Annotated in this window: 103 protein-coding genes, 2 tRNA genes and 1 other RNA gene (1 of these 106 only partly in view); 43 read left to right on the forward strand and 63 right to left on the reverse strand. The window is 65.7% G+C overall.

The annotated features are described in order from the left end of the window. Positions 1 to 149: 149 nt before the first annotated feature. On the forward strand, positions 150 to 854 hold the full coding sequence (locus jaqu_RS21080) for an ArsR/SmtB family transcription factor (protein WP_236687834.1): 705 nt from the start codon (positions 150 to 152) through the stop codon (positions 852 to 854). A gap of 102 nt (positions 855 to 956) precedes the next feature. Continuing rightward, the gene (locus jaqu_RS20650) at positions 957 to 2,096 is read left to right on the forward strand and encodes an OmpA family protein (RefSeq protein WP_052500914.1); all 1,140 of its coding nucleotides are present in this window, start codon (positions 957 to 959) and stop codon (positions 2,094 to 2,096) included. Positions 2,097 to 2,103: 7 nt separating this feature from the next. Here the strand turns inward: jaqu_RS20650 and jaqu_RS10625 are convergent, their stop codons facing one another. The 14 genes from jaqu_RS10625 to mazG all read right to left on the reverse strand — a co-directional run bounded on the left by jaqu_RS10625 (position 2,104) and on the right by mazG (position 15,529). Then, complete coding sequence (locus jaqu_RS10625) at positions 2,104 to 3,108, reverse strand: hypothetical protein (RefSeq protein ID WP_043918962.1); 1,005 nt, start codon at positions 3,106 to 3,108, stop codon at positions 2,104 to 2,106. Positions 3,109 to 3,147: 39 nt separating this feature from the next. After that, positions 3,148 to 4,179, reverse strand: coding sequence for an aldo/keto reductase (locus jaqu_RS10630; RefSeq protein WP_043919158.1), 1,032 nt, complete (start codon positions 4,177 to 4,179; stop codon positions 3,148 to 3,150). 202 nt (positions 4,180 to 4,381) lie between these two features. Continuing rightward, positions 4,382 to 5,323, reverse strand: coding sequence for a hypothetical protein (locus jaqu_RS10635; RefSeq protein ID WP_043918963.1), 942 nt, complete (start codon positions 5,321 to 5,323; stop codon positions 4,382 to 4,384). After that, entirely contained in the window at positions 5,323 to 6,579 is a 1,257-nt protein-coding gene (locus tag jaqu_RS10640) for a cation:proton antiporter (protein WP_043918964.1), read from the reverse strand. The genes jaqu_RS10635 and jaqu_RS10640 overlap by 1 nt, the downstream gene beginning before the upstream one ends. Position 6,580: 1 nt before the next feature. Next, the gene (locus jaqu_RS10645) at positions 6,581 to 7,006 is read right to left on the reverse strand and encodes a cupin domain-containing protein (RefSeq protein WP_043918965.1); all 426 of its coding nucleotides are present in this window, start codon (positions 7,004 to 7,006) and stop codon (positions 6,581 to 6,583) included. After that, positions 7,003 to 7,917, reverse strand: a complete 915-nt coding sequence (locus tag jaqu_RS10650) for a DMT family transporter (protein WP_043918966.1) — start codon at positions 7,915 to 7,917, stop codon at positions 7,003 to 7,005. Before jaqu_RS10650 ends, jaqu_RS10645 begins: the two co-directional genes overlap by 4 nt. Positions 7,918 to 7,928: 11 nt before the next feature. After that, the gene (locus jaqu_RS20655; RefSeq protein ID WP_161793860.1) at positions 7,929 to 9,218 is read right to left on the reverse strand and encodes a sensor histidine kinase; all 1,290 of its coding nucleotides are present in this window, start codon (positions 9,216 to 9,218) and stop codon (positions 7,929 to 7,931) included. A gap of 97 nt (positions 9,219 to 9,315) precedes the next feature. Next, entirely contained in the window at positions 9,316 to 10,593 is a 1,278-nt protein-coding gene (gene eno, locus jaqu_RS10660; protein ID WP_043918967.1) for a phosphopyruvate hydratase, read from the reverse strand. A gap of 54 nt (positions 10,594 to 10,647) precedes the next feature. Further along, the gene (locus jaqu_RS10665; protein WP_084629729.1) at positions 10,648 to 11,571 is read right to left on the reverse strand and encodes a DMT family transporter; all 924 of its coding nucleotides are present in this window, start codon (positions 11,569 to 11,571) and stop codon (positions 10,648 to 10,650) included. After that, positions 11,568 to 11,807 carry a cupin domain-containing protein gene (locus tag jaqu_RS20660; RefSeq protein WP_084629732.1) on the reverse strand — a complete coding sequence of 80 codons (240 nt, stop codon included), beginning with the start codon at positions 11,805 to 11,807 and terminating at the stop codon, positions 11,568 to 11,570. Before jaqu_RS20660 ends, jaqu_RS10665 begins: the two co-directional genes overlap by 4 nt. Before the next feature lie 83 nt (positions 11,808 to 11,890). Beyond that, the gene (locus jaqu_RS10675; RefSeq protein WP_043918969.1) at positions 11,891 to 12,298 is read right to left on the reverse strand and encodes a Fur family transcriptional regulator; all 408 of its coding nucleotides are present in this window, start codon (positions 12,296 to 12,298) and stop codon (positions 11,891 to 11,893) included. Between the two features lie 47 nt (positions 12,299 to 12,345). Then, entirely contained in the window at positions 12,346 to 13,728 is a 1,383-nt protein-coding gene (locus jaqu_RS10680; RefSeq protein WP_043918970.1) for a protein adenylyltransferase SelO, read from the reverse strand. Between the two features lie 56 nt (positions 13,729 to 13,784). Beyond that, on the reverse strand, positions 13,785 to 14,720 hold the full coding sequence (locus jaqu_RS10685; RefSeq protein WP_043918971.1) for a nucleoside hydrolase: 936 nt from the start codon (positions 14,718 to 14,720) through the stop codon (positions 13,785 to 13,787). 14 nt (positions 14,721 to 14,734) lie between these two features. Beyond that, positions 14,735 to 15,529 (reverse strand): nucleoside triphosphate pyrophosphohydrolase, encoded by a 795-nt coding sequence (gene mazG, locus jaqu_RS10690; RefSeq protein WP_043918972.1) that lies wholly within the window; start codon positions 15,527 to 15,529, stop codon positions 14,735 to 14,737. Positions 15,530 to 15,563: 34 nt separating this feature from the next. On the opposite strand from mazG, the gene jaqu_RS10695 reads away from it, so the two are divergent. Continuing rightward, on the forward strand, positions 15,564 to 16,727 hold the full coding sequence (locus tag jaqu_RS10695; RefSeq protein WP_043919161.1) for a M20 aminoacylase family protein: 1,164 nt from the start codon (positions 15,564 to 15,566) through the stop codon (positions 16,725 to 16,727). Positions 16,728 to 16,861: 134 nt separating this feature from the next. Next, entirely contained in the window at positions 16,862 to 17,122 is a 261-nt protein-coding gene (locus jaqu_RS10700; RefSeq protein WP_201774365.1) for an SH3 domain-containing protein, read from the forward strand. Positions 17,123 to 17,129: 7 nt separating this feature from the next. On the opposite strand, the gene gluQRS is transcribed toward jaqu_RS10700, so the two are convergent. The 5 genes from gluQRS to gyrA form a co-directional block, all read right to left on the reverse strand. Continuing rightward, positions 17,130 to 17,975, reverse strand: coding sequence for a tRNA glutamyl-Q(34) synthetase GluQRS (gene gluQRS, locus jaqu_RS10705; protein WP_043918974.1), 846 nt, complete (start codon positions 17,973 to 17,975; stop codon positions 17,130 to 17,132). Further along, the gene (locus jaqu_RS10710) at positions 17,972 to 18,589 is read right to left on the reverse strand and encodes a class I SAM-dependent DNA methyltransferase (protein WP_052500917.1); all 618 of its coding nucleotides are present in this window, start codon (positions 18,587 to 18,589) and stop codon (positions 17,972 to 17,974) included. The genes gluQRS and jaqu_RS10710 overlap by 4 nt, the downstream gene beginning before the upstream one ends. After that, the gene (gene trmFO / locus jaqu_RS10715; RefSeq protein WP_043918975.1) at positions 18,586 to 19,944 is read right to left on the reverse strand and encodes a methylenetetrahydrofolate--tRNA-(uracil(54)-C(5))-methyltransferase (FADH(2)-oxidizing) TrmFO; all 1,359 of its coding nucleotides are present in this window, start codon (positions 19,942 to 19,944) and stop codon (positions 18,586 to 18,588) included. The genes jaqu_RS10710 and trmFO overlap by 4 nt, the downstream gene beginning before the upstream one ends. Positions 19,945 to 20,186: 242 nt before the next feature. Next, a complete protein-coding gene (locus tag jaqu_RS10720; RefSeq protein WP_043918976.1) occupies positions 20,187 to 21,011 on the reverse strand; it encodes a LysR family transcriptional regulator in 825 nt (274 codons plus the stop codon). A gap of 115 nt (positions 21,012 to 21,126) precedes the next feature. Beyond that, positions 21,127 to 23,865 (reverse strand): DNA gyrase subunit A, encoded by a 2,739-nt coding sequence (gene gyrA / locus jaqu_RS10725; RefSeq protein WP_043918977.1) that lies wholly within the window; start codon positions 23,863 to 23,865, stop codon positions 21,127 to 21,129. Positions 23,866 to 24,049: 184 nt separating this feature from the next. Here gyrA and jaqu_RS10730 point away from each other — a divergent pair, with 184 nt between their 5' ends. After that, complete coding sequence (locus jaqu_RS10730; RefSeq protein WP_043918978.1) at positions 24,050 to 24,313, forward strand: usg protein; 264 nt, start codon at positions 24,050 to 24,052, stop codon at positions 24,311 to 24,313. 28 nt (positions 24,314 to 24,341) lie between these two features. Here the strand turns inward: jaqu_RS10730 and jaqu_RS10735 are convergent, their stop codons facing one another. Then, positions 24,342 to 24,797: a disulfide bond formation protein B gene (locus jaqu_RS10735; protein ID WP_236687835.1), complete on the reverse strand. Its 456-nt coding sequence runs from the start codon at positions 24,795 to 24,797 to the stop codon at positions 24,342 to 24,344. Next, the gene (locus jaqu_RS10740; protein WP_043918979.1) at positions 24,794 to 25,372 is read right to left on the reverse strand and encodes a YqaA family protein; all 579 of its coding nucleotides are present in this window, start codon (positions 25,370 to 25,372) and stop codon (positions 24,794 to 24,796) included. The genes jaqu_RS10735 and jaqu_RS10740 overlap by 4 nt, the downstream gene beginning before the upstream one ends. Positions 25,373 to 25,441: 69 nt before the next feature. Between jaqu_RS10740 and ypfJ the strand changes: the two genes are divergently transcribed. The 5 genes from ypfJ to jaqu_RS10765 all read left to right on the forward strand — a co-directional run bounded on the left by ypfJ (position 25,442) and on the right by jaqu_RS10765 (position 33,148). Continuing rightward, the gene (ypfJ, locus tag jaqu_RS10745; RefSeq protein WP_043918980.1) at positions 25,442 to 26,299 is read left to right on the forward strand and encodes a KPN_02809 family neutral zinc metallopeptidase; all 858 of its coding nucleotides are present in this window, start codon (positions 25,442 to 25,444) and stop codon (positions 26,297 to 26,299) included. A gap of 40 nt (positions 26,300 to 26,339) precedes the next feature. After that, positions 26,340 to 26,424 (forward strand) — tRNA-Leu (locus jaqu_RS10750). A 750-nt stretch (positions 26,425 to 27,174) separates the two neighbouring features. Next, positions 27,175 to 31,443 (forward strand): Hint domain-containing protein, encoded by a 4,269-nt coding sequence (locus tag jaqu_RS22080; protein ID WP_052500918.1) that lies wholly within the window; start codon positions 27,175 to 27,177, stop codon positions 31,441 to 31,443. Positions 31,444 to 31,546: 103 nt separating this feature from the next. Continuing rightward, the gene (locus tag jaqu_RS10760) at positions 31,547 to 31,981 is read left to right on the forward strand and encodes a hypothetical protein (RefSeq protein ID WP_043918981.1); all 435 of its coding nucleotides are present in this window, start codon (positions 31,547 to 31,549) and stop codon (positions 31,979 to 31,981) included. A gap of 69 nt (positions 31,982 to 32,050) precedes the next feature. Then, positions 32,051 to 33,148 (forward strand): ABC transporter ATP-binding protein, encoded by a 1,098-nt coding sequence (locus jaqu_RS10765; protein ID WP_043918982.1) that lies wholly within the window; start codon positions 32,051 to 32,053, stop codon positions 33,146 to 33,148. 273 nt (positions 33,149 to 33,421) lie between these two features. On the opposite strand, the gene jaqu_RS10770 is transcribed toward jaqu_RS10765, so the two are convergent. Then, complete coding sequence (locus jaqu_RS10770; RefSeq protein ID WP_043918983.1) at positions 33,422 to 34,003, reverse strand: YcbK family protein; 582 nt, start codon at positions 34,001 to 34,003, stop codon at positions 33,422 to 33,424. 269 nt (positions 34,004 to 34,272) lie between these two features. Between jaqu_RS10770 and jaqu_RS10775 the strand changes: the two genes are divergently transcribed. The 6 genes from jaqu_RS10775 (at position 34,273) to jaqu_RS10800 (ending at position 40,299) form a co-directional block, all read left to right on the forward strand. Continuing rightward, positions 34,273 to 35,862, forward strand: coding sequence for a L,D-transpeptidase family protein (locus jaqu_RS10775; protein ID WP_043918984.1), 1,590 nt, complete (start codon positions 34,273 to 34,275; stop codon positions 35,860 to 35,862). 33 nt (positions 35,863 to 35,895) lie between these two features. After that, on the forward strand, positions 35,896 to 36,981 hold the full coding sequence (lpxD, locus tag jaqu_RS10780) for a UDP-3-O-(3-hydroxymyristoyl)glucosamine N-acyltransferase (RefSeq protein ID WP_043918985.1): 1,086 nt from the start codon (positions 35,896 to 35,898) through the stop codon (positions 36,979 to 36,981). Beyond that, complete coding sequence (locus tag jaqu_RS10785; RefSeq protein ID WP_043918986.1) at positions 36,974 to 37,228, forward strand: acyl carrier protein; 255 nt, start codon at positions 36,974 to 36,976, stop codon at positions 37,226 to 37,228. Before lpxD ends, jaqu_RS10785 begins: the two co-directional genes overlap by 8 nt. Next, positions 37,225 to 38,433, forward strand: a complete 1,209-nt coding sequence (locus tag jaqu_RS10790; protein WP_043918987.1) for a beta-ketoacyl-[acyl-carrier-protein] synthase family protein — start codon at positions 37,225 to 37,227, stop codon at positions 38,431 to 38,433. The genes jaqu_RS10785 and jaqu_RS10790 overlap by 4 nt, the downstream gene beginning before the upstream one ends. Positions 38,434 to 38,535: 102 nt before the next feature. Then, the gene (locus jaqu_RS10795; RefSeq protein WP_043918988.1) at positions 38,536 to 39,003 is read left to right on the forward strand and encodes a GNAT family N-acetyltransferase; all 468 of its coding nucleotides are present in this window, start codon (positions 38,536 to 38,538) and stop codon (positions 39,001 to 39,003) included. 33 nt (positions 39,004 to 39,036) lie between these two features. Further along, a complete protein-coding gene (locus jaqu_RS10800) occupies positions 39,037 to 40,299 on the forward strand; it encodes an MFS transporter (protein ID WP_043918989.1) in 1,263 nt (420 codons plus the stop codon). On the opposite strand, the gene jaqu_RS10805 is transcribed toward jaqu_RS10800, so the two are convergent. After that, entirely contained in the window at positions 40,283 to 40,969 is a 687-nt protein-coding gene (locus jaqu_RS10805) for an invasion associated locus B family protein (RefSeq protein ID WP_043918990.1), read from the reverse strand. The genes jaqu_RS10800 and jaqu_RS10805 overlap by 17 nt on opposite strands. Before the next feature lie 412 nt (positions 40,970 to 41,381). On the opposite strand from jaqu_RS10805, the gene jaqu_RS10810 reads away from it, so the two are divergent. Continuing rightward, a complete protein-coding gene (locus tag jaqu_RS10810) occupies positions 41,382 to 42,926 on the forward strand; it encodes a helicase HerA-like domain-containing protein (protein WP_043918991.1) in 1,545 nt (514 codons plus the stop codon). 316 nt (positions 42,927 to 43,242) lie between these two features. On the opposite strand, the gene hemB is transcribed toward jaqu_RS10810, so the two are convergent. After that, positions 43,243 to 44,238, reverse strand: a complete 996-nt coding sequence (gene hemB, locus jaqu_RS10815; protein WP_043918992.1) for a porphobilinogen synthase — start codon at positions 44,236 to 44,238, stop codon at positions 43,243 to 43,245. A gap of 121 nt (positions 44,239 to 44,359) precedes the next feature. Here hemB and jaqu_RS10820 point away from each other — a divergent pair, with 121 nt between their 5' ends. The 3 genes from jaqu_RS10820 to jaqu_RS10830 are packed head-to-tail and all read left to right on the forward strand — an operon-like array spanning position 44,360 to position 49,750. Continuing rightward, positions 44,360 to 44,881, forward strand: coding sequence for a hypothetical protein (locus jaqu_RS10820; RefSeq protein ID WP_043918993.1), 522 nt, complete (start codon positions 44,360 to 44,362; stop codon positions 44,879 to 44,881). Between the two features lie 41 nt (positions 44,882 to 44,922). Next, positions 44,923 to 48,411: a transcription-repair coupling factor gene (gene mfd / locus jaqu_RS10825; RefSeq protein WP_043918994.1), complete on the forward strand. Its 3,489-nt coding sequence runs from the start codon at positions 44,923 to 44,925 to the stop codon at positions 48,409 to 48,411. 34 nt (positions 48,412 to 48,445) lie between these two features. Beyond that, a complete protein-coding gene (locus tag jaqu_RS10830; RefSeq protein ID WP_043919165.1) occupies positions 48,446 to 49,750 on the forward strand; it encodes a cation:proton antiporter in 1,305 nt (434 codons plus the stop codon). A gap of 8 nt (positions 49,751 to 49,758) precedes the next feature. On the opposite strand, the gene jaqu_RS10835 is transcribed toward jaqu_RS10830, so the two are convergent. Together jaqu_RS10835 and jaqu_RS10840 are read right to left on the reverse strand one after the other, a co-directional pair. Then, positions 49,759 to 50,928, reverse strand: coding sequence for an MFS transporter (locus tag jaqu_RS10835; RefSeq protein ID WP_084629777.1), 1,170 nt, complete (start codon positions 50,926 to 50,928; stop codon positions 49,759 to 49,761). 50 nt (positions 50,929 to 50,978) lie between these two features. Next, positions 50,979 to 51,632, reverse strand: a complete 654-nt coding sequence (locus tag jaqu_RS10840; protein ID WP_043918996.1) for a DsbA family oxidoreductase — start codon at positions 51,630 to 51,632, stop codon at positions 50,979 to 50,981. A 120-nt stretch (positions 51,633 to 51,752) separates the two neighbouring features. Here jaqu_RS10840 and jaqu_RS10845 point away from each other — a divergent pair, with 120 nt between their 5' ends. Next, positions 51,753 to 52,790, forward strand: coding sequence for a sensor histidine kinase (locus jaqu_RS10845; RefSeq protein WP_043918997.1), 1,038 nt, complete (start codon positions 51,753 to 51,755; stop codon positions 52,788 to 52,790). Here the strand turns inward: jaqu_RS10845 and jaqu_RS10850 are convergent. The 13 genes from jaqu_RS10850 to jaqu_RS22230 form a co-directional block, all read right to left on the reverse strand. Next, positions 52,769 to 54,208: a class I adenylate-forming enzyme family protein gene (locus jaqu_RS10850; RefSeq protein WP_043918998.1), complete on the reverse strand. Its 1,440-nt coding sequence runs from the start codon at positions 54,206 to 54,208 to the stop codon at positions 52,769 to 52,771. The two genes, jaqu_RS10845 and jaqu_RS10850, sit on opposite strands and share 22 nt — an antisense overlap. A gap of 39 nt (positions 54,209 to 54,247) precedes the next feature. Beyond that, on the reverse strand, positions 54,248 to 54,862 hold the full coding sequence (locus jaqu_RS10855; RefSeq protein WP_043919166.1) for a TetR/AcrR family transcriptional regulator: 615 nt from the start codon (positions 54,860 to 54,862) through the stop codon (positions 54,248 to 54,250). Beyond that, positions 54,855 to 55,727 carry a polyphosphate kinase 2 gene (gene ppk2 / locus jaqu_RS10860; RefSeq protein WP_043918999.1) on the reverse strand — a complete coding sequence of 291 codons (873 nt, stop codon included), beginning with the start codon at positions 55,725 to 55,727 and terminating at the stop codon, positions 54,855 to 54,857. The genes jaqu_RS10855 and ppk2 overlap by 8 nt, the downstream gene beginning before the upstream one ends. 57 nt (positions 55,728 to 55,784) lie before the next feature. Then, positions 55,785 to 56,759 carry an alpha/beta fold hydrolase gene (locus jaqu_RS10865; protein ID WP_052500920.1) on the reverse strand — a complete coding sequence of 325 codons (975 nt, stop codon included), beginning with the start codon at positions 56,757 to 56,759 and terminating at the stop codon, positions 55,785 to 55,787. An 84-nt stretch (positions 56,760 to 56,843) separates the two neighbouring features. Further along, positions 56,844 to 57,761: a homoserine O-succinyltransferase gene (locus jaqu_RS10870; protein ID WP_043919000.1), complete on the reverse strand. Its 918-nt coding sequence runs from the start codon at positions 57,759 to 57,761 to the stop codon at positions 56,844 to 56,846. A 12-nt stretch (positions 57,762 to 57,773) separates the two neighbouring features. Continuing rightward, a complete protein-coding gene (locus jaqu_RS10875; protein ID WP_043919001.1) occupies positions 57,774 to 58,637 on the reverse strand; it encodes a hypothetical protein in 864 nt (287 codons plus the stop codon). Next, a complete protein-coding gene (locus tag jaqu_RS10880) occupies positions 58,634 to 59,560 on the reverse strand; it encodes a DMT family transporter (RefSeq protein WP_043919002.1) in 927 nt (308 codons plus the stop codon). The genes jaqu_RS10875 and jaqu_RS10880 overlap by 4 nt, the downstream gene beginning before the upstream one ends. 112 nt (positions 59,561 to 59,672) lie before the next feature. Further along, on the reverse strand, positions 59,673 to 61,034 hold the full coding sequence (locus jaqu_RS20670; RefSeq protein ID WP_052500921.1) for an OmpP1/FadL family transporter: 1,362 nt from the start codon (positions 61,032 to 61,034) through the stop codon (positions 59,673 to 59,675). Positions 61,035 to 61,164: 130 nt separating this feature from the next. Further along, on the reverse strand, positions 61,165 to 62,058 hold the full coding sequence (locus tag jaqu_RS10895; RefSeq protein WP_043919003.1) for a DMT family transporter: 894 nt from the start codon (positions 62,056 to 62,058) through the stop codon (positions 61,165 to 61,167). A gap of 51 nt (positions 62,059 to 62,109) precedes the next feature. Next, positions 62,110 to 63,420, reverse strand: a complete 1,311-nt coding sequence (locus tag jaqu_RS10900; RefSeq protein WP_043919004.1) for an HlyC/CorC family transporter — start codon at positions 63,418 to 63,420, stop codon at positions 62,110 to 62,112. Between the two features lie 90 nt (positions 63,421 to 63,510). Continuing rightward, on the reverse strand, positions 63,511 to 64,413 hold the full coding sequence (locus jaqu_RS10905) for a site-specific tyrosine recombinase XerD (protein WP_043919005.1): 903 nt from the start codon (positions 64,411 to 64,413) through the stop codon (positions 63,511 to 63,513). After that, complete coding sequence (locus jaqu_RS10910; protein WP_043919006.1) at positions 64,410 to 65,906, reverse strand: hypothetical protein; 1,497 nt, start codon at positions 65,904 to 65,906, stop codon at positions 64,410 to 64,412. The genes jaqu_RS10905 and jaqu_RS10910 overlap by 4 nt, the downstream gene beginning before the upstream one ends. Continuing rightward, the gene (locus jaqu_RS22230; RefSeq protein WP_269078987.1) at positions 65,896 to 66,024 is read right to left on the reverse strand and encodes a hypothetical protein; all 129 of its coding nucleotides are present in this window, start codon (positions 66,022 to 66,024) and stop codon (positions 65,896 to 65,898) included. The genes jaqu_RS10910 and jaqu_RS22230 overlap by 11 nt, the downstream gene beginning before the upstream one ends. Before the next feature lie 98 nt (positions 66,025 to 66,122). Here jaqu_RS22230 and jaqu_RS10915 point away from each other — a divergent pair, with 98 nt between their 5' ends. Continuing rightward, the gene (locus jaqu_RS10915) at positions 66,123 to 66,674 is read left to right on the forward strand and encodes a shikimate kinase (protein ID WP_043919007.1); all 552 of its coding nucleotides are present in this window, start codon (positions 66,123 to 66,125) and stop codon (positions 66,672 to 66,674) included. Then, positions 66,671 to 67,777 carry a 3-dehydroquinate synthase gene (gene aroB / locus jaqu_RS10920; protein ID WP_043919008.1) on the forward strand — a complete coding sequence of 369 codons (1,107 nt, stop codon included), beginning with the start codon at positions 66,671 to 66,673 and terminating at the stop codon, positions 67,775 to 67,777. Before jaqu_RS10915 ends, aroB begins: the two co-directional genes overlap by 4 nt. A gap of 68 nt (positions 67,778 to 67,845) precedes the next feature. Here aroB and jaqu_RS10925 read toward each other — a convergent pair whose 3' ends face one another. From jaqu_RS10925 to jaqu_RS10980, 12 genes are all read right to left on the reverse strand, one after another. Beyond that, positions 67,846 to 68,079, reverse strand: a complete 234-nt coding sequence (locus tag jaqu_RS10925; protein WP_043919009.1) for a hypothetical protein — start codon at positions 68,077 to 68,079, stop codon at positions 67,846 to 67,848. Between the two features lie 24 nt (positions 68,080 to 68,103). Further along, on the reverse strand, positions 68,104 to 68,331 hold the full coding sequence (locus jaqu_RS10930; protein WP_043919010.1) for a ribbon-helix-helix domain-containing protein: 228 nt from the start codon (positions 68,329 to 68,331) through the stop codon (positions 68,104 to 68,106). Continuing rightward, positions 68,331 to 68,507 (reverse strand): DUF4169 family protein, encoded by a 177-nt coding sequence (locus jaqu_RS10935; protein ID WP_043919011.1) that lies wholly within the window; start codon positions 68,505 to 68,507, stop codon positions 68,331 to 68,333. Before jaqu_RS10935 ends, jaqu_RS10930 begins: the two co-directional genes overlap by 1 nt. Next, the gene (gene fumC / locus jaqu_RS10940; protein ID WP_043919012.1) at positions 68,504 to 69,895 is read right to left on the reverse strand and encodes a class II fumarate hydratase; all 1,392 of its coding nucleotides are present in this window, start codon (positions 69,893 to 69,895) and stop codon (positions 68,504 to 68,506) included. Before fumC ends, jaqu_RS10935 begins: the two co-directional genes overlap by 4 nt. A gap of 191 nt (positions 69,896 to 70,086) precedes the next feature. Next, complete coding sequence (locus jaqu_RS10945; RefSeq protein WP_052500922.1) at positions 70,087 to 70,869, reverse strand: calcium-binding protein; 783 nt, start codon at positions 70,867 to 70,869, stop codon at positions 70,087 to 70,089. A 300-nt stretch (positions 70,870 to 71,169) separates the two neighbouring features. After that, on the reverse strand, positions 71,170 to 72,468 hold the full coding sequence (locus jaqu_RS10950) for an SLC5/6 family protein (RefSeq protein ID WP_043919013.1): 1,299 nt from the start codon (positions 72,466 to 72,468) through the stop codon (positions 71,170 to 71,172). A 6-nt stretch (positions 72,469 to 72,474) separates the two neighbouring features. Further along, positions 72,475 to 74,256 (reverse strand): serine aminopeptidase domain-containing protein, encoded by a 1,782-nt coding sequence (locus jaqu_RS10955; RefSeq protein WP_236687836.1) that lies wholly within the window; start codon positions 74,254 to 74,256, stop codon positions 72,475 to 72,477. A 286-nt stretch (positions 74,257 to 74,542) separates the two neighbouring features. Further along, a complete protein-coding gene (locus jaqu_RS20675; protein ID WP_161793862.1) occupies positions 74,543 to 75,181 on the reverse strand; it encodes an SH3 domain-containing protein in 639 nt (212 codons plus the stop codon). A gap of 10 nt (positions 75,182 to 75,191) precedes the next feature. Further along, positions 75,192 to 76,964, reverse strand: a complete 1,773-nt coding sequence (locus jaqu_RS10965; RefSeq protein WP_043919015.1) for a hypothetical protein — start codon at positions 76,962 to 76,964, stop codon at positions 75,192 to 75,194. Continuing rightward, entirely contained in the window at positions 76,961 to 78,703 is a 1,743-nt protein-coding gene (locus jaqu_RS10970; protein WP_043919016.1) for a hypothetical protein, read from the reverse strand. Before jaqu_RS10970 ends, jaqu_RS10965 begins: the two co-directional genes overlap by 4 nt. Positions 78,704 to 78,762: 59 nt before the next feature. Continuing rightward, positions 78,763 to 81,156, reverse strand: a complete 2,394-nt coding sequence (locus jaqu_RS20680; protein ID WP_052500924.1) for a vWA domain-containing protein — start codon at positions 81,154 to 81,156, stop codon at positions 78,763 to 78,765. A gap of 172 nt (positions 81,157 to 81,328) precedes the next feature. Beyond that, positions 81,329 to 82,414, reverse strand: coding sequence for a hypothetical protein (locus jaqu_RS10980; RefSeq protein ID WP_043919017.1), 1,086 nt, complete (start codon positions 82,412 to 82,414; stop codon positions 81,329 to 81,331). 923 nt (positions 82,415 to 83,337) lie between these two features. Between jaqu_RS10980 and jaqu_RS10985 the strand changes: the two genes are divergently transcribed. Next, complete coding sequence (locus jaqu_RS10985; RefSeq protein ID WP_161793863.1) at positions 83,338 to 85,911, forward strand: hypothetical protein; 2,574 nt, start codon at positions 83,338 to 83,340, stop codon at positions 85,909 to 85,911. Between the two features lie 324 nt (positions 85,912 to 86,235). On the opposite strand, the gene jaqu_RS10990 is transcribed toward jaqu_RS10985, so the two are convergent. From jaqu_RS10990 to jaqu_RS11005, 5 genes are all read right to left on the reverse strand, one after another. Beyond that, positions 86,236 to 88,713, reverse strand: a complete 2,478-nt coding sequence (locus jaqu_RS10990; RefSeq protein ID WP_043919019.1) for a hypothetical protein — start codon at positions 88,711 to 88,713, stop codon at positions 86,236 to 86,238. A gap of 98 nt (positions 88,714 to 88,811) precedes the next feature. After that, positions 88,812 to 89,966, reverse strand: a complete 1,155-nt coding sequence (locus jaqu_RS10995) for a hypothetical protein (RefSeq protein ID WP_141134325.1) — start codon at positions 89,964 to 89,966, stop codon at positions 88,812 to 88,814. Between the two features lie 383 nt (positions 89,967 to 90,349). Next, complete coding sequence (locus jaqu_RS11000) at positions 90,350 to 90,844, reverse strand: SspB family protein (protein WP_043919021.1); 495 nt, start codon at positions 90,842 to 90,844, stop codon at positions 90,350 to 90,352. A 105-nt stretch (positions 90,845 to 90,949) separates the two neighbouring features. Beyond that, positions 90,950 to 91,299, reverse strand: a transfer-messenger RNA (tmRNA) gene (gene ssrA / locus jaqu_RS21090). After that, complete coding sequence (locus tag jaqu_RS11005; RefSeq protein WP_043919022.1) at positions 91,292 to 91,663, reverse strand: DUF4345 family protein; 372 nt, start codon at positions 91,661 to 91,663, stop codon at positions 91,292 to 91,294. The genes ssrA and jaqu_RS11005 overlap by 8 nt, the downstream gene beginning before the upstream one ends. A 112-nt stretch (positions 91,664 to 91,775) precedes the next feature. On the opposite strand from jaqu_RS11005, the gene jaqu_RS11010 reads away from it, so the two are divergent. From jaqu_RS11010 to jaqu_RS20685, 13 genes are all read left to right on the forward strand, one after another. Next, on the forward strand, positions 91,776 to 92,483 hold the full coding sequence (locus tag jaqu_RS11010; protein WP_236687837.1) for a DUF2182 domain-containing protein: 708 nt from the start codon (positions 91,776 to 91,778) through the stop codon (positions 92,481 to 92,483). A gap of 35 nt (positions 92,484 to 92,518) precedes the next feature. After that, on the forward strand, positions 92,519 to 93,163 hold the full coding sequence (locus tag jaqu_RS11015) for a DUF1326 domain-containing protein (RefSeq protein WP_043919173.1): 645 nt from the start codon (positions 92,519 to 92,521) through the stop codon (positions 93,161 to 93,163). Next, positions 93,160 to 93,672, forward strand: coding sequence for a DinB family protein (locus jaqu_RS11020; protein ID WP_236687838.1), 513 nt, complete (start codon positions 93,160 to 93,162; stop codon positions 93,670 to 93,672). Before jaqu_RS11015 ends, jaqu_RS11020 begins: the two co-directional genes overlap by 4 nt. Further along, a complete protein-coding gene (locus jaqu_RS11025; RefSeq protein ID WP_043919025.1) occupies positions 93,669 to 94,748 on the forward strand; it encodes a dimethylsulfoniopropionate demethylase in 1,080 nt (359 codons plus the stop codon). The genes jaqu_RS11020 and jaqu_RS11025 overlap by 4 nt, the downstream gene beginning before the upstream one ends. A gap of 127 nt (positions 94,749 to 94,875) precedes the next feature. After that, on the forward strand, positions 94,876 to 95,022 hold the full coding sequence (locus jaqu_RS21655; RefSeq protein WP_161793864.1) for a hypothetical protein: 147 nt from the start codon (positions 94,876 to 94,878) through the stop codon (positions 95,020 to 95,022). Between the two features lie 130 nt (positions 95,023 to 95,152). Beyond that, positions 95,153 to 96,133 (forward strand): MDR family oxidoreductase, encoded by a 981-nt coding sequence (locus jaqu_RS11030; protein ID WP_043919026.1) that lies wholly within the window; start codon positions 95,153 to 95,155, stop codon positions 96,131 to 96,133. Positions 96,134 to 96,308: 175 nt separating this feature from the next. Continuing rightward, on the forward strand, positions 96,309 to 96,728 hold the full coding sequence (locus jaqu_RS11035; RefSeq protein WP_043919027.1) for a universal stress protein: 420 nt from the start codon (positions 96,309 to 96,311) through the stop codon (positions 96,726 to 96,728). Positions 96,729 to 96,792: 64 nt separating this feature from the next. Next, positions 96,793 to 98,460 (forward strand): BCCT family transporter, encoded by a 1,668-nt coding sequence (locus tag jaqu_RS11040; RefSeq protein WP_043919028.1) that lies wholly within the window; start codon positions 96,793 to 96,795, stop codon positions 98,458 to 98,460. A gap of 76 nt (positions 98,461 to 98,536) precedes the next feature. Next, positions 98,537 to 99,949: a cryptochrome/photolyase family protein gene (locus tag jaqu_RS11045; RefSeq protein ID WP_043919029.1), complete on the forward strand. Its 1,413-nt coding sequence runs from the start codon at positions 98,537 to 98,539 to the stop codon at positions 99,947 to 99,949. A gap of 74 nt (positions 99,950 to 100,023) precedes the next feature. Continuing rightward, positions 100,024 to 101,238 carry an SAM-dependent methyltransferase gene (locus jaqu_RS11050; protein ID WP_043919030.1) on the forward strand — a complete coding sequence of 405 codons (1,215 nt, stop codon included), beginning with the start codon at positions 100,024 to 100,026 and terminating at the stop codon, positions 101,236 to 101,238. Positions 101,239 to 101,305: 67 nt separating this feature from the next. Continuing rightward, on the forward strand, positions 101,306 to 101,767 hold the full coding sequence (locus jaqu_RS11055) for a TrgA family protein (RefSeq protein ID WP_161793865.1): 462 nt from the start codon (positions 101,306 to 101,308) through the stop codon (positions 101,765 to 101,767). Then, on the forward strand, positions 101,764 to 102,870 hold the full coding sequence (locus tag jaqu_RS11060; protein ID WP_043919032.1) for an NUDIX domain-containing protein: 1,107 nt from the start codon (positions 101,764 to 101,766) through the stop codon (positions 102,868 to 102,870). Before jaqu_RS11055 ends, jaqu_RS11060 begins: the two co-directional genes overlap by 4 nt. 86 nt (positions 102,871 to 102,956) lie before the next feature. After that, positions 102,957 to 103,541 carry a DUF805 domain-containing protein gene (locus jaqu_RS20685; RefSeq protein WP_052500925.1) on the forward strand — a complete coding sequence of 195 codons (585 nt, stop codon included), beginning with the start codon at positions 102,957 to 102,959 and terminating at the stop codon, positions 103,539 to 103,541. A 261-nt stretch (positions 103,542 to 103,802) separates the two neighbouring features. On the opposite strand, the gene jaqu_RS11070 is transcribed toward jaqu_RS20685, so the two are convergent. Further along, positions 103,803 to 103,877, reverse strand: a tRNA-Val gene (locus jaqu_RS11070). Between the two features lie 55 nt (positions 103,878 to 103,932). Beyond that, positions 103,933 to 104,496, reverse strand: a complete 564-nt coding sequence (locus tag jaqu_RS11075; RefSeq protein WP_043919033.1) for a L,D-transpeptidase — start codon at positions 104,494 to 104,496, stop codon at positions 103,933 to 103,935. Between the two features lie 197 nt (positions 104,497 to 104,693). Between jaqu_RS11075 and jaqu_RS11080 the strand changes: the two genes are divergently transcribed. Next, complete coding sequence (locus tag jaqu_RS11080; RefSeq protein ID WP_043919034.1) at positions 104,694 to 105,350, forward strand: DUF805 domain-containing protein; 657 nt, start codon at positions 104,694 to 104,696, stop codon at positions 105,348 to 105,350. Positions 105,351 to 105,419: 69 nt separating this feature from the next. Here the strand turns inward: jaqu_RS11080 and jaqu_RS11085 are convergent, their stop codons facing one another. Beyond that, positions 105,420 to 106,919, reverse strand: a complete 1,500-nt coding sequence (locus jaqu_RS11085; RefSeq protein WP_043919035.1) for a CoA-acylating methylmalonate-semialdehyde dehydrogenase — start codon at positions 106,917 to 106,919, stop codon at positions 105,420 to 105,422. Between the two features lie 51 nt (positions 106,920 to 106,970). Further along, positions 106,971 to 108,101 carry an amidohydrolase gene (locus tag jaqu_RS11090; RefSeq protein WP_043919036.1) on the reverse strand — a complete coding sequence of 377 codons (1,131 nt, stop codon included), beginning with the start codon at positions 108,099 to 108,101 and terminating at the stop codon, positions 106,971 to 106,973. A 102-nt stretch (positions 108,102 to 108,203) separates the two neighbouring features. Between jaqu_RS11090 and jaqu_RS11095 the strand changes: the two genes are divergently transcribed. Continuing rightward, a complete protein-coding gene (locus jaqu_RS11095) occupies positions 108,204 to 108,638 on the forward strand; it encodes a CBS domain-containing protein (protein ID WP_043919037.1) in 435 nt (144 codons plus the stop codon). On the opposite strand, the gene jaqu_RS11100 is transcribed toward jaqu_RS11095, so the two are convergent. From jaqu_RS11100 to ccmI, 3 genes are read right to left on the reverse strand one after another with little or no spacing between them, the layout of a single operon-like run. After that, positions 108,632 to 108,868: a DUF1289 domain-containing protein gene (locus tag jaqu_RS11100; RefSeq protein WP_043919038.1), complete on the reverse strand. Its 237-nt coding sequence runs from the start codon at positions 108,866 to 108,868 to the stop codon at positions 108,632 to 108,634. The two genes, jaqu_RS11095 and jaqu_RS11100, sit on opposite strands and share 7 nt — an antisense overlap. After that, complete coding sequence (gene ruvX, locus jaqu_RS11105) at positions 108,865 to 109,338, reverse strand: Holliday junction resolvase RuvX (protein ID WP_043919039.1); 474 nt, start codon at positions 109,336 to 109,338, stop codon at positions 108,865 to 108,867. The genes jaqu_RS11100 and ruvX overlap by 4 nt, the downstream gene beginning before the upstream one ends. After that, positions 109,335 to 110,558, reverse strand: a complete 1,224-nt coding sequence (ccmI, locus tag jaqu_RS11110) for a c-type cytochrome biogenesis protein CcmI (protein WP_043919040.1) — start codon at positions 110,556 to 110,558, stop codon at positions 109,335 to 109,337. The genes ruvX and ccmI overlap by 4 nt, the downstream gene beginning before the upstream one ends. Before the next feature lie 150 nt (positions 110,559 to 110,708). Here ccmI and jaqu_RS11115 point away from each other — a divergent pair, with 150 nt between their 5' ends. The 4 genes from jaqu_RS11115 to jaqu_RS11125 all read left to right on the forward strand — a co-directional run. Next, positions 110,709 to 111,953 (forward strand): sarcosine oxidase subunit beta family protein, encoded by a 1,245-nt coding sequence (locus jaqu_RS11115; RefSeq protein WP_043919041.1) that lies wholly within the window; start codon positions 110,709 to 110,711, stop codon positions 111,951 to 111,953. Between the two features lie 106 nt (positions 111,954 to 112,059). Further along, positions 112,060 to 112,245 (forward strand): hypothetical protein, encoded by a 186-nt coding sequence (locus tag jaqu_RS21380; protein WP_141134326.1) that lies wholly within the window; start codon positions 112,060 to 112,062, stop codon positions 112,243 to 112,245. A gap of 33 nt (positions 112,246 to 112,278) precedes the next feature. Beyond that, on the forward strand, positions 112,279 to 112,581 hold the full coding sequence (locus jaqu_RS11120) for a sarcosine oxidase subunit delta (RefSeq protein ID WP_043919042.1): 303 nt from the start codon (positions 112,279 to 112,281) through the stop codon (positions 112,579 to 112,581). Continuing rightward, a protein-coding gene (locus jaqu_RS11125) for a sarcosine oxidase subunit alpha family protein (protein ID WP_043919043.1) crosses the window boundary here: on the forward strand, positions 112,578 to 114,762 show its 5' portion. Its footprint extends 761 nt past the window's final position; 2,185 of the gene's 2,946 nt are visible here — the first part of the coding sequence; the start codon lies at positions 112,578 to 112,580; its stop codon lies off the right edge, out of view. The genes jaqu_RS11120 and jaqu_RS11125 overlap by 4 nt, the downstream gene beginning before the upstream one ends.

The following is a 114,762-nucleotide window of genomic DNA, read 5'->3' on the forward strand; positions in this document are numbered from 1 at the left end:
CGGGGCATCGAGCCCCGTCCGGTCCGGGCCTCCGGCGGGAGTATTTGGGCCGAGAAGAAGCACCGGGATGACGAGGGCGGCGATCCGCCGGCGGCGCGGCGCGGCGGACACGCTCTGCCGCCGAGGGGGAGGGTCGTTCGGATGGGCCGTTGACGGATCGTGCCCGGCAGACGCATCCGTTTCCCATGGCTTACGATGCGATCCTGACCTGTCTTGCGGATCCGACCCGGCGGGCGATCCTAGACCGCTTGCGGGGCGGCGCGCTGCCGGTGGGCAAGATCGCCGAGGATCTTCCCGTGACGCGTCCGGCCGTGTCGCAGCATCTCAAGCGGATGAAGGATGCGGGTCTGGTCAGCGTGCGGCCGGAGGGGACGCGGAACCTCTATGCGCTGACCGATGGCGGTGCGCGGCCGCTGGTGGAGTGGCTGGGCGCGTTGCGTCCGGCACCTTCGGATGCGGGGACCAGTGTCCATGTCCGCCTGAACCCGGCGGAGGCCTGGGCGATGTTCACCGACGGGCTGGCGACCTGGTGGCCGGTCTCTCGCCTGTCGGTCTCTGCGTCGGAATCGGGCGCGCTGCCGATGGCGGTGGTCTTTGGCGACGAGGCGATCCGGGAGACGACCTTCGACGGCGCGGAACATGTCTGGGCGCGGATCGTCGAGCATGTCGCGGCCGACCGGCTGATCCTCGACTGGTGTCTGGACTATGATGGACGGACGGAGATCCGCTTTGCCGCCGAGGCGGGGGGGTGCCGCGTGTCCGTCGACGCACCCGACGAGGCGGGGTCGTTCTGGGACTTCGCGCTAATCGAACGTTTCGGCGCGGCGGCGCGGGCGAGCTTGTCCAACTTCTGACGGCGCGGGCCACGGAACGGGCACCCCTCACACAGGCGCTTTGGCGATGGCGCAAAAGCCGCTAGGCTGACCTCGAATTCGCTCGCAAGTTCGGGGGGTGCGATGTTCATGACATTTCGATCGGGGTTTGCCGTCTTCGCCGTCTGCTGGATAGTCCTGGTACAAGGAGCTGCAGAGGCCGAGGAGGCCCAGTCGAGGGTCGAGGGCACGATCGCGGACGCCCTGTCCCAGGCTTTGTCGGAATTGCCCGATCCCGTGGCCGAGGCGGCGCGGTTGCAGCGTCTCGACGCGATCTACACGGACGGGGCGGGGCGCTGGGAGATCGAGTTGCGCCACGAGGCGGAGGTCCATCGCCTGCGGATCGAGACTTCGGGAGAGATGATGCAGAGGGTTCGGACCGACCCTCGCGGCGCCGATGCCGCCTTTTGGGCGTCGCTGCCTGCCGCACGGGATGTCGCCGAGACCTACGATCTCGACGGGAAGCTGGCCGATTCCCGGGCGCGGTTAGAGGCGCTGGGGTTTACGCCGGACGGGCCCATCGTCCTTCGCTTCCGCCAGCCCGGACCGGGCCGGGCGGGGGATCCGCCAAGGCCGTATCGGATCGAGATCCTGCGCGAAATCCTCGAAGAGGACGAAGCGCGCCGGTTGCTCTACGAAGGCGGCGTCTTCGAGCGGATGACGTCCGCGCGGCAGGCTGTCGTGCGCATTCCGTCCGCCACGGCGCCCGCGCAAGTAAAACCGCCTGAGGTCACGCCGCCGACCGCGACGGCCCCGACGGTCGAGATCCCGGTGGTGGATCTGCCGGAGGCCTATCCCCCAATCGTCGATCTGCCGGACGTCTCGCTGCCAGGGACATTGCACGAGGATGAGGACATTGCGCTGATCCGGATGCCCGGCGACATCCTTTTCGCCTTCGATCGCGCAGATCTGCGTCCGGATGCCGAAGCGGCCCTTTCAACCGTGCTGGATCTGCTGGAAAGCCGGTATCCGGATGCGCCACTGACGATCCACGGGCACACCGATGCGAAGGGGTCGGACGCCTACAATCTTGCGCTGTCCGAGGCGCGCGCGGCCTCGGTACGGGAATGGCTTGACGCACGAGGCATCGCGCCCGAACGCATGTCGTCGGTCGCCCATGGGGAAGCGAGGCCGGTCGCGCCGAACACCAATGCCGACGGATCGGACAACCCGGCAGGGCGTCAGGCGAACCGACGGGTGGAGATCGCGATCAAGCGCCGGTGATCCCCGGTCAGCGGATCCAGAGGTTGCGGCGCTTGAGGCGGCGGCGGATCGCTTCCTGCTTGCGCGGCAGGGCGGCGCGATCAAAGAGAGCACGCGCCTTGTCGCCCTTCTTTTGAAAGAGGAACTGTTTGAAGGGCTCGTATCCCTTGAGGACCTTCTTCACGGCGTTCGGTGCGGTCGCAGCGCGGACCGTGTCGATCACGTGATCCGGCGCCGTCGCGAACATCAGCGGCAAGTAGCGGTAATGGTGGCTATGGGTGCCGTCGAGGGCGCCGTCCGGCAGGCCGCCTCCCGCGCCGGGGCGCCCGCCGCCCAGCCCATGGATGGCAAGTGGCAGGGCGATCTGATCGAGCCAAGGGTCGATCGTCTGGGCGGCGAGTTCCGTCAGGCCACCTTCGCCCGCCGCCCATTGCACCATCCGCGCGGCGTCCAGCCAGGCGGCGTGGAGGGCGGGGCCCGACGGGGCCGTCACCCAGCCCGCGTTGAAGTAGAGGTAGCGGCGCCAATGGTTTACGGGCCAATCCTCATCCTGGCTGGAGCTGAAATCGAGCCCGGACTGCGCGTAGAGCGCACCCCAGATGTCGTGTCGTGTCGGACCGTAGAGGGGCGGGACGGGCCATGTGTCCTCTCGCCTCATGGACGCGGCGGGCCGGCCGAAGTCGATCGCGATCTCCGACAGCTCGCCCGTGATCACCGTGTCGCTGTCAAGGACCAGGACGGGCCGGTCGGGCGGCAGGACGGCCAGCGCCTCGATCTTGTTGCCGTTGGGATAACGGGCGCCGAACTCGACATTCTCGAAGGGGATAGTGCGCGCCCCCAGATCGGTCAGCAGGGCGCGCACCTCGGGCGAGGTCATGCGCGGATCTTCCGGCCATGCGGGACCCGGCTGCGGCTCGGCCACCCAGAGCGTGCCGTCCCAGCCGGGAGAGGCGTGGCGGAGCGTGACCGCCAGCAATGCCGCCTCGTATTCCAGCCGTCCGGCCTGTCCGACGATGAGAATGTCGAAGCTCATGCGGCGGGGATGGCTGGACGGACGGGCCTTGGCAAGGCGTCAGTAGGGCATCGGATGGGCCTTGTGCACATCGTCGATGGCGGCGACCAGCTCGTCCGGCAGGGTCATGTCCTGCGCCTTCAGCCCGTGCTCGAGCTGCGCGACGGTCGTGGCACCTAGGATGGCAGAACAGTTGAAAGGCCGCGTCTGGAGCCAGGCCAGCGCCATGTGGACCGGGTCGACGCCGTGTTGGGCGGCGAGGTCGAGATAGGCGGCGACGGCAGGTTCGACGCGAGGCCCCCATCGGCCGCCGAGCTCCGGCGAGATCGACCGGCGGGAGCCGTCGGGGATTGCGCCGTCTTGGTACTTGCCGGTGATCAGGCCGGTGGCGAGCGGCGAGAAGGCCAGCATGGTGATCTGCTCGTAGGCCATAGTCTCGGCCAGGTCGGTATCGGCGATGCGGCAGAGCAGCGAGTACTCGTTCTGGATCGAGACGGGGCGGGTCGCGCCGGTTAGTACGTCGGCCAGTTCGCACCATTGCGACAGGCCCCAACTGCTTTCGTTCGATGGGCCGAAGGCGCGGATCGTGCCGCGCGCGACTTCCCGCTCCAGGGCATCGGCGCAGGCGGCCATGTCGTCGAGGATCTCGGCCCGCTCGCCCTTGGGGCGGTAGGTCCAGTACTGGCGGAACTGGAACGAGCCGCGATTGGGCCAGTGGAATTGGTAGAGGTCGATCGTTTCGACTCCCAGCCGCTTGAGCGAGCCCTCGATGACGCGCGGAATGCTCTCTGCGGTGATGGGCTCGCCGTTGCGGCAGACGGAGCCCGCGCCGGGATGCTTGGTCGCCACGCGCAGGCGGCCGGGATTGTCGCGCAGCCAGCGACCGCAGATCTCTTCGGTGAGGCCCGCCGTCTCGGTCTTCATCGGGTTGACCGGGTAGATCTCGGCGGTGTCGAGCCAAGTGACCCCGGCATCGGCGGCCATGGACATCTGGGTGCGGGCATCGGCCTCGGAGGTCTGGGTGCCGAAGGTCATGGTGCCGAGCATGATCTCGGAGATGGTGTCGGACTGGCCGAGGGGAACGGTGCGCATGAAAGCCTCTTGAAGCGGATCGGCGCGACCATGGGGTCGAAGGAAGCGGGGGTCCAGAGCGGGGCGCGCATTTCGGCGCGGGACGACGCGATCACGGGGCTTGGCGACGCAGCGGTCCCGCATCCGGCCCGGCGGAGACACGCCTTCGGGCCAGGATCAGCGCGGCTGTGCGCGTCGCCGGGCTTACCGATGCGGTCGGGGCCTAGTCCGGTGCTTCGCTCGCGGTGCGGACGGCGTCCCAGGCGCAAGCGGACAGGCGGGTGATCGGCAGCGGCTCACCGGCCGTCAGCGGTGCGAACTGGAGGAGGGCGATCGCCCGGCCCGCGTCGTCGGCAGCGCGGGCGCTCTGCCGCCACGCGGGATTGGACAGCAACCCCTCGACCGGAGAACCGGCCAGAGCGAGCGGATCGCCGGAGGCGGAGGACCACATCGCGCCGACGCAGATGTCGACCTCCTCGGCGGCGCAGCTCCGCTGACAGAGATCGCGGAAGGGCGCGACCTCCGGCGCCTCGGAAAGACGTGCGCCCTGTCGCGCCAAAGCCTCCGGATCCTCGAACGCCGTCCGCATGTCCAGGATTTGCTGACCTGCCGATCCGAGCCGGGCCGAACCGACAGCGCCCTCTGTGCCGAAGCCCGCACCACTGCGGAGCGCCGGTGCCGTCGCGGCGATCTCTGCCGGGGCTGCGGGATGCTCCGCCACGGCGAGCGCGGCGGTCCAGTCCCCGGCCGAGACGAAACCGGGCCACTGCCTGCGAACCTCGTCGACCTCTCCGAGGTCGAGAAGGGCGATCATCCCTGCGGCTTTCGTGGCCGGGCGGGACGCTTGCGCGAAGGCCGCGGCGCGGCTGTCCTGCTCTGCCGCGATGTCGGTCCAGCTCTTGCCGGACAGGCCGCCCGGCGCGCGCATCAGCGCGATCCGCTCTTTCCGTGGCAGGCTGGCGATTTCGTGCGGCCAGTATTGGGCGGCGCTGGAGATCTGACCGAGGAAAAGCTGCGCCCTCGCGTCGCCCTCTGCGGCGAGGCTGGCAAAGGCGTCGAGTGCGGGACGGTCCGCGCCGTCCAGCCAGGTCTCCATCGCGGACTCGAAATCCTGTGCGGCTGCCGGTGCGGTCAGCGTGACAACCAAAAGAAGCGCCCTGAGCATCACTTGATCTCCAGTTCCGGGGCGCCGCCCAAGCGTTTGGCCAGCGGCGCGACGGTCAATCCCTGCACGATGATCGAGAACAGGACCACCATGTAGGTCGCCGTCAGCATCAGCGGCTTCCATTCGTTGTCGGGCAGCGAAAGGACGAGTGCGACCGAGATGCCACCCTTGAGGCCGCCCCACGTCATGATGCGGGTCACGCCCTCCTCCAGATTGTCGGAGAAGGGGCGCAGCACGGCGACCGGGACGGCGACCGCCGAAAAGCGCGCCAGAAGGTGCAGACCGATCGCGGCGAGCCCTGCGACCGCGTAGCTGGCGTCGAAGGCGACGGCGAAGACCTCGATCCCGATCAGAAGGAACAGGATCGCGTTCAGGATCTCGTCGATCAGGGTCCAGAACGTGTCGACATGGGCGCGGGTCTCGTCGGACATCCCATATTTCGACCCGACATCGCCGATCAGCAGTCCGGCCACGACAGCCATGATCGGCGCCGAGACATGAAGCCAGAGCGAGAGCTGGTAGCCGCCGAAGGCCAGTGCGAGCGTGATCAGCACCTCCAGCGGCGGATCGTCGATGCGCCGCATGACGCGGAAGGCGAGAAAGCCGAGTACCGCGCCCAGGATCGCACCGCCGAACGCTTCCTGCACGAAAAGCAGCGCGGCGCCCGCAAAGCCCGCACCGTGGGCGTCGTCCGCGGGGAAGGCGAGGCCCACGAGGACGAGAAAGACCACGTAGCCCACCCCGTCGTTGAAGAGGGACTCGCCCGCGATCTTGGTTTCCAGCGATTTCGGCAGGTCGGCCGCGCGCAACACGCCCAGCACCGCCACCGGGTCCGTGGGCGAGATCAGCGCGCCGAAGACCAGAGCGATCAGCAGCGGCATCCCGGTGATCCAGCTGAAGCCCACGCCGGCGATCACGGTGGACAGGCCCACGCCGATCGTCGCCATCAGAAGCACGAGGGCCCATTCGCGCCTGAGGTCGGCCACCTTGACGTGCAGCGCGCCTGCAAAGAGCAGCAGGCCCAGCATTCCCTCCAGCAGCGCATCCGAGAACTCGATATCCAGCACGAAGGCGGTCAGCGTCTCTTCCAGCGTGAATTGCGGGAACAGCGCATCGGCGCCGATGATGGCGACGCTGGCCGCCAGCGCCACGATCAGGATGCCGATGGCGGGCGGCAGCTTGAGGAACAGGTAGTTGACCGTGCCGAAGAGCGCGGCCGCCACCAGGAGGGCCGAGCCGATGCCGAGTAGTTCCATGTCAGGTCCTTGGAATGTCGAAATCCGGGGCCGCCAGATGGAAGGCGTCGAAGGTGAAGCCGGGAGAGACGGTGCAGCCCACCAGCGTCCAGTCCCCGGTAGTGCGGGCGGCCTGCCAGTGGTTCGGCGGGACGATCACCTGCGGTGCGGCGTGGTTCAGGTCGCCGCCGAGACGGTAATCCGTGGCCGGTCCGCGCATGGTGGGCGAAAGCGACAGGACCAGATCGGCGCCCGCGTAATGGTGCCAGATCTCGGTCGCGTCGACCTTGTGCCAATGGCTGCGTTCGGCGGCCTTGAGCAGGAAGTAGATGCAAGTCCCGGCCGGCCGCTCTCCATCGGTGGCGGGGGCGGCCCAGGTCTGCCGGTACCAGCCGCCCTCGGGATGGGGTTCGAGATGCAGGCGCTCTATGATCTCGTCTGCGTTCATGGGCGTGCTTCCCGCCAGAGGATGTAGAGGCCCGTCGCGATCGTGACCGCGATCCCGGCCATGGCCAGGCCGTTGGGCCAATCCCCGAAGAGCCAAAGCCCGATCAGCGCGGCGACGGGGATTTCGAGGTACTGCATCGGCGCCAGCGTCGAGGCCGGAGCGTGGCGCAGGGACCACGTCATCATCAGATGCCCGACCGTGCCCAGCACGCCCATCGCCGCGAGAAGCGGCAGGTGGCCCGCCATGGGGGCCAGCGTCAGAGCCGGGCTGGCGGGGGCGGCCGCGTAGAAGACGCCAAGTGCCGCGACCGCGATCAGGCCGGAATTGGCCTGCATCGGCAGCGCGCCGACCTCCCGGCCCAGACGGCGGGTGACCAGCATGAAGGCCGCGAAGACGAAGGCCACGGCAAGCGGGTAGAGCACCGCCCAGCCCACCTCTTCGAAGGCGGGTTGCATGACCATGAGCGTGCCGCAAAAGCCGACCGCGCAGGCGATCAGGCGGCGGGGGCCGACCTCCTCTCCCATCAGGAGGTAGCCCATCAGCAGTAGGATGAAAGGCATCACGAAGGCGATCGCGATGGCATCGGCCAGTGGCAGGTAGGTCAGCCCCGTGACCATCAGGAAGATACCCGCGATCTGGAGCGCCGACCGGATCGCCGTCAGCAACCAGCCCGTGGGCGACATCGCGAAGCCGTCCCGCAGGATCGCGACGAGGGGCACGAGGATCGCGACCTGCACGGCGAAGCGGATCAGGACCAGTTGGAGGACGGGGAAGTCGTCGGCCGCGATCTTGGAGAGCGCGTCCGAGAGCGGTGCCGTCACGCAGAAGCCCAGCATCAGCAGGACACCCAGCGCGGGACGGTCCGCGCGGGCCGCGACCGGGGGCAGGGGGGCGATCGAGGGGGCGGTCATGGAATCCAGCCCTAGGCCGCGCGGTCCACCCCTGCAAGCGCACGGTGGGCGGGGAAGGCCATCGAGACGCGCGTCCCGGCGCCCTGCTCGCTTTCGATCCTCAGGCGGCCGCCCGCTTCGTCGACGACGGATGACACCATGGCGAGCCCCAGGCCGGTTCCCATGCCGGGAGGTTTCGTGGTCTCGTAGGCCTCGGTGGCGCGGGCCAGAACCTGTGGCGCCATTCCCGCCCCGTCATCGGAGACCGTCAATCGGACCTCCCCACCGGCGTGATCGGCCTCGATCCGGATCTCGCCGCCGTGATCCATCGCGTCGCGGGCGTTCACGACGAGGTTCAGGAGGACCATTTCGAGCTGTGCGGGCCGGGTGGCGACAGCCAGTGTCCCGTTGCAGCGCAGGTCGATCTCGAGCCGGATGTTCGAGGGAAGCACGCGGTCGGACATCTCGCGGACCTTGCGCAGGGCGGGACCGATGGCGGCGCGGGCGGTATCCCGTTCGCCATCGCGGCAGGTCTGGGACAGCGACCGCACGAGATCGGCGCCCCGTGCCGCAGCATCCTCGATCTGCCGCAGCAGGATGGGCCGCTCGGCGGGGGGAACGTGGGCCAACAGGTCCAGATTGCCCCGCATGACGGTCAGCAGGTTGTTGAAGTCATGGGCGATTCCGCTGGTGAGCTGGCCCACCACTTCGGCCCGCTCGGCGCGGGCGAGGCGTCTGGTGGTCTGGCGCATCCGGACGGAGTTTCGGTGCGCCTGCCAGAGCGCGTGTCCATAGGCGACGTTGAGCACCAGAAGGGCGATGTGCAGCACCAGCGGGGAGGTCGCCGACATGAGCCCGCTTCCCTGCATAAGGACGAGATGAGAGAAGAAGAGCGTCGTCACGAAATCGACGAGCGCCAGATCGCGGGACGGAAAGGCGATCGCGATCCCGTAGAGAGCGTGGGCCGACAGGAGCATGAGCCCCGCGAAGACCGCATCGACCGTGCCAGAGAGCGCGACGGTCAGCGCAAGAATGTCGTAGCAGAGCGCCGCGCCCGCATGGAGCGCGATCATCTGCCAGACTTGCGGGCAGCCGACCTCCTTTTCCCGAAGCGCGGTCGCGCGCCGTCGCAGGGCCAGGTCGAAAAGGATGTACCCGACGACGGGAAGGGCGACCCACGGGTTGCCCCAGAGGAGGCCGGCCATGGTGGCCGCCGTCAGAAGCAGGCCGCTGCGCGTCAGAAAGAAGGGGAGGCCCGGCTTCGCCGCGTCGAGGATCGCGGCCAAGCGGGTTTCCGGATCGATGGTTCGGCCGTCTTTCACCAAGCCTGCCCCGCCCTCTGGCGGCGGAAGATCGCCGCCAGTCAAGCCTACGGCCTGACCGGAAGACCGGGCAAGGGGGAGAAAGTCGCATGTTGCATCATGAACGCAGGATCCTGCGTCCCGCATAGCGCGCCGTCTCGCCAAGCATTTCCTCGATCCGGATCAGCTGATTGTACTTGGCCAGCCGGTCCGACCGGGCAAGGCTGCCGGTCTTGATCTGTCCGCAATTGGTGGCGACGGCGAGGTCGGCGATGGTCGCGTCCTCTGTCTCGCCCGAGCGGTGGGACATGACGCAGGTCATGCGGTTGCGGTGGGCCAGCGCCACGGCTTCCAGCGTTTCGGACAGGGTGCCGATCTGATTGACCTTGACCAGCAGCGAGTTGGCAGCGCCTTTCTCTATCCCGTCGGCGAGGCGGTTCGGATTGGTGACGAAAAGGTCGTCGCCCACAAGCTGCACCTTTTCGCCCAGCGCTTCGGTCAGCGCGATCCAGCCATCCCAGTCGTCCTCGGACATGCCATCCTCGATCGAGAGGATCGGGTAGTCGCGGACGAGCGCGGCGAGGTAGTCGACATTCTCATCGGACGACAGTGTCTTTCCTTCGCCTTCAAGGCGATATGCACCGTCCTTGAAGTATTCGGTCGCGGCGCAATCGAGGGCCAGCATGATGTCGTCGCCGGGCTGGTAGCCCGCCTTCTCGACGGCCTTTAGCACGAAATCCAGCGCCTCGCGGGTCGATGGCAGGTCGGGGGCGAAGCCGCCCTCGTCACCCAGCCCGGTCGAGAGGCCGGCCGCCGAAAGCTCCCCCTTGAGGGTATGGAACACTTCGGAGCCGATCCGCACCGCGTCGGCGATGCTTTCGGCGGCAACGGGCATGATCATGAATTCCTGGATGTCGATGGGGTTGTCGGCATGTTCGCCGCCATTCACGATGTTCATCATCGGCACCGGCAGAAGGCGGGCGGAGGTGCCGCCGACATAGCGGAAGAGCGGCAGCGCCGCGGCATCCGCGGCGGCTTTGGCGCAGGCCATCGAGACGCCCAGGATCGCGTTCGCACCCAGGCGCGACTTGTTCGGCGTCCCGTCGAGTTCGATCAGCGCGGCGTCGATCTCCTCCTGCTCGGCTGCATCGGCACCCACCAAGGCGTCGGCGATCTCTCCGTTGACGGCGGCCACCGCTTCCAGCACGCCCTTGCCCTTGTAGCGCGCCTTGTCGCCGTCGCGCTTCTCGACTGCCTCGTAAGCTCCGGTCGAGGCGCCCGAGGGCACGGCCGCGCGGCCCTGCGTTCCGTCGTCCAGAGTGACGTCCACTTCGACGGTCGGGTTGCCGCGGCTGTCGAGGATCTGGCGGGCATGGATGTCGGCGATGGTGAACATGGGGCCTCCGGGCGTGTCGTTCCGGCGCCCCTGTAGCGCGCCGCCGACCCCGCGTCACCCCCGCGCCAGCCGCGCCTCGCGGATCAGGGTATAGAGGCCCGCGCCCACGATCACGGCGATCCCGACCAGCGTCCAGAGATCGGGCCGCTCTCCGAAGAAGATCGCCGCAAGGATCAGCGCGAACAGCATCCGGGAGTAGCGGAAGGACGAGATGACGGCGAGATCGCCCGCCCGCGTGGCGCCCACGATTGCCAGATAGCCGATCAGACCGAACCCCAGGCAGCCGCCCAGCTTCGCCCATTCCCCGGCATCCGGCAGGACGAACGGGACGCCGAGGGCGAGTTGGACCGCAAGGCCCGCCGGCACGATCGCGGCGAAGGCCAGCATCGACAGCAAGACGCCCGACAACTCTGCCGGCAGGCCCCGCGTTGCAAGATCGCGCGCGGCGAGCGCGACCATGCCCCCCACGGCCAGAAGGACCGCCGGATCGAAGCTGTCCGCGCCCGGCCGCAGGATCAGAAGGACGCCGCCGAATCCCACGAGGATCGCGGCCCAACGCCGCCAGCCGACCGTTGCGCCGAGGAACAGCGCCGCGCTCATCGCCACGACCAACGGTGTCGCCTGGATCACCGCAGAGGCCGTCGCCAGCGGGATCAGCACCACCGCCGGAACGAAGAGCGACGCGCCAACCGCGTCTGCGGCCGACCGCAGCACGACGCGCCGGCTGCGCAGTTCGGGGACCCAGAGTGGCTTGCCCGTCGCCTTCAGGACCAGTGCCAGGACAAGCGTGCCGCCGAGGCCCAGAAGCCAGACGATCTGAGCCGGAGGGATCGTCCCGCCCAGCGTCTTGATGAGGGCGTCCTCGACCGCGAAGCAAGCCATCGACAGGCACATGAGAGCGCAGCCGCGCAACGTCGCCCGGGTTTCACCACCGGTCTTCGGAGGAGGGACGGGGGCAGCGCCCGGCAGGGCGGTCATGGGAGGTCCCGGCGGTCGTTCAGCGTGGACGGGGCGGAGATCACCGGAGAGGCGACCGGCGAGGCGCTGTCGTTGGGCGCCTGGTGGCGGGTATGAGGCGGCACCTCGACCGACTGGCCCGGCCCGATCCCGCAATCGCCCGAGAGGGTTCGCATCGTCAGGACCCCATCCAGCACCCGGAAGACCTGCCAGGCCCGCATGTGGACGTGCGATACTCCCGCGGTGCCCGGGGGCATCCGCTCTTCGATTACCGAGAGCCGCCGACCTTCGCACCTTTCGCCCCAGACACGATGGGGGGCCCCGGCCCGCGAGAGGGGGATCACTTCCGCTTCACGCCAAAGAGTTCGAGGCGGTGACCCTTGAGGTCGTAGCCCAGCCGGTCGGCGATGCGCTCCTGCAGGGCTTCGATCTCCGGGTCGACGAACTCGATCACCTCGCCGGTCTGCATGTCGATCAAGTGGTCGTGGTGATCGCGCTCCGCATCCTCCCAGCGGGCCCGCCCATCGCCGAATTCGCGCCGTTCAAGGATGCCCGCCTCCTCGAAGAGGTTGACCGTGCGGTAGACGGTGGCGACCGAAATCGCCGGATCGTGGGCACAGGCGCGCAGATGGATGGTCTCGACATCCGGGTGGTCGTCCGAGTCCTCCAGGACCTGTGCGACGATGCGGCGCTGTCCGGTCAGGCGGAGGCCATGGGCCTCGGCGCGGGCGAGGATGGAAAGGGTCATGGGTTCCGATTAGGACGCCCGGCGCCCGGACGAAAGCCCCCGGCGCTTCAGGTTCCGCAGAACGTGCGGGTCACGGCCTGCTCGGGCGAGGCGGGCTCGCGATAGGGTGCATTGGCGTCCGTCTCCGTCCAAGGGTCGCGGAGGATTGCATGCAAGTCGTGGAACGGTTGAAAATCGCCTTCGTAGGCGGCGGCTATGGCCTCTTCGACGCGGTGATTGCGCGGGATCACTGCCGGGTTCGCGGACCGCATCGCGGCATCATCCGGCTCGCATGCCGTCCACCTGTCGAGCCAGTTGTCCATCCGGCCGCCATCGCGCAACCGGTCGGGTGTGGTGGCCAGCGCGCGGAAGGTGTTCGTGAAGTCGCGGCCCTGCTCGGCCATGATATCCAGGAGTTCGTGTCCGAGATTCATGTCGGGCACACCGATCTTGGCGCTCAGGACCTCCGTCCAGGCCGCGGCGTACAGGTCGCGGAATCCTTCCAGCACTTCGGTTGCCTCGGCCACCGCCGCCTCGCGGTCGCCCATCAGCGGCAAGAGCGCGGTCGCCAGTTGCGCGAGGTTCCAGAGCGCGACGTCCGGCTGGTTCTTCCACGCGTAGCGGCCGAACTGGTCGATGGAGCTGAAGACGGTGTCGGGATGGTACGCCTCCATGAAGGCGCAGGGGCCGTAGTCGATCGTCTCGCCCGAGATCGTCATGTTGTCGGTGTTCATCACGCCGTGAACGAAGCCCAAACCCATCCAGCGCGCGACCAGGCCGGCCTGCCGCTCCATCACGTGCCGCAGCAGGCCCATCGCGCCATCGGCGCCGGGACAGTGCCGGGCGATGGCGTGGTCCAGCAGGATCCGCAACGCCTCGGTGTCGTCGCGGCTGGCGAAAACCTGGAAGGTGCCGACGCGGATGTGGCTGGCGGCGACGCGGGTGAGGATCGCGCCGGGCAGCGGGCCCTCCTGACGGAGCACCTTCTCCCCGGTGGTCACGGCGGCCAGCGCCCGGGTGGTCGGAATGCCGAGCGCGTGCATCGCTTCGCTCACGATATATTCGCGCAGAACCGGCCCGAGTGCCGCGCGACCGTCGCCCATCCGGCTGTAGGGCGTGGGACCGGATCCCTTGAGCTGCACGTCCCACCGCCGGCCGGCCGCCACGTGCTCGCCCAGCAGGATCGCGCGGCCGTCGCCCAGCTGAGGAGACCAGCCGCCGAACTGGTGCCCGGCATAGAGCTGCGCCAGCGGCTCCGCGCCCTCGGGGATGCGGTTCCCGGCGAAGACGTCCGGCGCATCCCGCAGCGCATCGGCGTCGAGAGCCATCTCTTCGGCCAGCCCTTCGTTCAGCGCGATCCAGTCCGGCGCCGCCACGGGCGTGGGCGCCATCCTGGTATGGAACTGCTCCGGCAGGCGGGCGTAGGAATTGTCGAAGGCGAAGAGGGCCATGGTCTTCTTCTCGGCGAAAATACTCCGGGGAGCGCGAGGGGCTGGCCCCTCGCTTGCTACAATCGAGCTAGGCGATCCGTCAGCATTTGGAAGAAGCCGTCCGCATCCACCTCGCCGATGAACAGCGCGTTCGCCGCGCGATCCGTCACGCCCCACCAGTCGGCGACGGTCATGCCGCGCGTGAGGTCCGACTGCGCCTCGATCTCGACATTCACCTCGCGGCCCCGGAAGAGATCCGGCCGCAAGAGCCACGCGATCACGCAGGGATCGTGGAGCGGAGCGCCCTCGCTGCCGTATTTCTCCTTGTCGAAGCGTTCGAAGAAGCCGGTCCAGCCGGCCACGACCTCTCCGATGCGGCCCGCCGCGGCGAAGGCGGCGTTCCGGGCGCGGGTGGTCAGCGCCTTGTGGGTGCAATCCAGCGGCAGGACGGTCAACGGCACGCCCGACCGGAAGACGATCTGCGCCGCTTCAGGATCGACATAGATGTTGAACTCGGCGGCCGGGGTGATGTTGCCCACCTCGAAATAGGCGCCCCCCATCAGGACGATCCGGGCGATGCGGTCGGCAATGTCGGGGGCGCGGTCCAGCGCCGTGCCGATATTCGTCAGCGGCCCGAGCGGGCAGAGCGTCACTGTGCCCGGCGCCTCGGTTCGCAGTGTCTCGATGATCCAGTCGACCGCGTGCATGTCCTGCAGCGGCATGGAGGGCTCGGGCAGGTCGTAGCCGTCGAGGCCGGTCTTTCCGTGCACATGCTCCGCTGTGACCAGGGGGCGGGTCATGGGCGCATCGCATCCGGCGAAGACAGCGACGTCCGGTCGCCCCGCCAGCTCGCAGACCTTGCGCGCATTCACCTCGGTCATCGACAGGGGCACGTTTCCCGCGACGGCGGTGATGCCCATGACCTCGATTTCGGGCGAGGCGAGGGCCAGCAGGATCGCGACGGCGTCGTCCTGCCCCGGATCGGTGTCGATGATGATCTTCATGGGCGTCATGCGATCCTTCCCGTTCAGGATTGTCCAGCCTTCTCGGCGGCGCGCGCGGCGTTCCAGAGCGCGTCCATCTCGTCCAGGGTCGCCTCGCGTGGTCTGCGGCCAGCGGCGGCGAGCCCGTCCTCGACCGCGTCGAAGCGGCGCTGGAACTTGGCGTTGGCGGTGCGGAGGGCGGCTTCGGGATCCACCTCCAGATGGCGGGCGAGGTTGACCACCGTGAAGAGGAGGTCGCCGACCTCTTCCTGCCGCTCTTCCGGCGTGGCAGCCTGCGCGACCTCGGCCGCCTCTTCGGCGATCTTGTCGAGCACTGGCCCCGCCTCACCCCAATCGAAGCCGACGCGGGCAGCGCGTTTCTGCAACTTCTCGGCGCGCATCAGCGCCGGCAGCCCCAGGGCGACCCCGTCCAGCGTGCGGCCCCTGCGCTCCTTCGCCTTGGCGGCTTCCCAATCGGCGACCTGCTGCTGTGCGGATTTGGCGTTGCTCTCGTCGCCGAAGACGTGGGGATGGCGGTCCCACATCTTCTGCGCCACCCGCTCGGCCACGCTGTCGAAATCGAAGAGATCGGCCTCGCGGGCCATCTGGGCGTGGTAGACGACTTGCAGCAATAGGTCGCCCAACTCGCCCTCCAATTCGTCCCAGGCTTCGCGCTCGATGGCGTCGGCGACTTCGTAGGCCTCTTCGATCGTGTAGGGCGCGATGGAGGCGAAGTCCTGCTCGACATCCCAGGGGCAGCCGCGCTCGGGGTCTCGCAGGCGTTCCATGATGGCGCGCAGGCGGGGCAGGCCCTTGCCGGACCGGGCTGGATCGTCCATGCGATATCCTCCTGTAGACCCCATGGAGGACGCGATGCCCGTGATCAACTCGATCGCCGCGATGGAAGACGAGATGCGCGGGTGGCGCCACTGGCTCCATCGCAATCCCGAACTGGGCTTCGACCTGCCCAAGACCGCCGCTTTCGTGGCCGAACGCCTGCGGGAGTTCGGGGTGGACGAGCTGCATGAGGGGATCGCCCGGACAGGCATGGTCGCGATCATCGAAGGGCGGGGCGAGGGGCCGACCATCGGGCTGCGCGCCGACATGGACGCCCTGCCCATCGACGAGGCGACCGGCGCGGGCCACGCATCCGAGACGCCGGGCAAGATGCACGCCTGCGGCCATGACGGGCACATGACGATGCTGCTGGGCGCGGCAAAGTACCTGGCCGAGACGCGCAATTTCGCCGGCCGTGTCGCGCTGATCTTCCAGCCCGCCGAAGAGACGGCGGGTGGGGGTCGGGTGATGGTCGAGGAGGGGATCATGGAGCGCTTCGGCATCACCCAGGTCTTCGGCATCCACAATGCGCCGGCCTATGCGCCCGGCACGATCCATACCGGCCCCGGCCCCTTGCTGGCGGCCGTGGACGAATTCACGATCCGGGTCGAGGGAAAGGGCGGGCATGGTGCCATGCCGCACGAGACGCGTGATCCCGTCGCGGCGCTTTTGGGGATCGGTTCCGCGATCCAGACGATCGTCAGCCGCAACCACCGTGCGACCGACGACCTGATCGTGTCGATCACGCAGATCCATGCGGGCGCGGCCAATAACGTGATCCCGGCCGATGGCGTTCTGTCAGGCACGGTGCGGACCTTCGATCCGGAGGTCCGCGGCATGGTCGAGCGCCGGATGGGCGAGATCGCCGCCGGATGCGCCGCCGCCTACGGCGTCGAGGCGACGCTGCGCTACGACCGGGGCTACCCGGCGACGGTCAACGATGCCGACCGCGCCGCCTTTGCCGCCGAAGTCGCGCGTGCCGTGGCCGGGTCCGAAAATGTGGACGACGACACGCTGCGGGTGATGGGGGGTGAGGATTTCAGCTACATGCTGGAGGCCCGGCCCGGTGCCTACGTGTTCCTCGGCATCGGGGAGGCCGCGCCATTGCACCATCCGGAATACGACTTCAACGACGCGGTCGCCCCTGTGGGCGCCAGCTTCTTCGCGCGCCTGGTCGAGACGGCGCAACCGGCGACTTGACGTGTTGCCAGGCGTTCACGGACGTCGCTAAGCTACTGCCGGTGAGAGTGCTTAAGAGGTGTGTCATGCGGTTGATTTCTCTCTTCGTCGTATTCGCGGCTATTCCAACGGGATTAAGCGCGCAGTCGTTGGCAGTGCCGATCGTTCCGTACTGCGATCAGGCCACGACGGAGGCTGCGTGCACGGGGGCCGGGACAGTCATGGGGCTCGACCCCAATGGCGACGGGTTTCTGGCGGTTCGCACCGGTCCCGGCACGGACTATCCAATGATCGACCAGTTGGTGAACGGTGATCGGGTCACGATCATCAACGGACAGGACCGTTGGCTGGGCGTCGAGTACCGAGGTCGGCAGGGCTGGGTGCACGGGAACTGGGTCGGAAATCGCATCCCCTGACGTCGCCTCAGGGCACCGTCAGGCCGTCCGCCAGAATTGATCTGATCGCCTCTGGCGACCAACCTGCCTCGCGGTAGCTGGACAGCGACCGGGCGTCATCGCGTTTGGCCAGGCGCTTGCCTGCCGTATCTCGCACGAGGGCGTGATGGTGATAGGCGGGCGTCGGCAGGCCGAGCAGGTGCTGGAGCAGGACGTGGATGCGCGTCGCCTCGAAGAGGTCGGCGCCCCGGACGACATGGGTGATCCCCTGTTCCGCGTCGTCCAGCACGACCGACAGATGGTAGGAGGTTCCGAAATCGCGGCGGGCAAGGACGATGTCGCCGATCTCGGTCGCATATTGCGCGGGAGTCGTCGTGACCTCGCCTGCTCCGGTGCCGGTCTCGCGGAAGGTGAGGGGATGTCGCGCGGCCTTCGCCATGTCGAGGCGCAGATGCCGGTCGGCTGGACGGGGTCCAGTGCGGCCGGTCCCGCGGCAGGTCCCCGGATAGACCGGTCCGTCGGGCCCGAAGGTCACGTCTTCCTGAGGGGCGGCCATCGCCTCGGCGATATCGCGGCGGGTGCAGGTGCAGGGATACAGAAGGCCCCGCGCCCACAGGTTGTCCAGTGCACTTGCATACGTATGCAAACGGTCCGACTGGCGCATCGGCGGAGTGTCCCAGGTCAGCCCGAGCCATGTCAGGTCATCGAGGATTCGCGTTTCCCATTCCGGTTTGGAGCGCTGGCGGTCGATATCCTCGATCCGCAAGAGGAAGCGGCCGCCGGCGACCCGCGCCATGTCATGCGCTGTGATCGCGGAATAGGCATGGCCAAGATGCAAGGGCCCCGTCGGCGATGGCGCGAAGCGTGTGATCACAGACGACGCAGGGCGTAGATCGTGGCACCGCGGCCCAGCTTCGGAAGCTGTGGGCCGTATTCGGCGAACTCCATCCGGACCACGCCGTCGGATTGGACCCTGGCCAGCTCGTCCATGTAGTCTGGATGGCGCAGCGTATCGTCGTTGTAGCTGAGCACGAGGATGCAGCCCTCGGGCATCGCTTCGCAGACCGCGCGCAGGACGGGCGCGGGCGCCGCGCCGACGCAGATCGCGCCGGACGCCATCACGGCGCGGGTGTCGGGTGCAAAGGTTGGCGGGGTGCCGGGCTCGGCCAGGACGAGATCGGAATAGACCTCTCGCTCGCGCGCCTTGTCGAGCATCCCCGAGGACAGGTCGCTGCCGCGGAGGTTCGTGTACCCTGCCTCGGACAGTGCCACACCGGCGGCGCCGGTGCCGCATCCGAAATCGTGGATCGCCGCCGAGCGGTCGTCGACGAGTCGCTGCAACAGCGCGACGAGACGGCGGGGGCCTATGGCGCCGCTCGCCTCCATCGCTGAGTCGTACTCGTCGGCCCATTCGTCGTAGAGGCGGCGAAGGTCCGCCTCGCTGTGCGCCTTGTCCCACAGACCGTCGGGGAGGTTCGGCCCGGTCATTCCGCCGCCTCTCGCACCGTCGCGGCGCCCAGCCAGGCGGTCCAGTCGGCCTTGGCGCGGTCGGTATAGGCGAGGTAACGGGTCGCCCGGTTGCGACGGCCACCCTTTGCCTCGACGGGCGGGAAGAGGCCGAAATTGACGTTCATCGGCTGGAACGTCTTCGCGTCGGCTCCGCCGGTGATGTGGTTTACGAGCGCCCCCATCGCGGTCGTCTTCGGGAGCTCCGGCAGGGTGCGGCCCTGAAGCTCTGCCGCGGCCAAGCGGCCGGCCAGCAGGCCCATGGCCGCGGATTCCACGTATCCCTCGACGCCGGTGATCTGTCCGGCGAAGCGGATGTGGGGACGGGACCGCAGGCGCATCTGGTCGTCCAGCAGGGTGGGCGAGTTGATGAAGGTGTTGCGGTGGATCCCGCCGAGACGGGCGAAGCGCGCCTCTTCCAGTCCGGGGATCATCCGGAAAACAGAGGTTTGCGCGCCGTACTTCATCTTGGTCTGGAAGCCGACGATATTGTAAAGCGTGCCGAGCGCGTTATCGCGGCGAAGCTGAACGACGGCGTGGGCCTTGATGTCAGGCTGGTGCTGGTTGGTCAGGCCGACAGGCTTCATCGGGCCATGCCGCAGCGTTTCGCGCCCACGCTCGGCCATGACCTCTATGGGCAGGCAGCCGTCAAAATAGCCTGCCGTCTCGCCTTCCTTGAACTCGGTCTTTTCGGCGGCCAACAGGGCGTCGATGAAGGCTTCGTAACGGTCCCGATCCATCGGGCAATTGATGTAGGCCGTTCGCTCCTCTTCGGTCTCACCCTTGTCATAGCGGGACTGGCGCCAGGCAACCGACATGTCGATGCTGTCGGCGTGGACGATCGGCGCGATGGCGTCGAAGAAGGCAAGTGCATCCTGTCCTGCCTCGGCGGCGATGGCCTCGGCGAGCCTGGAGCCGGTCAGGGGGCCGGTCGCGACAATCCAGGTGCCGTCGTCGGGCAGGGCGGTCACCTCGCCCTCGACGATCTCGATCAGGGGGTGGGCCCTGAGACGTTCGGTGACGGCAGCCGAAAAGGCGTCCCGATCGACGGCCAACGCCCCGCCAGCGGGGAGGCGGTGCCGGTCGGCCATCTCCATGATGAGGCCGTCCGCTGCGCGCATTTCCCAGTGCAGCAGGCCCACGGCGTTCGACGTATCGTCATCCGACCGAAAGGAATTCGAGCAGACCATCTCGGCCAGGTCGCCCGTGCGGTGGGCGAAGGTGCCGACCTTCGGTCGCATTTCGTGGAGCCGCACGGCGATGCCGGCCTGGGCGGCCTGCCAAGCGGCCTCTGATCCGGCCATGCCGCCGCCGATGATGTCGAGGGTCTGGGTCATGGCCACGAGATAGCGTCGGACACGCCCGCGTGAAAGGCCGATGCAAAAAAGCCGCCCTGGTGGGGCGGCTGGACCGGCGGATGGCGGCGTGATCTCTCGCGATGGCCCATATGGGGCAAACAGGCTGACAGTAATTCTGTCGGCGCTCAATGACGCCGCGCCCGTGGAAAGAAAGGGATAGATCTGTGCAAGGTCCCGAAGCTAGGGGGAAAAACCTGCGCACGGTCCTCCGTTACCAAGGGTCAATGGGAGAGCTTGCAGATCCAATCTACTGCGGCACGCAGCGTCGAGTCGCCGTGCCGCGTCTCGTGATAGGCGATCCAGAGCTCGTCCGAGAGAGCATTGTCCCGAAGGTCGGCTCGCACGATCCCATCCTCCCGTTCGTCGACCATGAAGTCGGGCAGGAGCGCGGGCAATCCCGTCATCCGAACCAGTTGGTGGGCGAAGGGCATCTCTTCGACCCGGTAGCGCGGCTGGGGGTCGGCGTCGGGATAGATGCGCCTGAGGAAATCCGCATCGGGATAACGGTGCGAGAGCCCGATCCATTGCCCGTCGAGCGTATGGTCCTTGCCGTGGAATACGGCGAGCGCATAGTCCCGGAACTTGCGGGCGATGAGCCGCCCCCCCTCTGGCCGGCCGATCCGGATCTGGATGTCCGCCTCTCCGAGCCCCTGAGCGAAGACCTTGTCCACCAGGCTGAACTGAACCTGGGGCAGGTGGTCCGTCAGAACGGTCATCCTAGGGAGCAGGTAATGCTGATGGACCGCGGGCGGCGCCGCGATTTCGAGGCGGACGGGAACGTTCTCGTCGGCCTCGTGCATCGCGGCCAGTTCGCCGCGCAAGCGCTGATCCATCTCGTCGGCAAGCGTGGCCAGACGCTCTGCCGCTTGGGTGGCCACGAAATGCTGACCCTTCTTCTCGAAGAGCGGGGTTTCGAGCGACTGGCTGAGCCGTTCGAGGCGGCGCGACACGGTCGCGACATTGGTATCGAGGTAGCGGGCCGCTGATGACATCGTGCCATGGCGCATCATCGCCAGCACGAATTTCAGGTCATCCCAGTTTTCCATCGCCTCGCCCCCTTGCGAGGCCGAAGCGCCGCTGTCTCTGCAGGAACTAAAAGACGCTTTTGCATCTGTCAGAAATGACTACTTCCCGAGAGAGCCACTTGGCAAGGCCGAAGGATCAGTCTTCCCCTTCGGTCACCTCGTCGTCCTGGCTGTCCGCGATGCGTGCGACCGACACGACTCGTTCGCCATTCCGGGTCTGGAACACACGAACGCCCCCCGCCCCGCGAGAGCGGAAGCTGATATTGTCCACCGGCGTGCGGATGGATTGCCCGGTGGACGTGGCCAGCATGATCTGGTCGTCGAGTTCGACCGGGAACGAGGCGACGATGGGTCCGCCGCGGGCCGCCTTGTCCTGCGCGCCCACACCCATACCGCCGCGTCCGCGAACCGGGTAATCGTGCGACGACGACAACTTGCCCGCGCCACCCTCTGTGATAGTCACGATCAGGTCCTCGGCCGCCGACATCTCGGCGTAGCGCTCGGGGCTGATGGTGGCGTTGGCGTCCGCCTCTTCCTCGGCATCGACCTCGGCATCGTCGGCCAGACCGGCCATGGCGCGACGCATCTTGAGATAGGCGGCCCGCTCGTCCGGGCTGGCCTCGAAGTGGCGGATGATCGCCATGGACACGACGGCGTCGTCATCCCCGAGTTTCACGCCGCGAACGCCGACCGAGGCGCGCGAGTTGAACACCCGCACATCCGTCGAGCGGAACCGGATCGCGCGGCCCTGCCGCGTGACGAGCATCACATCGTCGTCGTTCGACGCGATGCGCGCGTTGATCAGGCGCCACCCTTCGGTCTCGCCCTCGAACTTCATGGCGATTTTGCCGTTGCGCATGACATTGGCGAAATCAGACAGCGCGTTCCGGCGGACGGTGCCCCGGTCGGTCGCGAACACGACCTGCAACTCGTCCCAGTGATCCTCGTCCCGGTCGACGGGCATGATCGCCGCGATGCCCGTCCCCATTTCGATCGGGAGAAGCTGAACCAGTGGCTTGCCCTTGGCCGTGCGGCCACCCTGAGGCAGGCGCCAGGTCTTGAGCTTGTAGACCATGCCGTCGGTCGTGAAGAATAGGAGCGGCGTGTGCGTGTTGGCCACGAAGAGCGTGGTGACGACATCGTCTTCCTTGGTCGCCATGCCGCCCAGACCCTTGCCGCCCCGGCGCTGGGCGCGGAACTCGGTCAGGGGCGTGCGCTTGGCGTAGCCGGACGCGGTGATCGTGACGACCATGTCCTCGCGCTCGATGAGGTCCTCGTCCTCCATGTCGCCGGACCATTCGGTGATCTCGGTCCGGCGGGGGACGGCGAATTGCTGGCGCACCTCGCGCAACTCGGCGGAGATGATCGACAGGACGCGGGCGCGGGACGACAGGATGTCGAGGAAATCCTTGATCTTGCTCGCCAGCTCTTCCAGCTCGTCGGTCACTTCCTTTACGCCCAGTTGTGTCAGGCGCTGGAGGCGCAGTTCGAGGATCGCGCGAACCTGGCGCTCCGACAGGTTGTAAGTCCCGTCCTCGTTCATCTTGTGGCTGGGGTCGTCGATCAACTCGATGTAGGGCGCGATATCATGCGCGGGCCAGCGCCGCTCCATCAGCTTGGCGCGTGCGTCGGCGGCATCGGCCGAGGCACGGATCGTGGCGACGACCTCGTCGACGTTCGAAACGGCAACCGCGAGGCCACACAGGACATGCGACCGGTCACGGGCCTCGTTCAGCAGATAGGCCGTGCGCCGGGCCACAACCTCTTCACGGAAGTCGAGGAACGCCGTCAGGAAGCGGCGCAGCGTCAGCTGTTCGGGCCGGCCACCGTTCAGAGCCAGCATGTTGCACGGGAAGGACGATTGCATCGGCGTGAAGCGGAAGAGCTGGTTCAGCACGACCTCGGCCGTGGCATCGCGCTTGAGGTCGATGACGACGCGCACGCCGACACGGTCGCTTTCGTCCTGGACGCCCGCAATGCCCTCGATCTTCTTCTCCTTGGCGGCATCGGCGATGCGCTGCACCATGACCGACTTGTTCACCTGATACGGGATCTCGTCCACGATGATGGAAGCACGGCCCCCCGCCTCTTCGACGCGGGTCTTGGCGCGGACGATCACGCTGCCGCGGCCTTCGAGATAGGCCTTGCGGATCCCGGAGCGTCCGAGGATCAGGCCGCCCGTCGGGAAATCGGGTCCATGCACGATTTCCATGATCGCTTCGTCCGAGGCATCGGGCTCTTCGATCAGATGAAGGCAGGCGTCGATCACCTCGCCCAGATTGTGCGGGGGTATGTTGGTCGCCATACCGACGGCGATGCCGCCTGCGCCATTGACCAGCATGTTCGGGAAGCGCGCCGGCAGGACCGAAGGCTCGGTATCCTTGCCATCGTAGTTCGGGACGAAGTCGACCGTATCCTTGTCGATATCCGCCAGCAGCGAGGCGGCCGGCTTGTCCATCCGGACTTCGGTGTAGCGCATGGCGGCCGGATTGTCCCCGTCCATCGATCCGAAGTTCCCCTGACCGTCGAGCAGGGGCAGGGACATCGAGAAATCCTGCGCCATCCGCACGAGTGCCTCGTAGATCGCCGAGTCGCCGTGGGGGTGGTACTTGCCCATCACGTCGCCGACCGGGCGCGCGGATTTGCGATAGGCCTTGTCATGCGAGTTGCCGGTCTCGTGCATCGCGTAGAGGATGCGGCGGTGCACCGGCTTCAGCCCGTCGCGCAGGTCGGGAATCGCCCGGCTGACGATGACGGACATGGCATAATCCAGGAACGACGTTTCCATTTCGTCCACGATGGAAACCTGCGGGCCGTCGTGCCGCATCGGCGTGCGGGGCTCGTCACCTTCGGGAAGATCGGTCTCGTCGCTCATGAAGCCTGCCTGTGCGCTATATCTGGTTGGGGCGCGCTGCCCGTCCCACCGGATATAGGCGGTCGAGCGCCGATTCACAACCTGTTCGCAGCCACCGAGGGGTGCTGCTAACAAATTGTTTTCATTGACGATTAACGTCCGTTTGGCAGGCTGGTCTCATAGAATCGAGCAAGAGGCAACGGCAATGACCGAAACCGAAATGATGTTGAAGGGATATGGGCTGACCACGGCAGAGATGTTCTATCGCATGCCGGACCACCCCCACGTGCTGAACACCTTCATCTGGCAGGACTACGACCAGGCCCCTGATCATGAGCGGCTGCTGAAGTTCATCGACTTCTGGCGCGCGGAGATCGAGGGGCCGCTGCATTCTGTCCGCTTCGTGCATCGCAAGATGATCTCACCCGGCGAATGGCGCCATGTGACCGGAGAGTTCACGCTGCACTAGAGATGGGCGGGCACTGTCACGCCCGCGATCAAGCCCGCCGCGTCGCGGCCACGATCCAGATGACCGCCAGACCGGCCGAGAGGACGAAATTCCAACCGGCCATGGTCAGGCCCAGTTGCCAGACGATCTCGTCGCACAGGACGAGGTCGGACGGGGCTTCCGTGCTCAGAAGGTCGCCGGCCGACAGTCCCGCGAGGCTGCCGCCGGAGCCACAGGCGGCGGGCCCTTCCCACCAGCCTTGCTCCACGCCTGCATGATAGGCGCCGAACCCGGATGTGGTTGCCGCCGCCACGGCGCCGCCGGCCGCCATCAGCCGCGGCGCCAGCCCCGCCAATCCCAACGTACCCAGCAGGATGGCCGCGGCATGGGGCCAGCGTTGCCAGATGCACATCGCGCAGGGGGCGAAGCCGAAGGCCTCGAAGACGAAGGCGCCGCCCAGAAGGCCGACATGGCCGAGGAGGGCAAGGGCGATCAGGCGTCTCACAGATACCTCAGGAGCACGAAGCCTCCGATGAGGCAGACCATGAAGACCGTGAAGACGAGGCCGAGGCGTCGTTCGATGAAGTCCCGGATGGGCGCCCCGAACGCCCGCAACAGACCGGCCACCAGGAAGAACCGAAGCCCGCGCGCAACGATGGACGAGAGTATGAAGACCGGTAGAGACAGGCTGGCCGCGCCCGACAGGATCGTCATCGCCTTGTAGGGGAACGGCGTCACGCCGGCGACCAACACCGCCCACGGTCCCCATTCCGCAAAATAGGCCTGGAAGGCAGGGATGCGGTCCGCCTTGCCCAAAAGCTCCAGCACCGGATGGCCGATCGTCGCGAAGGCAAAGGCGCCGATTGCATAGCCCAGCAGGGCACCCAGCACGCTCGCTATCGTGCAGACCGCTGCGATCAACCACGCCCGACGGGGGGTCGCGATGATCATCGGGATCATCAGGACATCCGGTGGTATGGGAAATACCGAGGATTCGGCGAAGGACACGATTGCAAGGACCCAGAGCGCGCGCGGATGCGCGGCCGAGGCCATCGTCCAATCGTAGAGCGCTCGGATCATGCGGCGGCGGTCCCATGGAACCCGGGCAGGGTCAAGAGCGCTGGGGCCGAAGGCAAGGGAGGATGGCCGATGCGCTGGAAGGGACGACGCGGAAGCACGAACATCGTGGATCGTCGCGGCCGTGGGAGCGTGACCCGGGGTGCCGGGGGGCTGGGCTTCGGGGGTTTGCTGCTGGTCCTCGCGATCGGCTGGTTCTTCGGCATCGACGTCACCCCCTTGTTGCAAGGTGGGGGCGGCGCCTCCGTCCAGACCGAGCAGCGCCGCGAGTTGACGCAGGCCGAGATCGAGCAGGGCCAGTTCGTCTCTGTCGTGCTTGCCGATACGGAAGAGATCTGGGCCGAGATCTTCGCCCGGCAGGTGGATGGTCCCTACGACCCGGCGGAGCTGGTGCTCTATTCCGGAGTAACCGCATCGCCCTGCGGCAACGCCTCGGGCGCCACCGGGCCGTTCTACTGCCCCGCCGACGAACGCGTCTATCTGGACACGGAATTCTTCACGACGCTCGAACAGCAGATGGGGGCCGGGGGCGACTTCGCGGCGGCCTACGTCGTTGCCCATGAGGTCGCGCACCACGTTCAGAACGAGTTGGGGATCCTGGGCGAGGCCAACCGCATCAGGCGGCAGGTCAGCCAGGAGGAGTCGAATGCGATTTCTGTCCGGATCGAGCTTCAGGCCGATTGCTATTCCGGCATGTGGGCGCGCCGAGCGCAGGAGCGGTTCGGGACATTGGAGCGAGGCGACCTCGAAGAGGCGATCAACGCCGCAAAACAGATCGGTGACGACTATCTGCAGCGTCGCGCCGGGCGGGTACCCGCCCCGCACACCTTCACCCACGGCACTTCCGAGCAGAGGGCACGCTGGTTCGCGCGCGGATACGAGCAGGGTGACATCCGGGCCTGCGACACGTTCGGGGCCGAACGGCTCTGATTGACGGCGCTGGCCGGACGGCGTAGCCCCTGCGGCGTGGGCCCGTGTGGCGGAATTGGTAGACGCAGCGGATTCAAAATCCGCCGCCGCAAGGCTTGCCGGTTCGAGTCCGGCCACGGGTACCACCCCCTCGATTCGCTGCCTGTCCCGGCCTGCCGAACGTTTCGGCGGCGCGTGTCTGCGATGCAGGGGGCTGGGAATTGCCGATGGCCTGGAAACAGAGCATTTTTGCAACATCCAGAAATCGCCACATTTCGCACTGCGTTCCGGAAACGATGAGAGCTGTCGCATCCGTCGGATCTGGTGACAAATGAACCTAGTCCGGCAGGTTGCACAGCGTTGTTGAGACGACCACCCAAGGGACTGTTTCCGCTGCAGCGACAAACAGAAGGCGGCGCCGGTGATCTCATGGCCGAAATGCGGCGCCGGTGCCTGATCCGTTAACCGGTCGCATCTTATTTTCGCCTTCTTCTCTTCACCGAACCCCTCAAATCAAATATCAATTTATGACGCTCACTGCTCGAGCGACGTCTGCTGGCCATGGGGGTGGCCGCACGGACCCGAGGCGCCCTGGCGCCGGTCGAAGCCGAACGAGAAGCGCTCCATGCAGGGGGCGCGGTGATACACCACTCGGACGGAGGGAAACCGGCACGACGGGCCCGCGGCGAATGTGTGGCCGGATTGGTCGAATGGTGTCCTCGTCCGCCGTGTGCGCGGTTGGAACGAGGAGGGCGGCCATGGTCGCGATTGTGGTGATATCCGAAAGACGGGTCCGGGACGGGCATTACGCTCCGGGTCGGTCCGCATCCATCCCCCGCCTTCACTCTGACATTGCACGCCGCACCACCGCGCGGACCGTCTAGGGGTATTTCAAAATGGCGAACCAGACGATCATCACATTCAACGACGTCTCGAATTCCGACCGCGTCGACGGGAAGTTCGACCTCGACGGGGTCACCGTATGGAATGGGGATCCGGATTGCGGGTTTCGACCGGATCCGGATCATCCTGCTACGATCTTCGACACCGCGAACCCCACCGGCGGGGATACCGACCTGGCCTTCGACGGCCGCGGCGGCGCCCTGATCGCGCAGGAAACGGTCGGGCGCGAGCCTGACGACAACGCCCACGGCGCGGATTTCGTCTTCGCGTTCGACACGCCATCGGATGTTCACAGCCTGACGTTTCTCGATATCGAGGAGGGTGCCTGCGTCCGGGTCTACGATGCGGATGGCTGTTTCGTGAAATCCGTCAACATCGCGCCGACCGCCGATAACGGCGCGCGCGACGTCGATCTGAACCTCCAGGATGTGGGCTTCCTGATCGTCAGCCTGCCGGGTTCCGGGGCGGTGGACGACGTTGTCTTCACCAAGGGCGCGCAGCCGGACGGCGTCGTGGACGGGACCGCGGCAGGCGAGCTGATCGACCTGACCTACGTGGATGCGCAGGGCGACCGGATCGATGCCAACGATGCGGTTGGCGTGGAGGGCACGACCGGAGACGAAGACCTGGTGCTGGCCGGTGGTGGTAATGACACGGTCTATGCCGGCGTCGGCGACGACATCGTACGCGGCGAGGGCGGCCATGACCGTCTGTTCGGCGAAGGCGGCGATGACGTGCTGCAAGGCGGCTCCGGGAACGACCAGCTTTCGGGCGGCGACGGAGACGACACGATCGAAGGTGGCGACGGGTGCGACACCGTCTATGGCGGCGACGGCGCCGACGTGATCGACGGCGGCGCTCATGCGGACCGGATCGAGGGGCGTGCCGGGGCCGACAGCATCGAGGGTGGCGACGGCAACGATACGATCGTCGGCTACGACGCGAAATCCATCAATTCCGGCGACGTGACTGCCGCCGAGGATGACGGATCGGACGACACGCTGTCGGGCGGCGCGGGTCATGACAAGGTCTTCGGCGGCGCGGGTGATGACCTGATCGCGGGCGGCGCGGGCGCCGATACGTTGGATGGCGGCGATGACCGTGACATCTTCATCGAGATTTCGCCCGGTGACGTCATCGACGGTGGCGAAGGCGGAGACGATTTCGACGAGCTGGATCTGACTGGGCTGGATGTCGAGGTCGAGTTCGACGAGGACAACGACGAGAACGGGACGATCTTCTTCCTCGATGAGGACGGAGAGCGGACAGGCGAGACGGCGCGCTTCATCAACATCGAGAACGTGTTCGACGATAGCGGTCCGATCGGACCGAACGCGCTCGACGGGATCGTGGATGGCACGGACGGCGCCGATCTGATCGACATCGACTACACTGGCGATCCCGAAGGCGATCGGGTGGATGCGGGCGACGCGATCCTGCCCGGGGAAGTCGGCGACGACGACATCATCCGCGCCGGGGATGGGGACGATACCGTTCTGGCGGGCGAGGGCGACGACGAGGTCGAAGCCGGCGACGGGAACGACAGCGTCGAGGGCGGCGCCGGGGATGACCTGCTTCGCGGCGGCATCGGCGACGACATCGTCAATGGCGGCGACGGCGACGATACGATCGGTGGTGGCAGTGGTCAGGACACGCTCGATGGCGGCGCCGGAAACGACAGCGTACGCGGCGGGACCCAGGACGATACCGTCTTCGGCGGTAGCGGCGACGACACCGTCACGGGCGGTGGCGGCGACGACCTCGTCCGGGGGGGCGAGGGCAACGACATCGTTCGCGGAGGCGGCGAGAACGACACCTTGTTCGGCGATGAAGGCGATGACACGCTGACCGCTGCCGGTGGCGTCAACGAGGTCTATGGCGGGGACGACCGCGATACGATCATCGGGATCACGCCCGGCTCGTCCGTCGATGGCGGCGAGGGCGGGGACGACTTCGACAGTCTCGACCTGTCCGGTCTGAACGTCGAGGTCGAGTTCGATCCCGACAACGAAGAGAACGGCACCGTCTTCTTCCTAGACGGCGATGGCAACCGCACCGGCGAGTCGGCGCAGTTCATCAATATCGAGAACCTGTTCAACGAAAGGGGACCGATCCAGCCGGACGACCTGGACGACGAACTCGACGGCCTCGTCGAGGGGACCGAGGATGCCGACCTGATCGATATCGACTATACCGGTGATCCGGAAGGCGACCGCGTCGATGCGGGGGACGCAATCCTCGACGGTGAGGTCGGCGACGACGACATCATCCTGGCCGGCGGCGGCGACGATACCGTGCTGGCCGGTGAGGGAGATGACGAAGTCGAGGCCGGCGACGGGGACGACAGCGTCGAAGGCGGCGCTGGGGACGACGAGGTGCTCGGCGGCGCGGGCGCCGACACGATCGACGGCGGCGACGGAGGCGACACCATTCTGGGCGGTGACGGCAATGACGTCATCACCAGCGGCGCGCGCGGGACGTCGGATCTTGGATATCCGGGGATCATCACGCCGGATGCGGATCCCGAAAACGACCGCGACTCCGTCGATGGCGGAGCGGGTGACGACAGCATCTTCACCGGTGACGATCGCGACACGGTGACCGGAGGAACCGGGGCCGACACGATCGACGCCGGCAAGGACGACGATCTGGTCGATGCCGGCAGCGAAGACGATCTCGTCGTCGGCGGGGAAGGCTCGGACACGATCAGCGGTGGGGATGGGGACGACACCATCTATGCCGGTCTCGATCCAAGTTTCCCGGATGCCATCAACATCCCCGATGACGAGGGCGATCTCGTCACCGACAATGGACGGGACATCGTGGATGGTGGCGGCGGCAACGACCTCATTTTCGGCCAGGATGACGACGACACCCTGTTCGGTGGTGACGGCGACGACACGCTCGACGGCGGGATCGACGATGACAGCCTGTCCGGCGGCGATGGCAACGACAGCCTGCTTGGCGGTGACGGCGACGACACGATCGACGGCGGCGAAGGGGCGGACACGATCGAGGCGGGCGCCGGAAATGACTTGGTCGATGGGGGTCGCGGCGACGACCTGATCGACGGCGGGGACGGTGACGACACGATCCGCGGCAGCTTCGGCAACGATACGGTCGACGGGGGGGCAGGCAATGACAGCGTGTCCGGCTCGAACAACGACGATCTGCTGCGTGGCGGTGACGGCGATGATACGATCTCCGGCTCGTCCGGCCGGGATACGCTGGAAGGCGGAGCCGGCAACGACAGGATGCTGGGAGGCAATCAGGCCGATACGGTTCTGGGCGGGGATGGAGACGACACGATCTCCGGTGCCGATGGCGCCGATCTGCTGGATGGCGGCGCCGGAAATGACAGCATCAGAGGCGGTGCTGACGGCGACACAATTTTCGGCGGTGACGACGATGACCGCATCGAAAGCGGTGGTGGCAACGACGTCGTCACCGGCGGCGACGGGGCCGACACGATCCAGACCGGGGACGACCGTGACCTGATCATCGGGGGCTCCGCCGGGGACAGCGTCGATGGTGGCAGCGGCGGCGAAGATCAGGACACGCTGGATCTGACGGGGTCCGACGTCGACTTCATCACCTACACGTCCGATGATCGCGAAGACGGCGTCGTCACCTTCAACGACGGCTCCACGATGGAGTTCGAGGAGATCGAGACCGTCATCCCGTGCTTCACACCCGGGACGATGATCGCGACCCCCCGCGGGGAGGTTCCCGTCGAGGACCTTAAGGTTGGCGATCGCGTCATCACGCGCGACAACGGGATCCAGGTGATCCGTTGGACGGGGCGCAAGCAGCTCCATTCCTTCGAACTCTTCTCGAAGTCGCAATTGTGCCCGGTGATGATCGCGAAGGGGGCGCTGGGGCACGGATTGCCGGAACGGGACATGGTCGTCTCCCCGCAACATCGGGTCCTTATGTCGAGCGAGGATACCGAGCTCTACTTCGAGGAGCGGGAGGTTCTGGTCGCGGCCAAGCACATGGTCGGCCGACCGGGGATCGAGCGGCTGAAGGCGCAGGATGTGACCTACATCCACATCATGTTCGACAATCACGAGGTGATCCTGTCGGACGGTGCCTGGACCGAGAGTTTCCAGCCCGGCGAATGCAGCCTCCGGGGGCTCGGCCGCGATCAGGCCGAAGAGATCTATGCGATCTTCCCCGAACTGCGGAACAATCACGGATTGGAAGTCTATCCGGCGGCCCGCCGGATGCTGAAGCGACGCGAAGCCGAAATGCTGCGCTGACCTTCTTGGGGAGGGAAGACGGGCCGCGGAATGCCGCGGCCCGTTTTCCGTTGAGCGTGGCGATCCGCGTGATAGATCGGACCGACAAGGACTGGGGGACGATATGCGGCGCTGGCACTTCTATGTTATGGGAACGATCGCGACGGTCTGGGGCGTGCTCGCGCTGGTCGAATACGTCATGGTCGCCTACGGCCTGCGCTGGGGCTGGCTCGACATGTATCCCGAGAACCAGTTGAACTGGCTGGCGTCCTTGCCCGCCTGGGTTCATGGCCTGTGGGGATTGCAGGGAGTGCTCGCCTTCGTCGGTGCGCTCTGCCTTCTCGCGCATCTTCGCGCATCCGTCTGGATGTTGGGCCTTTCGTTTCTGGCATTGCTGGTCCTTGTCGTCTGGTCGTTGTTCTTTGCGGCTCCGACACTGTTGTCGCTGGACGGCTTGGATGGTGGCACGACCTTCCTCGTCAGTTTCCTTGTCCTGCTTCTTTCCGCGATGATCTGGCTTTATGCCCGATCCGAGAAGCAGCGTGGCGAGGTGCTCTGACCGACGACTGGCATCCACCCGCCCTCCGCGCTAAGTCGATCTGACTGAAACGCTCGGGAATTGTCGCGCATGTCGGTACCGCTTCAGGTCGAGGGCCTGACCCGCATCCTGGAGGGGCGCGCCGTCGTGGACGGCGTCGACCTTGAAGTCGGGGAAGGGCGGGTGACCTGCCTGCTGGGGCCGTCCGGATGCGGGAAATCCACGACTTTGCGGATCATCGCCGGGGTCGACCGGCAGGATGCGGGGGTTGTGAGACTTGCCGGAAAAACGGTGGCCGACTCGCATGTCCACGAGCCGCCGGAGGCACGGGGCGTCGGTCTCATGTTTCAGGACTTCGCGCTGTTTCCGCATCTGACCGCCGCGCGCAACGTCGGCTTCGGCCTCCGCGGGAAGGACGACGCCCGGGTCGCGGACTTGCTGGACCGCGTCGGCCTGGCCGCGCACGCCGTCAAGTATCCTCATCAGCTCTCTGGCGGGGAGCAACAGCGCGTCGCCCTTGCCCGCGCCTTGGCGCCGAAACCTCGGGTCCTGTTGATGGACGAACCATTCTCCGGGCTCGACAACAGGCTGCGTGACGGGATCCGCGATGCAACGCTCGACGTCCTGCGCGAAGAGGGGACGGCCGTCCTTCTGGTCACGCACGAACCTGACGAGGCGATGCGAATGGGCGACGAGATCGCTTTGATGCGGGGTGGCCGGATCGTTCAGCGTGCGGCGCCCTACAATATCTACAACCAGCCCGTCGACCGGGACGCTGCCGCATTCTTCAGTGATATCAATTGCATCGAAGGCGAGGTTCACGGGGCTTTGACGCAAACCCCGTTCGGCCAATTCCTCACCCCCGGCCTGGCGGATGGGACCGCGGTCGATATCGTCTTCCGCCCGCAGCATGTGCGGCTCGACTTCGACCGCGAGGGGAGGGGGCCGGCGCCGACGCCAACAGAGGGAACGCCCGCGCGCGCGCATGTCGTGAGGGCGCGGTTCATGGGAAAGGAAAGTCTCGTCGATTTCCGGACGGAGATCGGCGACGCCCTCGTCACTGCCACGGTGCCGGCGGTGTTTCTCCCGAAGAAGGATCTCCCGATGTGGCTATCGATTCGACGGGACAGATGTTTCGTCTTTCCACGCGGCGCGTCGGCGCACGACCCTCGTATCGTCGGGGCCTAGGCAGCGGCTCCAGATTTCGACCGACCATCTAAGTCTGCAGCTTTGACGACGGGGTGTCGAAAGGCATCTGCTGAGAAAGTGGGCGAAAACTGACCGGTCTTTTCGACGGGCGGGAGAACGATAGCGAAGACGCCGAGCCATCGCATCCGACGTGGCCGCACACGAGCACGCCGACGGTGAGAGGCATCACCGTCGACAGCGCACAAGACGAAATGGCCCTGAACCCGAGTCCAAATCGGCGGTCAGGATGCAGTCAATTCAAGGAGAGACCGGTCAGCGACCCCAGGTCCGCACCGCACCGCAATCGACATGGGTGAAGTTGGAGCCAGAATACTTGCCGACGCCGCCCGCCCCGCAAGACGCAGCAGCCCGCGCGACCTGAGAGACCGAACGTCCGTTCAGCCTGAGATCCGCGGCCTGACCCTTGAGGTGGAGAGAGTTCCGAGCGACACCGCGCGATCGCGCCCGCAGGGCGGCATTCGTCGCAGGCGAGCGGTAACCCGACAACAGCATGAAAGGCTGCGACGATTCCACCAGGTTGTGGGTTGCTGCGATGATGTCGAGGGTCCGGTTATCGATCCCCTTAACTTCGTTCCGCCGCCAGTCGCGGAAGAAGAAGTTCACCTCGCGAAGTGCCTCGCGGAGATACTGGCCCTCGATCCAGTAGATCGTGTCCATGCTTTCGCCGGTGCGCGCGTTGTACATCGTCAGGCGACGGACATCGCCCGCCCCCCGAAGAAATCCAGCTGCCTTGGAGTAGGTCGGCGCTGCCGCTACTGCCGTTGCTGCGAATGCGCTGAGTAGTCCACGGCGCGTCAGACTGCTCACCGCGCCATTGTTTCCGATATCCGTCACGTCTGTCCCGTTCGACTTGGACCGTCTTCGCGGCCTCAGGTGCCTCTTCCCCAAGTGACGAGGCTGATGTGGCATATTTGAGGCGAGTTCGAAAAGAGGCATCCGTTCCCCTGTGAGATCGGCGGGATTTCGCCCACGAACCATCGTTGCGAAATCAGAAACCATCTGTGGTTTCCCGGTCCTATCGGACAATTCCTAGAAAAACATGAATGGACTCGCGGGGGGCGCTTGAGTCACCTTTCGGTTGTAGTCTGCCCGTAAGAGTACCCATGCCTTTGAACATTTTCTCCCGCCCGATTCTCGTGGCGGCGCTGATTGCGGTCACGTCGCCTGTCACCGGTGTCGCAAAACCGCTCGTCACGCCTTTGCAGCAAGCCGTCGCGGAGGCGGCCAGCGACGACGAGATCGTCGCCTCCTTCTACCGCGACCGGCATTTCGCCCCGATCTGGATGGGTGAGGGGGCCGCCACGCGCCGCGCCGCATTCCTCATGGCCCTGGAAGGGGCGCCGAATCACGGCCTGCCCGCGTCCCGCTACGATATCGAAGCCGTGCGCGCGGAATTCGCCGCTGCGACGACGGCTCAGGCGATGGGCGCGCTCGAGGTGGCGATGACCCGCCGGCTTCTGCGATATGCCCGCGATGTGAGCCAGGGCGTCCTCGACCCGAGCAAAGTCGACTCGGGCATCGTGGTCGATCTGCCGGACCGGGATTGGAGCGTCTTTCTGGATCGGGTGGCCGGCAGCGATCCCTATGCGGCACTGCAATCGGTGCTGCCGTCGACACAGATGTACACCCGGCTGCTTCGCGAAAAGCTGCGGTTGGAAGAGGCCCGGATTGCGGGCGGTTGGGGGGATGCGGTCCCCGGTCGCGGCACGATCTCCGTCGGAGACGAAGGGGAGCGGGTCGTCGCGCTCCGTGACCGGCTGATCCGAATGGGGTATCTGCGCAGGTCAGCCGTCGCGGCCTATGACGGCGCTCTGGAGGCGGCGGTGCGGGCCTTCCAGGTCGATCACGGTCTGACCCCGGATGGAGAGGCAGGCGAAGCCACCCTCGCCGCGATCAATACATCCCTTGAGGACCGTTTGGGTCAGGTGGTCGTCAATCTCGAACGCCAGCGGTGGATGAACAAGGAACTGGAGCCGCGGCACATCCTCGTGAACCTGGCGGAGCAGCATGCCTATGTCGTGGACGACGGGAAGGTGACCTTCGATTCCGTCGTCGTCATCGGCAAGGAGACCCCCGACCGGCGCACCCCGGAATTCAGCCATACGATGACGCATATGGTCATCAATCCTTCGTGGTATGTGCCTCGTTCGATTGCCACGAAAGAATACCTGCCCGCGCTTCGCCGCGGTGGGGCGCGCCACCTTCAGGTCTTCTCGAGCCGGGGGCGGGTCAACCCGAACGCCATCGACTTCAGCCGCTACACGGCGCGCACCTTCCCCTACAGCCTGCGTCAGCCGCCGGGGCCCAAGAACGCGCTCGGGAAGGTGAAGTTTATGTTTCCGAATAAGTACAACATCTATCTCCATGACACGCCGGCGAAGTCGCTTTTCGGACGTGACGTCCGGACGTTCAGCCACGGCTGCGTCCGGGTCGGCCGGCCGCTGGAACTGGCCTACCATCTGCTTGCGGCCCAGGAGGCCGATGCCGAGGGCTATTTCAAGTCCATCCTGCGGACCGGATCCGAACGTCGGGTCGACCTCGAACAGCCCATCGGCGTGCATATCGTCTATTGGTCGGCCTGGGTGACGCCGACTGGGCGGGCCAATTATCGGGGCGATCCCTATGGCCGGGATCGTGCCGTGCTGAACGCCCTTCGCGATGCCGGGGTGGAAGTGGGGCGCGGCCGCAGTTAAGTCCGGCGGCGAGCGAAGCCGCCGGAGGGCCCTATGCCCACATTGGAGGAGATCGCCGGGGCGCTGGGGCGCCCCGTGCTGGGCGACGGAACGATTACGTTCCGCCGTGCGGCAGAGCCGTCGGTCGCGGGCCCCGACGATCTCGCTCTTGCGATGTCAGAGGCTTACGCGGATGCGCTCCGGTCGAGCCAGGCGCGGATTGCGATCCTGTGGGATGGGGCCGACCCCACCGAATTCGGACTCGACGGGGCGATCACCGTCACCCGAGCACGGCTGGCGATGGCGCGGCTGACAGGTGCGCTCGACCGGTGGCCCGAATGGGGCGCCGGCATCCACCCCACGGCCGTCGTGGCAGAGGACGCGCGGTTGGGGCCGGGCACTGTGGTTGGGGCTCATGCGGTGATCGGCCCGCGCGTCAGCATCGGCGCGAAGGCGGCCATTGGCCCTCAGGTCTGTATCGAAGCCGATGCCAGGATCGGAGACGATGCCTTGATCCACGCGCGTGTCACAATCGGTGCTCGCGTCACCATCGGCGACCGCTTCATCTGTCAACCGGGTGCCGTGATCGGCGGGGACGGGTTTAGCTTCGTGACGCCCGAGGAAAGCCGGGTCGAGCAGGCGCGGGCCTCCCTGGGCTCGGAGGTCGGAGCCGGCGCGCAGAGCTGGACCCGGATCCATTCGCTGGGCGCCGTCGCCATCGGTGATGACGTTGAAGTCGGCGCGAATGCCACGATCGACCGGGGCACGGTCGAGGACACGCGGATCGGGCGCGGCACGAAGATCGATAACCTCGTCCATATCGGGCACAACCTGAAGATCGGAGAGGATTGCCTGATCTGCGGTCAGGTGGGATTCGCCGGATCCACCGTGGTCGGCGACCGCGTGGTCCTCGCCGGGCAGGTCGGCGTCAGCGACAATATCGAGATCGGGGATGACGTCGTCGCGGGCGGTGCGAGCAAGATCTTCCGTCGTGTTCGGTCCGGAGAAGTCTTGTGGGGCAACCCGGCCCAGAAAATGGAGACCGAAGTGGGGCTGCAAAAGGCGCTCCGCCGGTTGCCTCGGTGGGGTCAGCAACTGGCCGAACTGCGCGCGGCGCGCAAGGAGACGGGCGATGGATGACACTCGCACCCGTGTCCATGCCATTCTTGCGGAACAGGCGATGATCCCGGTCGAGGAGGTCAGCGACGACCAATCGTTGCAGGATCTCGGCATCGACTCGATGGGGGTCGTCGAGGTCATCTTCGCCATCGAGGAGGCATTCGACATTCAGGTCCCGTTCAACGCCAACCAGCCGGACCGATCGGATTTCGACATCTCGACCGTCGGCACGGTCGTGGAGGCGGTCGACAGGCTTCGGGCGGGGTGAAGCGCGTCGTCATCACCGGGGCGGGGACGGTCAATGCCCTCGGCATGGATGTGCCCACCACGCAGGAGGCGATGCGCGCGGGACGATGCGCCATCGGCGAGCTAGATATTCGCGACGCCGACCGGCTTGCGATTCGGATCGGGGCGCAAGTCCGCGGCTACGACGAGGCGGCACATTTCAATCGGCAGCAGATCGTCCTGTTCGACCGGTACACACAGTTTGCGCTGCTTGCCGCGGCAGAGGCGGTCGCGCAGTCCGGCCTGACCTTCGGAGACGATCTGGCCGCGCGGTCGGGCGTCGTTCTGGGAACCTCGGGCGGCGGCCTCAACACCCAGGACGAGAATTACCGCGCGGTCTACCAGGAGGGGAAGAACCGCGTTCATCCCTTCGTCGTCCCGAGGCTGATGAACAACGCCGCCGCGGCCCACCTGTCGATGGAGTGGAACCTGCGTGGCCCCTCCTTCACCGTGGCCACCGCCTGCGCGTCGTCCAACCATGCGATCGGGCAGGCCATGGCACTGATCCGGGCGGGGCAGGCGGACGTCATGCTGACGGGCGGGTCCGAGGCCATGCTGTGCTTCGGCGGGGTCAAGGCGTGGGAGGGGCTGCGCGTCATGTCGCGCGACACCTGCCGCCCCTTCTGCGCCACCCGATCGGGAATGGTGCAGGGCGAAGGCGCCGGGATCTTCGTTCTCGAGGAGTATGACCACGCGCGCAAGCGGGGCGCGGACATGCTGGCGGAGGTGGCGGGCTGTGCCATGACGTCGGATGCTTCGGACATCGTCATGCCATCGCGCCAAGGCGCCGAGCGCGCGATGGAGGGCGCGCTACGCGACGCCGGGATGGCACGGGACGAGGTCGCCTACATCAACGCCCACGGGACCGGGACCGCGGCCAACGACAAGACCGAATGCGCGGCCGTGGCCCACGTCTTCGGGCCGCAGGCGGACCGGCTGATGATCTCGTCGACCAAGTCGATGCACGGGCATTGCATCGGCGGCACGGGCGCAATCGAATTGCTTGCCTGTCTTATGGCGCTGCGCGAGGGCGTGGTGGCGCCGACCGTCAATTGGCAAGAGCGGGATCCGGACTGCGCGCTCGACATTGTGCCGAACGAGGCCCGCAGGGCGCGTATCTCGGCCTGCCTGTCGAATGCCTTCGCCTTCGGTGGCATGAACGCGGTACTGGCCCTGCGCGCGGTTTGACGCCGCCTTTTCCTGCTGCCATCAAGCGCGCAGGTTTTGGTCCGTGGACGCCACGGTGACCGCCTTCGGGCGGACAAGTTTCATTCGACCGAAAGCCAATCCATGACAACGATACGACCGGCCCGCGCGGCCGATGCCGGCCACATCCGCATCATCGCGGAAACCTGCGGCCTCTTCGCACCCGAAGAGGTGCCGCTTCTCCTCGAGACTTTCGCCCCGGAAGCGACCGGATCCGGCACCGCCTGGTTCCTCTCGCCTCACGGGGCGGCCATGGTCGAGCCGGAGCCGTTCTCTGCCGGCCTGTGGAACCTGCGGTTCATTGCCGTGCGTCCGGAAGCGAGACGCGGCGGCGAGGGCAGGGCGCTGGTGGCAACAGCAGAGGCGCACGCTGGCTCTGCCGGGGGGCGTCTCCTCCTTGTGGACACGCAGGGTGACGAGACGACCATGACGGCGCGCTCGTTCTACGCGGCTCTGGACTACGAGAGGGAAGCCGTGATCCGAGACTATTTCGGCGACGGCATCGACAAGGTCACCTTTTGTCGCCGGCTGTCGCTACACCACGAGGCTTGACCTCGACTACGGTCGAGGTCGGACAAGTCGTGAATGACTGACACCCGGCTTCGCCCCTTCATCGCCGCATCCGGCTTGTCCAACCTCGCCGATGGCGTCGCGATCGTGGCCTGGGCATGGCTTGCCTCGCTGCTGACACGGGATCCGCTGCTGACCGCGACGATGCCGGTCGCGCTGCGTCTGCCATGGGTCCTGTTCGCGATCCCGGCGGGCTTGGTCACGGATCGCGCCGATCGTCGGCATCTGATCCTGTGCGTCGATTGCGTGCGTATGGCCGATTTCGCGGTGGCTGCCGTCTTTCTCTGGCTGGCGCTCCTGCTCCGCCCTGCGCCGGACGAGGGACTGAGTTCGCCGGTGCTCTTTGCGGGGCTGATGTGCGCCGCCTTGTCTGTGGCTATCGCGGAGGTGTTTCGCGACAATGCCGCACAGACGATGCTGCCGGCGATTGTGCCGCCGGAGAAGCTGGAGCGGGCGAATGGCCGGCTCTGGAGCGTGGAACTGGTGGGCAGCGCGTTGATCGGCCCCGCGCTTGGCGCGTGGCTTGTCGCGGCGTTTCTGCCCGGACCGTTCCTGCTCAACGCGGTTTGCTTCGCGCTGTCGGTGCTGCTGATGCTGCGCCCGACGGGCGGGTTTCGGCCCGATCCCCGTCCCCGGAACTGGCGCGCGGAACTCCTCGAGGGCTGGGCCTTCCTGTGTGCCGCGCCGACGCTCCGCCTGCTGGCGGTGGTGACCGGGATCTGGAATCTGCTGCACCAGATGGTCGTCATCGCGCTGATCCTGCATGTGCAGGAAAACCTGGGATTGGGCGCGCGCGCCTACGGACTGTTCCTTGCGGCGGGGGCTGTTGGCGGGATCGTCGGGGGCCTCTTGGCCGAGTGGGTGATTGCCGCGATCGGACCGGGGCGGGCGGCGCAATGGATGACGGCGGCATCGGGGGTTGCCTTCGCGGCGATACCGCTTGCCCCTGATGGCTGGACCCTCGCCTTGGTCTTTGCCGGGTTCGAGTTGACCGGCCTGATCTGGAACACGGTCTCGGTCAGCTATCGACAGCGCGCGATCCCCGACGCGTTGCTCGGCCGGGTCAACAGCCTCTACCGCCTGCTTGCTTGGGGGATGATGCCGGTGGGCCTCGTCCTGTCGGGGGTCGCCGTCCGCGTGGCGGACGGTCCCGTTTCGCGTGAGGCCGCGCTTGTGACGCCGTTCTGGATTGCCGCTGCCGGAGCGCTCTTGCTCACGGCAGCGGCTTGGCGCGGGTTGGGCCGCGGGTTCGGCGTCGCCGTCACTCGTCGACGGTGACGGCTTCCATCCCGGCGGTGAAGCCGCGCAGCGAGAGATCGAGTTCCGCAGGCTGATCGGGGGCCAAGGCGGGAACGACCACGATGCGGGCCATGGCGCCCCGGCGGAAGCGGTTCATGTCTTCTTGCGAAAAGCCGAGCCGCGCATAGCATCCGCCCTGATCGCAGAAGGCGAACGGGTAGCGGCGGGCCTGCCCGCCATCGATCGACATCGTCACCTGGGCGGTCAGCAGGGTGCGCAGGGGCGTCAGGATGGTGGCGCCGCCGGCAAGCTCCCCCCCGTCCGGCAGGTCGAAGAAGTTGACATCCGCGGTCGGGTTGCCGCTCTGATCGCTAAGCCGCTGGAAGAGCTGGCAGGGATCTTCCTGTCCCTCGGGTGCGCGCAGGCAGCGCACCTCGAAGTCGCCCTGTTCCTCGCGCACGTAGATCTGTCCGTCTTCCGGGACCGCACCGGCGGGAAGCTCGCCCGTGGCCAGATCTCCGCCCGGGGCCGTGGCAGGCGTCTCTTCGGCCGGGGCGGCATCTTCGGCAGGGGCGGTTTCGGCGGTCGGTTCCCCGGCCGGTTCGGCCGCGGGCGCCTCCTCGGTCTCGGTCGTGTCCTGAGCGGTCGCGGCGATCGGCGTCAGCGCCAGCATGGCGGCCAGCAGGGCCGAACGGGTGGCGAATGGCATTGAGGTCCTCCGTCGTCTCCTAAGGGTCTTGCCCGAGCGCCTAACACGGTCCGGAGGGGGATGGCAGTGGCGAAAGACCGGGCGCGCGACCGGTCGCCACCGCACGGAACAGAAATGCGGAAAAGGGCCCGTGAGCAGGCCCTTTTCCGTGTCTTTTTCAGACTCTCCCTGTCGGACTGGCCGACTTATGGGCAGGACCATACTCAACCCCGGGTGGGCGTCAACGTGGTTTTTTCGGTAGGGCGCATACGATCGCGATCATTCGCATCGGATACGAAAAAGACCGCACGGGACAAGGCCCGCGCGGCCAGTCGACAGGGAGGATAGGCCGCCTACGGCAAGGTTTTGCGTCGCGGCCTGTCAGCGGTTATGGCACCGAAGGGTTAACATTTCCCCAACGGGAGGGGCGGCGATGGGTGACGGCACGATTTTCGTGGGCGGAGGGGGCGAGGGTTATGGCGTGCCGCAGACGCTACGGCTGGATTACGCCAATCGCCACGGTCTGATCGCAGGGGCGACCGGCACCGGGAAAACCGTGACGTTGCAGATCCTTGCCCAGGCCTTCTCGGAGGCGGGCGTGCCGGTCTTCCTGTCGGACGTGAAGGGTGACCTGTCGGGTCTCGCCAAGACGGGCAGCGCCGATCACAAGCTGCACGGGCCGTTCACCGAGCGGGCCGCGAAGATCGGACTCGACCTGACCTACGCCGCCGCGCCGGTCACCTTCTGGGACCTCTGGGGCGAGCAGGGGCATCCGGTGCGGACGACGGTCAGCGAGATGGGGCCGCTGCTTCTGGCTCGCCTGATGGAACTGACCGAGGCGCAGGAAGGCGTGCTCAACATCGCCTTCCGCGTGGCGGATGAGGAAGGTCTGGCCCTTTTGGATCTCAAGGACTTGCAGGCCATTCTTGTCGCAGTGGATGAACGTCGCAAGGAATTGTCGGCGCGCTACGGCAACGTCTCCACATCCAGTGTCGGGGCGATCCAACGGGCGCTTCTCGTGCTCGAAGGGCAGGGGGGCGCGGCGCTCTTCGGGGAACCGGCGCTGGAGCTTGCGGACCTCATGCGAACGGAGACGGACGGGCGGGGCCGGGTCAACGTGCTTGCGGCGGACAAGCTGATGGGGGCGCCGCGTCTCTATGCGACGTTCCTTCTGTGGCTGCTCTCGGAACTCTTCGAAGAGTTGCCCGAAGTCGGCGATCCCGACAAGCCGAAGCTGGTCTTCTTCTTCGATGAGGCGCATCTGCTGTTCGACGATGCGCCCAAGGCCTTGATCGACAAGGTGGAACAGGTTGCGCGGCTGATCCGCTCGAAAGGGGTCGGCGTGTATTTCGTGACCCAGAATCCCGACGATATCCCCGAGGATATTCTGGGTCAGTTGGGCAATCGGGTGCAGCACGCCTTGCGGGCCTTCACAGCGAAGGATCGCCGGGCACTGCGGCAAGCGGCGGAGAATTACCGCGAGAATCCGCGCTTCGAGGTGGAGGATGCGATCCGCGACGTGGGTGTCGGCGAAGCCGTCACGTCGCTGCTGGAGCGCAAGGGGATCCCGGGCATCGCGGAGCGGACCTTGATCCGGCCACCCGCCTCGCAGCTTGGTCCGATAAGTGCGGCAGAGCGGGCAGAGATCGTGCAAAGCTCTCCGATCGCTGGGAAATACGAGGCCGAGGTGGACCGGGAGAGCGCGTTCGAGGTGCTCGCCAAACGGGCCGAGGCAGCCGCCGAAGAGGCGGCGCGGGCCGAGGAAGAGGAGGAGGAAGCAGCCGCAGCGGAGCGGGAATACAAGGCCGGACGGCGCTATTCCGGGGGGCGTGTGGGACGCTCCAGCTCTCGCAAGAGGAGCCGCCGGAGCGACAGTGTGGGCGAGGCCTTCGCCAAGTCATTGGCCCGTTCACTGGGATCGCGGGCCGGACGCTCCATCGTGCGAGGCGTGCTCGGCGGGCTGTTCCGGGGGCGTTAACGAAGGGCCGAAATGGCCGTTAATCCGTGTGCACCCCCTGTGCTCCCCCCCTGTGCACCCCCCGTGCAGACACGGGACATACGGCACCGCGTTAACCAATGCGGATCCGGCCGACTTGCGGTTCGTCCGACTCGCCGTAAAGGCGAGCTCCCGGGACGCCGCGCGGATGTCGACCGGGCCTCTTCATCCAGTCCTGCCCTCGTCGTCCCCATCTACGGGTGGACGGCGCTGCGGGATGCCGGGCCAGATGTGATCGGCTCCGGGCCCCGTTTGGCCTGCATGAAGTGTGCCGGATGTCGGAGTACGGCGCCTGCCTCTATTCCCAGCCGCGCGCGATCAGGCCGGCGGCCTCGGGCGCGAAATAGGTCAGGACCCCGTCGCAGCCGGCGCGCCGGAACGCCATCAGGCTTTCCATCATCGCTTTCTCGCCGTCGATCCAGCCATTCGCCGCCGCCGCCCGGATCATCGCGTATTCGCCCGAGACCTGATAGGCGAAGGTCGGGACACGGAAGCGCGCCTTCACCCGGCGGACGATGTCGAGATAGGGCATCCCCGGCTTGACCATGACCATGTCGGCGCCCTCGGCGAGGTCGCGGGCGATCATGCGCTCTGCCTCTTCCGCGTTGAGCGGGTCGAGCTGATAGGTCTTCTTGTCGCCCTTCAAAGCTCCGGAGGCCCCGACCGCGTCGCGGAACGGCCCGTAGAAGGCCGAGGCATATTTGGCCGAGTAGGACATGATGCAGGTGTCCGAATGGCCCGCCGCTTCGAGCGCATCGCGCATGGCGCCGATCCGGTTGTCCATCATGTCCGACGGCCCGAGGATGTCGGCCCCGGCATCCGCCTGCGCCACTGCCATCCGGACGAGTGCCTCGACGGATTCGTCGTTGAGGATGATCCCGTCCCGCACGATGCCGTCATGGCCCTGAGCATTGTAGGGATCGAGCGCGATGTCGGTCATCACCAGCAGATCCGGCACCGCCGCCCTGATCGCGCGGGTGGCCCGGTTCGAGAGATTTTCGGGGTTCCATGCCTCTTCGCAGGCATCCGTCTTGAGCGCGTTGTCCGTGTAGGGGAAAATGCAGATGCAGCGGATCCCAAGCTCGGCCGCCTGTTCGGCCGCCTCGACGATGCGGTCGACCGAGCGGCGGACGACACCGGGCATGGACGGGACCTCTTCGAGCACGTTCTCGCCGTCGCGCACGAAGACCGGCCATATCAGATCGTCGACCGACAGCCGATCTTCGCGCACGAGCGCGCGCAGGGCCGCGTTGCGCCGCAGGCGCCGTGGCCGTGTGCCCGGAAACTCCCTCATGATGCACCCTCGCTACACGTTCCGCCCGACGTGACACGGACCTCGACGTCAATCAAGCGCGCGGCCTTGCCCCGCCCCGGCGCGCAGGTCACAACCGCCGGGCCGAGGAGGGACGTGGCCGTTGGATTTTGTTCAGATCGCCTTTGAAGTGATCGACCTGCGGTCGTTCTCTAACCTGTGGTTCTGGATCGCGCTGGCGGTGCTTTGGTCGACGGCCTCCTACTGGGTCGTCGGCGTGCCGTTCGATATGGTGCGGCGGGCGTCTCGGGGCGACGAGGTGGCGTCGCGGGATGCGCATGCGCTGGGCACGATTCACGCAAGGCGCCTGACGCATATCGCCGATGTCTCGGGGACCTGGGCGACGGCGTTCACCTGGTTCGCAGTTACGGCGCTGGGCCTGATCGGGTTCGTCTACGGGCTTGAATTCGCGCAGGCGATCTTTCTGCTGTTCGCTCCGATGTCGCTGGTCGGGTGGCTGAACCTGCGGACGGCGCGCAAGCTGCTTTCCACGGACCCGGACGGGCTGCCACCGCTTCTGTTCCGCCATCGGCGGGTCGTGCAGGGCATCGGCATGGTCTCGATCTTCGTGACGTCCATGTGGGGCATGTGGATGAACCTCAACGTCAGCGTGCTTGGCGGCTGAGCACGCGTTGACAAGAGGGGCGGACCCGTTACGTGCCCCCCATGCCGGATGATGCCAGCGATCTGACCACGACGCCCCTGCCTCCGGGCCATCTGCGCGCGGGCGGCGCGCCGCACGGCTTCGACGCGACGGTGCTGCTGCGCGAACTGGATCGCGGCAAGCCGGTCGTCCATGTCGCGCGCGACGACAAGCGGCTGGAGGCGATGGCCGCCGCCTTGCGCGTCTTTGCGCCCGGAACCACGATGCTGCGCCTGCCGGCCTGGGATTGCCTGCCCTACGACCGTGTCAGCCCGGCCGCCGAGATCAGCGCCGAGCGGATGGCCACCCTGACCGCGCTGGCCCACGGGCTGTCTGGGAAGATGATCCTGCTGACCACGCTGAACGCGGTGACGCAGCGGATGCCGGCGCGCGCGACGCTGAAAGGCGCGGGCTTCGCCGCCCGCGTGGACCAGCGCATCGACGAGGGGGCGCTGCGCGAGTTCCTCGTTCGGATGGGGTTCACCCAGTCGCCCACCGTGACCGAGCCGGGGGACTGGTCGCCGCGCGGGGGGATCATCGACATCTGGCCGCCGGGTCAGCCCGCGCCGGTACGGCTGGACCTTTTCGGCGACGTGTTGGACGGGCTGCGGCGTTTCGATCCGACGACGCAGCGGACGACCGAGCAGTTGGACGGGATCGAGCTTGCCCCGGTCTCGGAGGTCATCCTCGACGGTCCGGCCATCACCCGCTTTCGTCAGACTTACCGGGTGGAGTTCGGGGCCGCCGGGACGGACGACCCGCTCTACGAGGCGGTCAGCGCGGGGCGCAAGGCGGCGGGCGCCGAGCATTGGCTGTCGTTCTTCCACGAAGAGTTGGAGACGCTGGCGGATTTCCTGCCCGACGCCGCTTTCGTCATGGATGACGGCACCGTCCCCGCCCATGCCGAGCGGTGGGGTCAGATCAGGGACATGTACGACAACCGGCGCGAGGCGATGCGCGCGCGCGACCGGCTGGACGCCGTCTACAAGCCCGCGCCGCCCGAGGGGCTGTACCTGTCGCCCGACGCGCTGGAGGCGGCGCTGACGGGCAGGCGGGTGCTGCACCTGTCCGCCTTCGCCGCCCCGCCCGGGCCCGGCATCCTGGATTTCGGCGGCCGGATCGGACGTAGCTTCGCGCCGGAGCGTCAGCAGGAGGGGGTCAACGTCTTCGAGGCGCTGGCGCGTCACGTGGCCGACAGGCGCGAAGACGGCGGGGTCATGATCGCGAGCTATTCCGGCGGGGCGCGGGAACGGCTCGAAGGGCTGCTGGCCGATCAGGACGTCACCGGCATCAAGCTGGTCCGCCGCGCCGAGGAAGTCGGGCGAGGTGACGTGGGCCTTGCCGTCTGGCCGCTGGAGCGGGGCTTCGAGGGGCCGGTCGGCAAGGGCCGCCTGACCGTCATCTCGGAGCAGGACGTTCTGGGCGAACGGCTGATCCGGGGTCGCAAGAAGAAGCGCAAGGCCGAGAACTTCCTGACCGAGGCCCAGTCGCTTTCGGTCGGCGATCTGGTCGTCCACGTGGATCACGGCGTGGGGCGTTATCTGGGCCTGGAGACCGTGACGGCCGCGGGCGCGCCGCACGAATGCATCGCGCTCGAATATGCGGGCGGCGACCGGCTGTTCCTGCCTGTCGAAAACATCGAACTGCTCAGCCGCTACGGCGCCGAGGAAGGGCTGCTGGACAAGCTGGGCGGCGGCGCGTGGCAGGCCCGCAAGGCCAAGCTCAAGGAGCGGATCCGTCAGATCGCCGAGCGGCTGATGCGGATCGCGGCGGAACGGGCCTTGCGCAAGGCGCCGATGCTGGAGCCGCCGGGCGACATGTGGGCCGCCTTCGAGGCGCGGTTCCCCTACGAAGAGACGGACGACCAGCTTCAGGCGATCGAGGACGTGCGCACCGATCTGGCCAGCGGTCAGCCGATGGATCGGCTGGTGGTGGGCGATGTGGGCTTCGGCAAGACCGAGGTGGCGATGCGCGCGGCCTTCATCGCGGCGACCTCCGGCAAGCAGGTCGCGATGATCGCGCCGACGACCCTGCTGGCGCGGCAGCATGCCAAGTCCTTTGCCGACCGGTTCCGGGGATTTCCGCTGACCGTCCGGCAGCTTTCGCGCTTCGTCAGCGCGGGGCAGGCCGCCGAGACCCGCGCGGGCCTGGCCGAAGGGTCCGTCGATATCGTGATCGGCACCCATGCGGTCCTGGCCAAACAGGTGAAGTTCCGGAATCTCGGCCTGCTCATCATCGACGAGGAACAGCGGTTCGGCGTCACCCACAAGGAACGCCTCAAGGAGATGCGCTCGGACGTGCACGTGCTGACGCTCTCGGCCACGCCGATCCCGCGGACCCTGCAGATGAGCCTGACGGGCGTGCGCGACCTGTCTGTCATCGGCACGCCGCCCATCGACCGTCTGGCGATCCGGACCTACGTGTCCGAATTCGACACGGTCACGATCCGGGAGGCGCTGCTGCGAGAGCATTTCCGCGGCGGTCAATCCTTCGTGGTGGTGCCGAAAATAAGCGATATCAGCGAGATGCAGGCCTTTCTTGAGGCGCAGGTGCCCGAGGTCAGCTTCGTGATCGCCCATGGCCAGCTTGCCGCGGGCGAATTGGACGAGCGGATGAACGCCTTCTACGACGGCAAGTACGATGTCCTGCTGTCGACCACGATCATCGAGAGCGGGATCGACATACCGACCGCCAACACGATGGTGATCTGGCGGGCGGACATGTTCGGGCTGGCGCAACTCTACCAGATCAGGGGACGTGTCGGCCGATCCAAGACCCGCGCCTATGCCTATCTGACGACCAAGCCGCGCGCCAAGCTGACGCCTGCGGCCGGAAAGCGCCTGCGCGCGCTGGGCTCGATCGACGCGCTGGGGGCGGGGTTCAACATCGCCAGCCAGGATCTCGATATCCGGGGTGGCGGCAACATCGTCGGCGAAGAGCAATCAGGCCACGTGAAGGAAGTCGGCTTCGAGTTGTACAACTCGATGCTGGAGGAGACGATCGCCAAGCTGAAGGCCGGCGATGCAGGTCTGGCCGACGCGCTTTCCGACGATTGGTCGCCGCAGATCGCGCTGGGCGTGCCGGTCCTGATCCCCGAGGATTACGTCCCCGATCTCGACGTGCGGCTGGGCCTCTACCGGCGGCTGTCCGGGCTTGAGAAGAAGGTCGAGCTGGAGGGGTTCGCGGCCGAGCTGATCGACCGCTTCGGCCCTCTGCCGTCGGAAGTGAACGTCCTGCTGCGCGTCGTCCGCATCAAGGCGTTGTGCAAGGTCGCGGGCATCGAGAAGCTGAATGTCGGCGAGAAGGGCGCAACGATCGAGTTCCACAACAATAAGTTCGCGGATCCCGGCGCGCTGGTCGATTTCATCAAGTCCTGGAAGGGTGCGGCCCAGATCAAGGGCGACCGCCTGGTCATCCGCGCCGAGGCGAAATCGGGTGCCGACCGCATCAAGGGCGCCAACCGCATCGCGCGCGAGTTGGCCAAGGCCGCGCTCTCGGGGGGAACCGGCTGAAAACGGTCCGCGTTCGGCTGCAATGGAGGGCGGGATGTTCGACACGATAGACGGGCGGGACGTGGTCTATACCGTGGTCGGGCTGGCGCTCTTCGGGCTGACGCTGCAACCGGCCCTTGCGCGCTACAAGCTGTTCAACCTGCCGCTTTTCTACGCGCTATTCGGGGCGGCCGCCGGGATGGCGGGGTACGGGATGATCGACCCGCTGGCCAGCACGCTGCACGCGAAGGTGGTGGAGCATGCGTCGGAGTTGATCGTCATCATCAGCCTCGCCGGGGCGGGACTGGCCATCGACACGGTCGGAAGCTGGCGGAACTGGAACCCCACATGGCGGCTGCTGCTGGTGACGATGCCGATCACGGTCGTGGGCGTGGCGGCTTTGGGCCATGGCTGGCTGGGCCTGACGATCCCGGGCGCCCTTTTGCTGGCGGCCGCATTGGCGCCGACGGATCCGGTACTGGCCCGGTCGGTCCAGGTCTCGCCCCCCGGGCAGGACGAGCAGCCGATGGAGGTCGCGCTGACGGCCGAGGCCGGGATGAACGACGGGCTGGCCTTTCCCTTCGTCTATCTCGCCATCCACGCCGCGGCGCTGGGCGTGGGCCAGATGTTTCAGGGAGAGGCCTGGTTCTGGTCCTGGCTCAGCTTCGATTTCGCCTATCGCGTGATCGTGGGGATCGTGATCGGCTACGGGGTCGGGCTGGTCATCAGCCGGATCATCTTCTCGCCGGTGGGCGACGGATCGCAGGGGGCCTGGAATGCGGTCGTCGTGGTGCTTGCCTCGACATTGCTTGCCTACGGCATCACCGAGGGGGTGGACGGCTACGGGTTTCTGGCTGTGTTCTTCGCCACGCGGGCGGGCCGGTCGAACACGCGCGGCACGTCTAACGAGGGGTACGAGAAGTTCGTCCATCACGGCGCCGAACAGCTCGAGGCGATCCTGCTCGCCGTGCTGCTCCTGTGGCTGGGCACGTTCATCGGGTCGGGCGCGCTGTCCGGCCTGCGGTGGCAGGAGGTGGCGTTCGCGCTGGCGCTGGTCCTGGTCCTTCGCCCCGCGGCCGGGCTGCTGGCGCTGGTGGGGCACGATTGCACCGATATCAGCCGCCGCAAGGTCGCGTTCTTCGGGATCCGGGGAATGGGGTCGGTCTTCTACATCGCCTATGCGCAGAACCACGCGCAGTTCGGGGATATCGACGCGGTCTGGCGGATCGCGGCAGTCACGATCCTCGTCTCGATCCTGATCCACGGATATGCCGCGAATTACTGGCTGGAGGGGGACGAGCAATTGGGCGAGGTGCATCCGCATCACGAGGACGGCGAGGGCGACCGCGAGGCCGCCTGAGGCCGGTCTCACACGTCCGTCGCGCGCGGTGCCTCCTCGGCCTCGGTCAGGCGCGCGATGAGCAGGCTGGCAAGCGCGGCGAACAGGGCGGAGGCCAGGGCGAGCGGAAGCGGCGTGCCGTCAAAGAGAAGACCGACCGGGGCCGCCAGCGCCGCCGCACCTACCGTCGCCGCCGACGAGACGATCGAGGACGCCATCCCGGCGACGTGCCCCAGCGGGACGAGCGCAAGCGCATTCAGGTTGCCGACCGCGAAGCCGACCATGGCGAACGTGCCGAACTGCCAGGCGACGAAGGCCTCGAAGCCCAGCAGGTCCGGGAAAGCCAGCCAGAACACGACGAGGACGAGCGACAGGCCCAGATGCGCCGCAATGGCGCGCCGGATCAGCCAGACCATTCCCAGCCGACCGACGAGCCGCGCGTTCAGCAGGTTGGCCAGGCCGGACAGGAGCGCGATGCCGCCGAACCAGAGCGGGAAACTGGCGGCACGGTCAAAGGTCTGGTCGTAGATCTGCTGGATCGAGATGATCGTCGCGAAGAGGATCGCGAAGACGAGGGTCTGCGCCATCAGCGCGCGCCGCGTGTCGGGCGCGGACACGACCTCTCGTGCCGCCTGCCAGAGCGGCCGGACGCGGAGCGGTCGGCGGGACCGGGTCGGAAGCGTCTCCGGTTGCCGCAGGGCGAGCCACAGGCTGGAAATCAGCGAGAAGGCGACGAAGGACCAGAAGACGCCGCGCCATCCGAAGCTGGCCGAGATGCCCGCCCCGATCAGCGGCGCGATCCCCGGCACGAGTGTGAAGACCATCATCGAGTAGCTGATGATCCGCGCCATGCCGCGGCCTTGGTACAGGTCTCGCACCATGGCGATGGCCACGACCCGCGGCCCCGCCGCGCCGAGACCCTGGAGCAGCCGGGCGAGGATGATCCCGTCGAGATCGGCCATGACCGTCGCCGCGGCGGCCGACAGACTGTAAAGCGCCGCACCGCCCAGCATCACGCGCTTGCGCCCGAACGCATCCGAGAGCGGCCCGGCGATGACGGTCCCCACCCCCATCCCGACGAGGAAGCTGACGATGACGAGCGGCAGGCGCGCCGACTCTGCGGGGGCGAGTTCGGCGCCGATATCGGGCAGCGCGGGCAGGATCGCATCAATCGAGAAGGCGATCGTCGCCGCCAGCATGGCGACGAGAGCGACGAACTCGGCCGTCGGCAGACGTGACGGGGCGGGGTTCACCCGCCGGCCGCCTGACTGGCGATCTGCCGTTGGAGGTCGTCAATGATCTGTTGCCACGTCTCGGCGGGTTGGGCGCCGGCGACGACCGCCTGGTTGGCGATGACGAAGGTGGGCACGCCGGTCACGCCGCGTTCGCGGGCGTGGGCGTCGCGAGTTCGGATCTCCTCCCGGTCTGCATCCGTCGCGAGCAGCCGTTCGGTCATCGCCCGGTCCATCCCGCATCCCTCGGCGATGTCCGCCAGAACCTGCGGGTCGCCGATATCCCGGCCCGCCTCGAAATAGGCGGCGAACAGGCCGTGGACGACTGCCGTCTGCCTGCCTTCGAGACCCGCCCAATGGATGAGCCTATGGGCGTCCAGCGTGTTCGGCGTGCGTGCGATCCCTTCGAGATCCAGCGTCAGGCCGCTGTCTTCCGCTGCCTCGACCACCGGGAGATAGGCGCGGACGGCGCCTTCCTTGCCGCCGAACTTGCGTTCCAGATAGGTAGCGCGATCCATTCCGCCCTCAGGCATGTCGGGATTGAGCTGAAATGGGTGCCACTCGATCGTGAACGGATGGTCGGGGCGCGCCTCTAGGGCCCGGAACAGGCGGGTCTTGCCGATATAGCACCAGGGGCAGATCGGATCGGAAATGATGTCGAGCTTGAGCATGGGTCCCCCCAACACGCGCGCTCGTCTTAGGCCCCAGCCGCCGGGAGGGGAAGGGGCGCTTGCGCCGGGGCCATGCGGCATGGCAAGGGAGCGGGGCTAAAAGCCTGACGAGTATCGAAAATGAGAGATCAGACTGGGACAAGCGGCCGCGCCTCGGCACTGGCTGCGCTTGTCGACGAGACGGACTGGCAGGATATCGCCGCCGGGTTTGGCGGTATCGGCCGCTTCGTGCTCGATCTCGAAAGCTCGGACTGCGAAATCGACGAGACCTTGCGGCGCCTCACCGGCCTCGAGGAACTCGTCGGTCGTGTGCCGGCGGATCGGTTCATCGAGCGGATCCATCCGGACGACCGTGCGAACGTCGTCGCGGAGATCAGAAGAGCGGGTGAGGAAAACGGCGCGTACGACGTCGATTTCCGCTTCGAGCGGCCTGACGGGCGCATGATCTGGCTGACCGGTCAGGGCCGCGTTCGCAGCCATTCGGATGGCAGCAGGCTTTTGATCGGCGTGAACTACGACATCACCGACCTGCGGCAGGCGCAGGAGCGTTCGGACCTGCTTGCCCGTGAGATGGCGCACAGGATGAAGAACGTCTTCGCGCTGGTGCAGGGCATGTTCAACATGGCGGCGCGCAGTGCGCAGACCCGCGAAGCCTTGGCGGAGGGGTTTTCAGGGCGGCTGCAGGCGCTGGCGGCGGTGAACTCGCTGACCTTCACGGGCGAGGACCGCGCCGTAGCCGCCGATGCGCTGGTCGATGCCATCCTCGGTCCGTTGATCGCGGGCGGGCGGATCACCGCGAAGCTGGACCCCTTCGCGTTCAACGGAACGTCGGCACAGACCATGGTCCTTGCGCTGAACGAATTGATGACGAACGCGGTGAAGTACGGGGCCCTGGCCAATGATGACGGGCATGTCGATCTGTCGATCGAGGTGGAGGGCGACGAGTTCCGCTTTGGCTGGTCGGAGCGTGGGGTGGCCGAGCCCGTGGTCGAGCCCGAGGGAAAGGGTGGCTTCGGGATGCAGGTCCTCAAGACGATGACCCGCGCGACCTATTCCGGCTCTCCGGTGCTGGATTGGCGGCCCGAGGGCTTGGCCTTTTCATGCACCTGGCCCGCCGGGCAGTTCGGCTCCGGAAATCAGGAGGCGTCGGGCGGCTGACCGGCCTCTGCCGTCTCGGCCAGCTTGCTTCGGATGAGCTTGCCGTTCGCGTTTCGTGGCAGGCGGTCCCGTCGGAGCCAGAGGCGCGGCTGCTTGTAGCGGGCAAGGCGGGTCGCCAGATGGGCTGTTGCAGCCGCCTCATCGAGCGGCGCGCCAACGTAGTAGGCTGCAAGAACGGTTGCGCCCGACGGCAGCGTGACCTGACCGACGGCTATATCCTCGACCGGCAGGCCCTGGCACGCCGCTTCGATCTCCAGCGGAGAGACGCGATAGCCGCCCGGGTTCAGGATATCGTCGCGTCGGCCGAGATACCGGATCGCGCCATCGGCTGCCTGTTCGACGCTGTCGCCGGTATCGAACCAGTCGCCCGCCACAGGGCTGGGCCCGTCCCCCTCCCAATAGCCGAGCATCAGGCCGGGATCCGAGGTGGAGATCTGAAGCGCGCCGTCCAAGACGCGGATGCGCCGCCCCGTCTGGGGATATCCTGCGAAGCCGTCCGGTGCCGGCCGGTCCGGGGATCCCGAAATGAAGGTGGAGCATTCCGACATGCCGAGCGCTTCGTGCAGGTCCGTCCCGGTCTTCGCACGCCAGTCGTTTCGGATCGCGGTCGGCAGGCTCTCGCCCGCGCTGAGGCCGTGGCGGAGCGCCGGCATCGCAGGCATGGGCGCGCGCAGGATGCGGCGGTAGACGCCCGGCGCCGCAGCGAAGATCGTCGCATGCGCCCCGGCGATCAGTGCGGGCAGGGCGGCGGCATCGGTGCCGTGGGGCGGGATCAGGGCGGTGGCGCCCCGGCTCCACGGATCGAGCAGACCTGTCCCAAGCGTATACGTCCAGTTGAAGGCACCGGCATGCATCACGCGGTCGTCGGTGCGCAGGTCGTACCAGTCCTTCCACATCATCTGGCGTGCGCGTACGGCCCTGTGGGCGTGGGCGACGGCGCGGGGCCGCCCGCCGGACCCGGAGGTGAAGACGATGTAGCCGAGCCGCTCCGCATCGCCGAGCATCCAGTCGTCGTAGGCAAGCGGCTCCCCGTTGAGGTCGCCCGGCTCGACCTGCCTGACGCCGTCCGGGGGCGCGACGGACGGGTCGACCACCGCCAGGGCAGGATCGAGTTGCGCCACCATGGGCGTGATCTCTGCCCGGGTCAGCTGTGCCGATGTGGCGACGGGCACGAGGCCGGCCGCGGCACAGGCGAGGTAGGTGATGGGAAAGTCGGGCGTATCCGCCAACCGCAGGATGACGCGCGCGCCCGCCGGGAGGTCGAGGCGTCGGAGCGCACCTGCGCGCCGCTCGACCCGCGCAAGCAGGTCGCCGTGGGACCAGCAGACATCGCCGCCCGGGACGATCAGCGCGGGGTGATCCGGGCGGTCGCGTCCGGCAGCCAGGACGTAGGATGCGAAGTTGAAACCTTTGCTCATGGGGCGTGCGCGCCGTGTGGTGGGGTCGTCGGTGGCGCGTCAGCCATCGGCTTCCAGCAGGCCGAGGCCGCGCAAATAGATCCCGATCCCCGCCTCGAGCAGATCTTCGGGCGGGAAGGGAGCGTTCGCGCCGGGATCGCCACGAGAGAAGAGTTCGACGACGCCGTGGCTCATCGCCCAGATATGGGCCGAGAACATCGCCGGTGGTGGCCGCCTGTCGGCCGGCAGGCGTTCCGACAGGGCCGCGGCCGCCTTTTCCAGCACCGCGTGGGACCGGGCCGCGGCGCGCGCGAGGTCAGGCGTCTCGTTCCGGCTGAGCCCGCTTTCGAACATCGCCATGTAATGGCCCGGATAGCGCCGGGCGAAGGCGAGATAGGCCCGCCCCGTCGCCTCGAAGGCGGCGAGGGACGAGGGCTGCGAGGCGAAGGCATGCTCCATCAGGTCGGCGAAGATCGCGTGACCCTGCAATGCACACTCGATGATGAGGTCCTCGCGCCCTTCGAAATGGCGGTAGACGGCGGCGGGCGTGACGCCGGCCTCGCGCGCGGCTTCGGACAGGGTAAAGCCTGTGGGGCCCTTCGCCTCGATCAGTCCGAGCGCGGCATCGACCAGCGCCTGGCGCAGGTTGCCGTGATGATAGCCGCGCTTAGGCACCGTCAAGCCAGAGCTCCGGTCCACCGGCGACCTTGGGGTCGATCTCCAACAGGTCGTCGCGCCGCCCGTCATAGGGCAGGGCGTTCAGGATCACGCGGATCGCGTTGAGGCGCGCGCGCCGCTTGTCGTCCGACCGTACCACCGTCCACGGGGCGAAGTCGAAATGCGCGCGGTCCAGCGTCTCGTCGATGGCCCGGGTGTAGTCGTCCCAGCGCGACAGTCCCTTGACGTCGATCGAGGACAGTTTCCATTGCTTCAGCGGGTCGCGTTCGCGCGACAGGAAGCGGCGCAATTGCTCGGCCTGTCCCACCGTCAGCCAGAACTTCAGCAGGATGATCCCGTCCTTCACCAGCATCCGCTCGAAATCGGGCAATTGCTCGAAGAAGGTCGCCCGTTCCTCGTCGGTGCAGAAGCCAAACACCTTTTCGACGACCGCGCGGTTATACCAGGAGCGGTCGAAGATCACCATTTCGCCTGTCGTGGGCAGTCGGCGGATATAGCGTTGGAAGTACCATTCGCCCGCCTCGGTCTCGGTCGGCTTGGAGAGGGCGACGACCCGCGCGGCGCGGGGACTGAGATGCTGGGTGACCCGTCGGATCGTCCCGCCCTTGCCGGCGGCATCGCGGCCCTCGAAGACGGCGACCAGACGATGACCGGTCTCGCGCATCCAGGCCTGGCATTTCACCAATTCTATCTGGAGCGCGTCCAATTGCTCTTCGTAGGCCTTCTTTCCCATCCAGCGGTCGTAGGGGTAATCCGGCGTCACGATGTCCTTCTTACGCGCCTCGCTCAATGCGGAGCGGACGTCCGCCGGGGCGTCCGTCTCGGCGAATGCGCTGATCGCTCCGTCGAAAGGTAGGGACATTGGCTGGCTCCGGCAGTGATCGCGTCCGTGGGTCTTACGCGAAGCCGTCGCGCGCGCCTAGGCCATGTAGGCCCTCAGGATCGCGGCTTCCACCTCGTCGGGAGCCACGTGGTGGGGCATGTGGCCAACGCCGTCGAGCCGGGTGAGATTGGCGTGGGGCACCATCTCGGCGAAGGGCAGAGCGTGGATGTGGTCGGGCACGATCGTGTCGCGGGTGCCGTGAACCACCTCGATCGGCAGGTCGAGCGCGGGATAGTGAGGCTCCATCTCGACGATATGCGGCTTGAGGCCGTTCACCTGCCGCGCATTCGCCCGCAGGGAGCGTCGCCGCAAGGTCAGAGGCGCGCCGACATGATCGAAGTAGCCTTGCGGGACCGGGTCGGGGGCGAAGATCGCCTCGGTCACGCGGCGCAGGTAATCCTGTCCGACGAAGGCGGTCAGGAAAGGGATGACCGTGGCCCCGCCGGGGGCGGAGGCGTTCACGGCATAGAGCGGCCCGAGACCCCCTTCCCACCGGTTGGAGGCGGCCGCGACGAGCGTGAGCGCGCGGAGCGTGCCCGGCCGGTGGACGGCCCAGGCCAGCGCGATGGCGCCGCCGAAGCTGTGACCGATCACGACGGGGTCATGGGCGCCCAATTGGGCGGCTGCGGCCTGTAGCAGGATTGCCTGTTCGCGCGGAGATTCGGCGGCGGTCGAGAACGGCGCGTCGTAATCCGGATCCGTGCGGCCGGTATAGCCCAGTCCGGGTCGGTCGAAGGCGATCACGCGGAAGCGGTCGGCGAGCCTGTCCATGAACGAGAACGACCAGTCGCGGGCATTGCCGCTGGCGCCGTGGAGGAAGACGAGATCCGGCCCTTCGCCCCGCACGACGGCATGGACGGGAACGTCGTCCACATCGAGAAACAGGCCCTGCGGCGGGAAGGCGGCTTCGAAGGAGGCTTCGCGGATCGCGGCGCGTCTGTCGACCCAAGTGCCGCCGCCCATCGCGAAGGTCGCGGCAAGTGCGGTGGGGGTGACGATGGATGACAACATGGTGAGTCTTCGGGTAGCGCATATCGAAGATAGGCGCGGTAGCGCGCTCGGCAAATACCCTTCGAGGTCAACAGATTGTGTCGGTCACCCTTTGCCGATCCGCGTGAGGTCGAACGGCGTCGTCTGGTAGATCTGGTTGATCCAGTTGCCGTAGAGCAGGTGCGCATGGCTCCGCCAGCGATTGAGCGGCAGGCGCGCGGGATCGTTCTGCGGGTAGTAGTTGCCGGGCACGTTGATGGGCCGGCCCTCGGACACGTCGCGGTCGTATTCCCGCTTGAGCGTGTCGCTGTCGTATTCGAAATGGTTGAAGATATAGAGCGCGCGGCGGGCGCGGTCCTCGACCAGACAGGGCCCGGTCTCCTCGGAGCCGAGCAGGACGTCGATGCCGGCCGCCTCCAGTTCATTGCGGCGCATCTCCGTCCAGCGCGAGATCGGAATGACGCATTCGTCCGAGAAGCCCCGAAGATAGGGAGAGGCCGGCGCCTCGTTCTGGACGGGGAAACAGCCGAACGCCTTGTGGTCCAGCATGTGCTTGGGGACGCCGTGGAAGTGCCAGGCCATCGCCATCCCGCCCCAGCAGACGCCGAAGGTGTGATGCACGTTGGTCTGTGTCCAATCCATGACTTCGGTCAGTTCGTCCCAATAGGTGACCTGATCGAAGGGCAGATGCTCGATCGGGGCGCCGGTGATGATGAGGCCGTCGAAGCGCTGGTCCTTCACCTCCTGGAAGGGGTGGTAGAAGGTCTCCATGTGTTCGGGCGCGGTGTGCCTGGACTGGTGTTCGGACATGCGGACGAGCGTGAACTCGATCTGCAGGGGCGTCGCGCCGATCAGGCGGGCGAACTGCGTCTCGGTCGCGATCTTCATCGGCATCAGGTTCAGCAGGGCGATCCGCAGGGGGCGGATATCCTGACGCGTCGCGTCGTCGTCGGACATGACCATGACACCCTCGTCTCCGAGGATGCGATAGGCGGGAAGGTCCTGGGGAAGGGTGATCGGCATAAGACGCCCGATCTAGGCGGCGATGCGAGCGGCGCCAAGGGCGTCGGCGACCAGCTCGATCACGTCGCCGGCATCGCGGGCCTCGCCGACACGGTGGGCCGGCAGGGTGACGCCCCAATTGCGTGCCATCGCGCCATAGACCGGCTCGCGCCTGCGCATGGCGCGGGCATAGGCGAAGGTCGCGAAAGCGTCCGGGTCGCACTCGGTGCCGTGCTCGGCCGAGAATTCGGCCCAGAGCGCCTCGTTCACGGCGCGGGGGTAACACATCGGCTTGGGATCGGCGGCGAAGCGCTCGACCAGACGTTCCACATGGTCCTCGCCGCCCTGAAGCCAGACCATCAGCGTCGCCGCCGACAGGCAGCGCAAGACGGGGTCGGACGGATCCTCCGGGTCGACGACTTCGCAGATGGAGCCGCCGGTGTCGCAGACGAAGTGGTCGTAGCCGTAGACGTCGCCCGCGCGGGCGATGAAATGCGGCGTGTCCAGAAGGGCACGGCGCTCCGCGCCTTCGTGCAGTTCTTGACGACGCAAGTACTCGTTGAAATCGAGGCCGCCCCTGTCGGGATCGCCGGGCTTGCCGAGAAAGGTCGAGAGCGGCGCGAGGTTCGCGAACGCGATGTTGCTTTCGATGTAAATCGAATCCGAGCGCAGAAGCGGCTTGAGGAACGGGACCTTCATCGCCTCGCGGGTCAGATTGTCCTTGATGGCCTCGCCCATATAGGCGGTCCCGATGCGGTAATCGATCGAGTAGTGAAACCACTCCCCGGATGCGCGCAGGATCTGGGCGAGATGGGTCTTGCCCAATCCCGACATTCCGAAGAACGCGACGCGCTTGTTGGGCGCCTTGCGCCAGTCTTCCGGGGTCTCGTAGATCATCCGCGCGGGGTAGCGGCGGTGCGTCCCGCGGTCAATCTGCGCCAGAGCCGCCCGTCGAGGATCACGAGCCCAAGCGCCAGCAGCGCGAAGCCTGCATAGGTCGTCGGTGCGAGGGTCTCGTCCCGAACGACGGCGCCCAGGAGGATGGCGACAGGGGCGATGAGAAGCGTCGTGAGAAGCAGGTTCCCGGAGCCCGCCATCGCGAGGACGCGGAAGTAGAGCAGATAGGCCAGCGCCGTGGAGACGAGCGCGTAATATCCAACAGCCAAGACGGTTTCAGACTGCGACGGCCAGACCGGCCCGTCGATCCAAAGGGCTGCCGGGATCATCACGAGCGACGATCCGGTCAGCATTCCAGCCGCTGAGACCTGCGGCGGCAGGTGCCCGAGCCTGAGCCGTGCCCACACGCCGGCCATCGCATAGCTGACCGTGCCCGCGACGACGGCGAGCTGGGCGAGGCTGCGAATGTCGAAATCCAGCAACGCGGCCGGGCCGATGGCGGTCGCCACCCCCGCGAAGCCCAGCGCGACCCCCAGCGACCGGCGGCGCGTCAGCCGCTCATCGGCAAGGAAGAGCGCGGCCGCGAGAACGCCGAAGACCGCCGTTCCGGCGTTCAGGATCGAGGTGAGGCCCGTCTCGATGGTCAACTGACCCCACGCCATCAGCGAGAACGGGATCACATTGTTGAGCAGACCCATGACCAGCAGCGCGGTCCAGCTTCGCGCGTCGCGCGGGACGGGCAGGCGCAGGATCAGCACCCAGAGCCAAAGGGCGATCGCTGCTGGGGCGACACGCCAGGCGACGGAGGTCACGAAAGGCAGCTCGTCCAACGCGATCCGGATGGCCAGGAAGCTGCCGCCCCAGATCAGCGACAGGAGGCCCAGTTCGGCCCAGGCTCGGGCGGACATGTCTCTGCTCGTCATGATGCCGCGCTAGCAGGGCCGTACCGGGCGGGCGACCCGAATGATGCGGAAGGGCATGAACGCGAAACGCCCCGCCATGGGGCGGGGCGTTCGCTTCGATCGCGGCTTGCGATCAGAACTTGTAGGCGACCCGGAGGCCCACGCCGACGGCGCTGTTGTCCTCGAACGATGCGACGGGGTTGCCCGCCACGCCCGGATTGGCATCGCCGATCTTGGTGTAGTTGATGCCGCCCGAGACATTCAGGTTGTCCGCGGTGTACCGGACGCCGAGCGAGAGACCGATCAGGCCGTCGGTCGGGCCGAGGGGCGAAACCGTTTCGTTGTCGTTGGCTTTTTCGTACCGGATCGACGCCAGTCCGACGAGGTTGTCGGTGAAACGCCGCGCAACGCCCAGGTTCCAGGTATAGCTGTCCTCGATATCGGCGAGGTCGGTGCCCAGAAGCTCTGGGACAACGTCGAAATCGTCCCAGTCCGTCCAGCGCATGGAGGCGAGCAGGAGGGTCTTCTGGTTCAGGCCGGTCTGGAATTCGAGGTTCACGGATTGCGGCGTGGCGAAGTCGATGTCGCCGTCGATCTCTCCGGGGCCGAACAGGATCGACTGCTCGACGCCGGTGGTGTTGTGCGAGACCTCGGAATGGTAGGTCGCGGCGAAACGCAGGGCGATCTCGGGGATCTCGTAGGCGACCCCGAACGTGTAGCCGAGGCCCCAATCATCCTCGATCTCGACCTCGTAGCCGCCCGACGGCCCGAAATTGGTCGAGACCGCGCCAAAGGTTCCCTGTGCCGTTGCGACGGCCGTACCGAAGCCGGCGGCGTTCAACTGCGCTTCGAGGGCTGCGGTCGCATCATTGCCGCTGGCGACGCCGGCGAAGGCGGTTCCGGCCTCGTCGCCGAGGGCAGCAAGGATCGCCTGGGCCGCAGCCTGATTCGCGGCGCCGGGCGTCTGTGCCGCCGTCGCGACGGCCTCGCCCAGACCGACGGCCCCTGCGCGGGCGCCGAGGGCATTGGCGTAGGCGATCCCGTTCAGGACCACGCGGCCGCCGGCATTCTGGGCGCGGAGGCCGCCGAACACGCTGAACCGCTCGTTGATCTTGTAGCGGCCGACGAAGCTGATCGCGTCGGCACCCAGATCCGCGGTCGTCCCGCCCAGGGCCGAGGTCGTCGGATCGTCGTTGTAGAAGATGTCCGCGCCGAACGGCTGGTCGGCGATCACGGCATAGGAGAACTTGTCGTTCACCGTATTCGCATAGGAAAGCGTCGTGTTCGTATAGCTTTCGCCGGCATCGTAGCTGCCTTGCGTTGCGATCGAGTCGTCGCCGGTGAGATTCGGGTTCACGTAGCTGAAGCTCAGCGACGTGGTGCCCGCTTCATCGAAAAGCGGCGAGATGCTCTGCCCCGACCGGTCGAGCCCGCCCGCCTGGGCGATCGAAGTCGTGGCCAGCAAAGCCGCCGTAGCGATGGTGATGCGCGTCATGTCCTGTCGTCCTTCCCTCGGATCGGGGTCGCGTGCCCCGTACGCCTCCTCCCGGCGCGGTCGTGACGAACCGTGGTGGACGAAGGGCTTGCGCGTCAAATCCTACGCCACGTCATGACGCAAATGCGCCTCATTCCCCATGGGGCCGGTGGCTTTCGGGCAACAAGGGACGCGCCGCGACCCGGAGGTTGGCATAGGCCGCCCCGGCAATGATTGTGCCGCCCAAGAGGACCATCGGATCCAGCGGCTCGGCGTAGAAGGCCGCGCCGATCAGGGCGATGATCGGGAGGCGCGCGAAATCCACCGGCATGACGGTCGAGGCGGGCGCCTGAGACAGCGCCTTCGTCAGGCAGAAATGCGCGGTCAGGCCCGCCAGCCCGATCAGGGCCAGCCAGGGTGCAGTCGCCGCATCGGGAAGGGCGATGTCCCCATCCCACCCCGCGCAGACCAGCCCGAAGAGCAGTTGCAGCGCCGTCAGCCAGAACAGGATCGTCACGATGCCGTCATGGCGGGTCAGGCGCCGTGTCAGCAGGTTCGTCAGAGCGAAGAAGAGAGCCGCCATTCCCGCCCAGAGCAGGCCCACGGAGAGCTCTCCGGAAAAGGGCCGGGCGACGATCAGAACGCCTGCGAAGCCGAGCGCGGCGATCACGTACTGCACCGGCCGGACACGTTCGCCGACGATCAGGGGGGCGAGGACCAGAACCCAGAGCGGCGACGTGAATTCAAGGGCGAAGACCTGCGCCAGCGGGATCAGCGTCAGGGCATAGAACCACAGGTTCTGACCCGCGAAATGGGCGATGTTCCGGGTGACGTGCAGCGGCAGGCGCGCCGCCGAAACCTCTCGCAGCCTGCCGGTCAGACCGGCAACGGACAGGACGATGCCGAGCCCGATCACCGAACGGAACAGCATGATCTCGAACGTGTCGTGCGTGTCGGACACCGCCCGGCCCGCAACGGCCATCGACGTGAAGGACACGATCGAGCCCAGCATCCAGGTCGCCGCGACGAGCGTCGTCCGATCCATCAGCGGCGGGGTCCCGTGGTATCCGCGATCCGCAGGCGAAAGGGCGAGCGATCAGGCAAGCGGGCGGATGCGGAGGAGCGTGATCCGGTTGGCCTCGCGCCCGCCGACCTCGAACCGGAAGTTGTGGAAGCTGAAGACCTGGCCGACCGTGGGAATCGTCTGGGCCTCATGGATGACCAGTCCGGCCACCGTATTCGCCTCGTCGTCCGGAAGGTTCCAGTCCGTCGCGCGGTTCAGGTCGCGGATCGTCATCGCGCCGTCGATCGTGAAGGTCCCGCTTTCGTCAGGCTCCAGCATCGGAACGTCCGGCTCGTCGAACTCGTCCGTGATCTCGCCCACGATCTCTTCGAGAATGTCCTCGAGGGTTATCAGGCCCTGCAGGGCGCCGTATTCATCCACCACCAGCGCAAAGTGCGTGTGCTGCCTGAGGAACTGGCGAAGCTGGTCGTCGAGCGTCGTCGTCTCGGGGATGAAGTAGGGGTCCTTCATCACCGCGCCGATCTCAAGCTCGGCAAGACGGGTCAGGTCGCCGTCGGCGCCCCGGATCAACTCATCGATGCGGCGCAGCAGGTCCTTGGCGTGGACCACGCCGATAATGTTCTCCGGCTCGCCACGGAAGACGGGGAGGCGCGTGTACCGGCTGGCGAGGCACTGGTCGAGGATGGCCTCCGGGGAGGCTTCGGCGTCCAGCATCTCGATGCCGGAGCGGTGGAGCATGATCTCTTCCACCGTCCGTTCGCCGAGGTCGAGCGCGCCGAGCAGGCGGTCACGGTCCTCTTTCTGAACGCCGCCTTCGGTGTGGCCCTGTTTGATGGCGCCGAGGATTTCCTCGTGAGCGGACATGATCCGGCTGTCCGGGTCGATATCGACGCCGAACGCCTTGAGGATCAGGCGCACGAAGGCACGGACCACGTCGACGACGGGCGCGAACAGTTTTACGACGATCGCAATCGCCGGAGCCACGCGGGACGCCGCGGATTCCGGGTTCGAGATGGCATAGGTCTTCGGAAGAACCTCCGCGAAGACGAGCACGAGGGCCGTCATCACCAGCGTGGCGACTGCCACGCCGCTTTCGCCCAGCACGGCAGTGAAGAGGGCCGTGGCGAGCGAGGCCGACAGGATGTTGACGATGTTGTTGCCCAGAAGGACGGCGCCGATCAGGCGCTCGCTATCCTCGGTCACGGCGAGCGCGCGCTCGGCCCCCTTGGCGCCCTTGTCGGCCTGACTGCGCAGCTTCGCGCGGCTGGCCGCCGTCAACGCCGTCTCGGAGCCCGAGAAGAACCCGGACATCATGAGAAGGAAGAGAATCGCGCCGGCGATGCCCCAGGCGGCGCCCCATCCGATTGTCGCTGCGGTTTCCATCCTGCGCCATTAAGCGCGCGTTCGCCCACCATCAAGATGGCCGCCATCGGCGACGGCGGATTTCGTCGGTTCGGGCGGGACGCCCGAAGCTCAATCCGTAAGCGGATGTTGGGTCAGGACCAGATCGCGCAGGCGGCTTTCCAGCACGTGGGTGTAGATCTCGGTCGTGGAGATGTCGGAATGGCCCAGAAGAACCTGGATCGCCCGCAGATCTGCGCCGCCGGACAGCAGATGCGTGGCGAAGGCATGCCGCAGGACGTGCGGGCTGACCTTGCCGGGGTCGAGACCGGCTGCGGCCGCAAGCGTCTTGATGCGGGAATGGAACCAGACACGCGTCAGGTGCCCCGACTTGCCGCGCGACGGAAAGAGGTGGCGCGACGGCGCCTTCGGGTCCTCCTGCGCGTCGCGGAGGTCGAGCCATGCGGCGAGTGCCGCGCGCGCCGGTCCGGACAGCGGAACCATTCGTTCCTTACCGCCCTTGCCACGGACCAGCAGCATGCGCGGATCACCCCGGCTGGCGGCGACGGGCAGGGACACCAGCTCGGTGACGCGCATTCCCGTCGCATAGAGAAGCTGCATCATGCAGGTGTCGCGCACCCGGTCCGTCTCGGTCTGCGCAAAGGTCCGCGCCGCTTGCAGGATCGCGTCGACCTCGGCTTCGCTCAGCGTCTTGGGAAGCGCCTTGCGCCGCCCGGGACCCGAGATCCGGATGGCCGGATCGTCTTGCCGCAGGCCCTCGTCATAGGCGAACCGATAGAGCCCGCGGATCGCCGAGAGGCGGCGGGCGCGGGTCGAGGCCGCGAGGCCCTCTGCGTCGCAGGCGATCAGGAACCGCTCGATATCGCCCCGTCGCGCGGTTTCGACGCTCTCGCCTCGGGCCTCCAGATGGGCGGCGAAGGCGTGCAGATCGTTCCGATAGGCCATCAACGAATTGGTGGCGGCCCCCCGTTCGGCAGCCTGCGCCTCGAGAAAAAGGTCGATCCAGTCGCTCATCCGGCGAGGAGCAGGTGGAGGGCCGTGCGTTTCGCGCGATCCTCCATGCCGACCGAGCGGAGAAAGGCAAGTGCGCGTGTCACGTCGCGCGGAGGGGTATCGGACCCGGCCGAAAGGCTTGTCGCGACCTCGAGCATCGCCTCGCCGATCCGGTCCGACTGCGCCATGCGGGCCAATTCGTCGTCCGTCACGGCCTGCGGGGCGAAAGCCGATGCGATCGCCGCCGGGAGATCTCCTGCGAGCGGCGGAAGAGCCTCGCCGCGGGCGAGTGCCGCGGCGAAGGCGAGACGCGGGTCCGACGTCCGGGCATTCGCCGCTGCCGTCTCATAGGCTGGCGAAAGGAGACCCAGACGCAGGGCCGTATCTCCGCTGACTCCTGACGCGACGACCCGTTCGCCGATCATGGCCGCCAGAGCGTCCAGCAAGTCGGCCTCCTCCATGAGCGCGACGGCATCGCGCAGCTCGCCCGCCGGATCGGCCCCGCTGGCCAGAGCTCGTTCGAGCCGAGCCACCGCGGAGGCCCGTTCCCACACGCCGCCGGAGGCCGAGGGACGCCGTTCCGTATAGAGTGCAAAGAGAGAATCCGCGCTGATCGCCCCGGCGCGCGCGAGACGTTCGGCAGCCTCGATCTGGGCCTTCCACCCGCTTGTCGGACTGAGGTCCGCGCCCGCGAAGCGAAGCGGCAGATCACGGGTCGCGGGCCGCTCTCCCATGCCTTCGAGCAGGCGGAAGGCGAGCGGCGTCATCGGGCGCGGCGGGATCGGTGGCGGCTCACCCTCGAATAGCTCGGGATCGAGAAAGCGGGCGAGGAGCAGATCTTCTTCCGGACTGGTCACCTGAAGGGCCCGGCCCGTTTCCAGCGCCAGCGCGGCGGCCTGCCAGTCCCCCGACCGCGAGAGGCAGTAGATCCGAGCGGGCAGTCCGGGTGCGAGGTCCGGCCTGTCCAGCATGGTCGCGCAGGCTTCCTCGTCGTAGCCGGTCATCAGCGCGACGTCGAAGAGGCGCGCGAATGTCTCTGGCGTGTCCGCCCCGGCCCGTTCGAGAAGCGCCTGGGCCGGGTCAAGTGCGCCGACCTCCACCAGAGCGTCGATCCGCGCGTGGAAGACACTGTCCGGGTCCGTCGCCGCACGCGGCACGTTCAGCTCTGCAAGAAGAAGCAGTCGCACGATCCCTTGCAGGGCAGGGGGCATGTCCCCCGTCGGACGCGACAGCAGGTCGGCCAGCCTGTCCGGCTCGGATCCCGCGACGGCATCCGGCGGGAGCCCGGTCGCGTCCGAGCCGAGAAGGCCGACCGCGTCCCTGCGCACTTCGCCAAGGGGGAGGACCGCGACGTCGCTTTCCGACGGGGCGGAGGCCGGGGGTTCGTCCGGCGCCTCGCCGAGAGGGGGCCGGTTCAAGGCTTCCCTGAGCCAGGGAATCACCGTGTCGGGTTGCTGGGCGAACGACGGCGTCGCGAGGCACGCGGCGACCACGAGGAACAGATTAGCCCGCATCGATCTCGATCTGCTCGCTCTGCGGGGCCGTCTCCGGCTCGAGCAGGAAGGAATATCCGTAAAGGCCCGCGACGACGATAATCGCAAGGATCAGAAGGTATTTGAGGAACCGCAACATGCCCTGCCCCTGAGGCTTCTTCTTTGGGCGCGACTTTGCCGGGTGGGGTTCCGCTTGGCAATGCGGGTGGCAACAGGCAGGAAGGCGGTGTGGCAACAATGGGCAGACATATGCCGGGCGAGGGGCGGCCCATCGTCCTGGTGGGGATGATGGGATCCGGCAAGACCGCCGTGGGAACGGCCCTGGCCGAGCGGCTCGACGTTCCCTTTCGGGACACAGACGAAGCCATCGTGGCCGCGTCCCGGATGAGCATCGCCGAGATCTTCGAGAGGGATGGCGAGGCGTTCTTCCGGGCCAGGGAGCGGGAAATCCTCAACCGGCTTCTGGACGCAGGCCCCGGTGTGGTGTCGACGGGAGGCGGCATCTTTCTCGACCAGCGGAACCGGGACGCGATCGCGGCACGGGGCGTCTCCGTCTGGCTCAGGGCCAGCGCGGATCTGCTGTGGTCGCGGGTGAAGCATCGGACCACCCGGCCGCTCTTGATGACATCCGATCCTCGCGGAACGCTCGAACGCCTGCTTGCCGAACGGACGCCGCATTACGCAAACGCGCAGGTCATCGTGGATGCGCATGCCTCGTACTCGATTTCAGACATGGTGGATCACGTGATTGAAGCCTTGCTTCAAATCAGCCCGGAAACCTCTGCATGACCGAAACCGTCCGGGTGGAGTTGGGACGGCGGAGCTACGACGTTCTCATCGGGCCGGGGCTGATCGATCGCGTGGGCCCGCTGATCGAGCCCCTTTCGCCGCGCGGCCGCGTCCTGATCCTGACCGAAGAACGCGTGGCCCCGCTTTGGCTGGAACGGCTGAGGGCGGGGCTCGACGGGCTGGACGCGCCCGCGCTGACCTTGCCGGCCGGCGAGGCCACGAAGTCTTGGGACGGCTTAAGTCGCTCAGTCGAATGGCTGCTCGATCAGCGGCCGGAGCGGTCGGATATCATTCTCGCACTGGGTGGCGGGGTGATCGGGGACCTCGCGGGCTTTGCCGCTGCCTCGGTGCTTCGCGGCATCCGCTTCGTACAGGTTCCCACGACCCTGCTTGCGCAGGTCGACTCTTCGGTCGGCGGCAAGACCGGGATCAATACGCGTCACGGCAAGAACCTCGTGGGCGCGTTCCATCAGCCGTCGCTGGTGCTGTGCGACACGTCAGTTCTGGACACGCTGCGGCCTCGCGATTTCCGGGCCGGGTATGGCGAGGTTGCGAAATATGGCCTGCTTGGCGACAGCGCCTTCTTCTCGTGGCTCGAGAGCAATGGACCGGCGCTTGCAGCGGACGAGAGCCTTCGGCGAGAGGCGGTCCGCCGGTCCGTGCAGATGAAGGCAGACATCGTCGCGCGGGACGAGACCGAAGCGGGGGATCGCGCGCTCCTCAACCTCGGACATACATTCGCACACGCTTTGGAGGCGGCGACGGGCTATTCCGACCGGCTGTTGCACGGCGAAGCGGTGGCCGTGGGGTGCGGCTTGGCATTCGACCTATCGGCGCGTCTTGGATTGTGTGCGCAGGAATTGCCGGGACGGGTGCGAGCGCATCTGGCGGAGATGGGGCTGCCGCATGACCTGCGGGACATTGACGGTCCATTGCCAGGGGCAGGGGCCCTGGTCAACCTGATGGGACAGGACAAGAAGGTGCGCGACGGCAAGCTGCGCTTTGTCCTCGCGCGGGGTGTCGGTGAGGCCTTTGTGACGTCGGACGTGCCGCATGAGAGTGTGGTCGATGTGCTGTCGGACAGCCTGAGAGGGAAGTCTTAGCTAAGACTTCCCCGAGCGGAGCCTTAGCTAAGGCTCCGCTAGCCAAATCCTCGACTGAGGATTTAGGATCAGGTGAGACGCCGGATGGGTTCGCGGTTGCAGAGGATCACGAACTGCCCAGCGTTCTCGACCGTGGCGAAGCCGCGCCGGCGCATCTCGGCCAGGAATGCCTCACGGCCGACCATGCGTTCGACATCCCGTGCCTTCCGACGAATGACGGCACCCTGCCGCGCCGCTTTCGACGACAGGATCTGAGTGAGCCATTGCTCGGCGACCGGGGAAAGAAGGTAGCGCTCGTCCATATCCTGATGGATGACACGCCTCGGTTAACGCCCCGCTAACGTCCGCAGGCGTCGCAGGACGGCGACGCGAATCGCACTGGCAAGACCCGCGCTGACGCCCCGCTCTCGGTCGATGCGCGCGGCAAGGGCGTTGAGCGAGACGCCTTCATCCTGGGCCATGCGCTGGAATTCGTCCCAGAACGGCTCTTCCAGCGAGACGCTGGTGCGATGGCCGTGGAGCGTCAAGCTGCGCTTTCGCGGGCGGGCATCCATCACTCCCGCTCGTGACCATCCAGGTGCCGGCGCGCCCGGTGCGCAGCGGCGTCTTCCTCGGCTTTCTGGGCCTTCGTGCGACCGTGACGGGCGGCGTTGGCGTCCGCCTCGGCCCGCTTGGCATCGCGCGTGCGAGCCTTGCGGGCCGCCCGCAGGTTGACGACCTTGCCGCTCACTTCGGTCCGATCATCAGTTCGGGGCGAACGACCCGGTCAAAGGTCTCCTCGTCCACGAGACCGAGCGCGATCGCCTCTTCGCGCAGCGTCGTGCCGTTCCTGTGCGCCGTCTTCGCGACCTTGGTGGCATTGTCGTAGCCGATCGTGGGGGCGAGCGCCGTGACCAGCATCAGGCTTTCTTTCATCAGCTTGTCGATCCGCTCCACGTTGGCCTTTGTGCCGACCACCATGTTGTCGGTGAAGCTGCCCGCCGCGTCGCCCAAGAGCTGCATGCTCTGCAACACGTTGTAGCTCATCATCGGGTTGTAGACGTTGAGCTCGAAATGGCCCTGGCTGCCGGCAAAGCCCACGGCGGCGTCGTTGCCCATGACATGCGCGCAGACCATGGTCAGCGCCTCCGCCTGGGTTGGGTTCACCTTGCCCGGCATGATCGACGATCCCGGCTCGTTCTCCGGCAGGATCAGCTCGCCCAGGCCGGAGCGTGGACCGGAACCCAGAAGGCGCATGTCATTGGCGATCTTGAAGAGGCTTGCGGCCACCGTCTTGAGCGCGCCGGAGAACATGACCATCGCATCGTGCGCGGCCAGCGCCTCGAACTTGTTGGGTGCGGTCACGAACGGCAGCCCTGTGATCGAGGCGATCTCGGCGGCGACCTTCTCGGCAAAGCCCTTCCGGGTGTTGAGCCCGGTGCCCACGGCCGTGCCGCCCTGCGCCAGTTCGTAGATGTCCGGAAGGCACGCCTCGACCCGTTCGATCCCCTTGGCGACCTGATGCGCGTAGCCGCCGAATTCCTGGCCGAGGGTCAGCGGGGTCGCGTCCTGCGTGTGGGTGCGACCGATCTTGATGATGTCCTTGAATTCATCCGACTTGGCCTCCAGCGCCTGATGCAGCTTGCGAAGGCCCGGCAGCAGGGTGTCGCGGGCCATCATGCCGATGGCGACATGCATCGCGGTCGGGAAGGTGTCGTTGGACGACTGGCCCATGTTGCAATGATCGTTCGGATGGACCGGTTCCTTGGAGCCGATCGTGCCGCCCATGATCTCGATGGCGCGGTTCGCGATGACCTCGTTGGCGTTCATGTTGGATTGCGTGCCGCTGCCGGTCTGCCAGACGACGAGGGGGAAGTTGTCGTCGAACCTGCCGTCGATCACGTCCTGCGCGGCCTGCTGGATCGCCTTGGAGCGGTCCGGGTCGAGATCGCCGAAGTCTTCGTTCACGATGGCCGCCGCCTTTTTGATCGCTCCGAGCGCGCGGACGATGGCAACCGGCTGGCGTTCCCATCCGATGGGAAAATTCATGATCGAGCGCTGGGTCTGTGCGCCCCAGTACTTGTCCGCCGGAACCTCCAGAGGGCCGAAACTGTCGGTTTCTGTGCGGGTATCGGTCATCGGTCGGACTCTCCTGTCGTCATATCGCGCGCGGGGGCCCGTGGATCGGGCCGCCAGGCGTGCCAATTGCGATGAGTGTCCTATCGCATGCCATTTCCCGCGTCGGAAGAGGGCCACGCGATCCGATGCCCATCCAGATAGAAATGATCCGGGCGCAGGTCGAGGCCGCGTCCGGATCCAATTGGCCGGGGTCAAAAGAAGATGTCGTCCGCGAGTTCTGCCGCGGATATCCCGTAGACGGTGATGGTCGTCCCGCCATAGGACAGGATCGCCGCACCGCCATGGTCTTGAAGGCTGAAGCCTTGGATCACGATGCTGTCTTTCGGAACGTCGAAGACAATTCTGTCAACGTCGTTCTCGAAATCCAGGATGCGATCGTTCCCGTCCGCGAGGCCGAAAACGAAGACGTCCGCATATCCCTCATCGGCGCCCCCGTCGCTTGGGTTATCGCCGTAAAGAACGTCGTCGCCTTTCCCCCCTCGGATAATATCTTCACCAGAGCCGCCATAGAGACGGTCATTTCCCTCTTCGCCGAAGAGTTGATCGTCACCGTCACGCCCAAAGACCCGGTCGTCACCGTCACCGCCATAGACTACGTCCGCACCGTTGCCGTCTCGGTCATCGGCGTAGACGACATCGTCACCCTTACCGCCGTAAACGACGTCACTGCCTGAACCGGCGTAGATTCGATCGTTACCGCCTTCCCCCAAGAGGCTGTCGTCACCGTCGCGCCCGTAGATGCGATCGTGCCCGCCGCCGCCATAGATCGCGTCATCGCCTCCGCGGCCATCGAGATGATCCCGACCTGCGCCGCCATCGAATACATCGTCCCATGGTGTGCCGATTATCGTGTCCCGTCCGCCTGTCCCACCAAGGTCAGGCTCGCCTTCATAGCAGCCACCGCAGACGGTGTCGCTGTCCTCAAAAGTCAGGACCTGCGCGCGAAGCCTCGCTATTACATCAGAAGCAAACATCTCCCATTCCCCCTTACGCTAAAACTACAGGCGCCGTCCGCTTCGGAACTCATGAAGACACCGGCTTTGGCCTCATGGCCAAACCCGCCACTCGTAACCACCGAAGCGACGGCAGGTCGAAGACTCTTCGAATAAACAAGGAGCCGCCTTGACGGCGATCATTGACGAATTCGAAACAATGCCGAAACGAGGGAGCTTTCGGCGCGGGTGAGGGCGCAGGATCGCCAAATCCTCCCAGCTTGGCGCCCTCGCAGGACCTACAGGGTTTTATGCATTGAACGCACAGCCTGCCCGTGGCGCTTAGCGTCCATCCTCTTGGAGGTTGAGGGCGACATAAACCACGGCAGCCAGGGCAAAGCCGACGAGCGATGCGACGCTCTGCGACACAGAGCTGAGCGTGATGACGGAGATCAAACCGACATACATCGATCCGATTGCCGCTTTGGCACGCGGCGCGCGCAGGAAGAGTGTCCCGAATGCAGCGGGCAGGAAGACGGCGAGGCTGTTGAAGGCCGCGATGATCGTGTCGAGCGTGTCCGAGAAGAAGATCGCGGTCAGTGCCGTCAGGCCGACGAGGGTCATGATAACGAGACGAATGCGCCGCATCGGCATCGACCGGTCGACTGTGCTGACGAGCGGCATAATGAAGGTGTCGATGGACGACATGATGCAGGCCACGAACATGATGGTGGCGATCCATGCCATACCTGTCGGCGCAAGCAGCGTGAATGTGCCGTACATGTCGGCGCCGTCAGGGGCCCAATATCCCGCGTAGGCCATCAGCAGAAGCAGCGAGCCACAGACGAGTGCGGCCATGGCATAGCTCGTCTGCGCGACCCGGGTCGAGCCTGCAATCGTAATGCGTTGCCAGTTGTCCACGGCAAGAAGCGCGCTCCACGGAATGAACAACCAGATGCCGACAAGTATGGCCGGTTCATATTGACCAAACGACAGGAACGGCGCCGCATCGCCTTCGAGGCTGGGCAGCCCGAGTGCAAGGACAGCACCGCAGATCACGATCAGGCCAGCCTGAACGATATCCGTCTGGACCGCGGCGCGGTAACCGCCGAGGAGGAGGTAGCCAGCGATGAAAACGGCAGACGCGACGATGGCCAGCGAAGGCGCATTCCCGAAAACGGGGGCCGCGATCAAGCCGAGCGCACCCAGTTGCACCGCGGATCGCAACACGAAGACGAACGCCATCGGGATCCAGATCCATATCAGTCTCTCTGTGCGGTGGGTCCGGGCCATCAGATCGACCAGACCCACCGCCTCATTGGCTTCTGCGCGGCGACGGATCAGCGGGGCCATGACGGCGCAAAGCAGGAGACCGAGGGAATAGGCACCCACGACGGAGAACGCGATGACCGGTGCCTGATTGGCGAACAGGAACAGCGCGAGAAAGCTTCCGATGCCGATATTGCCTGCCACCGCGCCGGCCAGCGTCGCGACCAGTCCGTTCCCGCCTTCGTTAGTCAGAAATTCCGAGCGCGGGTCGATTTCTTCTTGCGCTCGCAGAGCGAAGAGACGGCTCGCAAGCACCGGCAACAGCATCAGCGCAAGAACGCAGAGCGCGATCAGAGAGGCCTGAAACTCCAAACGGGTCTAGCCGTTGACGATCAGCCCGAGTGGACCCTTCAGAAGTCGTGCGGTCAGATCATGCTGTCCCTTGGCGCCGACCTTTTCGTAGATGCGCTTCAGATGCGTTCGCGTTGTATTGATCGACACTGTGTCGCGGGCCGCGATCTCGTTCGGCGACAGCCCGTCGAGAAGGCCGAGCGCGGCTTCGGCCTCTTTCTCGGTCAGTCCATAGGCAAACCGGAGCAGTTCGGTCTTTTCGGCTGTCGTGCCGATCTGATTGGCCGGCCTGAGGATCAGCACGCCCGACGGTCCGCCGATCTGAAGGGCAGTCTGCCGAAGGGCCTTCGGACGGAAATGAAGTCCGACAGCCTGTCCGTCGACCATGAACAGAGCTTCGCCGTGCCCGGTCGCGCAGGCTTGCGCGAAGTCACGGTCCGACAATTCCGCGATCGCCTTCGTCAGTGCGGGAAGGTCTGAGTCGTCCACGTTCTCGCCGCTCAGCTCCGAAATCACCCGGGCGAAGTGCGAGTTCGCGAATTTGACATCCATATCGGACGAAATCACCGCCATACCGATATCAAAACGCTCGATGACGTTTTGCAGCACCGCCCCAATGGTCGCCGACTGCATGATCTGGCGGTTCAACTGATAGGATCGGTCCCAGTGGGGCATAAGCGCCGTAACCATTCGGTCGAGCGTCTCATCGTTGGGCGTGGCGTGGGAAGAGAGCGCGTAGGTGAAACGGTAAAGCATCTCGACCCAGCGGCTTTCGTCGTCGATAGCGCCGTAGCAAAGCTCGACCAGAGCGTCCTCGCTTAGATCGCCAGCGTTGGGATCGAGGCCGAGCTGCGACAGGACGTTCGAAGAGATATCGGCGATCGAGACGTTTTCGTTGTCTCGGCTGCTCAATGCCTCGCCTTCGTACCAATGGTGGATCACCTGCGAAATCCCGAGGCGCCGTTCCTCGATGAACAACCCGGCCCGACCTTTTTCGAAGCAATGAGATGTGACATCGGTGATATTCATCGTCTCGAAATGGCGCTGCATCGGCGCAACAAACTTGCCGTTCGCCGTCATTGGGTCGTCACCGCCGTACAGGAGCAGGATCCGCATACCGTCGGCCACTTGGGATCCCTGCGGCCAGCGCCAGGCATTCGGGATGCCGCGAAAAATCTCGTGGAAGTAACCGGTGGTCGGCGTGGGCCATGCATACGGGTCCTGCAGCAACTCATCGGTGATCGCGGGGTCGCTCGAAATCACATCGATCAGCCGCTTGCGGTCATTTAGGCGCGCGCTGAGAAATGTATACAGTTGGTGCATCGTCAGTTCATCGGGCGCGTCTTCGGGGTGCATCTTGGCGCGGGCCTGCATGAATGACCGCGCGAGCCGCCAGATGATCGGTTGATTTGGCGGCGGAGTGATGAAGACGATGGAGCGAGCCAGATCGGGCCAGTCCTTCAGGATCTCGAGGACGAGCGTTGCGCCGATATTCGGCGCGACGATCATTCTGTCCTCCCAAGCCGTCTTCGCAAATGCCGTTTCAAGACCGAGCTTGAGATCCGATACGAGGCGTTCCCAGCCCTCGTTCATGTCCATATGCGCACGCGGCGCCCGAGCGCCGCTTGAGTAGCCGTGTCCACGCAGGTCCGTCCCGTGAACCTGCCAGCCGCGTGCCGCTACACCTTCGATCGTGGGCCGGAGGTTCAGCGTGTGTTGCGCCTGGGAATGAGCGACGAAGGCGACGCGGCTCGTCTTGTCTGCCGGCGTGAAAACCCTGTGAACCAACGAGATGCCGTCCGCAGTCACGAGATTCGTCGTCTGCATGGACACGTTCTGGCCCTGCGTCATACGCCCGGCATACATCTCTCCCACAGTTCCTCTTCACTCGTGACAAGTCACGCGAGGCTACACTGACTTCTCTCAGGCCAACAAGTGGCGAGGTCTTGGGTATAACGGGGTTTTTACGGCCAACGGGCGCGAGAGAACCCGGCTGCCCGCGTGCGTGATAGGGGCGTAACGTTGCTTGGTCCCCATACGTCGACGATTACGGTGCGGTGAAAAGACACATCTCTTCTGCAGAGGCCAAACGAGATCAGCGCCGGAGGTAGCGCATCGACACCCAGCCTTTCACGGTGCCTCTTGTGACCGCGCACCAGTCGCTATCGCATCGCGCCAGTATCTCGACACCGCAGGCACCGGCGGGCAGCGTGCCGATCTTTCCGTAGCCCGCCCCCGGACCGACGCGCACATTGAGCACCGTCCGGACACCAGTGACGCACCCACGCCCGACCGGCAGGGCGGTTCCGTTCGCGCGCGCGAGAGACGTGAAGACCAAATTCGCGTTCGGTCCGTCATATCGATTGTCGACAATCCGGCAACTCATGTTCGACACGACTGGGGCTGCACCCTTCAGCGTGAAGTCTTCGCCGGTCCGGAACGCGCCATGGACGAAATAGTCGATCTCACCGCAATTCGTGTTGAAGATGCGACTCATGCCGTCGAGGATCCCGTTCGTAACACGTCCTTCGAATAGCAACGTGCCCGGCCGGACGCCGATGTTGGCGAGACCCGCGCGCGGTTGCTGATAACGGATCCGGACCTCGCTGCCATCGACGCTCAGCACCATGCGCGATCCGTTGTGGTCGTAGAAAAAATCGGCTGCGCGGACGGCCTGGGGTCCCACAAGCATGCTCGTGAGGAGCGCAGCGAGTACGATTAGTGACTTGATCATCGAACCGCCCTCAATTCGCTTCGGGTGACAGGTAAAGGCCTGGCAACCAGCCGGCGATCTGCCCATTCGAGATCTGGCACCAGGTCCGGGACAACATGTCTGTCCGTGCGGCCATATCCGCGCGCTCGAAGGCCAGAGAATCGATGCGGTGGACCCGCTCGTCGCAACCCAACATCGTCAGTCCGGACGCATTCGCGGTGATGCTGCCAGTGACCGCCGCGTTGCGATCGGGCTTTTCACGGAGCCGCAGGGTTCGGCCCTGTGGAACGTTGTGCAAACGGTAAGAGACACCGTAGATCCCGATTGCCGGTGTGTCGAAGACCTCCCTTGGTGAGAGGCCGTTCGTCGGCCTGACCAGCTCGACCAGAAGGATTTCGTCTTCCACGAACAGAGTGCCGCGCGGGACAGCGGGCGCCGAAGAGGGTAGTTCGACCAACAGCCGCCCCTGTTTGCTCTCACCGGACTGCCCGGCATAGACGACCAGATCGAAGGCGACCGCTTCGGAGGTCCAGGTGGAGAGGGTGAAGACCACATCGTGGTCCTCCGCTGTCTCGAAGAAGCCGCGGAGTTTGCCGCTGGCCGCCAAGCGGTCTCCATCGAGCGAAAATGCGATCTCGCCGAGATTGTCGCCCGTTTCCTCAAGGATGGCCCATGCATCGGTAAAAAGCGGTCGGGGCCCTGCGCCGTTATTCGAGACCGGGCCGGGGTTGGGGGCGGGCGTGCTGCGTCCGTGTGATTGAGCAATCCGGTTCGGCCCGTTGATCATCCGCAGGATCGCGCCCCGGTCGACATTTCCCTGATATCGGGCCGGATTGGCCCGTAGATCGGCAAAGACGGCGTTCTGGCACGCGGTCTGTTCGCACAAATGCGGACGTGTCCGGACGACGCCCTCGTAGTCCAATCCCCTTTGTCGGTGGTGTATGGAGCCGTGGAATGAGTTGCCGTCCCGATGCAATCGCAACAACCTGTCATCACGGTCGCCGGGCAGGCGGAACGTCGTCTCGACCGTCTCGCTGGCATGGTTCAGGTTCACGATCGTCGTGCCGGTTGACCGCACCGCGACATATCCCCTCCCGTCTGCAAGCGACCGTAACTCGTTGCAGAATTGCAGATGCATGGAGGTGGGGCAGGCTTCGCCGCGGTTGACGAATACGGAGAAATCGACAGCGGCTGTTCTGGCTCCGCGGAAGTGGAGGACGTCTGCTTCTATGGCAAAGGCTTGGTCGAGACCGGATAGAACGTAGCCGCCATACAGCGCGCTCAGATTGTCGCGGCGGTTCGGTTCGGTGGCGGGCTGCGGAACCGGGCGATTGCCGGTCTCAAGCCAGGATTGGAACGGCCCTTCAGTGAAGTTGACATCGCCGAATGGATAGCCGACCCGGTGGGCATCGGCGTATTTCAGGGGCGAGGTCTGCGCGGATGTCCGTGTTGCGGACCATTTGTTCGGGCTGTTTGCGGGCAACCCGTTCGCAGACCAGTTCCAACGCCCGTTCAACCGGTCTCCATCGCGCCGCCACAGAACCGTGCCCCATCGGCCGTCGGTATACATGAAGATCGCATGAACGAGCTCGTCTTTGCGTCCGAACACAAGTCCCTCGATCGTGCCCCGTTCTGCGTAATCGCCATAAAGACGATCGCCATCTCTGATGAGGCGAAGCTCTCCGTAATCGGATGTCCAGGTACCGGACCAATCGGCGGCCGAAACCTGGCTTGCGAATGCGAGTACAAAGAGCGCGAGGGCCCGCATGGCTGCCCTTGCCCAGACGTTCAACATGCTGTTCATTTCGTGGCCTCAAGCGTCGTGTTGTCGATGTACCGAAAACGCGACTGGACGCCGCCGCCGGGAGCGATCATCGCCTCGATCAGGTTCATGCCGTTCGCCATAGTGCGGTCGACCGTGATCGCGCCGCCCTCGCGGACGCATGCATAGAGCAGGGCACAGGGCTCTTCGCCTCTTACAGGGCAGATAGTGAAGTCGCCGCCACCGAGAGGCGTGTATTCGTACCCGGGGCCCGATCCTACCGGGTTCGGCACATCGGGTGTGCCCGCATGCTTGGTGCACGCGTCCGGGCCGCCCTCGAAGCTGGAGCATTCGAGGTATTCCTGCGTGCGGTAGGGGTTTCCATCGACCGGCTCGCCAAGCGTCTTGAACAGGACGCGGCCGCCTCCAGCAAAGATGGTGGGACGCATCAGGCATAGATTGTCGCCGCGGTTGCCGAGCCCCTCGAGCGTGGTCTGCCCTTCTACAAGGGCATAGGCTCCGACCGGAACGGGAAGATCGGCGATGGCGACGCGCTCTCCAGGTCCGTCATCCGTCACGGGCGTCCCCGCCGTGTCGTCCTTAGCCTGCACGAGACGAGCAAGAACCCGGCCATCGGAGGCAAAGAGGCCTACCGGTCCGTCCCATGCCGCGTCGCCGGTTTCGATGATCAGGCTCGGCTGGTTGGTCTGACCTTCGTAGAAACGGCGAGGGGTTCCATCTTCGATGAAGCTGTCCGAGCGGAGTTGGATTCCCCCGCACTCGTCGGTGCCGCACCATCCTGGTGCCATCCTGATTGCTGCGAGCGGGTCGGGGCCATCGGGCCAGGACAGATCGCCGATGCAGGCCTTGTCGATCTCCCGAATAACATGAAACGCGGCGCCTCCGGCTGCGGTGGTGTCGTTGACGGAGCAGTCGAAGGCAGGCGTGGAACCGGTGTCGGCACCCGCGGATGCGACGACCTCCCCGCCGTCGAAGCGCTGCCTGAACTGCCGGTCGTTATCCAACCACTGGATGACTTCGACCGACAGCGCCCGGTCTGTCCGCAACAGATAGAATTCGAAATCATCCATCAGGATGGAAAATGCGTCGTCCTGATTGGCTGCCTCTTCGGACGTGCCATGGGCCCATTCCCGCAGCAGCGATCCCGGCAGCTCGATGCTGAACGCTGGGCATTGAGCCACGGGCTCGCCGCACCATCCGTCGGGCAATTCGATGACCGAGCCATATCCTGCGAGGGCCGGAGCAACGACGTGCGCGTTGTCTGCAAGGCGGACCCGCATCGGCGCGCCATGAAGCGCGTCAGCAGCTAGCTCGACAATTGCCGAAGAGCGTTCAGCGGGACGAGGCGCAGTCGTGCCGCTGCCATGCATCAACTCGTAGTCCCGAAAGAAGTCCAGGTCGCCCATCATCGTGGGCTCTCCAATACCGAGGCGCGCGTCCGACCCGGCTACGATGTCGAGAATGATTGAGACATCGTTCTCCAATTCGATCATGGCAGGAACTGGGTCGTTCAGATCGAAGAAGCGCCGATAGGAGGCCGGCATTGTCAGCGTTGCGGGGTCGCAATGGCGGCTGTCGGTCCAGCACCAGCGCTCGTGTAACACCAGCTGACCATCGCCGGTTTCAGGAAACGTCAATTCCGCGTGGACGATGCCGCTTTCGGCATCGACGAAACTGATCGGTTCAGCGGCAGCCCGCTCCGCCGTGGCCAGTGCGGCGAGTGCCAAAACAGGCATTCCGGGGAAAACAACCTTGGTCATCTGTTACCTTTCGTGAACGATATTCAGCGAGGTGCGGCATTTGCCTTGCGGCCGTGCGCCTAGCTGCCGCCGAGATCGATCGGACCGACGAAGGTGAAGGCCATCGGCTCCGTCCCACTTCCGCTGACATGGAGGTCCTTTTCCGCCTCGCCGAAGCTGGAGATGTCGAACCTGTAGCCGTCGACGGATATCGAGCCTGCCGCGAACTCGCCTCCGATGAGATGGTCGACGGCGTCATACGCGACAGTGATCCGCCGACCGGGACAGCTCGTTCCGTCACCGCACCACCCGTCGGTCAGCACGATCGTAGCATCTTGCGTGGTAGACGGGCCGAATACGACGTGGATCTTCGGATCTGTCCCCGAATAAGCGAAGGCGTAGGCCGTGCCGGAGAGCCCATCTAGCGGATCTCCGGCATTTGTGTCCGCCTGCGTTCCGGACAGCGCGGAGGCCGCCCCTTCGAGCACGAAGCGCCGCGTCATGCCGCCTTCGCTTACCTCGATCGCATCGCGGATTCCGTCCGGATTGACTGTCGCGGTTCCGACGTCCCAGGAGTCGACGAATGTCTCCGTGCGTCCACTGCGCAGAGCCGCCACGATGTCTGCAGAGATCCCTGCAATTGACCCCGCGCAGCGCGTCTCGTCCCCGCACCAGCCGGCGCCCATGACGATCCGAGCCTGCCCCGGCGCCGCACCCTCCGGGAAGTCGATGCGCACGTAATCCCTTTGGGTATCCGGATCGACGAAGCGCAGATCGGTATCGCCGCTTGGTGCAGTCGCCGATGCAGTGCTCTGTGGCTGTGCCGTTTGAGACGCGGCTATGGGGGCCAGGACCGCCTTCTTCACGAGACACCCGCCGTACTTTACAGCGGCGATTTCGATGCACCCAACGTAGTCGGGAGAAGTGAAGATGGCCTTGTCGGCTTCGCTCAAGGCTTCGCCTTCGCCAACTTCGATACGGATGTCCTGAAAATCACCTGGGATATCTACGACGAGTTCGCTTCGCCGACCGCCATATCCTTCTCCGCCGACATTCGTGATCCAGGTACCGGTCGGCAGGTAGAATGGCGTCGGGCCATCCTCCGTCGCGCCATAGCCGCCGCGCCAATAGTTCCGGCCCGATGGCACCTCCTCGTACCAATAGGTCGTCTGGCTCACGACAGGCTGGCCGTTTGCCTCTCGCGCGTCGATGAAGACCCGCGTGACGTCGAAAGAGAAATCCATCGCCGTCGGCCCGTTGACCTCGATCAATTGCTCAGCGGTCGTCGTCCGGTCGATGTTGCCGCGAACCAGGTAGGTACCCGCGGCAAGAGGGAATTGCAGATCGCTGTAGGCCTCGCTGACGATGGCCTCGTCGGAGATGGCGCCGTCAATCACTGGGTAGACGCTGAAATAGGCCCAGCCTGTTGTTTTGACCGAGCCTTTGGGCGGACTTTCAGGATCGTAGGGCAGGCCGGGATTCAGGAAGGGATTGATCTTGAGTTCGGCAGAGAGGCTGGCCTCGACGACGTGCTCACCCGCACCCTCTGGTATGTCGAACTCGTAGCGTGCCGTGTAGCCGCCAGCGGACCCGCCCTCTCGGCGCAGCGTGGCGATGTATCTGCCGGGCTCAAGCGAGCCAGTCGCCGAATTGCCGTTCGCTTCGGGATAGGCGAATTGGAACGCATCGGGCTCAAGGGCGGTGCCATCCGCGCGTTCGACCGTGCCGCTCAACTGCCGTGTTCCGAGCTGTTCGCCACCATCGGTGTCGCGGAAGACGAAGCGGACATCGCGTGTCGTCGCGGCCTCCGGCCCGAAATCGTCCTCGCTGGACGCGATTGCCGGGGTCGACACGGTTCGACGTAAGGCATTGCCAAGCTCGTCGCCGTTGCTGGCCGAAAGGTAGAGCCCGCCGGTATTGTCGGCGAGGCACTGGACCTGTGTGCCATCTTCCTCCGACAGGCCGAAACCCACGACATGAGCGGTGAAATCAATGCCAGCAGCCTCGAGTTCGCGGCCGAGCGCGCATGGATCCGCATCGCAGGTCTCGATGCCATCCGTCACCAAGACGACTGTCGCGGCGTTCTCGGTATACCTCAACTCGTCCGCGGCCATGCGGACCGCATCTGTCAGTGGCGTCTTGCCCTTGGGTTGCAGCCGGTTTGCGGCATCTACGATCCGCGGGACCGAGAGGTTTGCGGGACCGATCGGCACGACCGTTTCGATATCAGCGCAGACCCCTTTCTGCCGATGGCCATATGCGATCATGCCGATCTGCATATCGGACGAGACCTCGGAGAGGACGGATGACAACGTCTCTCGGGCGATCTCGATCTTCGTCCTGCCGTTGATCTGTCCCCACATGGACCCCGAGCCGTCGAAAACGAAGACGATGTCGGGGCTTTGTGCCAGCGCGGGTCCGCAGGGTGCCGAAAAGATGGCCGCTGCACACAATGTCGTTCTGACATGCTTCATCACCGTACTCCTGTCACTGGAAAATCCGTCCGCACGCGGTGGGCCGATCGGTCGCCACGCAGGGGTTGGCCGGTCGGCAAATCGAAGTGGAGGCCGAAAGGCGGGCCAGCCTGAATAGACGCCCCCACAATCCGGGATTGCAGTGAAGCCCCGGCGATCGTCGCGTCCTGCATCAGGGCCTCCAGCCGATCAGATCGGAGAGCGGCGTGTTCGTGCCGCGCAACACGGGACTGCTGTGTTTGGGACTGCATGACACCAGCGCCACGCAAGCACCGTCATCCGCCGGCGTATATCCCGGGCGGCAGAGATACGGCTCCGCCGTCTCGGTCTCACCAAGCGCGTAGACGCGGTGCTCTCCATCCGGATCGGGCGCGAAGCTGCCATTCATCTTGCGGGTTTTTCGGCACGATATCATCCCCTCAGCATCCTGATGGCAGGCAAAAGCGGCCCGGATGTTGGCCTCGGGGGGAGCATCGCCCTCGGCTTCCGCGATGCGCAGAACGAGCATGAAACCGTCTTCGGTGAAGATACGAGGCTGCTTGCGGCAGTTTTCGGTTCGTGCCAACTGCCGCAGCCGTTCGGGCGTGAGCTCGTCTCGCGAGTTACCCTGAAGCTGGTCGTCTGTCAGCTTCTCGATCGGGATGCTGGCCATCATCTCCGTAAAGGCTTCCATCCGCTGCGACAGGACGAAATCACCGAAGACGCCCGTAATCGGGAGCGGCGCAAGCTGTGTTGTGTCCCAGGCTCTCTCCCGCGCGGCCGCCACGTCGAAGGCGCCTTCGCCGATCTGGGCCGGAGGGGGCGGTGCGGTAAAGGCGGCGTGCGTGGCGTGGGGTACCACGGGGCTATAGTCGGATGGACAGCGCGCCAGAAGTGTCGGGTTGCCTTCGCCATCGATCTCGCCGAGGGCAATCAAGCCGTCGTCGAGGATGGTCAGCCGCTGAAATTCGGCCGCCCCCGATGTGGCCGGCACATTCAAAACTCCATCGACCACATCTGCCTTGGCACAGGTGGCAAAACGCGGACCCGGTTCGCAGACATAGCCGCCCGCCACATCCAGCGACGCTGCCCCGACCTGCAGGGAACGTAGCTGGCCGTCAGCGGACAGCACCCATTCCGAAAGCGGACATATGATCTCGGCCGGCAAGGTGTTCTCGTAATACTGCCCTGCAAGCTCCGAAAACGGTCCGCTGTCGCCAAAACCGGGGCGGGATATAAGCATGAGGCCGAGGGCCAGAATTGAGCCTGCCTTGCCCATTTTGAACGTACTCCTTCACCATTCGTCGGAGCATGATGGCAGACACCGGGGGGATCCCTGTCATTCATCTGGGTGATGGGGTCGGTTCCAATCTCGCGTAGCTTCCGAACAGAAATGATCGAGATCGGGGTCCGGACATGGCGAGACGCAGCATGCTTTCCGCAACGCTTTGTCTCTGCGCATTTTCCGCGTCGGCGCAGGTTCTGCCCGAGGATCTGTCGCCAGGGGAGATGCGCACGGCTGTCGATGCCCGGATTGTCGAAATCATGCGCGACGGAGGAGTTTCGCGACCGAGCGACTGGGTCGACCAGGCGCTGAGTGTCGAAGAAGAGCCGGAGGCGCTGCTGGAGGGCCAATGCCTGTGGTACCACGACACCGGGTACGCGCGCGACTGCAAGACGTTTGCGGCGGAGAGCCAAGTCGATGACCCATTGCGCCTTGCCCGTGCGGTGCGCTTTTCGCAAGGCAGCTGGACACCGCCACCGGGGTCCGGCCCCCTTCTCGATCAGGTGCTCAGAGATAGCGAAGCGCTGAACGAGCATTTGTCCAGGCTGACGTCAGAACGGGTGACGGGGTTCGATCTGCCGGGGTCAGCCCTTGCGTACGACCCGCCGCGGATCGACCCGGCAGAGCTTTTGCCAAAAGCCGATGCGCCCCCAAGTGATCGCGACCTAATCGGCCTCGTCGGCGATCCGATGAGCTGTGACGGCCCGAGCCTGCCGCATGAGTTTCAAGGATTGGTCCTGAAGACGGTGAGCCTGCCGCGGGAACTGCATGGCGCCGAAGGCCTGCTCGCGGTTATCGAGACCGAAGCGGGCCTCGTCCTGCCGGGGCTGGTCTTCCGCGAAACGGAGACCGAGGCGGCGGTGATGCTGCCTGCGCACCCTGCGGGCCCGGCTGGGGGTGAGGCGTACCTGACGCTGATGTTCGATGACGGCCCGCTAAACATTCGCCGTCAATGCGCGCCCCGGCCGATCTCGATATCGCCGCCGCCGGTGCAGGAAGGCGCCTATCTTCGCAAGCTCGAGAACGACACGGCGCTTGCGGAAGAAACGAATGCCGTTGCCAAAGCACTCGGAGGGCCCGAACCGTTCGACGCGAGTTGGCTTGAGGCGCGGGCGCGTGAAACCGAGGAAATGCGCCGTCTCTACAATATCGCAGAGCCGCAGGAGCAGTGGGCGCTCGACATGTCCGCCACGGTCCGGTTGACGTTTGTCGCCCAGCACGGGTTGGGCGCGGATAGACTGAGGACACGCCAGAATACCGCAGCGGAGCTTCACCCTCTCAACACCGCCTCTGATCCGCAGCAGCAACAGACCCATGTCACGCCCGGCACGATCCCGATGACGCTTGCGGCCGATCCCAATTTCCGCGGAGACGGGCTGGAACAGATAGGCTCGAAATTTTCTGAACCGTTCTTCTCGCAGGCCTTTCCGACGGATTTCGACGTCTACAAGGATGCCTGTCCGGCGACCATGGATGACCTTGAGTATTTCATGCGGATGCACGGAGCAGGATCCTTCGCGCAGACCCGCAATGCGAAACTTCTCTATACCGGTGCTTCAGTGCTTGGGGGCCTCTCTGCACGGCTAGCGGTCATGAGCGCCGGAGGCAAAGGCGCTGCCGCCGACATCCCAGACAAGTTGGTCAATTTCGGCGCTGCGATCTACAGCATTCATCTTGGGTATCTCGATGGAATGATGCCCTACGAACTCACCAGAATTACCGCCGAGATCGACGGAGCGATCCTTTACGAAGACCAGTCGGACGGCGAGTTGCGTGTACGTGATATGGTGCTGCACACCAAGAGCAAGGGTTGGGACGCGGCCAAGGCTGGGGTGGATCTGGCGCTCGCGGCGCAGGGGCTTCTGGGCAAATCTGCCGTGGGGGAACTTGCAGGCGGTGTCTCTGGCCGCCTGGGCGGCAAGCTGACCACTGATCTTGCGAAGAAGGCAACGCAGAGTACCGAACAAGCGCAGAAGATCGTGATAGGCCGATCGATCAATGCCATTCAGGCGGCTGTAGATGATGTGATCGGCGGGGTCGTCGGCTATCATCAGGGTGAGATGATGAGCGCGCTTTACGGCGATCTGACCAAGTCGTCGCAAAAGGCCGGCAAGGGATTGAAGCATCAGGAATGTGCGATCCCGATGGCAACCAATAGGGATGCCCAGATCACCCTCCGTGACCCCCAGCTTGTTTACGAATACCAGGAGTTCGGTCGCTACCGTCCTGTGAGGGCAGGGCAGGCGCAGCTTGAGATTCAGCCGAACACCAAGGACCGGCGTTACGGCGCCCACGTCACCTACGCCACCTTGCCGAAATTCACCAAGAACGTGCGCGTCCCGCAGATCCAGATCGCGCGTGAATACGGGGATCATGTCATTCAGGCGGGCGATCCCGTGTCTTTCGGCGCCTCGCTTGTCAACGCGACCTCGCCTCAGACGCGACTGGAATGGGATCTGCCCCAAAGTCCATTTCTGACGCACAGTATCAGCCCGGACACATTTGGCGTCACCGCGACGACCTCGCGCAGGCTGGAGAACTATCCTGGCGTGGCGACGGCGCGGCTTACCGGAGAGTTCCTCCCGGAAAGCGATGCGGCGGATCGCTTCATCGAATTCAGCGTGCAAGCCGGTGGGCTTTGGCTTGTGCCGACGCGCAGTTGCCTGTCGCCAGGGATGGAATCCGAGGTCATCGCCTTCGATCAGCGCACGAGAGAGCGCGTACCCGCGCGCAACCTGGTGTTTCGCACGCTCGAGCGGGGAAGCTCGGTCGATGGTCAGGGCATCGTGCGGACCGATCGGAAGATGGACGAAGTGACTGTCATCGCGCGTGGCGTCGGCGCCAACGCCTATCGCGGGCGCGTGACGTTGCGCGGTACCTGCGATTGCGGAACCGACTTCTTCGATCAGCGCCTCGTCACGGATACCGCGCAGCCTGGCTTCGCTGCGGCTTCGGGGCGGCTCACACGCGAGGGCACCGCAATTGAAACCCTGGCGGGTGCCTTGCTGCGCAATCTGCCCACCGCCGATGGATACGAGATTTTCGGTCTGAATGGCGTCTTCGAGGCGCGGGTGTCGGGTACGGTGAGCGGCTCCATGCGCAAGGAGTTGCCGCTCGATGTCGTCAGCACCAGGGCAGAGGGGCCGTATGGGCCGACTTGCGAGATCCTTACCGCCGGGATCTCGCCGCTTTACATCGGCACAGGGATGCATCTGTCCCGACCCGGGATCCTTGTCCCTGACCTATCCGAAGACTTGGCGGCAAACCGGTTCGATCTGACCGGCATGATGTTCGATCTTCGGGAACTTGGCGGGCCGGAAGGCTACGTGATGGCCACGCCGGTCGGTGTTCCCCGGGTGAAGCTGGTGCGATTTGGCAGCGAAGAGATCGTCTTGACCATATCGGGCCTGTTCGAAGCGGAGCAGATGCGCGGATGGGGCGAGAAAGCCCGCGTCTTCGTGGACGTTTCTTTCCGGTCTTCGTTGCAGTGATACAGTAATCCCGCAACGCCGACACGGCGGCTCTCAAGGATTCAGGTTCCGCTGGCGGCACCATAAGGATGCGAGCCCGAGAGGCGGCGCCATCTGCGCGGAAACCGGATCGGTCTTGTCGTGGGCGTGGCCCATATTCCTGGTAACCTGCAAGGCTGGATCGCGAGTTATGGAAGCAGATCGGCTGAGGGTGCCGACTTTGCCCCTCCCTTTCGCATTCGAACGATCGTGGTTTTCGAACGGTGCCGAGAAGACCAGCGACACGGCCTCACGCACGATGGCCTGATCACCGAAGCTCCAAAGTGTCGTGAAACAGATTTTCGGTTACTGGGCGGTCAGGGCACCCAAGCCAAACGTGCTCTCCATCTCGATAACGGATATGTACGCCATCCTATCCCCGTTCTCCTGATCGGCGATACGTGCGAGATAGAGCCCGCCGCCGAGATTGAACATCCCGATTGTATTGCCGTCACTCGATGCCAGATTGAACACCGTAAGATCGCCCGGATTGCTCTTCATCGCTTCGCAAACGGGTTGGCCGCTGGACATGCAGTTTTCAAAGCGCGGGATGCGGACAACCGGGCGGCCATCGGAAGCCCTGGTCAGCTCAACCCGCGTATTCCGGGCGCCGATGACTTTGGAATACAGGCTTGTACCCGGGGTTGGCCAGCCAGATCCGACTGGTGGGGGAAGTGACTCGGCCCCTTCGCCATTGTCGGTCCATTGATCGAGGTTGACGAGCCCGCGATCGGCCAGCACCCGCGCGGCGCGTGCGCACTCGTCGGGATCGTCTTGAGGCAATCCGGCCCAGAATCCCGAGTTCGAAAGGGCGGTCACAGCCTCCGGATAACGTGTGGTCCTGGATATCGCGGCCATCATGTCCGCAAGTGTTTCGCAGGTCGTACCAGTAAGGGGGGATGCTGTGGAAACTGGAGGTACAACGGGCGGGCGGTCATACGTCCCGCGAGCCGTTAATTCGTCCAGGGTCACGGTCGCGCGCTCGATCCTCTCGACCTTCAGCCAAGCGACCGCTTCGCTTCCAGGGGGCATACCGGGTGTCCGAAATCGCAGATAGTGCGCGTCCGACTCTTGATCCCCCCAATCCGGGATCGAGCTGCCTTCGAAGAAGTCTACTTCATATGGTCCGGCATCGAAGTCGATCGGCGTGGCAACACCCCGCCAACCATTACTTGCATTGCGAGCCCGTTCATCAAGATTGAGATCAATCTCCAACGGGCCGCCTTTCTGGATCTTTTCGCAGATCCGAAGCATGGCACTCGTTGAAGGGCAGAAGCCGCTGATCTGATCGGTTTCGGCGCGAAACCAGGCGATTGCCTTGCCGCGCATGGTGCCGCCGACCTGCTCAAGCGACATCTCGAGATCAAAACCGATATCGGCAAGATCCTCTTGCGGCACCCGCCAGTTTCCGACCAATGCCGCCAATCCGACAGGCTCCCCCGAACCCAATGGACGCGCCATGGTGTCGAATTCGATCAACTGGTAGCTCTCGGTGAAGCCGGCGTCGAACTTATCAGTCAAAGCCACTTCGAAGGCGCGTTGTGTCGGATTGACGACCAGCATGTGATACGTCCATCCGCCGTCAGGGCTGGAGACCAACCCGGAGAAGGCGTCCGTGCGCCATGAAACAGGCTCCAGCGTTCCGCTCATTTCAAAAGCCAGGCCGTCCTTCGTCGCCTTCTCGCACTGGCGGCCCCATGCGTAGTCCACCAGCGATAATGTGCGGGGACAATCACTCGCAGCACTTTCGTAGCCGTATTCGTCAACCTTCGCGTCAAGCTTGAATTTGGCTTCCCAGCGTTGTCCCCCAGAAACGGGGGAGAGGCTCACCTCAGCCACGGTGAACGCACCTAAGCGGTACCCGATCACGGCATCGGAAATATCGGCCGGCGATGGTGGCGCGGGCGCGGGTAGTGGTTGCGGCGTAATGCCATCGAGGATGACGTTTTCGGGCGCGTTCGCGGTCGTGAACGCCGACTCCTCCAGAAGCCGCAGACCCACCCGTGCGAAGTTCTGCCTGGCCTGCGAGATCACGATCCGGAAATCGAACCCGTCTCCCGTGGTGATCACACCGGTATGAGCTGCACCGCCGCCGAGAGGTTCAAGGATACCGGTCAGTTCCTGTAGGCCGTCTTCGTCGGCTTTTTCACACAGACGCGCCCAGCCGCTTCTATTGCCGGTCTGGCGCAAATTGGCGAGGCAGTCTCTGCCCGGCTCGTAGTTGTAGTAGAAGCTCATTGACGCCCGGCGATGGCCGTTGGCCTGCACGCTGCCAAGATCGAGACGCACCGCAAATCCGCCAGCCTGCAAAACAGCGGTCACCTCGGTTTCGTCTGCCCCCATCGTGCGGATCGCCTCGAAACGAGCTTTCGAGTCCGTGAACGCCGTAGGAGAGAAGGCCTCTCCGACCTCACTCGCCGACACAGACAGGACATCATCGTCGCTGTTGAGCATCATGGTCAGTTCGAAGGGAAAGCCGACCGCATCCGGCTCAACCGTTACGGCCTGAATGAGATCGCCCTTCTGCGGGCTGGCGACGAACGGGATCCGGAAGCGATTGCCCTCGCGCTGGTTCGCAGCGACGCAGAGATCGGCCCAGACGCCACTGTCCGGAAACACGTCCATACAGCCGGTCACGTCCGGCGCGACCAGCCTGAAGGCGCCAGGCCGCGCGCCGCCGGGGTGGGTTCTCGCAAGAACGACCGACGCCCCGGTTTGCCCTTGCACCTTGTAGCCATGCGCGACGCCCGCATCGGCATCCTGCGCCGATGCGGCGCCGGTCATCGTAAGCGCCGCACAAGCCGTAGCAGCCAAGGTCCGGCGCGTGCTTGCGCTCGCGAGTTGCGTGATGCTTCGAAGGGTAATCATGGCAACTGGTTCTCTCACTCTTCTGAGTCCGGCTCGTAGCGACGGCTTACGTGGTCGACGATGATGTCGCGGTTGGTTGCGTCGGCAGCGTTCGGGTCGGCAAGCTCGAAGAACAGGCGCACAGTTTCCGCGTCGAGGTAGTCCGGACAGGATGTCCGGCCCTCCACGCAACCCTGCACCCGTTCATAGTCAGCTTGCGCCTCTTCCGCTTCATGCTTCGGGATGGACTTCGGCCAACCCTCCTCGGTCGTCTCCACGCCCAGGACAACGTCTTCGGCGAGGCCGCGGATGGTATCCGAAAAGCCGTCCGGGTCGGTTTCCAATCCTGCCTTCAAGATGTCGGCCTCATACCCGTCGGGACAGCCGCTCCCGATCTCGGCGCATGAGATGAGCCCATCGTAAAGCTCTTGCGCCTCGGCTTTCTGGTCATCTGACATGTCACGCTGCCACTCGACGGCATCGGTTTTCCTTCGTGCGATGTCTTCGGGGTCGTCGAAGTCGAAACCCTCGGCTTCTGCAGCCGCCTCGGCCGCTTCGAGTTCTTTCAGGTATTCCGCGTCCTCTTCGGGCGTCGTTTCTCCACGTGCGATGTCCTCGGGATTGTCGAAATCAAAGCCTTCGCTTTCCGACGGAGGCGATGGTTCGAGTTCGATGATGCCTTCCTTGCTTTCGTAGAAAATGAGCCGGATCCACCATGCCGCGCCTTGCTGCTTGGGCGCGCCCTCCAGTTGATACGCGTCGAAACGCATGAGATTGGTACCGACAGGCAGAATGAAACTTCCCGCAGTCGTATCCGCGCCTTCCAGATACCAACGACGGCCGAACGGATCGCCATCCTCGAAGATGGCCTCGCCGATGTAAGGCCCGGCCAATTCGGGCACGAAAGGAAATGCTTCCGGATCGTGTTCCCTGTTGGGGATGCCCATCAAGACGGTGATGTCCTGAAGGGTCATCGCGCTCTGCACGAAGCGCTGGCCTTCGATACCGACCCAACCGCGCCCGAGACTGACCTGCCAGTCCTTTTTGTTCGCCCTGATGAAACCGGATGTGAATTCACCGGATATCCAACCACGTTCGGGGAGGTATGTCAGGATGCGGACATCTATGATCTCGTATTCAGGCTTATCCGACTGCGCGGACGCAGCCCCTGCCAGCGCAAGCAACAGCATCAGGGCAGCTATGCCATGGCGAATGAGACGGACAACTCCCATGCAAACCTGATAGGCAAGCCGAGGCAAACCGAGATCATTCAAATGGGTGATGCGGACCTGCCAAGCGGATCGATGAAGGCTGTATCGCCGTCGACTACCTGCGATCAGATCATGGAAAGTCGCCCCAAGAGATCGCAGCGGCGGCGAGTGCGCTAACGATCACGGGCGGATCCTGTTCGAGCTTCGCCGGGAGGCGGGCGCAACCAAAGCCACCGACAAGACGGGCTAGGTAAGAGAACCGGCCGTGGCGACCACGCAACGCAAGCGGCATCAACCGGAAGACGCGAGATCGCCGTTCGCACGGCTCGCCGCGACTGCCGTGACCGGGCCGATGCGCTGCCTCAGGTCTTTCTGAACTGGTCGAGACGGACGATCTCGGCGTCCCCGCGGGGCGGCTCCTCCGCGACGGTGAAGGGGGCTTCCTCGGCTTCCTCAGGATCGGGCTCCGGATCGGGGAAGTCTTCCAGCTTGGCGTCCTCGCGGGTTTCAAAGCGCAGACCGAACTCCACAGAAGGATCGACGAACGTCTTGAGCGCACCCCAGGGAATGCTCAGCGGCTCGGGCGCGTCGCCGAAGTTGAGCGTGACCGAAAAGCCGTCCTCGCGCACGTCGAGCGCCTCGAACCAATGCTGCAATACGATGGTCATCTCTTCGGGATACCGCTCGCGCAGCCAGTCGGCGATCGCCACGTCGGGATGGGTGGTATCGAACGTGATGAAGAAGTGATGCTCGCCGGGAAGGCCGTCGCGCGAGACACGCCTCAGAACCCGTGCGATCAGGCTCCGCATCGCGTCATGCATCAAGTCGCCGTAGTCGATCTCACCTTCTTCGGCCATGGATGCCCTCTCCCGTCCGATACGATCGGTAGAACAGAGGTGACCTTGCGGAACAAGGGCGTATTGCAGGCCCTGTCACAATCCGTGACCAAAGAAGTAGGAAGAAGTGCAGGCTTCTGTTGCCAGGTGCCTGCGAACCCCGCCTTACGCGGCTAGGCGCAAGGACTTAGGTTTTGGTCTTGCGGACTGCTTACGCAGCCAGCGCAACCGGAGCTTTGTTGTCGTTGGCAACTATAAAGCTTGAACCGATAACGGTGGTATCTCACCGGGCGAAAGCTAACCCCTTTAGACGTCCGTCGATCCTGTTTCGGCCCCCTGATCCCCCAACGAAGGAATTTGGTGGAGCCGCCGGGTACCGCCCCCGGGTCCGATCCGCTTATTACGGGCGCGTTTATCGCCATAGTCCCTTGAGAGACTGTTTGAATGTAGGCGGCAGCGGGGTTCGGATCAAGCCATCGGAACGAGGAACAGGTTCACCGTCACGAGAATGAGGCCCACGCCGATCTCGGTGGCGAAGAAGCCCCATTTTCGCGTCGTCGTCCCGTCCAGCAGCAGTGACGTCGCACGGCCCACGGCACCGCCGAGCCAGATGAAGCCGAGCATCGCGTAGGCGGTCGGAGATCCCATCAGCAACGCTCCAAGCCCCGCGACCACGAAGAGCGCGCCGGACGCTGCACGGACTTCGGACAGGCCCATCGTGCTGCCCGTATCCGAGAGGGAGACCTTCTCCATCGTCCAGCGGGGCGCCAGCCAGCCGGCGGCTCCGAAGCCGATCGTGGCGAGGGCGAGGAGGACGTTCAGTATGCTTGCGAGGTCCATGGGGCGCTCCGGTAATTGCGTTGGAGGAATGCGCGGCTTGGCCGCGGGGTTCCGGTCATTGCGTCGGTGCCGTTCGTCTGCCAACGCTGGGTCCGGTCGAGGGAGGATCGGATTGAGGCGACTTTCGCGTATGGCGGCCCCGCACTGGATCGCTCTCTACGGGACGATCGTCGCGGCTTGGACCTTGCTCTGGGTGCAGGCGGCGCCGTCGGGAACGCTGTGGGAAGTCGTGCTCGATCTCTGCCGGACGCCGGTGTCGGGGACGGGTTGGTTGTCGACGCTCGCCATGTGGCTCCTGATGTCGGCGGCGATGATGCTGCCCACCGCCTTGCCGGCCTTCGCGACATTTGACGAAATCGCAGATGCTCAGGGTGTGGACGGGGGCGGCAGGCTGGTTGCCGGTTACGCGGTCGTCTGGGTGGGCTTCGCCGGTCTGGCAACGTTGTGTCAGACGATCCTGATGCCCGCGTCCCTGCCGCATGCGGCGGCCGCAGGCCTGCTGGTGGCTGCGGCGGCCTATCAATGGACCCCGCTCAAGGAGGCCTGCCTCACGCGATGCCGTCAGCCGCTGACCTTCTTCATGGGGCACTGGGACGAAGGGCAGTGGCGCATGGGAATGCGACTGGGCGCGGTCTGCCTGGGATGCTGCTGGGCGCTCATGGCGCTGGGCCTGATCGGCGGGCTGATGTCGCTGGGGTTCATGGCGCTGGCGACGCTGCTGATGACGTTGGAAAAACTGGGGTCCGGGCGGATCGTCTCGACCCTCATCGCCTGCGCCTGCCTCACTGGGGCGGGCTATCTAATCGGAGGTTTGACATGAACGAACGCATTGCGGCGCCCGTCGTCTCGTCCCGGATGAGTCCCGCACCGCAGGGCGCGCTGACGCCCTGGGCGATCAAGGGCGAACTGATCCTCAACTGCAACTGCACCGTCTTCTGCCCCTGCGTCATCTCGCTGGGAAAGCACGCGCCGACCGAAGGCGTCTGCCAGGCGTGGTCCGGGATCCGCATCGACAAGGGGCACTATGGCGACAGCGATCTCTCGGGTCTGAACGTCGGCCTTCTGCTGGAGATCCCTGGCCAGATGGCGCGGGGCAACTGGAAAGCGGCCGCCTTCATCGACGAGAGGGCGGATCACAACGCCTATCACGGATTGATCGAGATCTTTTCCGGGCGGGCCAAGGGCACCACGGGCCTCTTCAAGCTGCTCGTGAGCGAGTTCATCGGCGCCGAACGCGCCCCGGTCAGTTTCGAGACCGAAGGCAACAAGCGTCGCCTGACCGTCGGCAAGAAGATCCAGGGCGAGGTCGTCCCGATCCAGGGCAAGCGGAAGGGCGAGGAGGTGGTGGCCGTCAACACCGAATACTGGATGGGCCCCGATATCACCGTCGCCACCGCGACCAAGGGCCGTGTCCGCGCCTTCGGCCGGGTCTGGGATTTCGATGGCCGGTCCGCAGAGATCTGCCAGATCGACTGGTCCGGTCCCGAGGTGCCGCGGTGAATAACCCGCTGATCGGCCCCGACTGGGTGAGGCTTATGGCGCGCTACAATGCGTGGCAGAACCGCTGGCTGATGCCCGCGATCCTCTCGCTGCCCCCGGGCGAGGCCGAGCGGGATCGAGGGGCGTTTTTCGGCTCGATCCGCAAGACCGTCTCGCATCTCCTCTGGGCGGACGAGATCTGGCTGTCGCGTTTTGTCGGGGCCGCGCGGGATGGCGGCGGGATTGCGGGCTCGGTCGATTGGGCGGCCGATATCGAAGACTGGGCCGCGCGCAGGCCCGGTGTGGATGCCGACATCGTGGCTTGGGCGCAGGACCTCACGGACTGCGCGGGCGATCTGACATGGCACTCGCCCATGCTCGGGCGGCAGGTCTCAAAGCCGAAGGGCTTGCTCTTCACCCATTTCTTCAACCATCAGACCCACCATCGCGGTCAGGTCCATGCGATGCTCACCGCGCTGGGCATCGAGACGGGTGCCAGCGATGTCGCCTTCATGCCGGAGGATGCGTGACCACGCTCGCGCGGTCCAATCGTGTCCGGCGGACATGGTGGACCGATGCGGTCGATGCGGCCGGTTGCACGGCTTATACCGTCTACAACCGGATGATGCTGCCGGCCGCCTTCGAAGGGGCGGCGGTCGATTGCGCCCATCTCAAGCGCGCCGTGCAGGTCTGGGACGTGGCCTGCGAGCGCCAGGTGGAGATCACCGGGCCCGATGCCGATACGCTCATGCAGCGGCTGACGCCTCGCGACCTGATGCAGCTCGATGCGGACCAGTGCGCCTACGTCCCGATCTGCAACCACGACGGCGGCATGTTGAACGACCCGGTGGCGCTGAAGCCGCGCCCCGATACGTGGTGGGTCAGCCTGGCCGATGGCGAGCTGCGTCTGTGGATCGAGGGGATGGCCGAAGCGGGCGGATACGGTGTTCAGGTCTTCGAGGCAGATGTTCAACCGCTCGCGATCCAGGGGCCGCTATCCGACGACCTTGCGGCGCGCGTCTTCGGCGAAGAAATCCGGGCGTTGCGGTTCTTTCGACATGGCCGCTTCCCCTTTCGGGGCCGCCCGATGCTTATCAGCCGGACGGGCTACTCGAAACAGGGCGGATTCGAGATCTATGTCGAGCGAGAGGCCGATGCGATGCCGCTTTGGGATGCGCTCATGGAGGCGGGGTCCGATCTCGACGTGCGTGCCGGATGCCCCAACCTGATCGAGCGGATCGAGGGCGGGATGCTGAGCTACGGCAACGACATGACGGATCTGGATACCCCGTTCGAGCTGGGTCTGGACAAGTTCGTTCAGCGCTATGACTGCATCGGGGGCGACGCATTGCGCGATCATGTCTCGGACCGAAGGATCATGGCTGTCGAGATGGACGGCCCGCTTCCGATCTGCGACCGCCGCTGGCCCATCCTTGCGGATGGCACCCGGATCGGCGTGATCACCTCGGCGGCCTATTCGCTCGACTATGGCTGCGGCGTGGCCATCGGCATGGTGGATCGACGCTGGGACGCCGGGCAGGGGGTCGAGATCGTGACCCAGGACGGCTCCAAGACCGGCCGTCTGCGGGAACGCTTCTGGCGCTGAGCGGGCTGCGCCCCGCTGTTGCCACCGGCTCCACTGTCGCGTCGCCGTTCCGCCCTTCCATTGCCCGGTTCGGCGGCAACGCTCAGTCCGAGCCCCGGGGGGACGGGCCCAGAACGGGAGACAGGACATGGTGACGGGAACCATCATCTTCGTGGCGGCGGCGGCAAGTGCGGGTCTGTGCCTCGCGCCGCGTTCGACGCGCCGCACCGTCGAGGCGAAGGCGGTCGCGTCGCGCGAGGTCGAAACCTACGGCGCGGGGACCCTCGGACTGTAACCTCCGATCCGGCTGCGCCGGCGACTGCCTTCGGCCAGACCTCGGAAATCCCGAACCGGTGTCTCGCCCCGGCTTGTGAATGACGTCCGGCTGCGGCAGGCAGGGGGATACGCATTCCGGGGAGGACGTCATGCGCGCATTGCTGGTCGAGAAGGGCGAGGACGGGAAAACCTCCGCCTCTGTCACCGAGGTCGCCGAGGCCGATCTGCCCGAGGGCGACGTGACCGTCGCGGTCGAGTATTCCACGCTCAACTACAAGGACGGATTGTGCATCGGGTCGGGCGGCGGCCTGGTCCGGAACTACCCGCACGTGCCGGGGATCGACTTCGCCGGAACGGTCGAGACCTCCGACGACGAACGCTACAAGCCCGGCGACAAGGTCGTCCTGACGGGGTGGCGCGTCGGCGAGGTGCAATGGGGCGGATATGCCGAGAAAGCGCGCGTCCGGGCCGATTGGCTCGTGCCTCTGCCCGACGGCCTGACCACACGACAGGCCATGGCCGTCGGCACGGCGGGGTTCACCGCGATGCTCGCCATCCAGGCGCTTGAGGATCAGGGCCTGAAGGCCGATCCCATTCTGGTCACCGGCGCGGCCGGGGGCGTCGGCAGCGTGGCCGTCGCTCTCTTGGCGGCGCTGGGTCACGAGGTGGCCGCCGTGACCGGCCGACCCGAGCAGGAGGAATATCTGCGCGGACTTGGCGCCTCACGTATCGTCCCGCGTGCAGACCTGGCCGAAACCGTCAAGCGGCCCCTCGAGACAGAGGAATGGGGCGGGTGTGTCGATGCGGTCGGCGGGGCGATGCTGGCCCGTATCCTGGGGCAGATGCGCTATGGTGCGTCCGTCGCCGCCGTCGGCCTAGCCGGGGGGCCGGGGCTGCCCGCAACTGTGATCCCATTCCTTCTGCGCGGGGTGAACCTGCTGGGGATCGACAGCGTCATGCAGCCCTACGAGAACCGCCTGCGCGCCTGGACCCGGCTGGCCGAGATCCTGCCGATGGATAAGCTGGAAGCCATGATCCAGCCGGCAACGCTCGACGACCTGCCCGAGCTCGGCGCGGCGATTCTTCAGGGTCAGGTGAAAGGCCGCGTGGTCGTGGATATCGCCGGATAAGTCTTCGTTCCCGCTCCGCGACGTGGATTGATGTCGCAAATGTGCGAGAATTTGGCGCTTTTTGGCCGTGTGACGGTTTAATGATGGTCTTGCATCGGGCAGGGTGAGGCTCTGCCCGGTGGGCATCTCGCGTACCGGGCTGCGGAAGCGCAACGGAACGGAGGGGCAGAGAGGCATGTTCAAGCGGATCATGACCCCGGTGGATCTCGGCCATGTCGGGAAGCTGGAAAAGGCATTGGCGGCGGCTGCCGCACTGGCCAAATCAGAGGGGGCGGCTATCACCTACGTCTCGGTGACATCGCCGCAGCCGGGCGCGGTTGCGCACAGCCCCGAGGAGTTCAAGGCGAAGCTGGAAGCCTTCGCGAGCGAACAGGGGTCGGCACATGGCATCCCGACGGATGCGCATGTGATCGTAAGTCACGACCCGAGCGTGGATGTCGACGATGCGCTCCTGAAGGCGGTGACCGACCTCGACGCGGATCTGGTCGTGATGGCGTCCCATGCGCCCGGCTTCGCCGATTACTTCTGGCCGTCAAATGGCGGCAAGGTCGCGGCTCACTCGAAGGCATCTGTCTTCGTCGTCCGCGACAATTGATGACCTGTCCAGCGGCCCACGGGGGATCGGGGCAGCACTGGACGAACCATAAGGGATGACAGGGATGACCGACACGACAACTCCGCAGGGAATACCCGAGCCCGAAGGCATCTCGGCCAATATCGAAACCGATTACGAGATCGGCCAGAACAACATCGAGGGATCCGTCGGACCCTTTGGCTTCGACGTCCACAACCCGGTCTTCCTGGTTTCCGGGATCACGGTCGTGGCCTTCGTGTTCTACACGCTCGCTTTGCCGGAACATTCGGGTGCGTTGTTTTCCTACCTGTTCGGCGTGGTGACCAAGACCTTCGACTGGTTTTTTCTGGGTTCCGCGAACGTTTTCGTGCTGTTCTGCCTGCTCCTGATCGTAACGCCTTGGGGTAACGTGCGTTTGGGCGGCGCCGAGGCCGCTCCGGACTACGGATATCCTGCCTGGTTCGCGATGCTCTTCGCGGCCGGTATGGGCATCGGCCTGATGTTCTACGGCGTCTCCGAACCGCTGAGTCACTACTCGACGGCATTCGGCGGTCCGGCGACGGACGAGGCCGGGTTGCGCACCGACTGGTCACCGCTCGCCGGTGCGGCCGACAATCAGGCCGAGGCGGTGCGGATGGGCATGGCGGCCACGATCTTCCATTGGGGCCTGCACCCCTGGGCGATCTACGCCGTTGTTGCGCTGGCTCTGGCGCTCTTCACCTACAACAAGGGTCTGCCGCTGACGATCCGCTCGGCCTTCTACCCCATCCTCGGTGAACGGGTCTGGGGCTGGCCGGGCCACGTGATCGACACTCTGGCCGTCTTCGCGACGCTGTTCGGGCTGGCGACCTCGCTGGGCTTCGGCGCGACGCAGGCGAATGCCGGGCTGAACGAGCTCTTCGGCGTGCCGCTTGGCTCGACGACCGAGGTGGTGCTGATCTCGGTCATCACGGCGGTCGCGCTGGTATCAGTTCTTCGCGGTCTCGACGGCGGCGTGAAGGTCCTCTCCGAGATCAATATGGGCCTTGCCTTCCTGCTGCTGCTCTTCGTGCTTTTGGTAGGGCCGACCCTGTATCTGCTCACGCTGTTCTGGGACAGCCTCGTCGCCTACCTGACGTACCTTCCCGCCCTCTCGAACCCGATCGCCCGGGAGGATGTGAACTTCAGCCAGGGCTGGACGTCGTTCTACTGGGCCTGGTGGATCAGCTGGTCGCCCTTCGTCGGCATGTTCATCGCCCGCGTCAGCCGGGGCCGGACCGTGCGCGAGTTCGTCGTCTGCGTCTTGCTGATCCCATCGCTGGTCTGCGTCCTCTGGATGACCGTCTTCGGCGGCACGGCGATCAATCAGGTCCTCGCCGATGGCTACACCGCCGCGCAGGACGCGCCGCTCGAACTGAAGCTCTTCAAGATGCTCGACGAGCTTCCGCTGGCGGGGATCACCTCGCTTATCGGGATCATCCTGGTGGTCGTGTTCTTCGTGACGTCGTCCGACTCCGGCTCGCTGGTGATCGACACGATCACGGCCGGGGGCAAGATCGACGCGCCGGTGCCGCAGCGCGTCTTCTGGTGCATCTTCGAAGGAGCGGTCGCCATCGTTCTGCTGCTCAGTGCGGGGGGATTGCAGTCCCTGCAGAGCATGGTGATCTCGACCGGGCTTCCGTTCACGGTCGTCCTTCTGGTCATGTGCGTCGCGATCGCGATGGGCCTGTCCGAGGAGCGCAAGGTCACGAAGGACGCCGTCGCGGCGGAGTGACCTGCGCGCCACGCGCGACGACGGGGGCCTTCGGGTCCCCGTTTTCCTTTCGGGCGGTCGCCCTAGGTCCGGCGTCATGACCAAACCGATCCTGATGTGGCACCGCCGCGACCTGCGGCTTTCCGACAATCCCGCGCTGCACTGGGCGGCGGAGCAGGGACGCCCGGTGATCCCGGTCTTCCTACTGGACGAAGTGGTCGAAAGCTGGGGCGCCGCGCCACGTTGGCGCCTTGGCGAGGGGTTACGAGTCTTCGGTGAAGCACTGCAAGACGCCGGATCGCGTTTGATCCTGCGGCGGGGAGAGGCCCTCGAGGAGTTGCGCGCCCTGATCGAAGAGACCGGCGCGGACACGGTCGTCTGGAACCGGCTCTACACCGCCGACGAGCGGGAGCGGGATGAAGGCGTGAAGTCCAACCTAAAGGAGCAGGGCATCACGGCAGAGAGCTTTCACGGACACGTCCTGTTCGAGCCCTGGACCGTCGAGACAGGCTCCGGAAGCTACTACAAGGTCTATACTCCGTTCTGGAAGGCCGTCCGGGACCGCGACGTGCCTGATACGCTGGCCATGCCCGATCTCACGGCCCCGAGCGATTGGCCTGCCTCGGACAAGCTCGAGGATTGGGCGCTTGCAGCCGACATGCGCCGCGGTGCCGAAATCGTCGCCCGTCATGCCAGTGTCGGAGAGGCGGCGGCACGGGGCCGACTCGGCGCCTTCGTCGGCAGCAAGATCGCCGACTACAATGACGCCCGGGACATGCTGGCCGAGGACGGGACATCGAAGCTCTCTCAGAACCTGACCCTTGGCGAGATCAGTGCGCGGACATGCTGGCATGCCGCCCAGCGTGCCAAGGAGGACGGGAAGCCGGGGGCCGAGACATTCCTTCAGGAACTCGTCTGGCGCGACTTCGCCCACCATCTCGCCTTTCACACCCCGCGCCTGACCCATGCGAACTGGCGCGAGGAATGGGACTCGTTTCCATGGCGAAACGACAACGACGATGCCGAGACCTGGCGCCGCGCCCGCACGGGTGTCGAGGTCGTCGACGCCGCGATGCGCGAGATCTATGTCACTGGTACGATGCACAATCGGGCACGGATGCTGGTCGCAAGCTATCTGACCAAGCACCTGATGACGCATTGGCGGGGGGGCTGCGACTGGTTCGCGGATGTGCTGATCGATTGGGATCCGGCGTCGAACGCGATGGGTTGGCAATGGGCCGCCGGGTCCGGACCGGATGCTTCCCCGTTCTTTCGTGTCTTCAATCCTGCCACGCAGGCCGAGAAGTTTGACCCTAAGGGCCAGTACCGCCGCCGCTGGGTCGCCGAGCTCGGGGGGAAGGGCGACGACGCCATGGCCTGGTTCGACGCGATACCCGAGAGTTGGGAACAATCGCCCGATCAGGAGTACCCCAAGGAGCCCATCGTCGGTCTGAAAGAAGGCCGCGAGCGTGCGCTCGAAGCTTACAAGGGACGTGACGCGGCAGAATAACACCGCGCACGGCTTTACCAACAGGAAAGAGACCGCCAAGGTTGTAGGCGGGAATGGCCAACGGGGGGCCTCGAATGGATCTAAATACGACCACAGAAGGGCAGGGCGACCTGCCCCGCTACTTCGCGCAGGTCTGGAACTTGGCGACGAACGCCCGGTCGGGCCGTCTGGACGTGACCTTGCCGGATGGCCGCACGTTCCGGCACGAGGGCGCCGAACCGGGACCCGTGGCCGAAGTTGTGGTGCATGACATGGACCTGTTCGCGCGCTTCGTCCGGGACGGCGATCTGGGTTTTACGGACAGCTACATGGATGGGCAGTGGGAAAGCCCCGACCTCATGGCGCTCTATGATTGGGTCAACAAGGAAGGGGATGTTCTGATCCAGCAGATGCCCGGGATCGGTCTGGTCCGCGCCTACGAAAAGCTGCGGTTCTGGCTCAAGCGGAACACGCGCGGGCAGGCGAAGAAGAACATCCAGGCCCATTACGACCTCGGCAATTCCTTCTACTCGCTCTGGCTGGACGGGACGATGACCTATTCGGCTGCCAAGTACGACGACGACCCCCAGCGCAGCCTCGAAGCCGCCCAAACCGCGAAATACGCCAGCATCGTCGACCGCATGGGCGTCCAGCCGGGCGATCACGTGCTCGAGATCGGCTGCGGCTGGGGTGGTTTCGCCGAATATGCGGCGCGCGAGCGCGGTCTGCGGGTCACGGGCTTGACGCTGAGCCCGGAGCAGTTGCGTTTCGCCAATGATCGGATGGAGCGCGCAGGGATCGCCGACCGTGTCGATCTGAAGCTGCGGGACTACCGCGACGAACGAGGCAGTTATGACGGGATCGCGTCCATCGAGATGTTCGAGGCGGTGGGGCAAAAATACTGGCCCGCCTATTTCGAGACCCTGCGGGACCGTTTGAAGCCAGGTGCCAAGGCCAGCCTGCAGATTATCACCGTGCCCGACCGCCGCTGGGAGGTCTACAATCGCTCGATCGACTTCATACAGAAGTACATTTTTCCCGGTGGGTTCCTGCCTGCGCCGTTCCGTCTGACGGAAGAGATCGGGCGCGCGGGACTCGAGGAAGGCGACAGTCTGAGCCTTGCCAAGGACTACTCCCTCACGCTGCGACGCTGGTACGAGACCTTCAACGAACGCTGGGAGGAGGTGGCCGCGCTCGGCTTTGACGAGCGCTTCAAGCGCATGTGGGATACCTACCTGCTTTCCTGTGCGGGGGCGTTCGAATACGGCAATTGCGACGTGGTGCAACTGGTCGTGCGCAAGCCGGCCTGACGCCATGGATGTGCCGTATTCTGTGGATATCCGGGGCGGAATCGACCGCTTTGACGAGGGATCGTCCATGCCAACGCCCGCCAAGCTCGTTGCCGCAATACTTATGGCCGCTGTTGCCTGGTTCACGGCTGAAGCCGTGGTCCGCTACGCGCTGCCGGAGGGCTCGTCCGTGGGCCGGTTCCGGGAGATCTGCGCCGTGATCGGGCTGTTCTTCGGCTGGCGGATGCTGGGTCGGGCCGCGACGGGCGTGCGCGGGCGGGGCGACAAGATCGTCAATTCGCTGACGATGGGAATGGCGACCTCGCTCGCGATCCTCGTCCTGGCGGTATTCCTGCACGGGTTCTACCAGATGATTTCGGAATCGATGAAACTGGCCTACGACCAGCCGGGCAAGGCGGCGACCGCGATGATCGGCTTCATCAAGGAAGACTTCATCCTGGTCGCCAACCCGATCATCATCGGAGTCCTTCTCGGCGGGGGCGCCGTCGCCGGGCTGATGGCAGGTGTGACCGGCCGCGTCTGGCGTTGAAAGTCTTCCTTTTCGGCACGCTGCGATGGGTGCCGCTTCTTGAAACGGTATGCGGCCGATCCTGCGACCTGTCCGCCGGCCGGCTCATGGGGCATCGGATCGTTCGTGCGCCCGACGGAGACTGGCCTGTCCTGCTACGCGACGGGGGCTCCGTCGCTGAAGGTGAGATTTTCGAACTGACCGACCCGACTGCGATGGACCGGATGGACTGGTATGAGGCTTTGTTCGGCTACGCGCGGCGGGAAGTCACCGTAAGCGTGGGGGCGCGCGAAACCGATTGCTGGGTCTACGATTCCGGGGCACGCGGCGGGTCCGAGACCTCGTGGGATCTGGCATCCTGGGTGGCGTCGCATGGGGAAATGACGCGCCTGGCCGCCGAAGAGATCTTGCGCCTGCATGGAAGATCGACGCCGGAAGCGGCCGCGCCGCGATATCGGTATGCACGTGCCCGGGCTCATTCCCGTGTCATGGCGGCCGCATATCGGCGGCCAGCGACGATCGGAGGTGACCTCACCTCGTCTGATGTCGAAAGCATCGACGTCGTTCGTCCCTATGAAGGGTTCCACGCCGTGGAGGAACGTCGGTTCGCATTTCGTCGGTTCGACGGAACGATAAGCGAGCCCGTCACCCGTGCGGTCAGCGTGGTGACCCAGGCGGCGACGGTGCTGCCCTACGATCCGGTCCGCGAGAGGGTTCTGGTGGTGGAACAGGTCCGGGCTGGCGCGGTCGCGCTTGGCGACCCCTTGCCGTGGATGCTGGAACCTGTCGCCGGGCTGATCGACCCGGGCGAGGGTCCGGAGGAGACCGTTTTGCGCGAGGCGCGGGAAGAAGCCGGGATTACGCTGCGCGAACTCCGTTTCGTTGCCCGCTACTACCCAAGCCCGGGCGGCCTGGCGCAAATCCTTCATTCCTACATCGGCCTGTGCGACCTGTCCGACGGCACCGAGGGACTGGGAGGGCTGGACGACGAGGCAGAGGATATTCGCAGCCATCTTCTGCCGCTCGACCGGCTGATCGACATGATCTCGACGGGAGAAGCCGCGAACGCACCGCTCATCCTGTCCGCCCAATGGCTTGCTCTCAACCGTGCGGGTCTGACCTGACCGCCCGGTGATTTTCCACTCCCGGCCGCGCTCTTGCCCGAATTGGGCGCGACTCAGACCTTGGTCGAACCGACGGAGCCGCGGATATGGGATTCTTCGAAGCCAATCTCCACTGCCTGAAGAACCCGCTTACCTTCGAGGGACGCGCCTCGAGGTCGGAATTCTGGTACTGCATTCTCGGGCAAACGATCAGCTTCTTCGTTATCTTCGTCGCAGGCTTCGTGTTTGCGATCCAGGGCATTCTGAACGGGGGCGAGGCACCGGCCATCCTGTCGAACCGCAACCTCTGGGTCGCAGCGTCGGTGGTCTATCTCTACGTCTGCGCCGTTCAGATCTCGGTCAGTGTCCGGCGTCTCCACGACACGGACCATAGCGGATGGTGGTACTGGATCATGCTCGTGCCATTCATCGGCTTCATCTGGTACATCCTGTTGATGGCCAAGCCGAGCGATCAGGGCCGTAACGAATACGGAAGCGGTCCGGCGACGGCCAAGAGGGTGGCGCCGAAGGTGGCGGTCCGCTCGCGTCGCGGTCAATTGGATCTCGACGACGATTTCGATTGGGGAGAGGGCGTCGCGATCATGGCGGCTGCCGAAACGCAGCGTGAGGAGATGCGCCGCGCGCGCGCCGCCGACCTCCGCGCCCTCCGTCAGAGCCGCATGCCCAGCTGAGCCCCGATGTCGGGCCGATGGCGGCAACATGTCTTTGTCGCCGCCGGAAGTGTTCGACCATGCAAGAGACCGGCGCGATGCAGGATCGGCTCTTGGTCTTGCCGCTTTGAGTTGCCTCGGATGGGTAAGCGGCGACGCGAGCGACTGGTGGAGGATCCCTTCCGCTCTGCTCCTCGGGGCAGAAGGATCACGCCACCTACCGGACGGCAATCATCGAGATTCGGAACTGCCGTAGCCGCTGCTCAGATATCGAGAGGAAGGTGGTGGGTGATGAGGGATTTGAACCCCCGACATCTTCGATGTGAACGAAGCGCTCTACCACTGAGCTAATCACCCGACCTGGCGCGCCGGATAGCGCGGGGGCCGCGAGCCCGCAAGCCCCGGCGTTTATCTAGAACAGGCGGACTTGGGTCCCGATCGGGCAGATCTCGTACAGTTCCGCGATCTTCTCGTTGTACAGGCCGATGCAGCCCGAGGACGACTGCCGACCGATCTTGCGCGTGTCGTGTGTCCCATGGATCAGATAGGCGGGCCAGCTGAGATACATCGCGTGGGTGCCAAGGGGGTTACCCGGCCCAGCCGGCATGAATTCGGGCAAGGACGGGTCACGTTCGCGCATCGCGGCGGTCGGCGTCCAGGTCGGCCCGACCTTCTTGCGCACGATCTCCGTGTAGCCTCTGCGGGTCAGTTCCTCGGTCATCGGGACGGAGGTAGGATAGAGGCGATAGTCCGTCCCGGTCGCGTCCCAGTAATGGAGCGCGCGCGAGGTGATATCGACAAGGATCGTGGCCCTGCCGAGGCTGTCGAAGTGGTCCCGCCAATCGACCATCTCAAAGCTCGAGATGTTCCGGCGCGTGATCTCGCCTGAACGGAACCCCTGGGCGCGCGCAACCATCGGCGCGGCAAGCGTGGCCGCTGCGCCAAGCAAGAGTGTGCGACGGGTCCGGTCGTTCATTGCAGGCCTCCTCTGGTCTTCCGTCCCAGTTATGATGCGGTCCAAGCGCAGTGAAGACCCGGATTGTTCACATCTTCGCAATGTTGCTGCATAGGCGTCGGCGCTTTTTCGCCATTTGCAACTGTGTTGACACGAATTGTCCCGGGTTTGGCCACCGGTCTTCCGCATCAAGGCACAAACCAAGGGAGCATTACCTGATGAATCCGCTCACATCGACGGTACAGGGTCTGGTCAACGGGTTTGCATGGGGTGGTCGCACATCTCGCGGCGAGTATTGGGGCTTCGTGCTTACGAGTCTGCTTGTTCTCGGAGCGGGCGGTCTTGCGCTGACATGGCCTGCCATTCCGGCGATGGCGACAGCCCTGAGCGATGGGGCGTCGTTCGAGGCAATCGCGGCCGAAGGGCGACTGGCTGCCGCCGGCTCGCCGGCGATGACCATGATCGAACCGTTGGCCCAGCAGTCCCGGACGTTGTTCCAGACCGTCGTGATCGGCGTGGTTCTCCTGGTTTTTTATTGGCTCTTCGCTCTTGCGGCCGCGACGGCCCGTCGCGTTCAGGATACCGGCCGGAGCGCGGTCTGGCTTGCGGGTCCGATCTCGCTCGTCTTTGCGGGTGAGAACGTGTCGGGCTCCGCCGCAGCCTGGGCCGAACCCGTCGCGCTGGGTCTTGGGTTCGCCGCTCTCCTGCTGACCTCGATGACGGCCGTCTATCTCGCCTCCGCCGGGGAGCCATGGGAAAACGAGCACGGCGAAGCCCCGGAAGGGACGGCCCTCCCGCCGGAGCCGCTGCCCCCTCAGCCCGTTCCCGAGCCGGAGACCGCCGACCTGCGGCCGGTGCGCGCACTGCATCACTGAGGCCCATCAGGTCGGGGGTCGAGGCGACCGGGCGGACCGGTCGCTTTCTTCTCAAGCGGCGGCGGCCGTCTATTCCATAACGGGGATGGAGAACTCGCCGCCTTCCTTTATGCCCGATGGCCAGCGTGATGTGACGGTCTTGGTTCGCGTGTAGAACCGGAAGGCGTCGGGGCCGTGCTGATTCAGATCGCCGAAGACCGATTTCTTCCATCCACCGAAGGTGTGGTAAGCGAGCGGCACGGGGATCGGAACGTTGACGCCCACCATCCCGACATTGACGCGTTTGGCGAAGTCGCGCGCGGCGTCGCCGTCACGGGTGAAGATCGCCGTCCCGTTGCCGTATTCGTGGTCCATGGCCAGTTTCAGCGCCTCTTCGTAGCTACCCGCCCGAACGGTCGAGAGGACGGGGCCGAAGATCTCTTGCCGATAGATGTCCATCTCCGGCGTCACCCGGTCGAACAGGTGCGGACCGACGAAGAACCCGCCCTCGTAGCCTTGTAGCTTGAAGTCCCGTCCATCGACGACGAGTTCGGCGCCCTGGTCGATGCCGGTCTGGATCAGACGGTGGATGTTTTCTTGCGCGGCTCGGGTGACGACCGGCCCGTAATCGACGTCGGTCCCAGACGTATAGGGCCCGACCTTCAGTGCCTCGATCCGGGGGACGAGCTTCTCGATCAGGCGGTCGGCTGTCTCATCGCCGACCGGCACCGCCACCGAGATGGCCATGCAGCGTTCGCCCGCTGCGCCGTATCCCGCTCCGACCAGTGCATCGGCCGCCTGGTCCATGTCGGCGTCGGGCATCACGATCATGTGGTTCTTGGCGCCGCCAAAGCACTGCACCCGTTTGCCCGCCTTGCAGCCCTCGGCGTAGATATAGGCGGCGATGGGGGTCGAGCCGACGAAGCCGACGGATTGAATGGTCTCGTCCTGGAGGATCGCATCGACTGCCTCCTTGTCGCCATTCACGACCTGAAGCACGCCTTTGGGAAGGCCCGCCTCCTCCATCAGTTCGGCCAGCATGATCGGGACGGAGGGGTCACGCTCGGATGGCTTGAGGATGAAGGCGTTGCCGCAGGCGATGGCAGGCGCGAACATCCACATCGGGATCATGGCGGGGAAGTTGAACGGGGTGATGCCGGCGCTGACCCCGAGGGGCTGGCGCATGGAATACATGTCGATCCCGGGGCCTGCACTATCCGTGAACTCGCCCTTCAGGTGGTGAGGCGCACCGATACAGAACTCGACCACTTCCAACCCGCGTTGGACGTCGCCAGCGGCGTCGGGCAACGTCTTCCCATGCTCGCGGCTCAACGCTTCGGCCAACTTGTCCATGTCGCGGTTCAGCAGGTCGACGAATTTCATCAGGACGCGGGCGCGGCGTTGCGGATTGGTCGCCGCCCATTCCGGCTGGGCTTCGGCGGCGATCTCGACCGCGCGCGCCACCTCGTCCGCCGAAGCCAGCGCGACCTTTGCCTGGACCTCCCCCGTGGCCGGGTTGAAGACATCCGCCGTCCGGCCCGAAGTGCCGGCGACCCGCGCGCCGTCGATGTAATGTCCGATCTGATCCATGCGGTCCTCCCTTTCGCGCAGGTCTAGGCGAGCGCGCGTCGGGGGGAAAGGTCAGCCGACGATCCCGCGCGCCGCTTCCAGCAACAGATGGGCGCCCGGAGCGATCAGATCGTCATCGAAGTCGTAGTCCGGGTTGTGAAGTGCCGGGCCCGGACCGCAGCCGAGAAACAGCATGGCCGCCGGGCAATCATGGCCGAAACGCCCGAAATCTTCCGATGCCCGCAACGGGAGGCCGTGGGACACCACGAGCCCGACGGCTTCGGCCGCTCGTCTCAGATGGGCCGCGGCCGACGGATCGTTGGCGCCGGCGAGAAACCGGTCGTGCTCTGTGATCCGCACGTCCAGGTCCGCGGTCCCGGAGGAGATGGTGTTCCCCACATTGCGCTCCAGCTCGAGGAGGCGTTCGTCAGACACCGTGCGCGCCGTGACATGGATCCGGCCCTGGCCGGGGGCGATGCCGAATGCAGGCTCCCCGAGGGCGACATGTGTCAGCGTGACGAGCCGGAAATCGGGATAAGGAAACCGGCCGCGCGACAGGGCGGGCAGGGCTGTCATCAGCGCAGCGATCTCTCCGGCCGGCGAGCGGCCTGTCTCCGGCGCCGCCGCGTGAGCTTCGGTCCCCCCGAGTTCGATGCACAATCCGACCGATGCGGCGCTGGACGGGCCGTCGGGGATATGTGCCTCTCCGGTCGGGATCTCGGGAAGATTGTGCAGGGCAAATGCCCAATCCGGGGCGAGATCAGCAAATGCAGGGTCCTCGCAGACGGCGATCGCGCCGGTCCCGATTTCTTCGGCGGGCTGAAACAGTAGCACGACGCGGCCCACGGACGGGGGCCGGCGGGCAAGCAGGCGCGCCACGCCGATCATCGTCGCCATGTGACCGTCGTGGCCACAGAGATGGGCCACCCCATCGGTGCGGCTGCGATGGGACGACGCGCCCTTCTCTTGGATCGGAAGAGCATCGAGCTCGCAGCGAAGCATAACGGTCTCATCGCCCGTGCCGAAGACACCAGCGACGCCGTGCCCGCCGAGACCCGTCACAACGCGTGCACCGAGCGATCGCAACGCGTCCGCGATGCAGGCTGCCGTTTCGACTTCCTGGCCGGACACTTCCGGTGCGGCGTGCAACGCGCGGCGAAAAGCGGTGAGGTCCTCGATATCAGATGGGGTCAGCCGATCCATGTCGGGTCACTGCCGGAATCCCCGGCAGCTGTCACGATGCTTGACTTGACGCTGAGTCAGGCGGACGCTGGGGAAACGGATCGCGGGAAAGGGAGAATATCCATGTTCGTCACACAGATCCTCGCCTCGAAAGCGACGCCGGGCGTCCTGACGATCGACCCGAACGTGACAGTCTCGGATGCGGTCGCCGAACTGGCCGCGCGGCGCATCGGTGCGCTCGTGGTCTCGACCGACGGGCGGCGCGCCGAGGGGATCCTGTCCGAACGGGACATCGTACGGGAACTCGGGCGAGGCGGTCCCGACATACTGAAGCAGAAGGTTTCGGACATGATGACGCGCGATCTTCAGATCGCGGCGCCCAACGAAGATGCGGGCAGCGTTCTTGCGCGGATGACCGAAGGGCGGTTCCGTCACATGCCGGTCGAAGAGGACGGGATGTTGATCGGCCTGATTTCGCTGGGCGACGTCGTCAAGGCACGCCTGAGCGAAGTGAGCATGGAGAAGGACGCGCTTCAGGCGATGATTGCCGGCTACTGAGAACGGGCCAGCTTACCCAGCCGCCCGCCGCGGCGGACCTTGTGGCGATCCGCCCGCGCGGGCAGGGTCTCCATCACTGCCTGTCGGGCGGCGGGCGTCATGCGGGACCAGTCTGAAATCTCGTCCAGGCTGCGCAGACATCCGACGCAGAGGCGCGTATCCGGATGTATCGTGCAGATCCGGATGCAGGGGCTGTCGATCCGGTCCGCCCGGAAAGTCTCGTCGCTCATGTGTTCCCCAGATGTCGTAGCCGATCCAGCACGCCTTGCAGGATATAGCTTGCCGCGACAGAGTCGATGACTTCGGCGCGACGTTTTCGCGAGGTGTCCGCCTCCAGCAACGCCCGTTCAGCCGCCACCGTCGAAAGCCGCTCGTCCCAGAACGTGATCGGCACCTCAACTTGGTGCGACAGGTTGCGAGCGAATGCGCGCGTCGACTGAGCCCTGGGCCCGTCGCTGCCATCCATGTTCAGCGGAAGGCCGAGAACGAGGCCGGTCACGTCGCGCGAGGCAATCGCCTTCGTTATCTCGGCGGCGTCGGCGGTGAACTTGGTTCTTCGGATCGTCTTCTGGGGTGTCGCGACGCTGCGCAGCCCGTCCGAGAGCGCGACGCCGATCGTCTTCGTGCCGAGGTCCAGTCCCAGCACCGCACCGAATTCGGGCAGGGCGGCCGCGAAATCCTCGATCCTGGCGTGGATCAAGGGGCCAGGCCCGCTCGCTCCGCCGCGCGGGCCAAGGTGTCCAGCGCGGCAGGCGCGTCCTGAAACACCAGCTGCGCTTCGGCATAGACGGCCGCTGCCGCGTCGCTGCGACCGAGCACGCCGTAGGCCGTGATCAGGCGCGCCCAGTCTCCGGGCGGGCCGCCTTGGGACGCAAGCCGCTCGGCCAGGCCCTGAACCATGCTGCCGATCATTTCCATGCGCTCTTCCGGCGTCATGTCTCCGGCGGCTTCGATCTGATCCTGGGACGGCCCGGTCGCGCGGGGAATGTCTTCGAGCGGGGTCGGGTCACCGGCAAGCTGGCTGATCCGTTCGAGCTGCGCGGCGATCGTCGGAAGCCACGGCGCGTCGGCGGGCGAGTCGGAATAGAGGCGCCGCCAGATCGGCCATGCCCGGTCGGCCCGCCCGCCCTGTGCGAACATCAGCCCCGTGTAATAGCGCGCGAGCCCGTTCGTCGGGTCCCGCCGAAGCGCCTCTGCCAAGGCGCGCTCCGCCTCGGGCGACACGTAGCCGCCCGCGGCCTGGATCATCAATTCGGCGAGGATCGCGAAACCCTCGGCCGTCGCCGCGTCGCCCAGGATCGCGATGACCCTGTCCTGTGCGCGCCAGGCGGCTTCGAGATTGTTCATGCCCGCCTCGACACTGGCGGCCAATTGCCAGCCGCGCAGGTCGTCGGGACGATTTTGAAGGACGTCGCGCAGCTGTTCGACCATCGCGACCGTTTCGGCCGGTGCGTCCGCCGGCGGGGGCGCGTTCGGAACCTCCGCTTCGGCAACGGCCTGGCCCGGCCTTTCGGCCCGCGCCGCTTCGATCGTGGCGACCCGTCCGGCGAGCGGCATGTCCGGATAGCCGGGTGCGCCGATACAGCCGTAGGTCACAGCGCCGATCGCGGCGACACACAGCGCGACGATCACCGCGCCCAGAGCGGTGCGGCCCGGTGTCGCGGGCCGGATCGACTGTGCGGACTGATCGGCTGCCAGCAAACGGCGCGCCACTTCCGCACGGGCGGCCTCGGCCTCAGCGTTCGTCAACGTGCCGCGGGCAACATCTCGGTCGAGTTCACGAAGCTGATCCTTGTAGACATCGACATCCGGCGCGTCAGGCGCGCCCGTCTCCCGCGCGGTCAGGCCGCGGACCACGATCAGTGTCACACCCAGCGTCAAGCCGGCGGCCACGAGCCAGAAGAGCCATTCCCCATCCATGGCGCCGATCTAATGGCGATCCGTCGCAAGCGCGACCCCCTTGCGACGGTTTGGGCATCGCGGCACATGTCGCAAATCCCTCCCGACGCGCCGCCCATGCGCTTTCGCACGCTTCGAAACCGCGCCAGACGGAGGGCCTAGGAGAGGGCCATGAAACGCTATTCGGTTTTCGCCATCGCGCGAGAGGCTGCCCGGTATCACGACGGGTGGGAACGGGCGTGGCGGTCGCCCGAGCCGAAGAGGCGCTATGACGTCATCATCGTCGGGGCCGGAGGGCATGGCCTCGCGACCGCCTACTATCTGGGAAAGAACCACGGCATCACGAACGTCGCGGTGATGGAGAAAGGCTGGCTGGGCGGCGGAAACACCGGCCGGAACACGACGATCATCCGGTCGAACTATCTCCAGGATCCCTCGGCGGCGATCTACGAGAAGTCGCGCAGCCTCTACGAGACGCTGAGCCAGGAGCTGAACTACAACGTCATGTTCAGCCCGCGGGGCGTGCTGATGCTGGCTCAGACTCACCACGAGGTACGGGGCTACAAACGCACGGCCCATGCGAACGGTCTTCAGGGCGTGCGGACGGAGTGGGTCGACCCCGCGCGCGTCAAGGAACTGTGCCCGATCATGAATATCCACGGGCCGCGCTACCCCGTTCTGGGCGGGCTCTGGCAATCCCGGGGGGGGACCGCCCGTCACGATGCGGTGGCCTGGGGATATGCAAGGGCATGCAGCGACATGGGGATGGACATCATCCAGAAGTGCGAGGTCACCGGCATCGACACCGACGGCGGCAAGGTCGTTGCCGTAGAGACGACGCGGGGCCGCATCGAGTGCGGGCAACTCGCCGGCATCGTTGCGGGTCATTCGTCGGTTCTGGCCGAGATGGCTGGGTTCCGGCTCCCCCTCGAATCCGTTCCGCTTCAGGCGCTTGTCAGCGAGCCGATCAAGCCGTGCATGGACATCGTCGTGATGGCGAACACGGTTCACGGCTACATGAGCCAGTCCGACAAGGGCGAGATGGTCATCGGCGGCGGCACGGACGGGTATGTCGGCTATACCCAGCGGGGCAGCTTCCACCATATCGAAGAGACGTTGCGCGCGCTCGTCGAGACTTTCCCCATGATCTCGCGCCTCAAGATGCTGCGCCAATGGGGCGGGATCGTCGATGTCACGGGCGATCGCTCTCCGATCCTGTCGAAGACTCCGGTTGAAGGAATGTTCCTGAATTGCGGCTGGGGCACGGGCGGCTTCAAGGCGATCCCCGGCTCTGGCTGGGCCATGGCGGAACTGATGGCCAAGGGCCATTCACCGCTGACGGCGGAATTCGGGCTGGAGCGGTTCCGCGAAGGGCGCTTCATCGACGAGTCGGTCGCGGCGGGGGTCGCGCACTGATGCACGAACACTCTGTTTCCAAGGTAAGTGTTACCACACTAGGCGGGAACTCGCCGAAGGGTGTATACATTGATCATCTGTCGGTAACAGTCTGCCCGGTTTACCCATGTCTGATCAGTCCCACCCCCGTTTGCATTGGCCGCGCGGCCTCAACTTCCTGCTTGGCGGCGTCGTCGTCGCGGCCATCGGTCTCGGCGTTCTGCTGCTCGCCGGTCCGGTCGACCTCGGCCTGTTCGGTGCGCCGGACGTCCGAATCGACGCGCCGCTCAGCGCGACTGCGTCGCAACGCTAAGTCGGAGATCCGGACCTCCGCATCGGAGGTCCCATGCTTTTGCTGACCTGTCCTCATTGCGGACTCGCAGTCGAGGAAACCGAGCTTTCGCCCGGCGGCGAAGCGCATCTCAAGCGTTTCGGTCCTGGATCGGACGAAGACGCGTTCGAGGAATACCTTTTCCTACGCGACAATCCGAAGGGGCCGACGCTGGAGCGGTGGCGACACAGCTACGGTTGCGGCAAGTGGTTCATCGCGGCGCGTGACACTGCGACCAATCGGGTCTTTGGAACCTATCCGGCACAGACTGGCGGGCCGCCCGACTGGATCGTCAAGGCGATGGAGGCGGTGCGATGACGTCCCGGCTCGGAGACGGTGGGCGGTTGATCAATCGGGCCCGGCCTCTGGGTATGCGGTTCGACGGGCGGTATATCCGTGCGTTCGAGGGGGATACGCTCGCATCCGCGCTGCTTGCCAACGGTCACCTCTTGATGGGGCGCAGCTTCAAGTATCACCGCCCCCGGTCGGTCGTCGCGTCCGGTTTGGAGGAGCCCAACGCCTTGCTGGGTGTCGGTGAAGGGGCGGCGTTCACGCCGAACGTTCGGGCGACGACCGCCTTTGCGGAAGACGGGCTCACGATGACGTCGCAGAACGCTTGGCCATCGTTGGAAACCGATATCGGCGTGGTGAACGACTGGGCGGCGCGTTTCCTACCGGCCGGGTTCTACTACAAGACGTTCATTCACCCGCGTCCGCTCTGGAAGCACCTCTTCGAGCCCGTCATCCGCAAGGCAGCCGGACTGGGTGCCGCCCCGCAGGAGCAGGATCCGGACCGCTACGAATATACCTACGCCTTCTGTGACGTTCTGATCGCCGGTGGCGGCATCGCGGGACTGGCCGCCGCACTGACCGCAGGACGCCGGGGTGAGCGTGTGATGCTGGTTGAACAGGCGGCGCATTGGGGCGGTCGCGCGGTGGTCGACGGGGCTGAAATCGACGGCCAGACGGCGGCGGATTGGGTGAAGGACGCTCTGGAAGCCCTGGAAAAGATGGAGAATGTGTCTCTCCATCTCGAGACGCAGGCGTCGGGCGTCTACGATCACGGGTATGTCCTGCTGACCGAAGCGCTGAAAGGCGCCGGTCCCGCCGAGCGGGTCTGGCGTGTCCGGGCCGGCCGGATTGTCGCGGCGACCGGCGCGCTCGAGCGACCGCTTTCTTTCGCGGGAAACGACGTTCCCGGCGTGATGCTCGCCTCGGCAGTTCGGGACTATATGGTCAATTACGGTGTCTCGCCCGGCGACCGGACCGTCATCGTGACGAACAACGATGACGGCTACCGCACTGCGATCACGCTTCTGGATGCTGGTCTCCATGTTCCGGCCGTGATCGACGCGCGGGATGGTGCGGACAGTGCCCTGATCCGCGCCGTGCGGGATCGCGGCGTGCGCATTCACGAAGGACGCGGGATCGCGAAGGTCCTGGGCCGGAACCGGGTGAAGGGCGTGGCAATCTGCCTCCAGGCTGGCGAAGGGGCCGTCTTGCAGGAAATCGCCTGCGATTGCGTGGCGATGTCCGGCGGCTGGTCGCCGGTCGTGCATCTCTGGTCTCATTGTGGAGGCAAGCTGAACTGGGATGACGCCCGCGCGATGTTCCGTCCCGACCCGGACCGCCCGCCGCTCGGGGCGGACGGCACGGCAATGGTCACATGCGTCGGCGCGGCAAGCGGCGCCCTCTCGCCGGCCGAGGTTCTTGCGACCGTGGACGGCGCCCCCGAAGCCGCCACGGAAGAGTGTGCACCGATCAAGCCGGTCTGGCTCATGCCGCAGGGGGCCGGGCCGGAGCTGCGCGCGAAGGCCTTCCTCGACTTCCAGAACGACGTGAAGGTCTCGGATGTGCGGCTCGCGGCGCAGGAAGGGTTCGAGAGCGTCGAGCACACCAAGCGCTACACGACGCTGGGCATGGCGACGGACCAGGGTAAACTGTCGAACATCAACGGTCTCGCCACCCTGGCCGGCGCATTGGACGCGCCGATCCCTCAGGTCGGGACGACGACATTCAGGCCCCCTTACACGCCGGTCACTCTCGGCGCGCTGGCGGGCGAAGCGCGGGGCGAGTTGTTCCAGCCTCTGAGGAAGACGCCGATCCATGGCTGGCACGAGGCGCACGGCGCCCATTGGGAGCCCGTTGGACAGTGGCGGCGTCCCTATTGCTACCCGAAGGGCAAGGAAAGCCAAGAGGATGCCGTCGCACGCGAGGTCCGCGCGACACGCGAGGGGCTCGGCTTGCTGGACGCTTCGACGCTGGGCAAGATCCTCGTCAGCGGGCCGGATGCCGGGCGGCTCGTCGACATGCTCTACACCAACATGATGAGCAACCTGAAGGTCGGACGCTGCCGCTACGGGCTCATGTGCGACGAGAACGGCTTCCTGATGGATGACGGGGTCGTCGCGCGCATCGCGGAAGATCAGTGGCTTTGTCACACGACAACCGGTGGGGCGGACCGCATCCACGCATGGATGGAGGATTGGCTTCAGTGCG

Origin of the sequence: Jannaschia aquimarina (assembly GCF_000877395.1) — a bacterium.
Lineage (GTDB): Bacteria > Pseudomonadota > Alphaproteobacteria > Rhodobacterales > Rhodobacteraceae > Jannaschia > Jannaschia aquimarina.

Coding starts and splice junctions, on each gene's coding strand:
- jaqu_RS20650 (WP_052500914.1), top strand. CDS start 957: ATGTTCATGACATTTCGATCGGGGTTTGCCGTCTTCGCCGTCTGCTGG.
- jaqu_RS10625 (WP_043918962.1), bottom strand. CDS start 3,108: ATGAGCTTCGACATTCTCATCGTCGGACAGGCCGGACGGCTGGAATAC.
- jaqu_RS10630 (WP_043919158.1), bottom strand. CDS start 4,179: ATGCGCACCGTTCCCCTCGGCCAGTCCGACACCATCTCCGAGATCATG.
- jaqu_RS10635 (WP_043918963.1), bottom strand. CDS start 5,323: ATGCTCAGGGCGCTTCTTTTGGTTGTCACGCTGACCGCACCGGCAGCC.
- jaqu_RS10640 (WP_043918964.1), bottom strand. CDS start 6,579: ATGGAACTACTCGGCATCGGCTCGGCCCTCCTGGTGGCGGCCGCGCTC.
- jaqu_RS10645 (WP_043918965.1), bottom strand. CDS start 7,006: ATGAACGCAGACGAGATCATAGAGCGCCTGCATCTCGAACCCCATCCC.
- jaqu_RS10650 (WP_043918966.1), bottom strand. CDS start 7,917: ATGACCGCCCCCTCGATCGCCCCCCTGCCCCCGGTCGCGGCCCGCGCG.
- eno (WP_043918967.1), bottom strand. CDS start 10,593: ATGTTCACCATCGCCGACATCCATGCCCGCCAGATCCTCGACAGCCGC.
- jaqu_RS10665 (WP_084629729.1), bottom strand. CDS start 11,571: ATGACCGCCCTGCCGGGCGCTGCCCCCGTCCCTCCTCCGAAGACCGGT.
- jaqu_RS20660 (WP_084629732.1), bottom strand. CDS start 11,807: ATGCCCCCGGGCACCGCGGGAGTATCGCACGTCCACATGCGGGCCTGG.
- jaqu_RS10675 (WP_043918969.1), bottom strand. CDS start 12,298: ATGACCCTTTCCATCCTCGCCCGCGCCGAGGCCCATGGCCTCCGCCTG.
- jaqu_RS10680 (WP_043918970.1), bottom strand. CDS start 13,728: ATGGCCCTCTTCGCCTTCGACAATTCCTACGCCCGCCTGCCGGAGCAG.
- jaqu_RS10685 (WP_043918971.1), bottom strand. CDS start 14,720: ATGACGCCCATGAAGATCATCATCGACACCGATCCGGGGCAGGACGAC.
- mazG (WP_043918972.1), bottom strand. CDS start 15,529: ATGGACGATCCAGCCCGGTCCGGCAAGGGCCTGCCCCGCCTGCGCGCC.
- jaqu_RS10695 (WP_043919161.1), top strand. CDS start 15,564: ATGCCCGTGATCAACTCGATCGCCGCGATGGAAGACGAGATGCGCGGG.
- jaqu_RS10710 (WP_052500917.1), bottom strand. CDS start 18,589: ATGACCGGGCCGAACCTCCCCGACGGTCTGTGGGACAAGGCGCACAGC.
- trmFO (WP_043918975.1), bottom strand. CDS start 19,944: ATGACCCAGACCCTCGACATCATCGGCGGCGGCATGGCCGGATCAGAG.
- jaqu_RS10720 (WP_043918976.1), bottom strand. CDS start 21,011: ATGGAAAACTGGGATGACCTGAAATTCGTGCTGGCGATGATGCGCCAT.
- gyrA (WP_043918977.1), bottom strand. CDS start 23,865: ATGAGCGACGAGACCGATCTTCCCGAAGGTGACGAGCCCCGCACGCCG.
- jaqu_RS10730 (WP_043918978.1), top strand. CDS start 24,050: ATGACCGAAACCGAAATGATGTTGAAGGGATATGGGCTGACCACGGCA.
- jaqu_RS10740 (WP_043918979.1), bottom strand. CDS start 25,372: ATGATCCGAGCGCTCTACGATTGGACGATGGCCTCGGCCGCGCATCCG.
- ypfJ (WP_043918980.1), top strand. CDS start 25,442: ATGCGCTGGAAGGGACGACGCGGAAGCACGAACATCGTGGATCGTCGC.
- jaqu_RS22080 (WP_052500918.1), top strand. CDS start 27,175: ATGGCGAACCAGACGATCATCACATTCAACGACGTCTCGAATTCCGAC.
- jaqu_RS10760 (WP_043918981.1), top strand. CDS start 31,547: ATGCGGCGCTGGCACTTCTATGTTATGGGAACGATCGCGACGGTCTGG.
- jaqu_RS10765 (WP_043918982.1), top strand. CDS start 32,051: ATGTCGGTACCGCTTCAGGTCGAGGGCCTGACCCGCATCCTGGAGGGG.
- jaqu_RS10775 (WP_043918984.1), top strand. CDS start 34,273: ATGCCTTTGAACATTTTCTCCCGCCCGATTCTCGTGGCGGCGCTGATT.
- lpxD (WP_043918985.1), top strand. CDS start 35,896: ATGCCCACATTGGAGGAGATCGCCGGGGCGCTGGGGCGCCCCGTGCTG.
- jaqu_RS10785 (WP_043918986.1), top strand. CDS start 36,974: ATGGATGACACTCGCACCCGTGTCCATGCCATTCTTGCGGAACAGGCG.
- jaqu_RS10795 (WP_043918988.1), top strand. CDS start 38,536: ATGACAACGATACGACCGGCCCGCGCGGCCGATGCCGGCCACATCCGC.
- jaqu_RS10800 (WP_043918989.1), top strand. CDS start 39,037: ATGACTGACACCCGGCTTCGCCCCTTCATCGCCGCATCCGGCTTGTCC.
- jaqu_RS10805 (WP_043918990.1), bottom strand. CDS start 40,969: ATGCCATTCGCCACCCGTTCGGCCCTGCTGGCCGCCATGCTGGCGCTG.
- jaqu_RS10810 (WP_043918991.1), top strand. CDS start 41,382: ATGGGTGACGGCACGATTTTCGTGGGCGGAGGGGGCGAGGGTTATGGC.
- hemB (WP_043918992.1), bottom strand. CDS start 44,238: ATGAGGGAGTTTCCGGGCACACGGCCACGGCGCCTGCGGCGCAACGCG.
- mfd (WP_043918994.1), top strand. CDS start 44,923: ATGCCGGATGATGCCAGCGATCTGACCACGACGCCCCTGCCTCCGGGC.
- jaqu_RS10830 (WP_043919165.1), top strand. CDS start 48,446: ATGTTCGACACGATAGACGGGCGGGACGTGGTCTATACCGTGGTCGGG.
- jaqu_RS10835 (WP_084629777.1), bottom strand. CDS start 50,928: ATGCTGGCGGCGACGATCGCCTTCTCGATTGATGCGATCCTGCCCGCG.
- jaqu_RS10840 (WP_043918996.1), bottom strand. CDS start 51,632: ATGCTCAAGCTCGACATCATTTCCGATCCGATCTGCCCCTGGTGCTAT.
- jaqu_RS10845 (WP_043918997.1), top strand. CDS start 51,753: ATGAGAGATCAGACTGGGACAAGCGGCCGCGCCTCGGCACTGGCTGCG.
- jaqu_RS10850 (WP_043918998.1), bottom strand. CDS start 54,208: ATGAGCAAAGGTTTCAACTTCGCATCCTACGTCCTGGCTGCCGGACGC.
- ppk2 (WP_043918999.1), bottom strand. CDS start 55,727: ATGTCCCTACCTTTCGACGGAGCGATCAGCGCATTCGCCGAGACGGAC.
- jaqu_RS10865 (WP_052500920.1), bottom strand. CDS start 56,759: ATGTTGTCATCCATCGTCACCCCCACCGCACTTGCCGCGACCTTCGCG.
- jaqu_RS10870 (WP_043919000.1), bottom strand. CDS start 57,761: ATGCCGATCACCCTTCCCCAGGACCTTCCCGCCTATCGCATCCTCGGA.
- jaqu_RS10875 (WP_043919001.1), bottom strand. CDS start 58,637: ATGATCTACGAGACCCCGGAAGACTGGCGCAAGGCGCCCAACAAGCGC.
- jaqu_RS10880 (WP_043919002.1), bottom strand. CDS start 59,560: ATGACGAGCAGAGACATGTCCGCCCGAGCCTGGGCCGAACTGGGCCTC.
- jaqu_RS20670 (WP_052500921.1), bottom strand. CDS start 61,034: ATGACGCGCATCACCATCGCTACGGCGGCTTTGCTGGCCACGACTTCG.
- jaqu_RS10895 (WP_043919003.1), bottom strand. CDS start 62,058: ATGGATCGGACGACGCTCGTCGCGGCGACCTGGATGCTGGGCTCGATC.
- jaqu_RS10900 (WP_043919004.1), bottom strand. CDS start 63,420: ATGGAAACCGCAGCGACAATCGGATGGGGCGCCGCCTGGGGCATCGCC.
- jaqu_RS10905 (WP_043919005.1), bottom strand. CDS start 64,413: ATGAGCGACTGGATCGACCTTTTTCTCGAGGCGCAGGCTGCCGAACGG.
- jaqu_RS10910 (WP_043919006.1), bottom strand. CDS start 65,906: ATGCGGGCTAATCTGTTCCTCGTGGTCGCCGCGTGCCTCGCGACGCCG.
- jaqu_RS22230 (WP_269078987.1), bottom strand. CDS start 66,024: ATGTTGCGGTTCCTCAAATACCTTCTGATCCTTGCGATTATCGTCGTC.
- jaqu_RS10915 (WP_043919007.1), top strand. CDS start 66,123: ATGGGCAGACATATGCCGGGCGAGGGGCGGCCCATCGTCCTGGTGGGG.
- aroB (WP_043919008.1), top strand. CDS start 66,671: ATGACCGAAACCGTCCGGGTGGAGTTGGGACGGCGGAGCTACGACGTT.
- jaqu_RS10925 (WP_043919009.1), bottom strand. CDS start 68,079: ATGGACGAGCGCTACCTTCTTTCCCCGGTCGCCGAGCAATGGCTCACT.
- jaqu_RS10930 (WP_043919010.1), bottom strand. CDS start 68,331: ATGGATGCCCGCCCGCGAAAGCGCAGCTTGACGCTCCACGGCCATCGC.
- fumC (WP_043919012.1), bottom strand. CDS start 69,895: ATGACCGATACCCGCACAGAAACCGACAGTTTCGGCCCTCTGGAGGTT.
- jaqu_RS10945 (WP_052500922.1), bottom strand. CDS start 70,869: ATGTTTGCTTCTGATGTAATAGCGAGGCTTCGCGCGCAGGTCCTGACT.
- jaqu_RS20675 (WP_161793862.1), bottom strand. CDS start 75,181: ATGATCAAGTCACTAATCGTACTCGCTGCGCTCCTCACGAGCATGCTT.
- jaqu_RS10965 (WP_043919015.1), bottom strand. CDS start 76,964: ATGAACAGCATGTTGAACGTCTGGGCAAGGGCAGCCATGCGGGCCCTC.
- jaqu_RS10970 (WP_043919016.1), bottom strand. CDS start 78,703: ATGACCAAGGTTGTTTTCCCCGGAATGCCTGTTTTGGCACTCGCCGCA.
- jaqu_RS20680 (WP_052500924.1), bottom strand. CDS start 81,156: ATGAAGCATGTCAGAACGACATTGTGTGCAGCGGCCATCTTTTCGGCA.
- jaqu_RS10980 (WP_043919017.1), bottom strand. CDS start 82,414: ATGGGCAAGGCAGGCTCAATTCTGGCCCTCGGCCTCATGCTTATATCC.
- jaqu_RS10985 (WP_161793863.1), top strand. CDS start 83,338: ATGTTCGATGACGGCCCGCTAAACATTCGCCGTCAATGCGCGCCCCGG.
- jaqu_RS10990 (WP_043919019.1), bottom strand. CDS start 88,713: ATGACCGGCGCCGCATCGGCGCAGGATGCCGATGCGGGCGTCGCGCAT.
- jaqu_RS10995 (WP_141134325.1), bottom strand. CDS start 89,966: ATGCTGTTGCTTGCGCTGGCAGGGGCTGCGTCCGCGCAGTCGGATAAG.
- jaqu_RS11000 (WP_043919021.1), bottom strand. CDS start 90,844: ATGGCCGAAGAAGGTGAGATCGACTACGGCGACTTGATGCATGACGCG.
- jaqu_RS11005 (WP_043919022.1), bottom strand. CDS start 91,663: ATGGACCTCGCAAGCATACTGAACGTCCTCCTCGCCCTCGCCACGATC.
- jaqu_RS11015 (WP_043919173.1), top strand. CDS start 92,519: ATGAGTCCCGCACCGCAGGGCGCGCTGACGCCCTGGGCGATCAAGGGC.
- jaqu_RS21655 (WP_161793864.1), top strand. CDS start 94,876: ATGGTGACGGGAACCATCATCTTCGTGGCGGCGGCGGCAAGTGCGGGT.
- jaqu_RS11030 (WP_043919026.1), top strand. CDS start 95,153: ATGCGCGCATTGCTGGTCGAGAAGGGCGAGGACGGGAAAACCTCCGCC.
- jaqu_RS11035 (WP_043919027.1), top strand. CDS start 96,309: ATGTTCAAGCGGATCATGACCCCGGTGGATCTCGGCCATGTCGGGAAG.
- jaqu_RS11040 (WP_043919028.1), top strand. CDS start 96,793: ATGACCGACACGACAACTCCGCAGGGAATACCCGAGCCCGAAGGCATC.
- jaqu_RS11045 (WP_043919029.1), top strand. CDS start 98,537: ATGACCAAACCGATCCTGATGTGGCACCGCCGCGACCTGCGGCTTTCC.
- jaqu_RS11050 (WP_043919030.1), top strand. CDS start 100,024: ATGGATCTAAATACGACCACAGAAGGGCAGGGCGACCTGCCCCGCTAC.
- jaqu_RS11055 (WP_161793865.1), top strand. CDS start 101,306: ATGCCAACGCCCGCCAAGCTCGTTGCCGCAATACTTATGGCCGCTGTT.
- jaqu_RS20685 (WP_052500925.1), top strand. CDS start 102,957: ATGGGATTCTTCGAAGCCAATCTCCACTGCCTGAAGAACCCGCTTACC.
- jaqu_RS11075 (WP_043919033.1), bottom strand. CDS start 104,496: ATGAACGACCGGACCCGTCGCACACTCTTGCTTGGCGCAGCGGCCACG.
- jaqu_RS11080 (WP_043919034.1), top strand. CDS start 104,694: ATGAATCCGCTCACATCGACGGTACAGGGTCTGGTCAACGGGTTTGCA.
- jaqu_RS11085 (WP_043919035.1), bottom strand. CDS start 106,919: ATGGATCAGATCGGACATTACATCGACGGCGCGCGGGTCGCCGGCACT.
- jaqu_RS11090 (WP_043919036.1), bottom strand. CDS start 108,101: ATGGATCGGCTGACCCCATCTGATATCGAGGACCTCACCGCTTTTCGC.
- jaqu_RS11095 (WP_043919037.1), top strand. CDS start 108,204: ATGTTCGTCACACAGATCCTCGCCTCGAAAGCGACGCCGGGCGTCCTG.
- jaqu_RS11100 (WP_043919038.1), bottom strand. CDS start 108,868: ATGAGCGACGAGACTTTCCGGGCGGACCGGATCGACAGCCCCTGCATC.
- ccmI (WP_043919040.1), bottom strand. CDS start 110,558: ATGGATGGGGAATGGCTCTTCTGGCTCGTGGCCGCCGGCTTGACGCTG.
- jaqu_RS11115 (WP_043919041.1), top strand. CDS start 110,709: ATGAAACGCTATTCGGTTTTCGCCATCGCGCGAGAGGCTGCCCGGTAT.
- jaqu_RS21380 (WP_141134326.1), top strand. CDS start 112,060: ATGTCTGATCAGTCCCACCCCCGTTTGCATTGGCCGCGCGGCCTCAAC.
- jaqu_RS11120 (WP_043919042.1), top strand. CDS start 112,279: ATGCTTTTGCTGACCTGTCCTCATTGCGGACTCGCAGTCGAGGAAACC.